This is a genomic window from Vibrio vulnificus CMCP6, assembly GCF_000039765.1.
Taxonomy (GTDB): Bacteria; Pseudomonadota; Gammaproteobacteria; order Enterobacterales; family Vibrionaceae; genus Vibrio; species Vibrio vulnificus_B.
The window spans coordinates 1,672,471-1,787,813 of record NC_004460.2 but is presented as its reverse complement, the minus strand read 5'-3'; the positions used below and the strand labels follow the sequence as shown (position 1 = coordinate 1,787,813).

At 46.3% G+C, this 115,343-nt stretch carries 101 protein-coding genes (1 of these 101 running past the window's edge); 54 read left to right on the top strand and 47 right to left on the bottom strand.

The window, feature by feature from the left end:
• The 3 genes from VV1_RS22685 to VV1_RS22675 all read left to right on the top strand — a co-directional run.
• Positions 1-346, top strand: partial view of a fused MFS/spermidine synthase gene (locus VV1_RS22685; protein ID WP_043921227.1) — the 3' portion only. It extends 290 nt beyond the left edge of the window; the window shows 346 of its 636 coding nt (coding positions 291-636); the start codon falls outside the window, past its left edge; its stop codon occupies positions 344-346.
• Positions 336-1,235, top strand: coding sequence for a spermidine synthase (locus VV1_RS22680; protein ID WP_011082476.1), 900 nt, complete (start codon positions 336-338; stop codon positions 1,233-1,235). The genes VV1_RS22685 and VV1_RS22680 overlap by 11 nt, the downstream gene beginning before the upstream one ends.
• A 110-nt stretch (positions 1,236-1,345) precedes the next feature.
• Positions 1,346-1,993 carry an HAD family hydrolase gene (locus tag VV1_RS22675; RefSeq protein WP_011082475.1) on the top strand — a complete coding sequence of 216 codons (648 nt, stop codon included), beginning with the start codon at positions 1,346-1,348 and terminating at the stop codon, positions 1,991-1,993.
• 101 nt (positions 1,994-2,094) lie between these two features.
• Here VV1_RS22675 and shyA read toward each other — a convergent pair whose 3' ends face one another.
• Together shyA and VV1_RS22665 are read right to left on the bottom strand one after the other, a co-directional pair.
• Positions 2,095-3,384: a peptidoglycan DD-endopeptidase ShyA gene (shyA, locus tag VV1_RS22670; protein WP_011082474.1), complete on the bottom strand. Its 1,290-nt coding sequence runs from the start codon at positions 3,382-3,384 to the stop codon at positions 2,095-2,097.
• A 104-nt stretch (positions 3,385-3,488) separates the two neighbouring features.
• Entirely contained in the window at positions 3,489-4,115 is a 627-nt protein-coding gene (locus tag VV1_RS22665; RefSeq protein ID WP_043921284.1) for a hypothetical protein, read from the bottom strand.
• An 86-nt stretch (positions 4,116-4,201) separates the two neighbouring features.
• Between VV1_RS22665 and VV1_RS24185 the strand changes: the two genes are divergently transcribed.
• The 3 genes from VV1_RS24185 (at position 4,202) to VV1_RS22655 (ending at position 7,089) form a co-directional block, all read left to right on the top strand.
• On the top strand, positions 4,202-4,591 hold the full coding sequence (locus tag VV1_RS24185; protein WP_011082472.1) for a GFA family protein: 390 nt from the start codon (positions 4,202-4,204) through the stop codon (positions 4,589-4,591).
• A 157-nt stretch (positions 4,592-4,748) separates the two neighbouring features.
• Positions 4,749-5,417 carry a YoaK family protein gene (locus tag VV1_RS22660; protein ID WP_011082471.1) on the top strand — a complete coding sequence of 223 codons (669 nt, stop codon included), beginning with the start codon at positions 4,749-4,751 and terminating at the stop codon, positions 5,415-5,417.
• 295 nt (positions 5,418-5,712) lie between these two features.
• Complete coding sequence (locus VV1_RS22655) at positions 5,713-7,089, top strand: YjiH family protein (protein ID WP_011082470.1); 1,377 nt, start codon at positions 5,713-5,715, stop codon at positions 7,087-7,089.
• A 113-nt stretch (positions 7,090-7,202) separates the two neighbouring features.
• On the opposite strand, the gene VV1_RS22650 is transcribed toward VV1_RS22655, so the two are convergent.
• Both VV1_RS22650 and VV1_RS22645 read right to left on the bottom strand, forming a co-directional pair.
• Complete coding sequence (locus VV1_RS22650) at positions 7,203-8,426, bottom strand: O-antigen ligase family protein (RefSeq protein ID WP_011082469.1); 1,224 nt, start codon at positions 8,424-8,426, stop codon at positions 7,203-7,205.
• Entirely contained in the window at positions 8,423-9,451 is a 1,029-nt protein-coding gene (locus VV1_RS22645; RefSeq protein ID WP_011082468.1) for an acyltransferase family protein, read from the bottom strand. Before VV1_RS22645 ends, VV1_RS22650 begins: the two co-directional genes overlap by 4 nt.
• Positions 9,452-10,152: 701 nt before the next feature.
• Here VV1_RS22645 and VV1_RS22640 point away from each other — a divergent pair.
• Together VV1_RS22640 and VV1_RS22635 are read left to right on the top strand one after the other, a co-directional pair.
• Positions 10,153-12,024, top strand: a complete 1,872-nt coding sequence (locus VV1_RS22640) for a methyl-accepting chemotaxis protein (RefSeq protein WP_011082467.1) — start codon at positions 10,153-10,155, stop codon at positions 12,022-12,024.
• A 141-nt stretch (positions 12,025-12,165) separates the two neighbouring features.
• Entirely contained in the window at positions 12,166-14,034 is a 1,869-nt protein-coding gene (locus VV1_RS22635; protein ID WP_011082466.1) for a methyl-accepting chemotaxis protein, read from the top strand.
• Positions 14,035-14,128: 94 nt separating this feature from the next.
• Here the strand turns inward: VV1_RS22635 and VV1_RS22630 are convergent, their stop codons facing one another.
• The 3 genes from VV1_RS22630 to ppiC all read right to left on the bottom strand — a co-directional run bounded on the left by VV1_RS22630 (position 14,129) and on the right by ppiC (position 16,883).
• The gene (locus VV1_RS22630; RefSeq protein WP_011082465.1) at positions 14,129-15,508 is read right to left on the bottom strand and encodes an alpha-amylase family glycosyl hydrolase; all 1,380 of its coding nucleotides are present in this window, start codon (positions 15,506-15,508) and stop codon (positions 14,129-14,131) included.
• Between the two features lie 438 nt (positions 15,509-15,946).
• Complete coding sequence (locus VV1_RS22625) at positions 15,947-16,372, bottom strand: universal stress protein (protein WP_011082464.1); 426 nt, start codon at positions 16,370-16,372, stop codon at positions 15,947-15,949.
• Positions 16,373-16,604: 232 nt separating this feature from the next.
• Positions 16,605-16,883: a peptidylprolyl isomerase PpiC gene (gene ppiC / locus VV1_RS22620; RefSeq protein ID WP_011082463.1), complete on the bottom strand. Its 279-nt coding sequence runs from the start codon at positions 16,881-16,883 to the stop codon at positions 16,605-16,607.
• A gap of 167 nt (positions 16,884-17,050) precedes the next feature.
• Here ppiC and VV1_RS22615 point away from each other — a divergent pair, with 167 nt between their 5' ends.
• On the top strand, positions 17,051-17,974 hold the full coding sequence (locus VV1_RS22615; protein ID WP_011082462.1) for a chemotaxis protein: 924 nt from the start codon (positions 17,051-17,053) through the stop codon (positions 17,972-17,974).
• Between the two features lie 20 nt (positions 17,975-17,994).
• Here the strand turns inward: VV1_RS22615 and VV1_RS22610 are convergent, their stop codons facing one another.
• The 4 genes from VV1_RS22610 to hutW form a co-directional block, all read right to left on the bottom strand.
• Positions 17,995-18,528 (bottom strand): ATP:cob(I)alamin adenosyltransferase, encoded by a 534-nt coding sequence (locus VV1_RS22610; protein ID WP_011082461.1) that lies wholly within the window; start codon positions 18,526-18,528, stop codon positions 17,995-17,997.
• A 105-nt stretch (positions 18,529-18,633) separates the two neighbouring features.
• The gene (hutZ, locus tag VV1_RS22605) at positions 18,634-19,164 is read right to left on the bottom strand and encodes a heme utilization protein HutZ (RefSeq protein WP_011082460.1); all 531 of its coding nucleotides are present in this window, start codon (positions 19,162-19,164) and stop codon (positions 18,634-18,636) included.
• Between the two features lie 38 nt (positions 19,165-19,202).
• A complete protein-coding gene (hutX, locus tag VV1_RS22600; RefSeq protein ID WP_011082459.1) occupies positions 19,203-19,706 on the bottom strand; it encodes a heme utilization cystosolic carrier protein HutX in 504 nt (167 codons plus the stop codon).
• 71 nt (positions 19,707-19,777) lie between these two features.
• Complete coding sequence (hutW, locus tag VV1_RS22595) at positions 19,778-21,151, bottom strand: heme anaerobic degradation radical SAM methyltransferase ChuW/HutW (RefSeq protein WP_011082458.1); 1,374 nt, start codon at positions 21,149-21,151, stop codon at positions 19,778-19,780.
• Positions 21,152-21,311: 160 nt separating this feature from the next.
• Here hutW and VV1_RS22590 point away from each other — a divergent pair, with 160 nt between their 5' ends.
• Genes VV1_RS22590 through VV1_RS22565 form a run of 6 tightly spaced genes read left to right on the top strand, consistent with a single transcriptional unit; the run spans position 21,312 to position 25,821 of the window.
• Positions 21,312-22,034: an energy transducer TonB gene (locus tag VV1_RS22590; RefSeq protein ID WP_011082457.1), complete on the top strand. Its 723-nt coding sequence runs from the start codon at positions 21,312-21,314 to the stop codon at positions 22,032-22,034.
• 2 nt (positions 22,035-22,036) lie between these two features.
• Positions 22,037-22,729, top strand: coding sequence for a MotA/TolQ/ExbB proton channel family protein (locus tag VV1_RS22585; protein ID WP_011082456.1), 693 nt, complete (start codon positions 22,037-22,039; stop codon positions 22,727-22,729).
• Positions 22,722-23,135: an ExbD/TolR family protein gene (locus tag VV1_RS22580; protein WP_011082455.1), complete on the top strand. Its 414-nt coding sequence runs from the start codon at positions 22,722-22,724 to the stop codon at positions 23,133-23,135. The genes VV1_RS22585 and VV1_RS22580 overlap by 8 nt, the downstream gene beginning before the upstream one ends.
• A gap of 11 nt (positions 23,136-23,146) precedes the next feature.
• Positions 23,147-23,998, top strand: a complete 852-nt coding sequence (locus VV1_RS22575) for a heme/hemin ABC transporter substrate-binding protein (RefSeq protein ID WP_011082454.1) — start codon at positions 23,147-23,149, stop codon at positions 23,996-23,998.
• A gap of 9 nt (positions 23,999-24,007) precedes the next feature.
• Positions 24,008-25,039 carry a FecCD family ABC transporter permease gene (locus tag VV1_RS22570; RefSeq protein ID WP_011082453.1) on the top strand — a complete coding sequence of 344 codons (1,032 nt, stop codon included), beginning with the start codon at positions 24,008-24,010 and terminating at the stop codon, positions 25,037-25,039.
• Positions 25,036-25,821, top strand: coding sequence for a heme ABC transporter ATP-binding protein (locus VV1_RS22565; RefSeq protein WP_011082452.1), 786 nt, complete (start codon positions 25,036-25,038; stop codon positions 25,819-25,821). The genes VV1_RS22570 and VV1_RS22565 overlap by 4 nt, the downstream gene beginning before the upstream one ends.
• Before the next feature lie 88 nt (positions 25,822-25,909).
• On the opposite strand, the gene VV1_RS22560 is transcribed toward VV1_RS22565, so the two are convergent.
• The gene (locus tag VV1_RS22560; protein ID WP_011082451.1) at positions 25,910-26,371 is read right to left on the bottom strand and encodes a TetR/AcrR family transcriptional regulator; all 462 of its coding nucleotides are present in this window, start codon (positions 26,369-26,371) and stop codon (positions 25,910-25,912) included.
• Between the two features lie 529 nt (positions 26,372-26,900).
• On the opposite strand from VV1_RS22560, the gene VV1_RS22555 reads away from it, so the two are divergent.
• The gene (locus VV1_RS22555) at positions 26,901-27,200 is read left to right on the top strand and encodes a YfcZ/YiiS family protein (protein ID WP_011082450.1); all 300 of its coding nucleotides are present in this window, start codon (positions 26,901-26,903) and stop codon (positions 27,198-27,200) included.
• 25 nt (positions 27,201-27,225) lie between these two features.
• Here VV1_RS22555 and VV1_RS22550 read toward each other — a convergent pair whose 3' ends face one another.
• On the bottom strand, positions 27,226-27,531 hold the full coding sequence (locus tag VV1_RS22550) for a DUF1496 domain-containing protein (RefSeq protein ID WP_011082449.1): 306 nt from the start codon (positions 27,529-27,531) through the stop codon (positions 27,226-27,228).
• Positions 27,532-27,610: 79 nt separating this feature from the next.
• Here VV1_RS22550 and VV1_RS22545 point away from each other — a divergent pair, with 79 nt between their 5' ends.
• Positions 27,611-28,222, top strand: coding sequence for a hypothetical protein (locus VV1_RS22545; protein ID WP_011082448.1), 612 nt, complete (start codon positions 27,611-27,613; stop codon positions 28,220-28,222).
• A gap of 88 nt (positions 28,223-28,310) precedes the next feature.
• Here the strand turns inward: VV1_RS22545 and VV1_RS22540 are convergent, their stop codons facing one another.
• The gene (locus tag VV1_RS22540) at positions 28,311-29,414 is read right to left on the bottom strand and encodes a 1-acyl-sn-glycerol-3-phosphate acyltransferase (RefSeq protein WP_011082447.1); all 1,104 of its coding nucleotides are present in this window, start codon (positions 29,412-29,414) and stop codon (positions 28,311-28,313) included.
• A 204-nt stretch (positions 29,415-29,618) separates the two neighbouring features.
• On the opposite strand from VV1_RS22540, the gene VV1_RS22535 reads away from it, so the two are divergent.
• Positions 29,619-30,224 carry a hypothetical protein gene (locus VV1_RS22535; RefSeq protein ID WP_011082446.1) on the top strand — a complete coding sequence of 202 codons (606 nt, stop codon included), beginning with the start codon at positions 29,619-29,621 and terminating at the stop codon, positions 30,222-30,224.
• A gap of 118 nt (positions 30,225-30,342) precedes the next feature.
• Here VV1_RS22535 and VV1_RS22530 read toward each other — a convergent pair whose 3' ends face one another.
• Positions 30,343-30,822, bottom strand: a complete 480-nt coding sequence (locus tag VV1_RS22530) for a hypothetical protein (RefSeq protein ID WP_011082445.1) — start codon at positions 30,820-30,822, stop codon at positions 30,343-30,345.
• A 20-nt stretch (positions 30,823-30,842) separates the two neighbouring features.
• The gene (locus VV1_RS22525; protein WP_011082444.1) at positions 30,843-31,367 is read right to left on the bottom strand and encodes a nicotinate-nicotinamide nucleotide adenylyltransferase; all 525 of its coding nucleotides are present in this window, start codon (positions 31,365-31,367) and stop codon (positions 30,843-30,845) included.
• A 148-nt stretch (positions 31,368-31,515) separates the two neighbouring features.
• Here VV1_RS22525 and nadE point away from each other — a divergent pair, with 148 nt between their 5' ends.
• On the top strand, positions 31,516-32,346 hold the full coding sequence (gene nadE, locus VV1_RS22520; RefSeq protein ID WP_011082443.1) for an NAD(+) synthase: 831 nt from the start codon (positions 31,516-31,518) through the stop codon (positions 32,344-32,346).
• A gap of 112 nt (positions 32,347-32,458) precedes the next feature.
• Here the strand turns inward: nadE and VV1_RS22515 are convergent, their stop codons facing one another.
• Entirely contained in the window at positions 32,459-34,279 is a 1,821-nt protein-coding gene (locus VV1_RS22515) for a hybrid-cluster NAD(P)-dependent oxidoreductase (protein WP_011082442.1), read from the bottom strand.
• A gap of 269 nt (positions 34,280-34,548) precedes the next feature.
• Here VV1_RS22515 and pyrC point away from each other — a divergent pair, with 269 nt between their 5' ends.
• Positions 34,549-35,577, top strand: a complete 1,029-nt coding sequence (pyrC, locus tag VV1_RS22510; protein ID WP_043921226.1) for a dihydroorotase — start codon at positions 34,549-34,551, stop codon at positions 35,575-35,577.
• Between the two features lie 130 nt (positions 35,578-35,707).
• Positions 35,708-36,871, top strand: a complete 1,164-nt coding sequence (locus VV1_RS22505; protein ID WP_011082440.1) for a GGDEF domain-containing protein — start codon at positions 35,708-35,710, stop codon at positions 36,869-36,871.
• Here the strand turns inward: VV1_RS22505 and VV1_RS22500 are convergent.
• A complete protein-coding gene (locus VV1_RS22500; protein ID WP_011082439.1) occupies positions 36,868-37,782 on the bottom strand; it encodes a DUF808 domain-containing protein in 915 nt (304 codons plus the stop codon). The genes VV1_RS22505 and VV1_RS22500 overlap by 4 nt on opposite strands.
• A 172-nt stretch (positions 37,783-37,954) precedes the next feature.
• Here VV1_RS22500 and VV1_RS22495 point away from each other — a divergent pair, with 172 nt between their 5' ends.
• Positions 37,955-38,872 carry a M14 family metallopeptidase gene (locus VV1_RS22495; protein WP_011082438.1) on the top strand — a complete coding sequence of 306 codons (918 nt, stop codon included), beginning with the start codon at positions 37,955-37,957 and terminating at the stop codon, positions 38,870-38,872.
• Here the strand turns inward: VV1_RS22495 and VV1_RS22490 are convergent.
• On the bottom strand, positions 38,867-39,655 hold the full coding sequence (locus VV1_RS22490) for an AraC family transcriptional regulator (RefSeq protein ID WP_026050763.1): 789 nt from the start codon (positions 39,653-39,655) through the stop codon (positions 38,867-38,869). The genes VV1_RS22495 and VV1_RS22490 overlap by 6 nt on opposite strands.
• A 99-nt stretch (positions 39,656-39,754) precedes the next feature.
• Here VV1_RS22490 and VV1_RS22485 point away from each other — a divergent pair, with 99 nt between their 5' ends.
• From VV1_RS22485 to VV1_RS22475, 3 genes are all read left to right on the top strand, one after another.
• Complete coding sequence (locus tag VV1_RS22485) at positions 39,755-40,663, top strand: DMT family transporter (protein WP_011082436.1); 909 nt, start codon at positions 39,755-39,757, stop codon at positions 40,661-40,663.
• Positions 40,664-40,776: 113 nt separating this feature from the next.
• Entirely contained in the window at positions 40,777-41,262 is a 486-nt protein-coding gene (locus VV1_RS22480; protein WP_011082435.1) for an acyl-CoA thioesterase, read from the top strand.
• Between the two features lie 140 nt (positions 41,263-41,402).
• The gene (locus VV1_RS22475; protein ID WP_011082434.1) at positions 41,403-41,648 is read left to right on the top strand and encodes a hypothetical protein; all 246 of its coding nucleotides are present in this window, start codon (positions 41,403-41,405) and stop codon (positions 41,646-41,648) included.
• Positions 41,649-42,014: 366 nt separating this feature from the next.
• Here VV1_RS22475 and malG read toward each other — a convergent pair whose 3' ends face one another.
• From malG to malE, 3 genes are all read right to left on the bottom strand, one after another.
• Positions 42,015-42,905, bottom strand: coding sequence for a maltose ABC transporter permease MalG (gene malG / locus VV1_RS22470; RefSeq protein WP_011082433.1), 891 nt, complete (start codon positions 42,903-42,905; stop codon positions 42,015-42,017).
• 18 nt (positions 42,906-42,923) lie between these two features.
• Positions 42,924-44,495 carry a maltose ABC transporter permease MalF gene (gene malF / locus VV1_RS22465; RefSeq protein ID WP_011082432.1) on the bottom strand — a complete coding sequence of 524 codons (1,572 nt, stop codon included), beginning with the start codon at positions 44,493-44,495 and terminating at the stop codon, positions 42,924-42,926.
• Positions 44,496-44,569: 74 nt separating this feature from the next.
• The gene (gene malE, locus VV1_RS22460) at positions 44,570-45,751 is read right to left on the bottom strand and encodes a maltose/maltodextrin ABC transporter substrate-binding protein MalE (protein ID WP_011082431.1); all 1,182 of its coding nucleotides are present in this window, start codon (positions 45,749-45,751) and stop codon (positions 44,570-44,572) included.
• A 669-nt stretch (positions 45,752-46,420) separates the two neighbouring features.
• Here malE and malK point away from each other — a divergent pair.
• The 10 genes from malK to VV1_RS22410 all read left to right on the top strand — a co-directional run bounded on the left by malK (position 46,421) and on the right by VV1_RS22410 (position 58,146).
• A complete protein-coding gene (gene malK, locus VV1_RS22455; protein ID WP_011082430.1) occupies positions 46,421-47,536 on the top strand; it encodes a maltose/maltodextrin ABC transporter ATP-binding protein MalK in 1,116 nt (371 codons plus the stop codon).
• A gap of 414 nt (positions 47,537-47,950) precedes the next feature.
• A complete protein-coding gene (locus VV1_RS22450; protein ID WP_011082429.1) occupies positions 47,951-49,351 on the top strand; it encodes an undecaprenyl-phosphate glucose phosphotransferase in 1,401 nt (466 codons plus the stop codon).
• Positions 49,352-49,385: 34 nt separating this feature from the next.
• The gene (locus VV1_RS22445) at positions 49,386-50,600 is read left to right on the top strand and encodes an outer membrane beta-barrel protein (RefSeq protein WP_039561872.1); all 1,215 of its coding nucleotides are present in this window, start codon (positions 49,386-49,388) and stop codon (positions 50,598-50,600) included.
• A gap of 13 nt (positions 50,601-50,613) precedes the next feature.
• Entirely contained in the window at positions 50,614-51,147 is a 534-nt protein-coding gene (locus tag VV1_RS22440) for a polysaccharide biosynthesis/export family protein (RefSeq protein WP_011151785.1), read from the top strand.
• A gap of 19 nt (positions 51,148-51,166) precedes the next feature.
• Positions 51,167-53,347: a GumC family protein gene (locus VV1_RS22435; protein WP_011082426.1), complete on the top strand. Its 2,181-nt coding sequence runs from the start codon at positions 51,167-51,169 to the stop codon at positions 53,345-53,347.
• 23 nt (positions 53,348-53,370) lie between these two features.
• A complete protein-coding gene (locus VV1_RS22430) occupies positions 53,371-54,411 on the top strand; it encodes a glycosyltransferase (protein WP_011082425.1) in 1,041 nt (346 codons plus the stop codon).
• Between the two features lie 152 nt (positions 54,412-54,563).
• Positions 54,564-55,397 carry a putative capsular polysaccharide synthesis family protein gene (locus VV1_RS22425; protein ID WP_011082424.1) on the top strand — a complete coding sequence of 278 codons (834 nt, stop codon included), beginning with the start codon at positions 54,564-54,566 and terminating at the stop codon, positions 55,395-55,397.
• Positions 55,394-56,425 (top strand): glycosyltransferase, encoded by a 1,032-nt coding sequence (locus VV1_RS22420; RefSeq protein WP_011082423.1) that lies wholly within the window; start codon positions 55,394-55,396, stop codon positions 56,423-56,425. Before VV1_RS22425 ends, VV1_RS22420 begins: the two co-directional genes overlap by 4 nt.
• 10 nt (positions 56,426-56,435) lie before the next feature.
• Positions 56,436-57,749 carry an MATE family efflux transporter gene (locus VV1_RS22415; RefSeq protein ID WP_011082422.1) on the top strand — a complete coding sequence of 438 codons (1,314 nt, stop codon included), beginning with the start codon at positions 56,436-56,438 and terminating at the stop codon, positions 57,747-57,749.
• A gap of 4 nt (positions 57,750-57,753) precedes the next feature.
• Complete coding sequence (locus VV1_RS22410; RefSeq protein WP_372456893.1) at positions 57,754-58,146, top strand: VanZ family protein; 393 nt, start codon at positions 57,754-57,756, stop codon at positions 58,144-58,146.
• A 180-nt stretch (positions 58,147-58,326) separates the two neighbouring features.
• On the opposite strand, the gene VV1_RS22405 is transcribed toward VV1_RS22410, so the two are convergent.
• The 7 genes from VV1_RS22405 to VV1_RS22375 all read right to left on the bottom strand — a co-directional run bounded on the left by VV1_RS22405 (position 58,327) and on the right by VV1_RS22375 (position 66,132).
• Positions 58,327-59,667, bottom strand: coding sequence for an HlyD family type I secretion periplasmic adaptor subunit (locus VV1_RS22405; RefSeq protein WP_011082420.1), 1,341 nt, complete (start codon positions 59,665-59,667; stop codon positions 58,327-58,329).
• Positions 59,660-61,372: a type I secretion system permease/ATPase gene (locus tag VV1_RS22400; RefSeq protein ID WP_011082419.1), complete on the bottom strand. Its 1,713-nt coding sequence runs from the start codon at positions 61,370-61,372 to the stop codon at positions 59,660-59,662. The genes VV1_RS22405 and VV1_RS22400 overlap by 8 nt, the downstream gene beginning before the upstream one ends.
• Before the next feature lie 44 nt (positions 61,373-61,416).
• Positions 61,417-61,989, bottom strand: coding sequence for a biofilm matrix calcium-binding repeat protein CabA (cabA, locus tag VV1_RS22395; protein WP_011082418.1), 573 nt, complete (start codon positions 61,987-61,989; stop codon positions 61,417-61,419).
• Positions 61,990-62,275: 286 nt separating this feature from the next.
• Positions 62,276-62,935: a LuxR C-terminal-related transcriptional regulator gene (locus VV1_RS22390; protein WP_043921225.1), complete on the bottom strand. Its 660-nt coding sequence runs from the start codon at positions 62,933-62,935 to the stop codon at positions 62,276-62,278.
• 194 nt (positions 62,936-63,129) lie between these two features.
• On the bottom strand, positions 63,130-63,795 hold the full coding sequence (locus VV1_RS22385) for a LuxR C-terminal-related transcriptional regulator (RefSeq protein ID WP_011082416.1): 666 nt from the start codon (positions 63,793-63,795) through the stop codon (positions 63,130-63,132).
• Between the two features lie 175 nt (positions 63,796-63,970).
• A complete protein-coding gene (locus VV1_RS22380; RefSeq protein WP_011082415.1) occupies positions 63,971-64,171 on the bottom strand; it encodes a hypothetical protein in 201 nt (66 codons plus the stop codon).
• Positions 64,172-64,218: 47 nt separating this feature from the next.
• Positions 64,219-66,132: a methyl-accepting chemotaxis protein gene (locus tag VV1_RS22375; RefSeq protein WP_011082414.1), complete on the bottom strand. Its 1,914-nt coding sequence runs from the start codon at positions 66,130-66,132 to the stop codon at positions 64,219-64,221.
• Positions 66,133-66,430: 298 nt separating this feature from the next.
• On the opposite strand from VV1_RS22375, the gene VV1_RS22370 reads away from it, so the two are divergent.
• From VV1_RS22370 to VV1_RS22345, 6 genes are read left to right on the top strand one after another with little or no spacing between them, the layout of a single operon-like run.
• Positions 66,431-67,387, top strand: a complete 957-nt coding sequence (locus tag VV1_RS22370; RefSeq protein WP_011082413.1) for an AAA family ATPase — start codon at positions 66,431-66,433, stop codon at positions 67,385-67,387.
• A gap of 3 nt (positions 67,388-67,390) precedes the next feature.
• Positions 67,391-68,308, top strand: coding sequence for a DUF58 domain-containing protein (locus tag VV1_RS22365; RefSeq protein ID WP_011082412.1), 918 nt, complete (start codon positions 67,391-67,393; stop codon positions 68,306-68,308).
• A gap of 5 nt (positions 68,309-68,313) precedes the next feature.
• A complete protein-coding gene (locus VV1_RS22360) occupies positions 68,314-68,784 on the top strand; it encodes a DUF4381 domain-containing protein (protein WP_011082411.1) in 471 nt (156 codons plus the stop codon).
• Positions 68,777-69,748: a vWA domain-containing protein gene (locus tag VV1_RS22355; RefSeq protein ID WP_011082410.1), complete on the top strand. Its 972-nt coding sequence runs from the start codon at positions 68,777-68,779 to the stop codon at positions 69,746-69,748. Before VV1_RS22360 ends, VV1_RS22355 begins: the two co-directional genes overlap by 8 nt.
• Entirely contained in the window at positions 69,741-71,693 is a 1,953-nt protein-coding gene (locus tag VV1_RS22350) for a vWA domain-containing protein (protein WP_043921224.1), read from the top strand. Before VV1_RS22355 ends, VV1_RS22350 begins: the two co-directional genes overlap by 8 nt.
• Positions 71,694-71,703: 10 nt before the next feature.
• Positions 71,704-73,335, top strand: coding sequence for a BatD family protein (locus VV1_RS22345; RefSeq protein ID WP_011082408.1), 1,632 nt, complete (start codon positions 71,704-71,706; stop codon positions 73,333-73,335).
• Positions 73,336-73,418: 83 nt separating this feature from the next.
• Here the strand turns inward: VV1_RS22345 and VV1_RS22340 are convergent, their stop codons facing one another.
• The 5 genes from VV1_RS22340 to VV1_RS22320 all read right to left on the bottom strand — a co-directional run bounded on the left by VV1_RS22340 (position 73,419) and on the right by VV1_RS22320 (position 79,323).
• Positions 73,419-75,539 (bottom strand): sensor domain-containing diguanylate cyclase, encoded by a 2,121-nt coding sequence (locus tag VV1_RS22340; RefSeq protein ID WP_011082407.1) that lies wholly within the window; start codon positions 75,537-75,539, stop codon positions 73,419-73,421.
• Positions 75,540-75,787: 248 nt separating this feature from the next.
• Complete coding sequence (gene pstB, locus VV1_RS22335) at positions 75,788-76,537, bottom strand: phosphate ABC transporter ATP-binding protein PstB (protein ID WP_011082406.1); 750 nt, start codon at positions 76,535-76,537, stop codon at positions 75,788-75,790.
• 58 nt (positions 76,538-76,595) lie between these two features.
• The gene (pstA, locus tag VV1_RS22330; protein ID WP_011082405.1) at positions 76,596-77,459 is read right to left on the bottom strand and encodes a phosphate ABC transporter permease PstA; all 864 of its coding nucleotides are present in this window, start codon (positions 77,457-77,459) and stop codon (positions 76,596-76,598) included.
• A 21-nt stretch (positions 77,460-77,480) separates the two neighbouring features.
• A complete protein-coding gene (gene pstC / locus VV1_RS22325) occupies positions 77,481-78,413 on the bottom strand; it encodes a phosphate ABC transporter permease subunit PstC (RefSeq protein ID WP_011082404.1) in 933 nt (310 codons plus the stop codon).
• An 88-nt stretch (positions 78,414-78,501) separates the two neighbouring features.
• Positions 78,502-79,323 carry a phosphate ABC transporter substrate-binding protein gene (locus tag VV1_RS22320; protein WP_011082403.1) on the bottom strand — a complete coding sequence of 274 codons (822 nt, stop codon included), beginning with the start codon at positions 79,321-79,323 and terminating at the stop codon, positions 78,502-78,504.
• Positions 79,324-79,792: 469 nt separating this feature from the next.
• Here VV1_RS22320 and VV1_RS22315 point away from each other — a divergent pair, with 469 nt between their 5' ends.
• Both VV1_RS22315 and VV1_RS22310 read left to right on the top strand, forming a co-directional pair.
• The gene (locus VV1_RS22315; protein WP_011082402.1) at positions 79,793-81,436 is read left to right on the top strand and encodes a methyl-accepting chemotaxis protein; all 1,644 of its coding nucleotides are present in this window, start codon (positions 79,793-79,795) and stop codon (positions 81,434-81,436) included.
• Between the two features lie 324 nt (positions 81,437-81,760).
• Positions 81,761-83,638 carry a methyl-accepting chemotaxis protein gene (locus VV1_RS22310; RefSeq protein WP_243742160.1) on the top strand — a complete coding sequence of 626 codons (1,878 nt, stop codon included), beginning with the start codon at positions 81,761-81,763 and terminating at the stop codon, positions 83,636-83,638.
• 104 nt (positions 83,639-83,742) lie between these two features.
• Here the strand turns inward: VV1_RS22310 and VV1_RS22305 are convergent, their stop codons facing one another.
• The 6 genes from VV1_RS22305 to VV1_RS22280 all read right to left on the bottom strand — a co-directional run bounded on the left by VV1_RS22305 (position 83,743) and on the right by VV1_RS22280 (position 93,843).
• The gene (locus VV1_RS22305; RefSeq protein ID WP_011082400.1) at positions 83,743-84,303 is read right to left on the bottom strand and encodes an Lcl C-terminal domain-containing protein; all 561 of its coding nucleotides are present in this window, start codon (positions 84,301-84,303) and stop codon (positions 83,743-83,745) included.
• A 1-nt stretch (position 84,304) separates the two neighbouring features.
• Positions 84,305-85,756, bottom strand: coding sequence for an Lcl C-terminal domain-containing protein (locus tag VV1_RS25340; protein ID WP_011082399.1), 1,452 nt, complete (start codon positions 85,754-85,756; stop codon positions 84,305-84,307).
• A 15-nt stretch (positions 85,757-85,771) separates the two neighbouring features.
• The gene (locus tag VV1_RS22295) at positions 85,772-88,063 is read right to left on the bottom strand and encodes a proprotein convertase P-domain-containing protein (RefSeq protein ID WP_011082398.1); all 2,292 of its coding nucleotides are present in this window, start codon (positions 88,061-88,063) and stop codon (positions 85,772-85,774) included.
• Between the two features lie 16 nt (positions 88,064-88,079).
• A complete protein-coding gene (locus VV1_RS22290; RefSeq protein ID WP_011082397.1) occupies positions 88,080-90,215 on the bottom strand; it encodes a TonB-dependent hemoglobin/transferrin/lactoferrin family receptor in 2,136 nt (711 codons plus the stop codon).
• On the bottom strand, positions 90,216-92,270 hold the full coding sequence (locus VV1_RS22285) for a prolyl oligopeptidase family serine peptidase (protein WP_015727575.1): 2,055 nt from the start codon (positions 92,268-92,270) through the stop codon (positions 90,216-90,218).
• A gap of 229 nt (positions 92,271-92,499) precedes the next feature.
• Positions 92,500-93,843 (bottom strand): DEAD/DEAH box helicase, encoded by a 1,344-nt coding sequence (locus tag VV1_RS22280; RefSeq protein ID WP_011082395.1) that lies wholly within the window; start codon positions 93,841-93,843, stop codon positions 92,500-92,502.
• A 356-nt stretch (positions 93,844-94,199) separates the two neighbouring features.
• On the opposite strand from VV1_RS22280, the gene VV1_RS22275 reads away from it, so the two are divergent.
• Positions 94,200-94,478: an Lpp/OprI family alanine-zipper lipoprotein gene (locus VV1_RS22275; protein ID WP_011082394.1), complete on the top strand. Its 279-nt coding sequence runs from the start codon at positions 94,200-94,202 to the stop codon at positions 94,476-94,478.
• 20 nt (positions 94,479-94,498) lie between these two features.
• Here VV1_RS22275 and VV1_RS22270 read toward each other — a convergent pair whose 3' ends face one another.
• The 4 genes from VV1_RS22270 to VV1_RS22255 are packed head-to-tail and all read right to left on the bottom strand — an operon-like array spanning position 94,499 to position 98,581.
• Complete coding sequence (locus tag VV1_RS22270) at positions 94,499-95,416, bottom strand: L,D-transpeptidase family protein (RefSeq protein WP_011082393.1); 918 nt, start codon at positions 95,414-95,416, stop codon at positions 94,499-94,501.
• Complete coding sequence (phrB, locus tag VV1_RS22265) at positions 95,417-96,826, bottom strand: deoxyribodipyrimidine photo-lyase (protein ID WP_043921282.1); 1,410 nt, start codon at positions 96,824-96,826, stop codon at positions 95,417-95,419.
• Between the two features lie 8 nt (positions 96,827-96,834).
• The gene (locus VV1_RS22260) at positions 96,835-97,638 is read right to left on the bottom strand and encodes a MerR family transcriptional regulator (protein ID WP_011082391.1); all 804 of its coding nucleotides are present in this window, start codon (positions 97,636-97,638) and stop codon (positions 96,835-96,837) included.
• Positions 97,628-98,581 (bottom strand): YbgA family protein, encoded by a 954-nt coding sequence (locus tag VV1_RS22255; RefSeq protein ID WP_011082390.1) that lies wholly within the window; start codon positions 98,579-98,581, stop codon positions 97,628-97,630. Before VV1_RS22255 ends, VV1_RS22260 begins: the two co-directional genes overlap by 11 nt.
• A 415-nt stretch (positions 98,582-98,996) precedes the next feature.
• Here VV1_RS22255 and deoD point away from each other — a divergent pair, with 415 nt between their 5' ends.
• The 9 genes from deoD (at position 98,997) to VV1_RS22210 (ending at position 109,523) form a co-directional block, all read left to right on the top strand.
• Positions 98,997-99,707 carry a purine-nucleoside phosphorylase gene (gene deoD, locus VV1_RS22250; RefSeq protein ID WP_011082389.1) on the top strand — a complete coding sequence of 237 codons (711 nt, stop codon included), beginning with the start codon at positions 98,997-98,999 and terminating at the stop codon, positions 99,705-99,707.
• A 53-nt stretch (positions 99,708-99,760) separates the two neighbouring features.
• Positions 99,761-101,230, top strand: coding sequence for a hypothetical protein (locus VV1_RS22245; RefSeq protein WP_015727570.1), 1,470 nt, complete (start codon positions 99,761-99,763; stop codon positions 101,228-101,230).
• 160 nt (positions 101,231-101,390) lie between these two features.
• Positions 101,391-102,890 (top strand): tetratricopeptide repeat protein, encoded by a 1,500-nt coding sequence (locus VV1_RS22240; protein WP_011082387.1) that lies wholly within the window; start codon positions 101,391-101,393, stop codon positions 102,888-102,890.
• A complete protein-coding gene (locus VV1_RS22235) occupies positions 102,871-104,454 on the top strand; it encodes a diguanylate cyclase (RefSeq protein WP_011082386.1) in 1,584 nt (527 codons plus the stop codon). Before VV1_RS22240 ends, VV1_RS22235 begins: the two co-directional genes overlap by 20 nt.
• A 206-nt stretch (positions 104,455-104,660) precedes the next feature.
• Complete coding sequence (locus VV1_RS22230; RefSeq protein WP_011082385.1) at positions 104,661-105,044, top strand: DUF3302 domain-containing protein; 384 nt, start codon at positions 104,661-104,663, stop codon at positions 105,042-105,044.
• Positions 105,044-106,174: an HlyD family secretion protein gene (locus tag VV1_RS22225; RefSeq protein WP_011082384.1), complete on the top strand. Its 1,131-nt coding sequence runs from the start codon at positions 105,044-105,046 to the stop codon at positions 106,172-106,174. Before VV1_RS22230 ends, VV1_RS22225 begins: the two co-directional genes overlap by 1 nt.
• Before the next feature lie 233 nt (positions 106,175-106,407).
• Positions 106,408-106,956: an ECF-type riboflavin transporter substrate-binding protein gene (locus VV1_RS22220; protein ID WP_011082383.1), complete on the top strand. Its 549-nt coding sequence runs from the start codon at positions 106,408-106,410 to the stop codon at positions 106,954-106,956.
• Between the two features lie 6 nt (positions 106,957-106,962).
• Entirely contained in the window at positions 106,963-108,687 is a 1,725-nt protein-coding gene (locus tag VV1_RS22215) for an ABC transporter ATP-binding protein (protein ID WP_011082382.1), read from the top strand.
• Positions 108,684-109,523, top strand: a complete 840-nt coding sequence (locus VV1_RS22210) for an energy-coupling factor transporter transmembrane component T family protein (protein WP_011082381.1) — start codon at positions 108,684-108,686, stop codon at positions 109,521-109,523. The genes VV1_RS22215 and VV1_RS22210 overlap by 4 nt, the downstream gene beginning before the upstream one ends.
• A 58-nt stretch (positions 109,524-109,581) precedes the next feature.
• Here VV1_RS22210 and VV1_RS22205 read toward each other — a convergent pair whose 3' ends face one another.
• Both VV1_RS22205 and VV1_RS22200 read right to left on the bottom strand, forming a co-directional pair.
• Positions 109,582-110,763: an MFS transporter gene (locus VV1_RS22205; protein WP_011082380.1), complete on the bottom strand. Its 1,182-nt coding sequence runs from the start codon at positions 110,761-110,763 to the stop codon at positions 109,582-109,584.
• A gap of 151 nt (positions 110,764-110,914) precedes the next feature.
• Entirely contained in the window at positions 110,915-114,181 is a 3,267-nt protein-coding gene (locus tag VV1_RS22200) for a S41 family peptidase (protein ID WP_011082379.1), read from the bottom strand.
• Between the two features lie 288 nt (positions 114,182-114,469).
• Between VV1_RS22200 and VV1_RS22195 the strand changes: the two genes are divergently transcribed.
• Positions 114,470-114,970, top strand: coding sequence for a GNAT family N-acetyltransferase (locus tag VV1_RS22195; protein WP_011082378.1), 501 nt, complete (start codon positions 114,470-114,472; stop codon positions 114,968-114,970).
• 53 nt (positions 114,971-115,023) lie between these two features.
• On the opposite strand, the gene VV1_RS22190 is transcribed toward VV1_RS22195, so the two are convergent.
• The gene (locus VV1_RS22190; RefSeq protein ID WP_011082377.1) at positions 115,024-115,299 is read right to left on the bottom strand and encodes a GNAT family N-acetyltransferase; all 276 of its coding nucleotides are present in this window, start codon (positions 115,297-115,299) and stop codon (positions 115,024-115,026) included.
• Positions 115,300-115,343: the final 44 nt, after the last annotated feature.

Here is a 115,343-nt window from a genome sequence, read left to right as displayed (position 1 = left end):
GGACTTCACCTTTCTCTGGATAGACGATCCGCGCTACGGTTCTTTAGTCACGGCAATCTTGCTGTTTTTTATTCCTACGGTCATTTTAGGCATGATATCGCCCTATGCGGTGAGATTGATGGTGAAAAACGAACAGCATAGTGGCCAAATCGCCGGTAGGCTCTATTTTGTCTCAACATTGGGTAGTGCACTGGGTACCCTAGCCACTTCCTTCTACCTCGTGCTTTGGTGGGAGATCAATACCATATTGTTAACGCTGACAGCGCTCTTACTGCTGGCTGGGATATTTGCCTACCGGCTGGATACTGCCCCACTCTTCCACGAGGTAGAACTTGATGTCGATTAATCCTATTGTCTTGCTCTTTGCGCTACTGTGCACGTTGCTCTCTCCTTTCTCCATAGGGCAAAGCACTATCATTCATGAACAAAAGTCGCTTTATCAGGATATCGTGGTATTCGAGCACCAAGATTTTCGTTGCCTCTCTTTCACCGCCAAAAAAGGAGAACGAGTCCAAACCTGCGAATACCAAGACCCGCAAGATAAACGTATCTACTTTCCCTATGTGCGAATGACGTTAGCGGGGCTGCTGTTTAACCCGAAGCCTGAGCGAATTCTTATCATTGGTCTCGGGGGCGGCTCGGTCCCCAGTGCGCTTGCAGAGCTTTATCCCGAATCGCATATGGACATTGTCGAAATCGATCCCGTGGTTTCTCAAATCGCGGAACGCTATTTCTATTTTCAACCTAGCCACAACACACGAGTTCACACTGGTGATGCCCGTGTTTACATAAAACGCGCAGGGTTAAAGGGACAAAAGTACGATTTCATTCTGCTGGATGCGTTTAATGGCGAATACATTCCCGAACACCTCATGACTCGAGAATTTCTGATGGAAACTAAGCAACTCCTCAGTAGCAGTGGTGTGTTGGTGGCGAATACATTTTCTACGAGCAAGCTGTATGATCACGAGTCGGCTACATATCGCTCCGTCTTTGGTGAATTTTATAACTTCAAAATTCCTCAAGAGTCGGGCAACCGTGTCATTCTTTCGATGTTAACCTCTTTGCCCAATCAGCAGGCACTGCAACAGCAAGCTGAAGCATTAGCCAGTGCACTGCAGCCATTTGCCATAGAGATAGAGAATTACCCTTCTTTAATGACATTAGAAGCTGATTGGGACGAACAAGCTAGGCTGCTCACAGACCAATTTTCACCCGCTAACTTATTGAAATAAAAACGTTGAATGCGAATCGAGAACGAAGATTGTCGGCACATCACCTGCCAATCTTCGTTCTCCTGTGTCACAATGTCAGTAACAATACTTATCTGGTTAAAGCTGTACTGATGAAATTTAATGCTGCCATTTTCGACATGGATGGACTTCTACTCGACACCGAACGCGTTTGTATGCGCATTTTCAAGCAAGCGTGTGATGTACAAAATCTGCCTTTCTATCAAGAGACGTATCTTTCTATCATCGGACGCAATTCCGCTGGTATCGACGCGATTTTACGTGCTGCCTATGGCGATGATCTTGATCGCCTACATGCAGAATGGCGTAAGCGGTATAACCAAGTGGTTCTGCATGAAGCCATCCCTGTCAAAGAGGGCGTGATTGCCCTACTTGAGTGGCTAAAAGCTCACCAGATACCCGCTGCGGTAGCGACCTCTACACAAAAGGATGTCGCGCTGGTAAAACTCAAGCTGGCAGGGCTTGATCACTACTTTGAATCGATTACCACTGGTTGCGAAGTCACTCACGGCAAACCGGATCCTGAAATCTACCTGCTTGCTGCCAGCCGTTTAAATGTACCACCAGCTCAGTGTCTGGCTTTTGAGGACTCGAACAATGGCGTTCGCGCTGCTGTGGCGGCCAACATGATGACCTATCAGATTCCCGATTTGGTAGAGCCATGTGAGGAAGTTATTGCTTTTGGCCATCGTATTTGCCCTTCGTTGACGGAAGTACTGAAAGAGCTGCAACCAGACTAGATCTGGCAAATGCCACCACTACCACTCACCGCTAAAACGGGGGTAGGGATAACAATGAAGTAAGGGGCTTTCGCCCCTTACTTTGTTTAACGTTATAGAAACTAAATATTTTGTTTCTCTTGATCGCTTAAGAGCGTATCCATCTCTTTCACCGTGGCAAGGAAACTGGCCATTTCTTTCTTTGGCACCGAACTGGCCATCGGTATCTTCGCTTTCATCGCATCAACCGGACGGTTGTGCTCCAACAGTTCATAATGAAGATGGGGCCCTGTAACACGGCCTGTTTTACCACTAAGGCCAATACGTTGACCACGGGACACCTTTTGCCCTTTCGTCACCAACACTTTGCTCAGATGAAGATAGCGGGTTTTGTACTTACTGCCGTGCTCAACCACAATGTAGTTGCCAGCAAACGGGTGGTTTTTACGAACTAAAATGACAGTACCATCCCCCGTCGACATGACTGGCGTGCCAATCGGCGTCGCGAAGTCTGTACCATTGTGTGGCGCAACACGTCCCGTAACGGGATGTAGGCGGTGTGGATTAAATTGAGAACTTAAACGCCAGTTAGTCGTCACGGGATAACGTTGGAAAGCACGTTGCAAACTTTGACCTTTCGCATCATAGAACTGCCCATCGCTGTGCAAATACGCCGTGATCTCACGGCCACGGTTAAAGATCTTAATCGCTTCGATTTGACGTTTACCACTTTCCACGCCATCGATAAATTGATTACGGCGAACGATCTCAAAACTATCTCCAGCACGCAAATCACGAGAAAAGTTGATTTTTTCACGTAGTAACGACACGATTTGGTCGATTTCGATGCTGTTTAACCCTAACCGATAGGCTGAGCTAGAAAAGCTCCCTTCAATGGTGCCAATAAGAGGCTGTTGTCGCCACTCACCAGGCAAATTCACTTGTTCGAAACTAAAGCTGCCATCGCTATTTCGCGTAAACACCGCTTTATCGGCAATACTTAGCACGAGCTCCATTTTTTCCAGCGCACCCGTTTCTTCGTTTTGCCAGAAACGCAGTGTATTGCCAGGACGCAAGGTATCGAGGACGAGGTAATCCAAGTCCGTTTCCATTACCTTCATCATTTCTTGGTAGCCAAATCCCAATTGGGTGAAGATGGTACTTAGGTTGTCACCAGATTGAATTTGGTACTCGAAGCTCGGAGGAAGTTGCCATCCCTCTAGGGCGTTGGCAGAAAGCGCATCGTTTAGGGCTTGGTTGTCACTAAGATTCAGTTCAATAGTGCGAGTTAACGTCGGCTGATGCAGCGACGATGAGACGCCAATAATAGCAACCAGCGGTAGCGACAATAATAGCCATTTTTTACCACTGGTTAATTGAGAAAAACGTCTGTTGATTACTTGGGAAGACACGGTTTTACTATCTCCTGCGGAACAGGCTTTCAAGCTTATGCATTTCTCGCAAAAAAATCACCAAATAATTGCCTTTTTTAGCACAAAAACTGCCTCAAAAATGATTATTTATTTAGCTTGAGTTTATCGTCTTGTCGTGAAAATTCCTGAACCACAATCTCAAGTGGTTGTTCCGAAAAGGATTGATTCGCAAAATGCTGTTGATAAGAAAGCAAAATGGATGAGTTTTCGGTTTTAGTCAGTTTATCCAGTCGAATACGATCACCAAGAAATTGCGCGTCTGTCATCACCACTCTGCGGGGTACAGGATCGTATTTAAACAAGCCAAGGTAGTAAAAGTGTCCACTTCCTTGATTGCTGATCGCCAGTGGAGCAACAAACCAAGAAGCTTTGTCTGCCTCGAGCTCCCGCCAATATTGTGCAAAAACCGTCACCGAACCACGCTCTGCCCCGGAGTCGTATTGACCAACCACGATCGCATTCTCTGCATCAAAATCCGTCATCAGAGCAAAAGCTTTACTTTCTGGTACAAGCACCGTTAGGGGATTAGCGGTTTTAATACCCGTCAATCTTTCAACGATGGCATCCGCAACGATCTGCTGTGATGGAAATTTTGCCAAAATCTCCTCATCTGATAGCGTGAATCGATAGATTCCGGCAGTCATCACAACCGCTAACATCACAATTGGAATCAGCAAAATAAGTGGGATCGGCAAAATACGCTTTTTCATCTTCATCGGACTCATGGTTTAGATTGTGCAGACCTTAAATGCGTTTCTTATAATTATCAATAGATGCAAATCTTAGGATAAGAACAATGGCGGACAATAAAGTAAGAACATGTGAATGCCAATGTGGGTTAGTCAAAGTTCACTGCCGTGGAGAGCCTGTCAAAACCTCGATATGCCATTCATTCGAATGTCAAAAACGCTTTGGTAGCTTTTATGGGGTTCATGCTCGCTTTATGACAGAACAGATTCAAGTAGAAGGTGACATCGTCTCCTTTAGCCGCTTGGCCAGCAACGGCCATGAAATCAGCTATCATTTTTGCCCGGCTTGCAGTACAACCATGCTCCTTCTCTTCTCTGCCGCGCCAGCCGCTGTTGTGGTTCCAACGGCAAGGTTTCGCGAGCAGTCGTTTTTCAGTGAGCTGGCGGGAACCTATTTTAACCAGAAGCGGCTGACACAGATGACAAATGACACATGACAAGTAAAACCAACATCGCCAGTGCGAAATGGCAATTTTTCGTAACACGAAAACTTCCGCCTTTGTTGAGACGGATCAAACCTAAACAGCTCTTACCACTTTAACTTGAGCGCGTCAGCGCTATAATCTCGACCTAAGCAATAAAGAGATAAAAATTGTGATTTCAAGACTTCCTCGCTGGGTTGAGTTTGGCGCGTTTCTACTGGCACTCCTTGCTGGCTGCGTCAACGCTATCGGTTTAATGGGCTTCCAACATCAAGCCATTTCACACTTGTCAGGTACCGTTACGCTACTGGGCAGCAGCTTTCTCAATGGATCTTCAAGCACCATTCACCTCATGCTCATCGTCGCCAGTTTCTTGATTGGTTCCGCCTTTAGCGGCTTCTTTATTGAAAGCACCGCATTGAAACTCGGACGTCGTTACGGCGTTGCGCTTTGCATTGAAGGCTTTTTGCTTCTGATGTCACTCAGTTTTCTGATTAACGGCAACATTTATGGCCAGTACCTCGCCTCTGCGGCCTGCGGATTGCAAAATGCCATGATCACCACGTTCAGTGGTGCTGTTATACGAACCACCCATATGACAGGTATTATCACTGACTTAGGCATCATGATAGGCGAAAGCCTACGCGGGCAAAAATTCGATAAACGCAAAGCGAAGTTATTTATCTTTATTTTTCTCGGTTTCCTCTTTGGCGGCTCTGCTGGCGCATTGGCCTTTATGCATTTCAACCTTTATGCATTGGCGTTCCCCGCTACGTTTGCCGTTATCATTGCCATTTCCTACTGGACGTTGCTCTATTTCTCCACGCCTAAGCAGGCGTAACCCTCTCCAAAAACCAAAAACTTGCAACTAAGGTCACATTTCTTTTGACCTAGTTGCAGTTCAACAGCCAGCAAAATCACAAAAAACCAACAAATAAAACATTTACAAAACAAAAGTCGGCTATCATTACCCTCTACAAACGTAACATCTGAATAGTTACAGCATTCTAATGAATAGTATTGCAATTAGCTCATTTTGGGGGTAATCTCTCGCCCACTTTGATTAAATACCACTGTTTAGTGAATAACTATTCCTCAGAATGCATAGTATTGACTAGTAGTAACAAGAGAAAAGCATGACCAATAACACTGAAACTGCAGCAGTGCCAAACACCGAGAAGAAAGCGAATTTCTGGAAGTTTTTCATTCCTTCTGTGATTGGCTTACTTCTGTTTATGGCACCAATTACCTATAACGGCGAATTGACTATTCCTGTCGCGGTTATGGCAAAACTGATCCCAGCCATACTGGGAGATCATTTGATCGCGCTCGTTACAACGATTATCGCATTCATGGCGCTTGCCTCTCTTGTCACCAAAATTTTCAAGCCAGCGAAAATTGTTAACAACACCTTCTTAAATGGCCTATTTAACCCAAGCCCACTGTGGTTAGCAGTACGCGTCTTTGGTGGTATTGCCGTTATTATGACGTTTTTCCAAATGGGTCCAAAAGCGATTTGGGAAGAAAACACTGGCGGCCTAGTGCTCACAGGTTTGCTACCGACTCTTTTCGCGGTGTTTATTTTTGCTGGTATGCTATTACCTCTTTTGCTCAACTTTGGCTTGCTTGAGCTGTTTGGTGCGCTACTGAGTAAAGTGATGCGTCCAGTATTCAATCTTCCTGGTCGTAGTGCGATTGACTGTATGGCGTCTTGGTTGGGTGATGGCAGCGTCGGTATCCTTCTGACCAGCAAACAGTATGAAAACAAATTTTATACTCAACGCGAAGCGGCGGTTGTAGGTACGACTTTCTCTGCGGTATCCATTACGTTTAGCTTGGTGGTGATTGCACAGGTAAAACTGGAGCATCTTTTCCTACCATTTTACGGCGCCATCTGTTTGGCGGGTGTGGTTGCTGCGATCATCATTCCTCGCTTGCCACCACTTAGCCTAAAGAAAGATTGTTACATCGATGGCAGCAAGCCGCACGCTGATCAAAATGCCGTACCAGCAGGCCATACACCATTTAGTTGGGGGATGGATCTGGCACTGAAACGTGCTGGTGAAGTGAAGTCGGTCAAATCGGTTTTCACAGAAGGCGTACACAACGCAGTTGACATGGTTTTTGGCGTACTACCTGTTGTAATGGGCTTAGGTACCATTGCGCTCATTATTGCTGAGTACACCCCTGTCTTTGCCATTCTTGGTCAGCCTTTCATTCCATTTTTGGAGATATTGGGCGTACCTGAAGCAGTAGCAGCTTCTGAAACCATCGTCGTTGGTTTTGCCGATATGTTTATTCCAGCGATTCTCGCGGCTTCTATCGACAATGAAATGACACGCTTTGTCATCGCGGCGATGTCGGTTACTCAGCTTATCTATATGTCTGAAGTCGGTGCACTGCTTCTTGGTAGCAAAATCCCAGTGAACATCGTAGAGCTGTTTATCATCTTTATTCTGCGTACTCTGATCACTCTGCCTATCATTGCCGGCGTTGCACACCTTATTTTCTAAGGCGTCACGAAAAACACGAAGCCCCGCGATTGCGGGGCTTTTTGTTGCATCCAGTGGTATCCAAATAAAGAAACCCATGTCTAGTAATGCTTGTTTCACCACAGCCTAGCTCGTTATGCTTTATTTTCGCGCTCTTCGCTTGCCCCCCTAGGCAAACGAACATCAATAAAAAACGGCAGCATGAACATAAGAATCACCGTGCTTTGAGTCGCAGCAAAAAGGGCGGTAGAAAGTGTATAAATACACAACAAAAACGGAATAGAATTCTGCCGTCTCGTTTTGAATGCTTTTGCCAAACGCACGAGCACCCCACCAAAAAGCAGTGCAACACCGATAATTCCGTATTCAACAGCAATATCAAGTAGCATATTGTGGGTATAGACAATCAGCTCTTCGTTGCCGACAAAGTATGGTGCTATGTACGAAAGCAACATTTTCGGCCCGACACCAAAATAGAAATGGTCCATAAAAAGAGAAAAACCATTAGCTAAAAGCAGCCGACGCCACAATTCTGAATCCCAACGCGCTTCATGAAGATCTGCGTTATAGATATCATTTTGAGTGAGAAAAAGGCTTTCTGCGATCCAGTCCGTACCAAAATAGTAGATACCCGCCCACACCGAAATAACCCCAAATGCTGCTGCAAGAGACATCACCACATGGGTCATTTTGGTATTTTCACCTCTGACGAAAAAGTGGTCGATAAATAGCACCAACAATACCCCAAGCATGGCTTTTCTTTCACCAGAGAGAATTAAAAGGACAAACGCGATAAACAACAGAATATGACTGTTCTTGATTTGACTTCTAAACAGATAAAGCATCACAGTCGAGAAACCAAAAAGATACTTTGCATTGTGTAAATGTTTAAAATTCTGAAAGTCACCAATGACGACGACATGCCACACCGCTGTGTACACTGCCGCATAGAAAGCATAGAGCGCGACTAGAGACAAAAACCGTTTCGATTTAAAGAGATTCAAAAAGTGGAGAACGCAGAGAAAGGCAACAATGGAACTCCACTGGATAACCTCCACAATGATATTTTTCATCCCGGCATCATTGATGATCCCATTCAATGCAATGTAGCCAATAAAAATGACGTTTATTCCCGCCACCTTTACTGTCTCCATCGACATTCGACCTTTCAATATGATGAGCAGTAAAAAACCAATCGATGCCAAGCCTATCATGTCCGCAATCGTCACTGTTACGCCCGCGATTTGGGTGCGGAGTGACACAAAGTAGAGAATCACCGCGACAGCGTAAAGATGTAACTCAAGAGCCCTTTCACCCTCTTGATATAACCTCTCCGAAGTATCCATTAATTGCTTCATAGCGCTTTCTTCTTACTCCGAAAAATAAAATCACATACGGGGGCGGAGAATAAATATTGAATGTTCACTCGCTCTATGACTTTTGTTAATACGATCGGAAGCACAACCCCTGCAATCGTCCCTACAACCAAGTGAATGAGGGTTGAATCCACATGAAAGATTTTGCTCATCATAATACGCGCGCCACTGCCCGTTAGAATGTGCATGAGGTAGATTTGCATTGAATACAAACCGATCACTTGTAACCATCCTACCTTCACCTTAGATAGGGTAATGGATAAGCAAATCACTAAGGCAATCGCAATGGTGGCGATGGTTAAAGTCATCACCCCTTTATCGTAATGCCGATAGCCTAAATTGAAGTGGAATAACCATTGCAACACGATAAAAATCAGTAAACAGGCGAGTAGTGATGTTTGAGGACGAAGCCACTCTTCATTCCGAGACATGTTTTCCGCAAACACAATACCCAAAACAAAATAAACAAGGTTGATTGCAATAAGGTTAAGGAGATAACTCTCTGGAAGCGAACCGCGAAACAGATACAACAATACAGAAAGGACAAAAAGAAGCTCAACCTGTCTGCGTTTCACCATAGAGAAATAAACGGCCATTACGCAGAATATGGCGAACAGAACATAAAGAAACCAAAACTGAGCTCTGGGTGCCCAAAGTATTTGGATGAGATCCGAGAAAGACGTCGACCCATTGGTATAATTGGAAAGGCCAACTTCAATGCTCCCTTGAAGTAAAGACCACAGTAAATAAGGGTAAATAAGGGTGTCTATTTTGGCTTTTAATACCCCTGTTCCTCCTCGTTTTCTAAAAGACTCCATGCAGAACAGCCCTGAAAGGAAAAAAAACAAAGGCATATGAAAGCTGTAAATTACACTGTCAACAACGCTATGAATGCTTTCTGGCAAACCAAAGCCTGCGTCGTATATCCCTCGATTAACATGGCCAAATACAACGAGAATAATCCCTATCGCTTTGGCGTAATCAACCCATTCCGTCCTTGTGCTCATCCCATATCCTTTTTAAATCACAGCCAATCAACATCCGTTTGCCATTTATCTAGGTTTGAATTGCGACATCATGGGCGAACCATATATTTCCTTTTCGCTTCCCATTTAGCTCAGTCGTCTCTGTCTTTTCAACCCTTAACAAGACAAATGTTTCGGTGATATTTCGCTTTCTAATATTCACACTTTAAGTGAGCGGTAGCGTATCAATGAGTATGAATAAGACAAACAGGCAACCGGCTCAAACAAGGTTTTTTCCTATAAATAAGACAATCGCTACCGCACTTTAGTCATGACGAAATGAATGAAGACTATGTTGGAATTTAAATCGTAAGGTTACTTGAAGTGTGTTTCCGCAGTACGCTTTGTCTATTTTTTCATCAAGCACGCGGATTGTAATAACATTTGTCTAAAGAACGCTCTTTGCGAGGCTCAAAATACTCGCATTGCAAAAAACAGTTCAGGAGTAAAATATTCCGAATTAATATCAACAACTTAATAAAATTTACCGTTCATTTTATGTAATAAGCAGTCAAACACATAATAAAGCCACTATTATCACAGAAATTACACTTTCATAGACAAATCATTGCCTCAGGTTAAAAAAAGTAACAAATTGTACTCATGTTTGAGACCTAAATGTCGATATAACTTCTACAATTAATAAAAATGAAAGAACAGTAATTATAAGCTGAGGGATTTATATGAAATTTAGTCACAAGGTTGTAGCCGCTTCCTCCGTGCTTCTATTGGTGACCATTTCTTTGCTGTCGCTAAAACAAATTTATACCGTGCGTAACACCATCGAAGATCACGTCACTACCAGCCTCAACGAAATGGTCAGCAGTGTCCGCAATACCGTTGTTTCTGAAATGGAAGCAAAGAAAAACCTCGCACAGTCGACAACAGAGGTCATCGAAATTGATCCTTTTGACCGCGACTATGTGAAAACCATCTTGGAAAAACCAAAACTAAAGACCAGTTTTCTTGCTGTGGGTTTTGGCTATGAAGAGAATGGATTTGTTATCGAAAACGATGACGGCTGGGAAGCCGCCCCAGATTACGATCCTCGTAAACGCCCTTGGTACGTGGATGCCAAATCGCAAAACAAATTGATTGTCACCGCACCTTATGTCGATATTTCCAGTAAAACGGTGATCATCTCAGTGGGTACACCAGTCAAAGAAAACGGTAAGTTTGTCGCGGGAATGTTTTACGACATGCAGTTGACTAACCTGGCGCAATTGGTTAACCAAGTGAGTCTTTTTGATGCGGGATATCTCTTCCTCGTCTCTTCAGACGGTACAACCATCGCTCACCCAGATGCGAAAAATAATGGTGAAGTTTTCTCCAAATATCTTCCTGAAGTTCAGCTCAAAGAAGGCGAGCAGCACTTTGAAAGAGATGGTGCGCGCTATCAAGTCACCTTTACTAAGATCCCAAGTGAAAACTGGTATATCGGTGCAATCATTGATGAAGACATCGCTTTCTCAGCCGTCGCTGACTTACGTAACAGCTCTATCCTTTATTCTGTCATCGCATTGATTCTTAGTATTATCGCTTTGACGGTTCTGATTCGTGTCCTAATGCGTCCGCTCGATGCTCTGAACGCCGCCATTCAGGATATCGCCTCAGGCCAAGGCGATCTGACTCACCGCTTAGATACCAATACCGATGAAGAGTTTTCAACGCTAGCGACAGGCTTCAACACCTTTACCAGCAACCTACAGAATCAAATCATTCAGTCGAAAGAGATTGGACGTGAGATCATGCACGGTACAGAGCTCACAGCGACAGGGGCAAAAGGCTCTGCTGAAGCCATGGGGACGCAGTTGCAAGAACTAGAACAACTTGCAACGGCAATGAATGAGATGGCTGTGACAGCCACCGAAGTAGCCAATAACGCACAAGGGGCAGCGGGCGCGGCTCAAGAAGCCGATGACGCGACTCAACAAGGTTCCGTAGTCGTCAATGAATCAACGGAGTCGATTAATCAGCTCTCCGAGCGCATTGATATGGCCGTTGAAGAGGTTCAAGGTCTAGAATCTGCCACCGCTAACATCGAAACCATCTTGAAAGTGATTAACGACATTGCCGATCAAACGAACTTGTTGGCACTGAATGCTGCTATTGAGGCCGCTCGAGCGGGTGAATCTGGTCGTGGCTTTGCGGTGGTTGCGGACGAAGTTCGTACGCTGGCACAACGAACTCAAGAGTCTACAACAGAAATTCGTAGCATGATTGAGCAGTTGCAATCTGGGGCTGCATCCGTTGCAAGCGCCATGAAAGAAAGTAAAGGCAGCGCGGTTGAAGCGGTTGAACGCGCACGCGAAGCCAATGACTCTCTGCAACGTATCCGCGACGCGATTCAGCGTATTACCGACATGAACATGCAAATTGCCTCTGCGGCAGAAGAACAGAGTTTGGTCGCAGAAGAAATTAACAACAACACAGTCAATATTAAAGACTTGTCGACACAAGTGGCTGGTGAAGCCTCAAATGCCAACCAAGCGATGCAAGTTCAAACGGAAAACGTTAGAAAACTGGACGAAATCTTAAATCGATTCATCGTCTAACCCACACAAAGCGAAGGCATAGCCTTCGCTTTTTTCTTATCTAAAAGTGGCTTAAAACCATCAAATAATTGGATGAACTCCAGTTTCTTAACTATAAAAATATAGATAGTTGGCGACTCAACCATATTCGGGGGAATTGGGATGAAATTTAGTCATAAAATTGTAGCCGCTTCATCTGCGCTATTGTTGGTTACCGTATCCTTACTGACAGCCAAGCAGTATTTCACCATGCAAGATGAGCTGACGGAGCAAGTCGAAGCGAGTGTCACGGAAATCGTAGATGGGGTTCGAAATACCGTCGCAGCAGAAATCGATGGCCGCAAAGCCATTGCTGCTTATGCCACGAGCATGATGGAGACCGATCTGTCGCCCAAACATATTTCCGATGTCATTACCCGCCCTATCGTTAAAAACACCTTTTTACTCGCGGGTCTCGGCTTTGAAAAAGATGGGTCAAACATTAACAACGATCCAAGTTGGAACCCAGGACCGACTTGGGATCCTCGCGTTCGTCCTTGGTACAAAGATGCCAAAAATGCAGGACAACTCATCATCACCGCTCCCTATGCGGATTCCGCGACCAATGAAATTCTGGTTTCCATCGCCACCCCCGTGAGAGACAACGGGACATTTATTGGCGCCATATTCTACGACGTGAGCTTAGCGGGCCTTGCCGAACTCGTGAACCAGGTAAAATTGTTTGATGCGGGTTATGTGTTCATCGTTTCCGAAGATGGCACCACCATCGCGCACCCAGACACTAAGCTCAACGGCAAACCGATGTCTGAATACATGCCGAACGTGCAAATTCGCGAAAACCCACAGCAAGTCGTACTAGATGGCATTTCATATACCCTCGATTTTGCTTCAGTTCCAGGAGAAAACTGGTATGTGGGCGTCGTCCTCGATGAAAGTATTGCCTATCAATCCATTAATGACTTACGCAACAGTTCCATCATATACACCATCGTTGCCTTGCTCTTAAGTATTGCGATTTTGCTGGTACTGATTCGCACCTTGATGCGCCCTCTTGATGATCTCAATAACGCCATTCAAGACGTGGCATCAGGTGAAGGGGATCTGACCCAACGATTGGACACCAACACAGACAAAGAATTCTCTCAACTGGCAGATGGGTTTAACACCTTCACGGGCACGCTTCAGCAGTTGATCAAACAGTCGAAAGCCATTGGTGAAGAAATTCTGCGTGGCTCTGAAACCACCTCTGGTGGCCTACAAGAATCTGCGGCGGCAATGCAAGAGCAGCTACGTGAACTGGAACAGCTTGCTACCGCAATGCATGAAATGGCCACCACCGCGTCCGATGTCGCCTCTAACGCGCAAGGCGCTGCCTCTGCAGCGAAAGTGGCGGACGACGCTACCGTTGATGGCACCGATATTGTTAGTGACACGACACAGGCGATAGACGATCTTTCCGTGCGCATTGATCAAGCAGTGGTAGAAGTTCAAGTGCTTGAATCTGCAACGGCGAACATTGAAACCATCTTGAAGGTGATCAACGACATTGCCGATCAAACCAATTTGTTGGCACTGAACGCCGCCATCGAGGCCGCTCGTGCAGGTGAATCTGGCCGAGGATTTGCTGTGGTTGCAGACGAAGTTCGCACGCTCGCTCAGCGTACTCAGCAATCCACTACCGAAATTCGCACCATGATTGAAAAACTGCAAAGCAGTGCAAATTCGGTTGCCAGTGCCATGAATCAAAGCAAAGACACCGCCACCAACGCCGTTGCCCGAGCACAAGAAGCCAACCATGCCCTTGAACGTATTCGTAATGCGATTCAGCAGATAAGTGACATGAACATTCAAATTGCCTCTGCAGCGGAAGAGCAAAGCCTGGTGGCTGAAGAGATCAATAACAACACAGTGAAAATTAAAGACCTCTCTGTTCAAGTCGCGGATTTGGCAGAAAACGCCAACATCGCGATGCAAGTTCAGGTAGAGAACGTTCGAGAGCAGGACGCAATTCTTAATAAATTTATTGTGTAAGTCCGGCTCGAACGGCAATAGAAAAGGCGAAGTGAGACTTCGCCTTTTTTGTTTTCGCTCTTTTGTTTCGCTATCTACCAGCCTTGACGTTATCTCAACACATCATCAACGCCGTTTTTGCCGCAACGACAATGTCAATCTTGCCGTTCATTGGTAAGAAATGCTTGCCCGTCAACATATCTTGAAGAGGACGAGCTAATGGTAAAGAGACCGTTTGTTTCCGCGCCGATTTGTTGATCACCACAAAACCACGCTCACCACGGCTGAACACCAACATATCATCATTCCCTTCCAGCACCGTCATTGGCTCGCCATGAAAGCGGTTGTGGAATGCAATCATCTGTACCATTCGCGGATCATGCCAAGCGTCTTTCCAACGTGGCTGCCCGTTCTGGTTAAGTATGCCGCTCGTATCGAGATCGGTGTAAATCAGAGGTGTTCCACCATCACGCCCCAATACATAGGCGTAAGCTAACCACTCGTTTTCTTCATCTAACACTAAGTTAGCAAACACATCATTGTTGGGAATGTCATGTGTGGTGACAAACGTAATTGCGCGCCGATTCGACAACGCCTGACCAAAACAGTAAGGGTCTATCAAGCTTTTAAAGCTGCCTTTCGCGGCAAAGGCTTTAAATAAGGTGCTAAAAAGAGGGAAATCGTACGCACCGAGACGAGTCTCTTGCAAATAAGGTTGCAGAAAGAGTTCATACTCCTCTTCCGTGGCTCCCCCATCGGTAATGATTTCACCGAAGATATGCATGCCCTGCGTAATGTCTTCTGTCCACACTTGCTTGATATGCTCTAGCGTCATGTGCTTTGCTGCATCAATGCGAAACCCTTTGACACCCATCGCCTTCAGCGCCATTAAGTAATGACGCTGCTGGGTAATCACATGCTCATGAACACGTAAGGTCGGTAAACCGGGGTCAGTCGGGCCACCGCTGATACGGCCATTTTGCACTTGCCACTTGTCTTTCCAATCTTGAATGCCAAACGCTTCAACAAAATCTTCTTCGGTAAATAGAGGCTCAGAGAGATCACCAAACAATCGTTGGCTTTCATAATACTCAGGATCGCACATGTACTCTTCGAGCACGGTTTTGCTTGGGTAGTTTAAGTCCGCTCTCTGTTTTGCTTCATTCGCCATATGATTAAACACCACATCCGCATAGACCCAAACACCACAACGCTGAAGCTCGGTCACCATGTTCTGAAAATCAGTGGTGTTACCAAGTGCGTTATCAATCACGCGGTAATCTTGTGGCTGGTAACGCTGCCACCACTTGGGTGATTTGGCGCTGCGTAACGGCGGTGAAACAAGCACTGAGCCATAACCCAGCTCTTGAATTTTTTGTGCCTGTTTAGCGATATCGGCATATTTCCAATCAAATGCATGCAAAATTACATTGGCTTTGCTGGTCGGCAAAGCGTGTTCTGCTTGATTCATTTTCTTCACGTCACCTTTAGTCATCGTTCTTTTCTGTACGAGTGAATTCAATGACTGAAATTATAAAAGGAGTCTGCTCGCCGCCCTCCCCCTTTGCAAACAAGTTGTAAGGGTGAATGGAAAGGCGTAGTGACTCCTTTTCATCAGCGTATGGTGGAAAAATCATAAGCCATTGAATGGAGACAGGAATAACAACTTAGTTAACGTACTGTTTTAAATATTAAAAAGCCAAATTCATCTCTATGTTTACCACCTCTTTCCATACGCCTTTATGCCAAAGCTAACCAAACTTTCTCCCCTTGCTGCATTTTCTCTTTTCCTGTCCATCGACCAGAAATGCCGCACAAGTCACACTCGGTGAGAATACAAAAATCGATTTTCGACTGGATGATGCTTTGCTAGCCACTCACCACAACAAAAAAGCCGCCTGTTTAGCAGGCGGCTCTTAGGATCATGGCTTGGCTAATCGAAGATTGGCACCACCAAAATATCCACGGGAGATTTGTTCACCAACGTTCTTGAATACGAGATGATCTTGCTCCAGAAGTTATGGTGATGACCGCAGATAAGTAGATCAACTTCGTGCTCTTTGATGGTGACTTCAAGTTTGTCGCCTAGATCGCCAGTCCCGACAAAAAAGTGTTTCAATGGATATTCCATATAATCGCTAAAGCTTCTTAAACACTCCATTGAATGTTCTGTGAGCGGCCTTTGCGTCGGATCGACATTCAAGTCGATGAGTTCACGATAAATCTCCCCATGAGTCCCATCAATGTGGATAAAGGAAATTTCTGAATCAAAGTAGTTCGCCATTTCAACGGCTCGGTCAATCAGCACGGTGCTGTCGTCTGAAATCTCCAAGGCAACCAAGATATGTTTGTATTTCATAGCCTCACCCTTTTGCGCAATGCGTTATCTTTAGCATAGCGATCTCTAACGAAAAAAGTGTCGATAAGATCCCGAAATAGCTCATTTTTTATCGAGGGATGGGAGGCGTTTTCCAAAAGCTATAAACGCAAAAACGCAGCCAACTGGCTGCGTCTTAACTTGGTTTATTTGCAATACCCACCACTTGTTACCGGCCGAGAATAAAGCATTCAATCAATAGCAAGTTAGGGCGTTAGGTTCTGTACAACACCTTCAACACGTGCCAACCGAACTTGGTTTTCACTAAGTGTGGCGTCAAAACTTCACCAGTAAAGCAAACTTTATCGAACTGGGGTACCATCTGGCCACGTTTGAATTCACCGAGGTCACCGCCACGTTTGCCCGAAGGGCAAAGTGAATGCTTCTTCGCAAGCACATGAAATTTCGCTCCTTTCTTCAACTGAGCGATAATATCTTCCGCTTGCTCTTTATGCTTCACCAAAATGTGAAGCGCTGCTGCTGTGTTGGCCATCAGACACCCCCTAAAATAAAAAACGCGCAAGTGTAACCTAAAGGCAGGTATCGGTCATTAATTTGATCTAAACACACGACCATACGCTTTAACTTCGCTTTAGCCCTTGCTGGACTAGAATTATAAAGTAAGATTGAAGCGTTAGAATTTCAAAACAAGGTATACCCATGGCTAAAACCCCAAGTAAGGCTAATCAATCGCAAGGAATGCTGGTCTTCAAACTGACCTTAAAGCAAAATTTTGCTATTGGTACGCTCAAAGTTAGGGAGATCGTGCCATACATGCCGACGACACAAATACCTTACTCTCATCGTCACGTGGTCGGCACCGTCACGATTCGTAACCTCACCGTGCCCGTTATCGACATGTCCGCTGCGATTGGTTTTCGCCCGATCGACAAATCGGAATACAAAAATAGCTATTTGATCGTAACAGACTGCTTACGTACCGTTGTGGCTTTCATGGTGCGCTCGATTGAAAAGATCATCGATTGCGATTGGCGCTCGATTGAAACCCCACCTGCCAGCGCGGGTCATAACGTGTTCGTCACTGGCATCACGCGCTATAACAACGAAATCGTGCAAATGCTGGACGTGGAGTTATTGCTTTCGAAGATTTATCCGCAATACGAGAACGCCAATATTCCAATGTTGACCGATGTGGAACGTGAACGTCTCAAAGCGCTGAACATTCTACTTGTCGATGACTCCTCTATTGCTCGAAAACAATTGAGTGATGCGCTCGACGGTATCAACATCGGTTATCAGATCTGTAAAAACGGCTTAGATGCATTGGAGCTGATGCGAGTTGAAGCTGGACGCGGTCGCCCATTCGATTTGCTTGTAAGCGATATCGAAATGCCCGGATTGGATGGCTATGAATTGGCGTTTGAAGTGCAAAATGATCCGGCGTTAAACCGCTCCTATCGTATTTTGCACACCTCATTATCCAGTGAAATTTGTGTTGATCGCGCTCACCAGGTCGGGGCACACGAAGCGTTAGAAAAATTTAATGCTGGCGAGCTGATTGAAGCGATGCTGCGTGGTGCCAAATCACTGGAACAAGCGAGAAGCCAAACTGCCGCAGTTTAATCGCAGCAGCTTTTGCTGGCTTATTTAGGCATTGAATAACTTTTGCTGACAAACTCGGTTTCTTGCACCTGATAATATTGATTGGTGTAAGAAGCCAAGGCATACATGACATTTGCTAATAGATTGCCATAGCGAAATAAAATCGCCTCAGGTGATTTCTTCGCCGAATGTTCAATCATCACCAATGCTCTCACCACCTTCTTTGCTTGGCATCGACATAGATGCAACTGAGCAGACACCGCATGACCACCCGGAAGAACAAATCCAACGAAGCCACCATTTAATTCATTACGTAGTGTTTGGTAGTCCTGTTTGAGCTCAGCAATCATCGCTTCATCAATGGCCAACTTTCCTCGTACGGAGCCATTTAGGTGATAAATGTTCGGTTGAACTCGCGTCAGAACATCACGAACAAGCTCCGGCAAATCCATGGTCAGCAACAAGCCAACTCGACTGCAAAGTTCATCGGCACTGATCTCAAAATCACAGACGGGGCTGTCTTCATAAATAAAGGGGTAGCAAAGTTCATCAAGCTGCTTGGATACAGGTTTCATTATTTGTTATTTCGCCATTGAAAAAGGGAGTCAGTATAACTGAGCTCCCTTGTCTTTGTTGGAGAATCTAAGTTGGAGAATCTGACGCGTTCAGACTCGCATTCGTTATCCGTTGGAGATCTTACGATGCCCCTCTTGAAGGTGGACAAAATCAACCAGATCATCGCCAGACACTTGGTACGCCTGACCAAAGCCTTTTACAAATAGGCCACGTTCCGCCTTAAGGTTAAACAAAACAAAATCTTCCAGTTGACTTAAGCCTGAAACAATTTCGCCAAAACGCTCTTCCATTTGAGTAATCACTTGATGCCAAAGCTGAGTATCACGCTCAATCACACTCGCTACCGCATCAAAGGTCAAACGCTTACGCGCAAAAAGCTGCTTAGCGCCTTCCTCATCTTCGATCATCATCAAAGACACTTGCGGGTTTTCAAGCAGGTTACGGGCATGACGTGCGATTTTCGAGATCAAAACAAAGTAGCCTTCTTGATTCTGTACAAAAGGCGCATAACTGACGTTTGGACGGCCATCCGCGTCTACCGTCGCAAGTTGCAAGGTTTGACGCTCCTGACGAAACTCTTTAATTTCCGGCTCTAGGCGACCTTGTAACCTTTCTTGTTTTACCTGCTGATCCATGACTTTCTCCTCGAATTTTTGTTGTTATTAGATTGATATTATTGAGCAAACTCATTTTGCATTGATTTAAAACGTGCCACTTGCTCTGGGAACAGTTCACGTTTTTCATCGCGACCCAAATAGATCTTAAAAATGTTCTCACCAGAGGCCGAAAAGAAACCAAAGTAGTGGCTTTCTTTCCCCATGAATGGCTTGCTGACTAAAGCCACTGCAACAACATTGTCCAACTTGAGATGGCCGTGCAGCTCACCCTGTTTGCCCATTAGGTTGTAATAGCCTCTGGCCTCTTTCCCTTTAGGGAAGGGCGCTTTCACCTCAAAAATCGAGCCGAACGCGTGTACGATGGTTGTCACTGGGCCAAAATCAACCAGGTTCTCTAAAATGGATTGCGCGAGCTCCCCCTTAACCAAAACAGCCATATCCTGAGGGAGAGACTGAACGATGTCGAGCTCTGTTACGCTTAGGCGTTCTGCCATCGCTGCGGGTAATAACGTGGGTTCTTGTTGTAGCAGTTCAGCCACTTGTTGTTGCAGAGAATTCATCTTCTTTCCTACAAATTATCGATTCATTGATGTTTTTCCGCCTGACCTATAAGCGTTAGGCGAACACGCCACTACTGTGCGATGGCTTGTGTCTGATGAGCACTTTGATACTCAGAGCTTAGTATTTGAATACACGCTTGTGCCAAGGAAACGGCCCAAAAACTGCCTGCCAACGTCAATGTGGCACTACGCTCATTCAGTTCAACCAACCCTCTCTCTTGCCAAAGTCGGAATAGAGGTTGAAGAAAATCAAAGACGTTGTCGCCCATGAACTCAGGCAGCTTATCTGCCATCACAACACCGCGATCAAATCCAGATTTCAACGCGGCGAAAATCGCCTCTAACGGATGTTGCTGTGTCATCATCATAAGGGGAAGCTGGCCGTGGTTTATCGCCGCCATATAGGCGTCGAGGCTACGATGTTGCATCATGCCGTAACCACCAATAGAGCCACCAGCACCGCAACCAATAGGCAAAACTTCTGCGTAGGTCTTGGCCAAACTATTGTAGAGGCTGCGCTCGCGGTTATCCGTCGCCCAGTGGTTGACACTCAGTTGTTTGAGATGATGCTGGCGCATAAAGTTCACTCCAATCTCATACATGCTGGCTTTATCAGGCGTTGTCGCGGGAGGAGGTAGCTTGCCCTTCTCCACCAAATTCAACATAGGCGCACTGCCACCCACCACCAACTGGTATAAGTCCAAACCGTGCGCACCCGTTGAGATGAAATCGTTGAGATCTTGCAACAAGATGTCACGAGTTTGATGTGGTAAGCCATATAGGAGATCAACGATCACTGGTGCTTGATCGTAACTGGCTAACTCACTGAGACGCGTGAGCACTTTCTCTCGGTCATCTAATCGCTTCGCACTGCGGCGCACCAAGGTATCAAAGCTCTGTACACCAAATGAAAAGCGGTTAAAGCCGCCTTTCATCGCGCCATCGTACATCTCGTCGCTAAAGCGATTAATACGCCCTTCCAGCGTGATTTCACAATCAGCAGAAAGTGGAAAATGGCTTCGAATCGCCTCTCCCAACTGCCTTACTTGGGCAGGAGAAAGGTCAGTAGGCGTACCGCCGCCAACGTACACAGCATGGAACACACCACTTTGTGTCCATGGCAGCGCCGATTTAATCGCAATTTCTTTCAGCAGTGCTTCGAAATAACCATCAACCAGTTGGCGACTGGCCGCATTTTGGAAGAAGTTACAGAAGGTACAACGCACACGGCAAAACGGAATGTGGATATACAAACAGCGTTTTTTGCGCGAAAACTCATTACTTTGGGTCAACGTATTAAACTGTTCCACCAATTGAGATGGGTTTAATGGTCGACTCATTCCACCAGCGTGAGCTGAGTGTTTTTGAGCGAAGGCAAAACGCAACGGATCGGGGGTATCAATACCGATAATGGATTGATCATACTTATCTAATGTAAGCGTCATATTCACTCGCTTATTCCCCGCAGTATAAGGCTTAGCGGGTTAAACTCTAAAACTGATGCGATCATAAAATTAGTTAAATGATAATGCAATTGATAATTGATCTTATTTGCAATGTAAGTGATAATCTCGCCCAGATTTAGCTTTTCGGAACAACAGCATCATGAATTTACCCAGATATCTTTTTGCGGGTTCGCTCTCGTTGATGTTGCATGCGGCGTTCATCTCAGCCAAAGAGCAAGCCGTCATTTTTCAAACCAATGCGGGTAGCGACTCTGCATCCGTCTCATTAAATTTGGTCTCCAATCCTCCCCCTTCCTCCAATAACGTGGTGGAAAAAAACGTTGAGCCAAAAGAAGAGACCAAACCACCCGCTAAACCAAAACCCAAAAAGCCAGTAGAGCCAAAGAAAGAAGTGGTGAAACCCAAACCGACTACCCCAAAGAAAGCGTCTTTAGAAAAACCCGTGGTCGAAAACAAGAGCAGCACGAAACCTGCGGAGTCAACGCCTGTGGAGCAGCCAGAACCCGTGGAACATAAAACGCCAAAAGGTGCGGACAATGACAAACCAGCCAGTTCCGCTTCTCAAGGAGTCAGTAGCCAACCGACGCTGATAGAAAAGCCGAGCTTCATGGAAAAACCCGTTCAGCCGAAATATCCTCGAGTCGCACAAAAGCGGGGGATTGAAGGCACTGCCTTGTTTGAATTGTGGATTGATGAGCAAGGAAAACTAACCCAGTTACTGTTGATCACGTCGAGTGGCGCAAAAATGCTTGATGACGCAGCTCGAAAAGCCATTCAGCAGTGGAAATTTACCCCTCACGCAGAGAATGGTCAAAAAATGCCTTCTCGAGTAAGAGTTCCCGTTCGATTTTCTTTGGACTAACCATGCAACAACTACTAGAACTACAAAACCAACTTGGCCTAATGACTTGGCCGTTAATTCTCTGCTCCGCGGTGACGGTGATGATCGTCATCGAGCGTCTGATTCAGGTCGCCTTAAGTATTGGTGTCGGCAAAAGTGCTATACGCCGCCAACTCAGTACGATTTCACCGACGAATAGCCAACAGATTGAGCAACTTGCACAAGCTTTATCAAACAAACGTCCGTTGCTCTACCGTGGGGTTGCCATGCTTTTAGCACATCACGACTTTGCTAAATCGTTACGCGAAGATGCCGCTGGGATGTGGTTACAGGAAAAACGTCACCAACTTCATTCCGGTTTGCGTCTGCTGACATTAATTGGCGTGATCAGCCCACTGCTCGGCTTATTAGGGACCGTTCTTGGTCTGATAGAGATGTTTAAAGGCGTGGCGGCGTCCAGTGGCAACATCACCCCCAATGATCTTGCGGAAGGCTTAGGGCTGGCGATGAGAACCACCGCAGCCGGGCTTTTGATTGCGCTTCCTGCCATTGCCAGCGCGCAATTGCTCGGCTTATGGGCGGATCGCGTCATGTCCAAACTGGAACATAGCTTAAACTACGTCAACCTCTGGTTAGAGGGGGTGTCACTTCAACATGTTTCGCCGGGCAAGCATATTTCAGAGCAAAACAAGCTGCAGGTTACCGCCCATGATTAAAGTGCCTCAAAGTCATCAAGACTCAGGATTAACTCCAGACTTAACACCATTGCTCGACATCATTTTCATTGTGATGGTGTTTCTAATGTTAACAGCGGCAGTGAAACTGGAATCTATCGATGTCAATTTACCCAGCAGCGATTCAAAAGTGGTTTCTCCAGTAGATAAACAATCGCTCACCATCAACATCTTAGCCAACGAGCCACATTGGGCAATCAATGGTCAACGCTACCTCGACTGGCAAAACTTCACTTTGGCCTTAACGGAAGAGACAAAAAATTCGGACAAACCCGTTGTCATCGGCGCTGATAAAACGGCAGACATTCAACACTTGGTCACCCTATTAGCTTTCTTGCAAGAAAAAGGCATTAAAGCCACTCAGCTCCTCACCGATCAACCACAATAAGAGATTCAGGAATGAAAAAAACCATGATTTTAGGGCTCAGTTTTGCCCTTCTAAGCACCGCCCTTAGCATGCCTTTACAGGCAGCCCAAGAAAGAATCATTAGTGCTGGCAGTGCTGTTACTGAGCTAATTTTGGCTTTGCACGCCGAGCAATCCCTTATCGCTGTTGATGTAACAAGTCAGCTACCCGAAGGCCAGCAACTTCCCAAAATCGGTTATCACCGTCGCTTGTCGGCCGAAGGCTTATTGGCGCTATCACCTACGACATTGATTGGCTCTGATGAAATGGGGCCAGCCCCCGTATTGCAACAACTCAAGTCCACTGGCGTCGATATTGAAGTGGTGAACACGCAAGCCAATGTAGACGGGCTAAAAGCGCGCATCGACCAGATTGCCGCCATTCTAAACAAACCACAAGAAGCACAGCAGTTGAAGTCTCTAGTTGATCAGCAAGTGCAAAGTTTAAAGGCGAATCAGCCGACCAATCAGAAAAAGAAAGTGCTGTTTTTGCTGATTCACGAAGGACGCGCAGCAAATGTGGCAGGCACGGATACAACACCTGATGCCATCATCAATTTGGCAGGCGCCATTAACCCCGCCGCCGATAAGATTACCGCCTACAAGCCTCTTTCAAGCGAATCGATGGTAGAAATGCAGCCAGATGTGATTTTAGTCAGTGGTCGCAGTTTCGAAAAGCTTGGTGGCCCTGACGCCATCATAAAAATGATGCCTCTTTTGGCCGCCACGCCTGCTGGACAAAATAAACAAATCATGACGATAGATGGCGCCGCTTTAGTTGGCGGTTTGGGTTTAAAGAGCCTCGCAGAAGCCAAGCGACTCAACCAGTTACTTTACACGCAGTAATTTATCATCATGTTACGTCATATCCCTCTTTCCATCTGCGTCACGGCGCTTTTAGTGACGCTGAGCTTAACGGCTATCTCCTCAGTGACCGTGGGGCCAATGAACATCAGTGGTGCCGATACCTTGCGTAGCTTGCTGCGCTTAGGTGACCTTGCACCGCATATTGATGTGGTCATCCAAGAAATTCGCCTTCCCCGCACACTACTTTGCATGTTGGTGGGGGCAATTCTCGCGCTTTGTGGTGTCGTGATGCAGGGTTTGTTTCGAAACCCATTAGCCGAACCGGGCATCATTGGTGTCTCAGCCGGCGCGGCATTAGGGGGCGCGGTTGCCATTGTCGCCCTTTCTCAAGTGGCAATGTTGTCTACCTCAATCATGAATTTAGCGGTGTTACCTATTGCCAGCTTCCTTGGTGGTGCACTGGCGACGGCCTTGGTCTATAAAATGGGGGCCGGAAAATTTGGGACCTCGGTCACCATCATGCTGTTAGCGGGCGTCGCGATTAGTGCTATTTCCGGTGCAGCGATTGGCTATCTCAACTTCCTTGCCGATGATCAAACACTGCGTGACCTCTCGTTGTGGTCAATGGGCTCACTCGCGGCAGCAAACTGGGGATCCATTGCTTTGGCGGCTTTGACCTTATTAGCCCTTTATGGCTACTTTGCTCGTAAAGCCATGGCGCTGAATGCACTACTTTTGGGAGAATCTGAAGCTCGTCATCTAGGCATTGAAGTACAACGCCTCAAAAGAGGTTTGATTGCACTTTCAGCCATTGGCGTTGGGGTGACGGTCAGTATTTGTGGGGCGATTGGTTTTATCGGTCTGGTGATCCCGCATCTTGGTCGTATGCTTGCAGGACCAGATCATCGTAAATTAATTCCGCTCTCAGCGTTGCTAGGCGCGTTACTGCTGACCTTTGCTGACATGGTGGCAAGAGTTGCCGTCGCACCTGCTGAGTTACCTGTGGGCATCGTCACTGCCGCTATCGGCGCACCTTTCTTTATTTATCTTCTCTTCCAGCAGAAAGGACGAATTCTATGAAAAAGCCTGTTGTACTTCGAGGGCAAAATCTCTCATTGCAGTTCGCCTCTCGCCAGGTGCTCAAACAGATTGATGTGGCATTTTGCGCTGGTGAAGTGGTGGCATTACTTGGCCCAAACGGCGCAGGGAAAAGTAGCCTGCTCAAGTTGTTGAGCGGTGAGATTACTTCTTCACAATCCATCGAATATTTTGGCAAAGCCGCCAAAAGCTGGCGGAGCGCAGCGCTTTCTCGCCACTTGGGTTTGTTGCCACAAAGCAGTTCACTCACCTTTCCTTTTCTGGCGCGAGAAGTGGTCGAATTGGGTGCAATCCCCCTGGCGTTATCCCAAGCTGAAGTGAAAACCATCGCTGAGAAATACATGGCCATAACGGACGTCGTCCATCTGGCAGACAGCTTATATCCTGCCCTATCTGGCGGCGAGAAGCAGCGCCTTCATTTTGCGCGAGTATTAACTCAGCTCGATCAAAGTGGCGATAAGAAGATCTTGATGCTGGATGAGCCAACCTCTGCGCTCGATCTGGCCCACCAGCACAATACTCTGCGAGTGGCGAAACAGTTTGCCAAAGAGCAAAATGCGTGCGTCATTGTGGTACTGCATGATCTTAATCTGGCGGCTCAATATGCCGATCGCATGGTGATCCTACATCGTGGCGAGATTGTGGTTGATGCCTGTCCAGAAGAGGCTCTGACGCCAGAAATAATCGACGCGGTATACGGCTATAAAGCGATGATTGGTCGTCACCCTACACTGGGCTTCCCGCTAGTTCAGCCTGCCGCCTAGCGCGTTTGAGCGATGAAAATCGCCATCGTCCGCGCTCTGCAAAAAATAAAGCTCCCAAAAGGGAGCTTTATTTATTGAATATTGGTCGTTATTGACTAATACGAACGAGAGACTTACCAAACAGCCACTCGAGCTCTTTCTTGCTCTCTTCACCAAACTGGCTTTCCGTCATTTTGTAAAGACGGTCGATACCGTTTGCCGCAAACTCGTGCGCACGCTCAGCCGTTACGATATGGTGGAAAAGCAGACGCAGGATGGCACGGAACTCTTCATCTTCCAACGCAACAACCCAGCTTTGAGAAAATTCGTTTAGACCTTTATTGAATTCAAGGTGCTCAACAAACAGTTTAAAAATTCGACCGTCTAGTGCAGCGGTAAAGTCCGTTTTCTTAGGGAAATGATGACTTATACCGGTACGTGAAACACCTGTCTGTTGACTCAACGTCGTGTACGACATTTTGTCGTAACCGAGCCTAAGCAACTGATCAACAACGGCATCCATAATTTTCTGGATAGTGATTTCGGTATCTTCTTTACTACGCTTTGGCATATTTTAGCTCTTCTCTTTGTAAATCCATCTAACTCAAAGTCTGAGGTCAGAATGAAAATCGTTCTCAATAGGTTGCCAGAAAACACCCTTTTTCGAAATAAACAAGCCTACTTTTTATTACGAAATACTGTAAACCAGGTTTGCAGATGCATGTCTTCAAGCAAAACAAAATTTCAGAATATGCAACTAAATTAATACCATTAAATGACATTAGTTTAATATTTACATCTGCATTTTGAACCGATTGATAGCGATAGATTATGTAAAAATAATTTATCTCGAGATACTCTTATAAAATCTTGCTAGGTGCAACTCACTCACTGTGATAACTAAGTAAGTAAAAGGTGAAATCCGGTAAATTATTGACTCGGATCACATCGTCCATTAACAAAATCTAAAGTTATCTCTTGCTTAACCCTCTCAACAAACAACATAGCATACCGATATTTTTTTATCCAAGTTGTTCCATTTATTTCTATTGAAAAAAAAACGAGTTGAGTATAATCCCTTTTTTAAGTGAGGATTCGTTATGAGCATTGAACACGAAGAAACCCAAGTATGTGAAGCGTGTGGTTGCGCTGGTGAAATTGGCTTTATCATCAAAGAAGGCGATGACGTTGCAGACGTGACGATTTACGCTGGTTCAAAAGAATTGCTACAAGCGGAATTTGCCAAGTATCTAGAGCTGGCGAAAGCAGTAAACGAAAATGTGGAATACAACACTACAGATTTAACTGATGACTCCACTGAGCTCACTGCTCGCTTTAAATTCGAAGTGAGTGCAGAGAAACTGATTTTTGAACTGAAAAGCCGCTCTTTATCACGTTAATCCCTAACGCTATTCTTAGACGAGCCTACGATTTAGGCTCGTCTTTTATTTTGATCTGCTGCCATTTCAGTGCACCGTTGGTTTCAAAACTCTTTTCCGCGACACACTCAAGCAACACACCTTCGACATTCAATACCGCGCCAATAGAATACGCTTGATCTTGGTAATAACACACCCGTAAGCGTGCAGAAGATTCTGCTGCCACGACGGCCACGACCTTGTCCCCTGTCGATACCGTTTTTGCGACCGCAGATCCAGAGCTCAACAGCAAAAACATCAGCGTAGCCAAACCACGAATCGCAGTGATACCTGTTACCCAATTTTGACGCATACACTCTCTCCAACTTCTATTAGTACGCTACAATGCGATGAGATAGGCTTTATGGCCTAGAGCAAAAGATTCACCCCAAATGGACATCGCGATGAACACACTTTTCGTCACATCACTGGCCCTTTTCTTTTCCACGGTTACCGTGGCGGTTCCTCTCGACTACTACCAAATTCTGAATCATCTCGATAACTACGGCAATCTGGATTTGCGTAATAAGCCTTACAGCTCACTTCCAGATGGCTTAACGGTCAAAGGCAACCTCAATATTGGTAGCACCACAATAAAAAACTTGCCGAAAGATCTCTCAATCGAAGGCAGTCTAGAGGCAAGTAATAGTCAACTCGCAACGGTCTATCCAGGCACTTCCATTAAAGGTTACGCCAACCTATTGGGTTCTCAAATTAAAAACTGGCCTGCTGGCATCACGCTTGGGGGATATTTGAATCTCACCGATACGCCGTTAGAAAAGCTGCCATTTGGCTTACGTGTGAAAGGGGACTTGAGTGTCATTCGCACCCCCATCAAAGCTCTGCCCGAGAATCTGGTGGTGGAAGGCAATTTATACATAGGCGGCTCTGCACTGACAGAGTTCCCAGGCAAAATGACCGTCAAAGGCCATATCTTTCTCGGTGGAAATCGTATCAGCAAGTGGCCAAGTGAACTTGACTTAGGGGGCGCGGTGGCGAGATAAAGCCACGTACTTTCCCTCTTTGACATTCCGTTGATAGACAAAAGCCAGCAGTGTGAAGTGATGCTGGCTTTTGTTTTAGGAGCTTATGTTACTTGTTATTACAAGGGTTAGCATAGCTCGCCACTAAGTACTGCTGCGCGCCTTCAGGCAGTTGCAGAAGCTTCTCTGTAAGCGAAGCTCGCACCGCCTCGGTAATCGAGTCATCTTCCAAACCAGCCGCCAACTTATTGATGGGGAATAGATGGTAATGTTCATGTATCTGACGGTCGATCTCTTCGGCTAATGCTTCTGGTGTGGCAAAATCATCCACGATAACATCACCAAAGGCCACTTGAACACGCCCTTTGTATCCAACGATGCCCTGAATAATGCTTTCGATGTCTTCAAATTCACCTTTTTCGTAACGGCCATTGGTTGCCTTTTCGTACAGCTCTCTCGCTTTTGCGATATCGCAGGGATCGTTCTCATAAGAAATCGACACAGGCACAATTTTCAATGACTTCATGTATTCGGCAAAATCGATTTTCTGCTTGCGCCCTTCGACATGAAACATTTTCAAAATCGCAGGATCGGTGAAATCATTTCCATCCTTCGCTCGGCCCTCTTTTTGTGCAATCCAAATGGAATTGCCCGTATCAAGGGAATGCTTGATGTAAGACGACAACTGCCCTAGCACTTTCATCATTTCGCGAGGCGCTTTGACTGAACGTTTGACAATAAAACTCTTGTTAAGCTTCATCAGCTCAGTGGCACAAGGCTTTTTCAGTAGGTTGTCACCAATCGCAATGCGCACCGTTTTGTGGCCATGCTTAAACAAACCGTAGTTCACCAAAGCAGGGTCCATCGCGATGTCACGGTGGTTGCAGATAAACAAATAGGCGCTGTCTTTATCCAGCTTTTCTAACCCGGTGTAATTCACGCCATCAGTGGTTGTCTTCAGCGTCTGTTCTAGATACTTCTTTACAACTAACTGTATTGCTTCAACGGAATCAAGCTTGTTCCATTTTCTTTTCAGATAGAACTTCAGAAATGGCGCCACTAAACCTCTAAACCAAGACGAACTATTGGCATAGCGGTGCTGCAAAATGGCACTAATGAATTCATCATCTTGCACTAAACGGTCGAGTGCTGCAGAAATCTCTTCGTCGTTATAAGGACGAATTTCTAAATATGGGTCAATGTTGTCTGTCATTATTCTTGTCGTATTAAAAAAAACTGGCACATTCTACGCATTGTTGGCAACGCTCGCAGCTACCTTAGCCGTTGTTTCTCTAAGGTCATACCAGTCAACTCACAAATATGACAAATAGTGCCTTAGTTCGTTCCCTGTTTTTTGAGGTTGGCATTTCTCACGCTAGAAGGTAACCTTAGCGCCCCATGATTTGAGGTACCCAACATGAACTACGCCATTGAATTTAAACGTGAGTCTTTCAGCCATTTAACTGCGATGGCAAGAAAGCGTTCATTGAAGCACAAGTGGTTGCTTGTACGTTCAGGATTGGCACTCATTAAAATGGGGAAACAAGAATTTTGCCTGCAACCGAATCAGTCATTTTGGATTCCACAAAACAGCTTATGTTCCATCACGCTGTTTCCGGGGACACAGCTCGATACTCTGGATGTATCTGTCAGAGTTCGAGAAACATTTCCATACAGCGCTGGATACGTCACGCTCTCGGCTTTATCTTTGGCAATTTTTAGCAAACTGGCAGAAGTTGCTCCTCGCTCGGAAGAACAACTTGAACTGCTTGCGGTACTCAAACGCGAAGCGACACAAATCCGTCCTCTGTTTGAACCATCTGAACTGTGTAAACAGTTGAGTCGTTGGTCCCCTCAGTCACATGAGCTTGATAAAGAGTGGCATATGGCACTACTGGTTCGCGAGGCACAAAAGCGCATGCTTTCTGGTGGCAAAAAAGAGCAAGTGGTCAGCGAGCTGTTTAGCGGTGATGAACAACAATGCAACGTGATCTGCGAGATGTTATTAGGTAAGACGTTGTAAAAGAAGTGGAACGCACCTTTGCTGGGAAAAACTACCGCCACACTCAATCTCAATAAAAACGCCAGCAAACTGCTGGCGTTTTTATTGAGATTCTTACAAAGAGCTTCTGTTGCTGAGATTAGAAAGGCACTTCTATTTGCATCATCACATCGGCTTCAGAGGTTTCGTGCCAGCGATAATCAAAGCGCATTCTTGGTTCACCGGATTTTTTATCGCCCAAGCCAATGCTGAACATTAAACCATGACTTCGTAGCCACTCTTCGGTTGTCATGTTCGCCACTTGGTTTTCGTACTCTTCCGGCAACCAGAAACCCAGACCAAAATGCTTATCAGAGAGGTTTTGCGTCAAGACCGGGTTATCTTTTGGCTTTAACGCCCATTCACCCCAGTAATCTTCTTGTGTTTCTTGCTTGTCTTCATTAAGCCAAGCCATCGCATTATTTTTCAAGAAACTGATTTTATCTTCGAGTGACGTGCAAATTTCCATGGCACTGTCTTGCAGCATAATTGAACGCTCTTCCAGCAATGCACAAGACGCTGCTGCTTGCTTGGCAAACAACATCGATACAATGCAACATAGGAACGTTCTTTTTAGCATACTCGTCAGACCTCTCTAAACTACGGAATTGTCTTATATAACTGCCGTTCTATCAATAATTTTCTTACGGATGGTGTGGTTAATTCCGCCAAATCATCCCCACAATCGATCGCATGACGTATATCTGTACTTCTAATCTGCACTTTTTCCGGACAAGCCATCACCGCCCATTTCTGAGTGATCTCTTCCGCTTGATAAAAATTGGCGAACTTGAAAAAGTTATCAGGGCCAATCACAAAGGTTATATCGGCCTCGGGGTAGATTTCTTGAATTCGTGTTAGCAAGGCGTAAGTCGTGACACTTTCACCTGGCTGGTATAACTCTTGCTCAATGTTGGAACGCTTCGCAGTCGACAGCGTGAGATCTTGGATAAATGCGTCCAGAAGCTCGCAACGAACTGAGTAGTCAAGCATCTCTTTGCCCCATGCATGTGCAATGGAAGGTTCAAGAAGGACCAAATCAAAATGGGAAAGTGATTCAATAACACTCAGGTGACCAAGGCTAGGAGGATTAAAAGCACTGCCAAAGACGGCGATTTTCAACATAAACGGTATTTACTCGGGTTAGAGAGTTTTCTAATAAAACGAATCGGGTATGATACTACCAGTCATAGTTATTTTGTAATACTAGCCTTGATATTTGTGCCTTTGTCGCCATTTAGGCTAGTTTAGCTTGCAGGAAAAGGAACCCTAAATGGAACAACTCATCCGCGATGAAATGCGTGTGCTTCCAACCATTGATCCGCATTTCGAAATTGAGCGTCGTGTCGCTTTCATCAAAAAGAAGCTGGTTGAATCTGGCTGTAAATCGCTTGTTCTTGGTATCAGCGGTGGCGTCGATTCTACAACTTGTGGCCGTCTCGCTCAGGTTGCTGTGGATCAACTCAACCAAGAATCGAACAGCAATGACTATCAGTTTGTCGCTGTTCGTTTGCCCTATGGCGAGCAAAAAGACGAAGAAGAAGCGCAACTTGCCCTATCGTTTATCCAACCAACGCATTCTGTTTCCGTCAATATTAAAGCCGGTGTCGATGGCTTACACGCGGCTTCTCATATTGCGTTAGAGGGAACAGGTCTTATCCCACAAGATGCAGCGAAAGTCGACTTCGTTAAAGGTAACGTCAAAGCACGCGCTCGTATGGTGGCTCAGTATGAAATTGCTGGTTATGTGGGTGGCCTAGTACTCGGTACCGACCATTCTGCAGAAAACATCACGGGTTTTTACACCAAGTTCGGTGACGGCGCTTGTGACTTAGCCCCACTGTTTGGTTTGAGTAAACGTCAGGTTCGTCTTGTCGCAGAAACGCTTGGAGCACCAGAACTTTTGGTTAAAAAGGTACCGACGGCAGACCTAGAAGAGCTGGCACCACAAAAAGCCGATGAAGATGCGCTGAATCTGACCTACGAACAGATTGATGATTTCTTGGAAGGCAAACCCGTATCTGAAGCCGTCAGTGCGCGTCTAGTGAGTATTTACAAAGCCACGCAACACAAACGCCAACCTATTCCTACTATCTACGATTAATCGAGTTTAGGATTCACCAAGCTCAATGCGAAATGAGCTCTGAAATCGAGATAAAACAATGACCTCGCTTTAAGCGAGGTCATGATTTATGACTTACTTAATCTAAGCGTCGCTACAGAGATTGAAAACGAACATCCGTTAGAGGCACGCAACAACATGCTAGCGCTTTGCCCTCGCGTTTTTCTTGCTCAGTCAACGCAGGAACATCAGGCTGATGCACTTGCCCACTGATGACGTTCACCTTGCACGCCCCACAAAAACCGGCTCGACAGCTATGCGCGATCGTCAAACCATGATTTTCAACGTGTTCCAGTAAGGTTTGCTGATTATCAGCCGTAAACGTCTCACCATTAAATTCCAGCTCAACCGTTTTGCGCTCACTGTTAGGCGACGTCGAGACACCAAACGCTTCTTGATGATAATGGCTTTCAGGCAGCCCTTTTTTCAGCAATAGATTCTTCGCTTTTTGCATAAAGCCTTCGGGGCCACACACAAAAACCTGACGAGATTCCACCGCCTTGATCTGTTTAAGATGCGATAAACTCAAGCGTCCTTTGAGGCCAAACCAATCGATCGGTGCTTGAGTGAGCGAAATTTTAACCGTGAGCCCAGGGTAGCGTGATTTCAGCGCGTCAAGCTCCTCTTTACATGGGATATCTTCAACGGAGCGACATTGGTGATAGAACACCACATCCTCGACAAGATCATGATCCGCAAGATAGCGTAGCATCGACAACATGGGGGTTACACCACTACCCGCTGAGAGCAGCAACAAAGGTTGATGTTTGTCCTCTTGAATATGAAACTGGCCTTGTGGGGATTGTGCAAACAGCTCATCGCCTACCTCAAGATGATCAATCAGCCAGTTTGACACTCGTCCACCATCGATGCGTTTGACGGAAATGGCGTATCTTCCTGGCCGAGAAGGGCTCGACGATAAGGTATAACGACGTGAAATGGTGTCACCATCAACGGTGATTTCTACTGGTAAATGCTGCCCTGGCAAATACGCGGGTAGCTGCCCGTGTTCTGGTTCGAGCCAAAACGTGACGAAATCCCGTGCAATGGTCTCTTTTTCGACGCAGGTAAGGCGAATGTCGTGACAAGCACTGTCCGGATAGACTTCTTTCTCTTTCACTTCCAACACCTCAACCCGGTCTCCCACTTGGATCATCCCTTCGTTCAGTGCGACTAAATTTTGTCCGAAAAAGACGCCGCCTTGCTCATTAGCACGAAACGTCAATAAGGTGTTCAATGGTTCTTTATTGGCGCGAAATTGCCCTTTCTCTACATCGACCGTGGTGAGAATGCAGCGCTCACAGGGCTTCACCGCTTCAAATATCACCTCACCAATGCGAATTTTTTTCCATCCATCTTCGGCAAACGCGTCGCAGTTGCTCACCACTAAGTTGGTGCGAAACTGATCCATCGAATGCGTTTCCGGGCTGCGCCGATTGAGTTCTTTTAGTGACGCATCGCTTATGACCAACAGTGGGTAGCCATCCGCAAAACTGACATTGTGTCCGATCTTCTCACGGACTCGATTCGATTGCTCCCCAGAAAACAACAGCTCAACACGGATCCCCAGAATATCGCTAAACCAATCGTCCGCTTCATCAGTGGTGGTGTAAGCGGTGAAATTGTCTTTCCACACTTGCGCCGGTGTTTCTTGTCGCTTGAAGTCTTGATACTTCAGCATCAGGGCGGGTTTGTCTGGGTACGTAAAAACAATCCCATCAGCAACCAAGGCGGAGCGTATCGTCACCATTTGAGGATATTTACGCGCCGTGACCATGTCACCTAGCGCGGTCGCGACCATAAATCGGCGATCGAAAGCAAGCCCTTGTTTTTCTACCCAAGCGGACGTTAAAGCGATTCCTCCAACGGATTTCACTGGATAAACATTAATCTGTTGTAATGTGGCTGACGACATGAACGCTTCCTTGATGATTATTATTTGTGATTTGCCATGATAGTCGTTTGAAAGCACAGAGAAAACCTGAACCTCACTATTCTCACCAATTCTCAGACAGTCATAAAAGTGCGCCTTTGAAGAACAAAAATACAGCGCCTCGAGAGCAAAGCGGAAAAAGCGAGTGAAATAGACAGCACTTTCCTATATCATCCTGTCGCCTAAACGGAAGCGTTTGCCTTCCCTTGTTTAGGCTCCTTTTGGATTCTTTTTCTATGGTGGGAGCAACAATGACAACACTTACTATTACTCGTCCTGATGATTGGCACGTACACTTGCGCGATGGCGAAGTTTTGGCAGATACCGTTCGTGATATCAGCCGTTACAATGGCCGCGCACTCATCATGCCAAACACTGTCCCACCCGTCACCACGTCTGAAATGGCGCTTGCCTATCGCGATCGCATTCAAGCACATAACCAAACAGAACAATTTTCTCCGCTTATGTCGCTGTATTTGACCGACAACACAACTGCGGATGAAGTACGCAAAGCCAAGGCCAGCGGTGCTGTGGTCGCAGCAAAACTGTATCCAGCAGGCGCGACAACTAACTCCGATTCTGGCGTGACGGATGTAAAGAAAATTTATCCAGTCCTTCAAGCCATGCAAGAAGTGGGCATGTTGCTACTGGTACACGGCGAAGTGACCACACACGATGTGGACATCTTTGATCGCGAAAAAACCTTTTTAGACAATGTGTTGGCGCCGATTGTTCAAGACTTCCCTGATTTGAAAATTGTCCTCGAACACATCACCACCTCAGATGCGGTTGTGTTTGTGAAAAATGCCAATGAAAACGTTGCCGCAACCATTACCGCTCATCACCTGCTGTACAACCGCAATCACATGTTAGTAGGCGGCATCAAGCCCCACTTCTACTGCTTGCCAATTCTTAAACGCAACACCCACCAGCTTGCGTTGATCTCTGCTGCGACGAGTGGCAACAAGAAGTTCTTTTTGGGTACGGACTCTGCGCCACACGCCAAAGGCGCAAAAGAATCCGCTTGTGGTTGCGCGGGCTCTTACACGGCTCACGCCGCTGTGGAACTGTATGCAGAAGTGTTTGAGCAAGCGGGCAAGTTGGAAAATCTCGAAGCGTTTGCCAGCCATAACGGCCCGGATTTTTACGGTCTTCCTCGTAACCAAGATACGATCACTTTGGTCAAAGACGCATGGCCTGTTCCTGCTTCAATGCCATTTGGTGGTGATATTGTGGTGCCAATTCGCGCTGGTGAAAACATGGAGTGGAAGGTTAAGTAACCCAAAATCGCTTTGTTGTGTAAGTAAATAACAAAATGCCGCTGTTTTCAGCGGCATTTTTTCTAAGTTTTGCCATTCGTCATCTAAGCTAAATGGAGACTTGTGATAGTTAATTGATAAATGGCCGCTTATGGAATTAGACCTGGACATTAAAACCTTGTCTATTGTCACGGTACTGATCTGTGTTGCATACGGATTCGGTATTTTGATGCTGCAATCGATCCAGAAAAATGTTCATGGCCTGGTTACCTTAGCCGCTGCGGTTTTCGCTATTGCCATCGGTTTTTTTACCTTGAGTTTTGGTAACAGTACCTCACTTTGGTTATCTAAAGTATTCTCCAATAGCACGATTTGCTTAGGGTTTACCCTGATTGTCTATAGCTTACAGCGCTTTCGTTCCGCTCCTCCGCTCGCCTCACACATTGCCTTTTTCTTTCTGCCAGTACTGGTGGTCTCACTGGTCTACTTTTCTCAGATAACCGTTTCCACCAATGTACGGATCATCGCGGTAAGTCTGTATATCGCACTTTGCTGCTTACTCTCCGCTTACGTCGTCCGGCAAGGGAGCGCTCAAGACAACCACTTAGCCATTGGGTTGCTACTCGCGGCCTTTGTCACATTGGCACTCTGGATGCTGTTTCGAACCTATGTGACTTACATGAGCTCACAGATCGTGGATTTTATGTTTGCCAGTAGCATTCATCAGCTCTCTTTCCTCGCCCTTATCATGTTGATCCTGACGTTGGGCTTCACCTTCCCTTGGATGATCAATGCTCGGCTGATTACCAATATCTACCAAACCTCTCTCAGAGACACCTTAACCAATATTTACAATCGCAGAGCAATGGAGGAGATGATTCCCAGAGAACTCTCTCGAGCAAGCCGCTTAGGCGCTGAGTTATCCATCATTATCCTCGACCTTGATCACTTCAAGCGCATCAATGACCAATATGGCCATCAAGTTGGAGACCAAACTCTTTCTGGCATTGGCCAGCTACTCACGAGTCAGTTGCGTAAACAAGATATATCGTTTCGTATTGGCGGCGAAGAGTTTCTCGTGGTGCTTCCTGACACACCGATTGAAAGTGCGGTTTTAGTTGCCGAGAAACTCCGTCAGAAAATTGCTGAAACGAGGTTTGCGCAGAAACAAAGAGAGACATGGACGGCGAGCTTTGGTGTGGCGCAGTTGATCACCGGAGACGACTGGGATGCGCTAATGAAAAGAGCAGACGCGGCCTTGTATCTCGCGAAACACAAAGGCCGCAATCGAGTCTGTGAAGTCTCCGACGTTTAATGGGTGGCTTGTGAAGAACGCAGTTTTGCTACTACGCTCCACAAAGCGACAACCAGTAACCCAGCGAGCAACCCGACTAACCCATTTAGTAAGGTAGGAACAATGGCGCTGACAAATGAGAGGTCCGATAAATTCATGATGATCGGTTCAATCCAATGATGAACCGCAGGGATGTTGTGCACAACAATGCCGCCACCCACCAAAAACATCGCCGCAGTGCCGACTACCGTTAGTACTTTCATCAGTTTTGGCGCAAATCGAATCAGAGCCTGGCCCATGCTATTGAGTGCTCCTTTGCCTTGCGATTTTCTCTCGAGATAGAAACCAAGGTCATCCAATTTAACAATGCCAGCCACCAAACCATACACACCAATGGTCATGACCAACGCAATCAAACTTACCACCAACACTTGTGTCATGGTGCTCTGCCCCTGCACGGTGCCTAACGCAATGACGATGATTTCTGCTGACAAAATGAAATCAGTACGAATGGCACCTGCAATCTTTTGTTTTTCGTATTGCTCAATGTCCTCTATTACTCGCTCTGCACTGCTACTTTCGGTTTGATGAGAAGAGTGGAACAGCTTTTCCAGTACCTTCTCCGCCCCTTCAAAGCACAGGAACAGGCCACCCAATAGCAATAAAGGCATGATGAGCCAAGGAATAAAGGCACTGATAAGCAGCGCTGCCGGAACCAAAATGCATTTATTTTTGAACGACCCTTTCGCGACCGCCCAGACCACCGGAATTTCTCTTTCTGCCGCCACACCCGACACTTGTTGGGCATTGAGCGCCAGGTCATCCCCTAGTACACCTGCGGTTTTCTTTGCCGCGACTTTCGACATCACCGCAACATCATCTAACACCGTTGCAATATCATCCAAAAGCGTTAATAGACTTGCTCCAGCCATAATTGATTTCTCATAGATAAACTCGAATTATTTCAAAATGTAACAGCGCTCTTCGGTGTCGCCAAGTGAATATTGTGCAAAAAATTGAGTAAGCCTCGTATTGCGGTTGTATCTCAAGGTAACTCGATCTAACCTTGCGACATCATTTGCGCAGCCACCAATAGGGAATTCTATGAAGACGCATTCAACGTATCCAATCGGTATCGCCGGACAAAAATGGGGAGATGAGGAGCGCCTCGCTTGGCGACAGCAAACCCACATAAAGCGTGAATATCAGCTTGAAGTTGTCCCTAAGATTCTTGCTTTGGCCGAAGAGTTTGAGCTTGAACAATACGGCGCCCTCTCCTACGATCCCGCCCGCTATCCGCTTTACTGCTTAAAAACCAAAGCTTGGGATGAGAGTAAACCAACCGTATTGATCACCGGTGGCGTGCACGGTTACGAAACCAGTGGTGTGCATGGTGCTCTCAAATTTATGGCGACCGAAGCCACCCGATACGAGCCTTACTTCAACTTGGTTTGCACACCTTGCATCAGCCCTTGGGGTTACGAAACCATCAATCGCTGGAACCCAAATGCGGTTGACCCTAATCGTTCATTTTACGCACAGAGTCCCGCCGAAGAGTCAGCAAACCTGATGCGGTTAGTCGCCACTCTAGGCCCGATTTTGGTTCACTTTGATCTGCACGAAACCACGGACACCGATGAGAGCGAATTCCGTCCAGCACTCGCCGCTCGCGATGGCATCGACTATATCGAAGGGATGATCCCAGACGGCTTTTACACCGTCGCGGATACTGAGAATCCTCAGCCAGAGTTCCAAGCTGCAGTGATTGAATCCGTATCGCGTGTCACGCATATCGCCCCTGCCGATGAGAATGGTGAAATCATCGGCTCTCCTGTCATTCAACATGGCGTCATTCACTACCCAATGGTGAAGCTGGGTTTATGTGGTGGCGTGGCTCATTGTCAATTCGGCACTACGACAGAAGTGTACCCAGACAGCCCTAAAGTGACCGCACAAGAGTGTGATGATGCACAAGTTGCTGCGATCGTGGGCGGTCTAGACTACGTGATCACGCAGTTATAACAGGCGGTTTTTATATTGCTCCGGGGTTTGCCCGGAGTATTTTTTAAACATACTGATAAAAGGACTGGCTTGGTTATAACCGAGCGTCAATGCCACTTCCTTCACCGTCTGCCCCTTGCGCAATAACTCCATCGAATAAAGATAACGCACACGTAAACGCCACTCGGTAAAGCTCATTCCAAGTTCACTCTGGCAGTGTCTGGCCAATGTTCGCTCAGTGGTATGCACTTTTTCAGCCCATTCTGACAAGCTCGTCGTGTCCGTCGGATTCTCTTCTACATGAGCCAAAATAGGCGCTAAGTATTTGTGATCGGATGACGGTAGAAAATGATGTTGGGTTTCTTTGGTTGCCAGTTGATCAAGCAGAACTTGCACCAATCGTTTATCCGACTCTTCGGTCGCCACGTTAATATCGCGCAGACGAAAATCATCGATAATGGCCGACACAATCGGGGTGACCTGAATCAGACAAGTTTTCGCGGGAAATTTATCCGTCAGCTGTTTGGCAATATTGAGTGAACAATACTCCAATGGTCGTCGATTGAAACTGCGGTGCATAATGCCGGGCGGTACCCAAATCGCAAGGTGAGGCGGAGCTAAAAAGCGGGTTCCTTGCGCTTCCATTTCTAAGATCCCACCACTGATCAATTGAACCTGCCCCCAAGTGTGGCTGTGTTCACGTGTTTCGGTATTCGAGAGAAACTCTTCGAAATTCATAAACACATCAGATGGTGGAGTATCGATTGATAACGAGGGATGAAGATGTCGAGGGGACTTTTTCAAACTTGTCTTCCTATCACGCGCAATGTCTTTTAAGAGATACTTGTAATTATAACGACCTGACAAACTATCTGACAACTGTCATTCTGCGAGTAAGTTCTCATGGTTTATCTGCTTCCACTTTTTACTGTTCTTATTTGGGGCGGCAACTCCATAGTTAATAAGTTGGCAGCATCGGCTATTGAGCCGAGTGCAATGAGTTTTTATCGTTGGTTTGTGGCCATGGCGATTCTCACCCCATTTTGCCTACCTCATGTGATTCGCCAATGGCAGCAGATAAAACCGTACCTCAGTAAACTCGCGTTTTTGGCAACGTTAGGCATGGTGTTAAACCAATCTTTAGGTTACTACGCGGGCTTAACCACCAGCGCGTCGAACATGTCGTTGATCACCTCATTGGTCCCTTTGATCAGCGTCTTTCTCAGTGTGCCTCTTTTGGGCAAACGAGTGTCTGCTCTTAGCCTTATCGGTGGTGCAATTTCACTGTTTGGTTTGGCCTACATGCTTGGCCAAGGTGATGTGGCCTTCTTTATTGAACAACCCGTCACGCAAGGGGATGGACTGATGGTGCTTGCTGCGATTGTCTATGCCGCCTACTGCGTGTTATTGAAACGCTGGAAAATGCCATTTTCCAATTGGACACTGATTTACATGCAAGGTCTGTTTGCTGTTGCCATGCTCACACCATTGTGGCTGACCAGCGAGCAGTTGCTACCTAGCGCAGAAGCTCTGCCTTTGATCTTTTATGCGGGCGTCGCGGCCTCCATTCTCGCTCCTTGGATGTGGGTCAAAGCCATCGACAGCATTGGCGCAGAATCCAGCGCAATGTTCATGAATTTGCTTCCGGTCGTCGCAGTGGCTTTAGCGACAAGTATGCTGGGAGAGCAGGTACACCTTTACCACTTTGTTGGTGGGTTATTGGTGATCTTCGGTGTGATTCTTTCGCAACTGAAACCTCGTAAGAAAGCGGCCATGGTTCCGTCGGAAGTCACCTCCGCCACCATTTCATAGTTCGTTGTCATGCGTAACAAGCGCGCCTTGGCGTCTATACGCTAAACTCATTGCTAATAAGTAACATTTTTGTTATCAAATAAGCACAATAATGACATGTTAAGGATTGGCATATGAGTCGTGGTCAACGCAATATTACTCTGCGCTTTCTCGCAGAACCTGGGGATGTGAATTTTGGTGGAAAGGTCCACGGCGGCGCCGTAATGAAGTGGATCGACTTAGCCGCCTATGCCTGCTCTGCAGCTTGGAGTGGCAAGTACTGTATTACTGCCTACGCGGGTGGCATTCGTTTCGTCGCACCGATACATGTGGGTAACTTGGTTGAAGTCAGCGCCAAGGTGATTTACACAGGGACAACCTCGATGCACATTGCCATTGATGTGCAAGCCAGCGATCCCAAAGATCTCAAAAACAGACTCACCACCCATTGCATTGTTATCATGGTCGCTGTTGATGAAAATGGCCAACCCACACCCATTCAGAAATGGATTCCTGAAACCGACGAAGATAAAGCACTCGAGCAATCTGCGATTCGCTTGATGAACATGCGTAAAGAAATCGGTGAAGAGATGGAAGCACACGTTAAATACCTCAAATAGTTCACCCTACCATCGAGCGTGTGACCTAAGCTAAGGGCTCACGCTCGTCTGTTTCGACATCATTCCAACATCAAAACGTCATAAAAGCGTCATTTTGGTTTGTTTTAATCGCTCAACTGAAATGAGCAAGAGACAACACATTGAAACTAAGGGAAACCACATTAAGTGAAAGCACACTGGCCAATCTCAAGTCGGTTGAATATCAGTGGGTGCGCACCATGTATGTGGAAGGATACGCCAGTGACGAAATCAATCACTATATCCAGGCCTGTTTTGGTGGCGATGTGACGTTTGCCGATCTTTTCCGTCGAGTCGCTCTGCAACAAGAAAGCTTGTACACCCTCCTTCAATACCTTGGCTGCGCACCTTCTAGTAAAGAGTTTTGAGCTAGATCAAAACCTTATCTAACCCGTTTAGCATTCTACAACTATTTCTGTGAACTGATACGCATCAGATCTCATCTCAACTATGCGACTAAAGTAGGAATGGTTACTCTGCTTCCGTCCTTTGTACATACTATCAAGACAAAAACATCAGATACAAAAAAGCCTGAGGACAAACTCAGGCAATTGGTTACAAACACTGTTAGTGATAATCGTAAGGAACAAAGCTAACAGCCAGCTATGCGTAACGCCATGATACTTTCTATTACTAGATCGGCGGCCAAACCAAATAGGTAATAAAAAGTAATAAAACGAGCGACCTGATACGGTCGCTCTTATTCTTATCCTTAAGTTAATCGCAACAAGGGATTAACCTTTAACACCACCGGCAGTCAAACCACCTACTAACCAGCGTTGTGCAAGTAAGAATACGATGGTAATTGGCAACGCTGAAAGCACCGCTGCTGCTGCAAAGTCACCCCACAGATAGTTTTGAGGGTAGAGATACTGCTGCATACCAACCGCTAATGTATAAGAGTTTACATCAGAAAGTAGCAAAGATGCCACAGGAACTTCGCCTACTACACCGATAAACGACAGAATAAAGACCACTGCAAGAATCGGCACAGACAAAGGTAGAAGTACTAAGCGGAATGCCTGCCATGGTGTAGCACCATCCAACGCTGCAGCTTCTTCTAACGAATTATCGATGGTCTCAAAGTAGCCCTTAATCGTCCAAACATGCAGTGCGATACCGCCAAGGTAAGAGAAGATCAAACCACCGTGCGTATTCAAACCAAGGAACGGAATATACTGGCCAAGTTTGTCAAACAAAGCATAAAGTGCCACTAGCGCCAATACTGCTGGGAACATTTGGAAAATCATCATCGCTTTTAGGATAGTCTCCTTACCTTTAAAACGTAGACGCGCAAATGCGTAAGCCGATGTCGTTGAAAGCGCAACAATCAGAATCGATGTAATACCTGCTACTTTTACCGAGTTCCATAACCAAGTGAGAACTGGGAACGGCGGTGGGGTAACAGATCCATCTGCATTGGTGACTGAGAAACCAAGAGCCAGCTTCCAGTGCTCCAATGACGGGTTGTCTGGAATTAAACTGCCTGTTGCAAAGTTACCCTCGCGGAACGAGATTGCTACGATCATCAACAAAGGGAAGATGATCATCGATAAGAAGGCCCATAATGCAATATGGGTTGCCCATACGCGGTATTTAAGTGATTTACCTTGTACCATTGCCATGTTGTATGCTCCTTACCCTTAGTTCTGAGACAGCTTAGTGAAACGCAGGTTAAGTAGAGCCAGCGCGCCAACCAGTAGGAAAATCAGTGTTGCGATAGCACTTGCCAAACCGAAGTCTTGGCCGCCGCCGCCTTCAAACGCAATGCGGTAGGTGTAGCTCACCAACAAGTCGGTGTAACCCGCAGGCTCTGAAGTACCAATCATGTTTGGACCACCTTGCGTCAACAACTGGATCATGACGAAGTTGTTGAAGTTAAATGCAAAGCTCGCAATGAGCAGTGGAGTCAACGGCTTAATCATCAGTGGCAACGTAACGCGAGTGAAGTTTTGCACAAAATTGGCGCCATCAATCGCCGAGGCTTCGTACAAGTCCTCTGGAATCGCTTTCAACAAACCCATACAAAGGATCATCATGTAAGGGAAACCAAGCCAAGTGTTCACAATCAGCACCATGCTTTTTGCCATGATTGGATCAGAGAACCAGCTTGGGCTGATGCCAAACAGCGCATTTAACACCATGTTGATCTCACCAAAACTTTGGTTAAACAGACCTTTAAAGATCAAGATTGAGATAAACGCAGGAACCGCATAAGGCAGAATCAGCAATACACGATAAATAGCACGGCCTTTTAGCTCTTCCCATTGCACGACACTCGCCAGCACCAAGCCAATCATGAGCGTGAGCAATACGGTGAGAATTGAGAAAACCACCGTCCAGATAAAGATACTGATGAATGGCTCTTTGATGCCGTCATCTTTCCAAACACGTTCAAAGTTATCGGTACCAATTTGCACCACAAAACCTGGAGAGACAGTGTTGCCAACAAAGTTACCTGCTTCATCCATCGCTTGGTAAAAACCCACGTCCATATTGGGCTTGAGCAGTTCACCAGTCTGATTATTCTTCAGCGTTTCGCCATCCGCTTGCATGGTGTAAAGAGGCACTACACCAGCAAACTTGCGTAAGCCACTCATGCGGATGTCATCACCATTAGCAAAGTGCAAATCGATGCTGCTCAGTGCGGTACGGTTGCTGACAATGGTCTTAATTGGTTCTGCCGTGCCGCTCACCGTATCCACCGGTGAAAGGTCTAGATCGCTGATGGCGCTGCCAAGAACAAACTCAGGTGTCGACAGTAAGACATCGCCATCTTTAATGACAATACGGTGACCAGAATCGGTTTTATACAGAGTAAACGGATAGCTTTCACCACTTTGGAAAGTACGGTCCAAAAGCACGCTTTGCGCACGATCGAGAGAAAGCTGGTTTTTAGCGCTGTAGTTGGTAAACGCAAGACCAACGGTGTATGCCAAAGGGAAGAGGATGAACAAAATCATCCCGGCAATACCCGGATAAATGTAGCGATGAGCGTAAGTTTTTTTACTACCAAACACATACAACGCCAACGCAGTAAGAATCACAGTAAGCATTGCAAAAGCAACCTCACCGCGAGAATACATTAGAATCGTTGCATAACCATTAATAAGACCGACCGTGCCAAGAAGCGCCCATTTAATAAACACTTTTTTGCTGCCCGGCAGGCTGGCTGCTGGAGCTGTCATAGCATCTGTACCTTGAACTGACTGCATAGGGAACCTGCTAGCGATATATATAGAAAAGAAAGAAAAGTAAGGAGGAGTTACCCCCTCCTTAAAAAGTTACATTATTTTGTCATTTGTTTTTCTGCGTCAGCCAGAGCAGCATCCACAGTTTGACGACCATCCACTACGTTAACGATCGCGTTTTTCGCCGCACCCCAGAATGCATTCATTTGTGGGATATTTGGCATGATTTCACCGTTCATTGCGTTGTCCATCGTCGCCGCAATACGAGCATCTGCATCAAGCTCACGTTGGAACGAGTTCAGTGCAACAGCGCCTAGCGGCTTATCGTTGTTCACCATACGTAGGCCATCATTTGTCAGTAGGTAGTTCTCAATGAACTCTACCGCAAGGTCTTTGTTTGGTGATGCCGTTGAGATGCCCGCAGTAAGAACGCCAACGAAAGGCTTAGAAGATTGACCATTGAACTTAGGCAGTGTAGTCACGCCGTAGTTGATACCAGACTTCTCAATGTTGCCCCACGCCCAAGGACCGTTGATAGTCATCGCCGTCTTACCTTGGTTAAATGCAGATTCAGATACTGAGTAGTCCATGTCTGGAGAGATGATGCCTTTCTCAACTAGCGATTTAACGAAGTTCATTGCGTCTTTCACGCCATCTTTCGCGATGCCTGCGTCTTTAACGTCGTAACCTTCAGAAGTGTATTTGAACGCGTAACCACCATCAGCCGCCATTAGTGGCCACGTGAAGTACGGTTCTTTTAGGTTCCACATGATGGCAGATTTGCCTTCTTTCTTCAGTTTCGCGTTTAACGCTTCTACTTCTTCCCAGCTCTTCGGTGGGTTTGGAACGATATCTTTGTTGTAGATAAGAGATAGAGACTCAACCGCGATTGGGTAGCCGATGATCTTGCCATCGTACTTCACTGCGTCCCATGCAAAATCCACAATGCCTTCTTGAATTTGTTTAGAAGGTTTGATTTCAGCCAGCAGACCCGCTTCTGCGTAACCACCAAAACGGTCGTGCGCCCAGAATACGATATCAGGACCGTCACCCGTTGCTGCCGTTTGTGGGAATTTATCTTGCAGCGCATCTGGGTGAGCCACCGTCACTTTAATACCTGTGTCTGCTTCAAACTTTTTGCCTACTTCTGCTAGACCATTGTAACCTTTGTCACCGTTGATCCAGATAGTCAGTTGTCCTTCTTCAATGGCAGCGTGTGCACCGAAAGAACCCAGTGCAACAAGAGTACCTAGTGCGACAGCGCTTAGAGCATTTTTCATGTTCGTATCCTTTTTATATTTTGATGTAGGGCTACTCCGCAGAGGATGAGCCGTATTTCGACGTATATCATCTGAAAAAACCTGCTCTGTCTCATCCTCCTATCCTCTACGCCCCAGATATTATGGCGTATTTTCGTGATCTACATCGTTAGAGGTAAGAGAGCAAAATCACAAAAATGGCACTCGATGAGATCGAATTCACATTTACTGACGCGATTATTGTGATATTTGCCCACTCTGGGGGAAGAGGCGTAGAACCCCCTCCTCCTTTTCTACTCCCCCTACAATTAATTAGCGTAGGAGGATGTAGGCGAGTGCTATATCGAAGAAACTGCACCCATCCAAGAGTGGATGGTAAGAACCCTTTCCCAGCAGACCAACTTGGTCACTGTTTTTGCTGGTTTTCATTGCCATACGAGTGGAATGTCATTAGTTAAGATGTTAGTGGTAGTTTGTTATTCACGGGGGAGACATCTTGATGAATGTGGGGGAGAAAACTCGTATTTGGCTATGGTGGGTGGCACTTTAATTTAGGAACTCCATTTTTAAAGTGCCGCCCTGTTTTCTTACTGTTGCTTAACTTACCGATTCCTACTGTTACTGTCCGGCTCCATAATTCATATAATGATGGGCAGTGAATTATAAAAAAATTGATCGAGGACGAGCTAAATGGCGAGTGTCACGTTAAAAAATGTTTGTAAAGCGTATGGCGACGTATTGATTTCTAAAAACGTTGATCTTGAGATCAACGAAGGCGAATTCGTAGTATTTGTCGGTCCATCGGGTTGTGGTAAATCGACATTGCTTCGTTGTATTGCAGGGTTAGAAGACATCACCTCTGGCGATCTTTACATCGGTGAAGAGCGTATGAATGATGTAGAGCCATCGAAACGTGGCGTAGGCATGGTTTTCCAGTCTTATGCACTGTATCCGCACCTAAATCTCTATGACAACATGTCATTCGGCCTTAAGTTAGCGAAAGCAGACAAAAAAGAGATCGACAAACGCGTAGAGCAAGCCGCTGAAATCCTGCAGCTTGGTCACCTACTCGAGCGTCTACCAAAAGCCCTTTCGGGTGGTCAGCGTCAACGCGTGGCGATTGGTCGTACCCTTGTTTCACAACCAAAAGTGTTCTTACTCGACGAGCCGTTGTCTAACCTAGACGCAGCCCTGCGCGTTCAGATGCGTGCCCAGATTACCAAACTGCAACGCCAACTTGGCTGTACCATGATTTACGTTACGCACGACCAAGTCGAAGCAATGACCATGGCTGACAAAATCGTGGTACTCGATGGCGGTTTTGTCTCTCAAGTTGGTAAACCCCTAGAGCTGTACCATTACCCTGAAAATCGCTTTGTTGCTGGCTTCATTGGTTCGCCAAAAATGAACTTTATGAGTGTGCAAATCGTGGATGTAGAGAGCGAGCGCGTTCAAGTTAAGCTATCAAATGGCGTGACTTTTTGGGTCCCAGTTGATGGAACAACCGTCAACAAAGGTGATCGCATGTCTCTGGGAGTACGTCCTGAGCACCTAGTCTCCTCTGCACAAGGCGACGCGGTGATCGATGGTGAAGTGATGATCGTCGAGAAGCTGGGTAATGAAACGCAAGTCTACCTCAACCTAGAAAGTGCCGATGCGGATGTGATCTACCGCCAACCAGATACGTTGGACGTGGATTCTGGCGATCGCTTAGAAATTGGTATCCCAGCTCATCGCTGCCACCTATTCCACAGCGATGGTCGTGCTTGTAAGCGCCTATTTAATGAAAAAGGCGTAGAGCGTTAATACTATTTTAATCTTCATGTCTTTAAAGGCCTCTTCCTAAATAAGAGGCTTTTTTATTTTTTGTGCTACACCGACATTTCTTTGTATTTCTGACACTTTCTACTGATTATTCTCCACTAGCATCTTGCACTATAGTTTTTCTCATTCCGCAATAACTAACACTTTTCTCGTTTTCTCGATTTTAGGTATTAGATTTTTATGATTTAGGTCTATTAACCGAAGGTCGAAATTTCATTCTTAATTCCACTAACCAAACTCACTCAAATTCTTACACTTCCTTGCAACTGTTGTTGATATTTCGCGAGGCAAATTGCGTCATCTCAAACAACAGACACCATCACATTGAACTGTTAGCACGACATTGAGAAACGACACTCAAGGGCGGTAGCGTGCCAAATTTGACGGAATGACATTATGAATAACAAAGGATTGATTCGCTCACATGAGACTGAATTTTCTTTTCTGTATCGCTTGGCAGATCTAACGATCATCATCGGCTTTATGGCCTTGCTGACACTTTATCATTTGGCTGCCATTCCAAAAGACTATCTGATGCTGGCAATCGTCTCAGGACTCATCTTTATTCTCTTTGCCGAAAGCGCCCAGCTGTATCGCTCGTGGCGTACCAGTTCAATTCGACAACAGCTCACCCTTGCCTGCGCAGCGTGGCTAGCAACAAGTTTGCTGCAAATTGCCATCCACTTCTTCACCAAAACTCTGGATACCTACAACGAAGATATTGTAACCCCTTGGTTACTTATTACACCGATTCTACTCATGTGCTGGAGGATACTTTTTCGCTCGACTTTATCTTACCTCCGTCGCTTGGGACTAAACACACGTACCGCTATCATTGTTGGCCAAACACCGCATGGCATCACCTTGGCCAATGAGCTGCAAAATCACACTGAACATGGCGTGATCTTTCAAGGTTTCTATGATGAAAGAACCGTCGAGAGAGATGAGAGCAATGCGGACTATCCAATCAAAGGCAATGTTGCAGACGCATTGAGCAAAGCGAAAAATGGCGAAGTCGATTACGTCTATATTGCGATGCCAATGCACGCTAACGAACGTATCGCCAAGTTTCTACACCAGTTCTCAGACACCACAGCAAACACCTATCTCATTCCTGATTTCTTTACTTACAATCTGCTTCACTCTCGTTGGGATCAGATCGGGCAAGTCCAGACCCTCAGCGTCTTTGATACTCCGTTTGCCGGTTTTTCATCATGGCTTAAACGTTTTGAAGATATCGTTTTTTCCAGCCTAATACTGATGTTAATTTCACCAATCCTCATTGCAATCGCCATTGGTATTAAGTGCACATCTCGTGGTCCCGTGATTTTTAAGCAAGACCGATATGGTCTAGATGGACGCAAAATTCGCGTATGGAAATTTCGTTCCATGACGACCATGGAGCAAGGCTCTGACGTAAAACAAGCAACGAAAAATGACCCTCGGATTACGCCATTTGGCGGTTTTCTGCGCCGCACGTCACTCGATGAGCTACCCCAGTTCATTAACGTACTTCAAGGAACCATGTCCATTGTTGGCCCGCGTCCTCACGCGGTTTCGCACAACGAAGAATATCGCCAGATCGTTGATCGCTACATGCTTCGCCACAAAGTAAAACCAGGCATCACTGGATGGGCGCAAATCAACGGTTATCGTGGCGAAACCGACACCCTAGACAAAATGGAAAAGCGCGTTGAGTTCGACTTGGACTACATTCATCGTTGGTCAATTTGGATGGACATCAAAATCATCTTTCTCACCGTGTTTAAAGGCTTTACTGGTTCTAATGCTTACTAAGCCATACAGCCAATACTTAGTAAAAGGAATGACGATGAAACGCTATACCGGATTTGTCTTAGGTTTGTTACCCGTGTGGGTGGGTGCGGTTGAGCCACTTGCGCTTTCGACAGAATCCGGCATTGAGTTTATTCCGACACTTCATACTTACTATCGATTTGATGACAATATCGCCAAGCAAGAAGCTGACTCCTCTCATGTCTCCACGATAGGCGTAAAACCCGCCCTATTGGCAAGGATTGACCGAAATCAGTACAAAGCGGATTTTATTTATGTTGCAGATTTTGGCCGTTCTTCAGATGAGCAGAATGACTATTTAGACCACAAGTTTCAAACAACCAACTATTTTACTTTTAATCATCGTAATCGTTTGGTCTTGGACTACCAATTTCGCTTGGGTCACGAAACGCGTGGAGAAGGTCTCACCGAAGGTGAACAGAGCTCAATAGCGCTTCCAGAGCTCATCACATTTCAATCGAATCAGTTGAAAAGTAACTATGTGTTTGGTGCTATTGGTTCGCAAGGAAGGCTGGAGTTTGGCCTTAACTATTTAGACAAAACGTTTACCAAATATGAAAACGGCACCAGCACTCTGACAGCAACCAAATACAGCGACTTTAGAACCCCGTCTCTCCATGGTGAGTTCTACTATCGTCTGCGCCCTGAAACGTATTGGTTAGTCGGCTCCCAATTTCACTTCACTGAGTATTTACATGAACGAGAATCCGTTGCCTCACGCGATGGAACCAGTACTTTTGTTTATACCGGTGTCAGTTGGGAAATAACCGGTAAAACCAAAGGCACCGCCAAGCTCGGCTATCAGATCAAGGAATTTGATGACAAGCAACGCGCTACGTTCGAAGGACTCAGTTGGGATATTGGCCTCAGTTGGCAACCTCAAGAGCATACGACCTGGACTTTGTTAACCACGCAAGCCGCGGTCAATCCAGAACAAGACGGCGACTACAACCTACAAACTCGCTACTCACTTCAGCTTGACCAAGCATGGAACAGTTATTTCGTCACGTCCCTAAAAGGACTCTATCAACAAGATGATTACACTGGCTCCTACCAAAGTGGCGTATTGCGAGAGGAAGAGCGCTTTCAGCTTAGCGCAGAAGCACAATACCAATTCCGACGCTGGGCAAGGATAGACGCGGCTTGGCAATACCAAGACAAAACATCCAATTGGTCTGGATACAGCTTTGATCAACACATTTGGACAGTGACCGCTAGGCTGTCGTTATAAGCATGGAGCAAACATGAAATTTTTACTCAAGGTGCTACTAGGGTTAAGTCTGATAATGGCACCCTATGTCTCAGCATCGACATCCGACGCGGGCTACCAATTAAACAGTGGCGATTCGATATCCATTTTGGTGTATGGCGAGGATGACTTATCAATTCCCAATATTTTACTCACCTCCGATGGCCAAATTGACTACCCCTATTTAGGCCGAGTGCTGGTAAAAGGGAAAACCCCTAAAGAACTAAAAGAAGAGATCGAGCAAAAGCTAAAAGGGGACTATTTAGTGAACCCCAAAGTCATGGTCTCGATTAATAAGTTCCGCGCCTTTTATGTTAATGGCGAAGTGAGGCGTCCCGGTAGTTTTGAATATCAACCTGGATTGACCATTGAAAAAGCCATTGCCATTGCCGGAGGGCTAACAGACAGAGCCTCCCGTAGCAATATTCATCTTACACAAAGCCAAAATGGCGAAACCATAAAAAAAGTCTCACTAAGCCAGAAAGTGTCTCCTGGCGATATTGTCGTAATTGAACAGAGCTTCTTCTAGAGTGAACGGATACACTGCAATGAATGAAAATCAAACAAACCGTTACTACATCGGTAATAAAGAATTGTTCCAATTTGGAAGTTATCTAAAAGTACTCAGAAAGCATTGGTTTAGTATTGTCACCCTGTCTCTGGTGATTACGTTAGCCGCAACTTGGTTTATCTATTCTAAACCATCAATTTACCAGGCAACGGCCACCATTTTAATTCAAGAAGAGCAGCGCAACGCATTATCGATCGAGGAAGTCTATGGTCTAGATACCACCAAAAAAGAGTACTTTCAGACACAAATAGCGATACTTCAATCTAATCACATCGCTGACAAGATCATCCAACAATTTGACCTTACCAATCATCCGCACTTTACGGGTTCAAGCTCGCTCAAAACAAAGCTTAATGAGCTCAAGTCAGTTCCTTTGATACAAGATCTGTTGAATGTTTCACCGAACCCAACGGAAACCAATGAGTATCACTCTTCCTATTATGAAGCCTTGCAAAGCTACAAAAACAGAGTTGATATTGAACCGATACGCAACACTCAGCTGGTCAAAGTCAGTTTCCGCTCGGCCGATCCGAAACTCGCAGCGGAAATCGCCAATGCCATCGGTCAAGCCTATATTGATTCCAACTTTGAGGCGAAACTGACCGTGACACAAAATGCAACCAATTGGCTGGACAGTAATGCCAGACAATTGGAAGACAAACTGCACAAGTCAGAACAAGCATTACAACAATTTCTCACCACAGAAGGCCTCGTCGACATCAATGGCATCGATGATATTTACGCGAATGAATTGGAAGAGCTGAGTAAAAAACTCAACATTGCGATAGAAAAGAGAATTCAAGCGCAAACCCTAAGTGATCTTCTACTGCGAAAATCCGCACAAAACCTCGATAGCCTGCTTTCGATCGATGAGTTCGCTAATCAAGCTCAAATACGCGAACTCAAAATGCTGGAGAGTAACGCAGAGAAGTTAGTGGGTGAACTTTCACAGCGTTATGGCCCTAAACACGACAAAATGATTCAAGCGAAAGCCCAATTGCAAAATATCCAAGCGCGTTCGCAACAGTTGATCATGGAAATGGTGCTGAGCAAACAACAGGATCTCAAAGTGGCTCAGAGCTTTGAAAACAGCATTCGTCGAGAGATGAGCAACAAGAAGGCTGAAATCCAATTAGTGGGCGGAAAAAAAGCGGAATATGAGAAACTCAAACGAGATGTTGAAAGTAATCGAGAACTGCTCAAAGCGTTTGTAAACCGCGAAAAAGAGACCACGGCGACCAGTGATTTTCGGAACGTCAATGCTCGTTTTACAGACAAAGCTCTCGAACCACTTTTCCCTATTGCTCCGCAACGACTAAAACTCGTCATCATCTCCGCGGTGTTTGCTCTGTTTTTCTCATCTGCCGCAGCCATCATCTTAGATATGATTAAAGACGTGATCCGTACGCCCGAAGACGTTGAAAACAAACTCGGTTTAAGCTGTATTGGTACCATACCTTACGTTCGCAGTCGCAAATTACGTAAACCCGGCGTCAGTTTCCAAGCCTATCTTGATCCTCAAAATCGCGTGTTTAGCGAAGCGTGTCGCTCCATCCGAACCTCGCTACTGTTACGTTTGGTGAACAGTAAACAAAAAGTCTTGGTCTTTACGTCAGCCATACCTGAAGAAGGGAAAACCGCCACTTGTATCAACATCGCATCCACCTTCTCAAACTTAGAACGTGTACTTTTGATCGATTGTGATTTACGCAGACCTTCACTAGAGAAACGTTTCAACATTCCCGCGCAAGTTCCCGGGTTAAGCAACATCCTGACAATGAATACGCCTTTAGAAGAGTGCATCATTCGAATCGATGAAGCGAATCTCGACGTATTGACCGCGGGCCTACTTCCGCCAAATCCACAAGAATTGCTGTCGTCAAAGCGATTTCAAAATCTACTGAACACGCTACAGGAAAAATACGATCGCATCATTATTGATACTCCTCCACTGCTTTCCGTCAGCGATGCATTGATTCTTGGCCAGTTGGCTCAAGGATTGATTACCGTCATTCGCTCAGACTCAACCAAAGTTGCTTTGGCTAAAACGGCGCTGTCGAAGCAACGTCAGCACGATATTCCTTCATTTGGCGTGGTTATTTCGCAAGCAACAACCCCACAAGAGGAAGCCCACTATGTCCAAAAATATGCTTATTAACTCAAGATAAAGAACGAAACATCATGAGAATTTTACATATTATCAATGACCTATCTAAAAATGGTGGCGCGCAGAAGTTTTTGGTCGACCTCGTTACTGGCGAAGAGACTAAGTACGACATAAAGATTCTGGTGCTTTGCCACGAAAATGATTATCTCGAAACGCTCAGTCGTCATGGCATTGAGTGTTATGTATGGCAAACGCTCACCTTTAAGGAAAAATGGGCCTTATTTCGCTGGCCAGACATTGTTCATGGGCATCTTTATCCGTCGATCTATCTTGCACTGCTTGCCTTAGGTAAGAAAAAGCTTCAGACAGAACACAGTTCAAGCAATAGAAGACGCGACTATCCGGCATTTAAGTTTATGGAGTATCTCTTGTATCTAAGCCACGATCTGACCATCAGTATTAGCGAGAAGGTGCAGGAAGAGTTGATCAAGTTCATGCCGAATTTTCGTCAGAAATACAAAGTCATTAACAATGGCGTTGATCTGTCATGCTTTTCGATGTCCGCGAGAACAGGCATCAAACATCCTGCTCAAATCAAAATAGGCATGGTGGGTCGACTGCATGAGCATAAAGATCATGAAGCGCTGATTAGAGCGGTCGCCCTACTCCCAACACAATACCAGTTACACCTAGCTGGCGATGGCCAAAAACGAGAGGCGCTGGAATCTCTCGCACAGCAGTTAGATATCACGAATCGAGTGTTTTTTCATGGTGTTGTTAGCGATATCCCTACTTTCTTAGAGCAAATGGATCTCTATGTACAGTCTTCCCTCATTGAAGGATTTGGGTTGGCGGCTGTAGAAGCCATGGCGGCAGGGTTGCCTGTATTGAGCTCGAATGTTCCAGGGCTGGATGATGTCATCGGCAACGCTGGTTATCTATTTGAAGTTTCTAACAGTGAAGAACTGGCGAATAAAATAATTCAAGTTTGCGACAGTAATGAGAATTATAGCGTAGCGAGTAAATATTCCATATTACGTTGCAAGGAATTCACCATTGAGAAATTTAGAGACAGTTATTATAAAGCTTATGATGGACTATTCACCCAAGGATGATTAACCACCCAATTTTTATTACCAATCAATAAAACAAGCACTTTCAGATCTTAATTATAGATATTGAAGAAACACCCTTCTTATTAATAATTTTCAATAATCATTCATCAAGCCTGTGCTCAATCGCACACTATAATCTATGGAATGGAACTATGAAATACTCATTGAATAGACAGTTTGAGAAAAATAAAGAGCTCAAATCCGATAATTTCGTCTTGGTGTACCAAATGGGGAAAGTCGGATCTTCTTCTATTGAGCATACGTTGAGTGACTACAATATACCTAGCTATCACATTCATACATTTGACGATCATGAAGAGTTTCAAATGTATCACAATCGTCAGGATGTCAAAAAGTTCTTTGATTTTAAAAATCGGACGATGTACCGCGTTATCCTGAATCATAGAAAACGGCTCTTACAGAATCGAAATCATCTAAAAATCGTTACACTTGTTCGAGATCCGATTGCTACTGTTCTTTCTCGTTTTTTTCAAGACCTTCATATTCAGTTTATCGAAGGTAAAAAGAATGATGCCATTCATCGAGACATGGAGAGAACTTATCAACATCTCGAGTTTTGTTTCGACCATTATATTAACCTTAATTATTTCGCGAATTGGTTCGATAATGAATTAAATAAAAACTTTGGTATTGACGTCATTAAAAGTGACATTAATAACAATGAACCATTCTATCTTTTCAAAAACAAAAAAACAGAAGTGATGCTAATCAAATGTGAGCATCTTAATAAATTAGACAGTGATATCGCTAAATTTCTCAACGTTGACGGCTTTATTTTAAAAAACAGTAATGAAGCAAAAAACAAGTGGTATTCCAATATCTATAGTCATTTCAAAGACACTTACGATTTTTCAAAGCTATTTTACATGTACGATCTGCCACTCTACCGACATTTATATTCAGAAGAGGAGAGAGCTCAATTTAAAAACAAATGGCTAAAGACACCAGGGACGAGTAAAAAATGAAAAAAGTACTGCATATTACAGAAGCATTTGGCGGTGGTGTACAAACTGCACTTTATAGCTACGTTTATTCATCAAGGAATGAACCGATTGAACATCACCTTTTTGCCCGAGCCCGCGAAGAAGATTCTACGAAAGAAAACGGTAACAACCAATTTCAATCTTCCACCTTCATTGATGGTCATCTGCTTCAATTTTTCTTAAGTGCCAATCAACGTATCAAGCAACTCCAACCGGATGTGATCCATCTCCACTCCAGTAAGGCGGGATTTCTTGGGCGATTTTTGACAGTGGGCAAGGCAAAACTTATCTATACCCCACATTGTTACGCGTTTGAACGAGAGGATATCTCGGTCTATGCACAAAAATTCTATCGAATACTCGAAGGGATCCGCATAAAAAAATTTACTGCGATTGCTGGATGCAGCCAGCGTGAATGCGATTTGGCCATCTCGTTGGGAGCCAAAAAAGCGGAGTTACTGAATAACTACGTGACCTACCAATCTAACGCCGGTAACAGTGTTCCACGAGGCGAAAAGATAAACCTTGTGGCCTTAGGGCGAGTGGCGAAACAAAAAGACCCCCAATTTCTTTGTCACGTCGCTGAACATATCTTGCAGCATGAATCGGCTATTCAGCTAAACATTACTTGGATAGGGGGCGGAGACCCTTCGCTAGAACAGCAGTTGCGTGACAAAGGTATCGAAGTCACTGGCATGTTGCCAAGATCAGAAGTGGTAGAGCGTCTTCGCAATGCGGACATCTATTTACACACAGCAGCATGGGAAGGTATGCCTCTTACTATTCTCGAAGCGGCCAAACTGACTCGTCCTATGGTCATTCGCAAAATCGGTGCAACAAAAGATCTGGATTACCCATTTCTAGCCAGTACTCCGCAAGAGATGGCAAAACAGATCATCCACTGTGTAGAACACTTCGATACCATTCCATTCCAACAGTACTGTAGTGACATGAACAACACCTACAGTGAAGAAAAACAAAGATTGGCGCTCAGCAGCCTCTATATTTGAGATTCATTTTATGCTCAGCGTGCTTAATCAAAAATTGTCTGGGTTGTCCCATGAGAAAAAAAAACTCGTTTCACTTGGGGTACAGACAGGGATCATGCGAATTTTATCGGCCTTGTTTGCGTTTATACTCACGATTGCAGTTGCGAGGTTCTCAGATGCCACGGTCGCCGGACAATTCTTTTATCTTTTTAATTTGGTCTCCTTCGTTGCTATCGTCAGTCAACTTGGATTCAATGTTTCATTGGTGAAATACAACGCCATTGCTTTCAGTCAGAACTCGATACAGCAACAAAGCGAAAACTATACCATCTCAGTGAAGAGAAGCTTAGCCTTCTCTTTTTCTCTGTGCATTTTAGCCTTCATCGTTCAATTTGCCTTTGGCGCATCACTCATCAATGTAAACATCACTCCTAGCCTCTTCGCTTTGTTTTCACTCACCATTCCACTTATGGTGTTAGCACAACTCAATAGCTATGCCCTACAAGCGATACGCCATGTTACTCCTGCAATATTTGCTTTGCAGATGGGCGTGAGCTGCTTTCTAGTCTTGTTCATTACGATATTGCATTTCTTTGAACTCATTACTCTGGTAAGCATGTTGCTGGCTCTGCTACTTTCAGCTTTTTTGGTTGCATTGATATCAACACTCCAATGGCTTCGTTCAGGTCAATACTCCGCTGTGACCTTACCCGTTGCTCATAATGCGGAATTAACCGACAGTGCAAAACAGGTTTGGATTGGCAATATCTTTACCAACGTGATCCAGTGGGGCAGTTTGATCATCGCGGGATTCTACCTAACAGATAGCGATCTGGGCTTATTGGCTGCTGCTCAAAGGACTTCGCTGCTCATTGGATTTGTGCTGATCAGCGTAAATTTTATTGTTGCACCAATGTTTGCTTCCCTATATCAGCAAGGAGAGATGAAAAAACTGCAGAAACTAAGCACCAATGCTTTCCGACTCAATATTTCTCTTTCTCTCATTCCAGTCATTGCTTGTACCTTTTATTCGCAAGAAGTCATGACTCTCTTTGGTGCAGAGTTTGAGTCTGCAGGTATTTTGTTAGCCATATTGGCGCTTGGGCAGCTGGTGAATGTCGCCACCGGCTCGGTTGGCTTTCTCCTGTTGATGAGTGGCTACGAGAAAACAATGAAATACATCACGATCACCTCTGGAAGCATTGCCATCATTTTGCTGTTGGCCCTGAGCCAAATGTATGGGGTTATTGGTGCCGCCAGTTCAATTGCAATCGGCATGGCAATACAGAATTTGGCGGCACTTTACTATGTGAAACGATACTTAGGCTTTGTACCCATCGGATAGAGACATGAGAAAATTAGGATTATTTGTCATTTGCGTCATGACAGTTTCACTTTCACTTTGGAAAAGCAGTGGAATGGAAAGTCATGTTTATGAACAATTTGAATACTATATTGGTGGGAGTCGCGCTCTTCATTCCACATTAAGCTTTTTAATCGCTTACATGGCAGTTCTCGCTTTCCCTTCAATGTGTAAAGCCATATCCAATGATATCTTTGCAATTCGACTGCTAGTCTTGTTGCTTTTTATTGTGTCACTCGATGAGCTCTCACAACTGTTTTTAAGTCATCGTACGTTTTCGACATCCGATATGATGACAAACTGGTTTGGAATTACGACAGGCTATCTTCTGGCTCGTCTTTATCTGTTTAAGTTTAAACCTTTGCTCAAGCAGCATTAGGTTCTCTAATAAACGTCGCCTACTGTGTGGCTCGATCTCGCAGCAAGACATCGCCATTGCAGCCAAATACGATTCAATGACAATAAAAAAGGAGAAACTGAGTTCTCCTTTCCTCACTCACTTCTCCTAACACTCACCGACCACATCTCGATACATCAGTAATCATTCGAGCTCACTCCATTACTCTTCCCTAAAAGCACGATTAAAACTTTCTGTAATCGGTTTGAGAAGATAGCTGATTGGCGTCCGTGGCCGAGATAAAATAAGCACTTCCGCATTCATTCCTGCCGTTAACTGATGCTGCTGAGCATCTTGGTCATTCAACGCAATTCTCGCTAAATAGTAGTCTTCTTTATTTTGTTCAGACAGTTTGTCCGCCGAAACCGTCAGTACCTTACCATTGAGTGGTTCCTGAATACGCGCATTGAGTGCCGTAAGTCGCACTCTGGCATCTAAACCTGGAGAGATAAGATCGATATCTTGAGGACTGACTCTCGCTTCCACGATTAAGCTGTCATCGTCAGGAACCAATTCTAGTAACGTTTCACCGCTACGAATCACACCTTGTTCGGTGAATACTTTCATATTCACTACCTTGCCTGAAATTGGCGCGCGTATCCCGGTGCGTTTATATATATCTTGAGCCACACGATACTCTTCTCGAATAGAGACAATTTCATTTTGTGCCTCTCTCAACTCAACGACCACTTCGTTGATTCGCTCGAGTGCCATTTCCTCTAAACGGGATTGGTTTTCATCAATGCGTTTTTGTACCGTTAACGTTTGTCTATCAAGTTGACTCAAGGTACTTCTTACTTCAGTTGCTAATCTTTTCAACTGCAGCAACGTTGATTTACCAGAAAACCCCTGTTTTACTAATGTCTGATTACTCAGGATTTCTTCTTCGATTAACGAAAGTCTTTCCCGCTCAATTTTTTTGGTTTGCTTCAAATTATTGAGCTCCAACTTTGCACCAGAAATCGTCTGATGAACGATGTTGAGTTTACTTTCGAAGTAACGGGCTCTCGCCTCAAAAATCTTTTTTTGAATTTGCTGTGCTTCCAGCAATGTATTTGAGATTGCCATTTTCTCGAGATCACTTTCCCAGACAATCTCACTCGTATTATTAAACTCTGCTTTTAAACGACTCTCTTTTGCGACGGCATGGACAAACCGTCCTTTAAGAGATTCTAAACGCGACAAAGATTGCTGTTCAGAAAGCTGTATTAGGAGCTGGCCTTTCTCAACATAATCCCCTTCTTGGATCATTAAGCGTTCAACAATGCCACCTTCAAGATGTTGAATTGCCTGGCGTTGACTGCTTACGGATAAATCACCATAGGCGATGGCAGCACTTTCGAGTTTTGCTGTTGCCGCCCAGTAGCCAATACCACCGCCAAATAGTGCAATAGATAAAAAACCCATAACAATGGGTCCTTTGATATTCAGAGTATCTTGTGGTGAAAAACGTTCTACAATATCTAACGTCTCACCATTTCTCTCCGTTATTTGATTAGCCATGATTGACCCTCGGAATGTCTGTTTGACTCGATCCCATCAAACGCTTCAGTACTTCGTTCTTTTCGCCATACAGCTTAACTCGGCCTTCAGAGAGATAGAGCAGACGATCCATATTTCTCATCGTGCTCGGATTATGAGCAATAACGATCACAGTGGCTTTTTGATTTTTTAAGTGAGTAATAACATTTTGATACGCCGCTTCTCCTTCACCATCCAGGTTTGAATTCGCTTCGTCCAATATCACGACCGATGGGTCATCATAGATGGCTCTCGCCAACGCAACTCTCTGCCGTTCTCCACCAGATAATCCTCTCCCGCCTTCTCCTATCTCAAAATCGTAACCTTTTGGCTTCTTGAGTATCATTTCATGGCAACCCGCCAATTGAGCGGCCCGTATTACTTTTTCTGGCTGCTCTATTTTGAGTCGGGCGATATTTTCTCTGATGGTTCCAGGGAATAACTCTATTTCTTGAGACAAGTATCCTACATGCCTTCCCAAATCTTCTGATGCCCAGAGAGAAACATCCATTCCATCTAAGGTCACCTTTCCTGCTAAGGGCTTGATATTACCGACCAACAACTTAGCCAGCGTTGATTTCCCTGTGCCCGAAGGGCCGATAATACCAACCGCACAACCAGGAGGAATGGAAAATTGAGCGCCAGAGAGAACTGGCTCAGCAACGCCGGGATGACGATAAGAAACGTTAGCTAACTCGAAATGCCCTCTGGGTCTGGGCAATGGCATATTGAGTTCATCAACTTGAACTTTGTCACTGATTTCTTTCAATCGACCATAAGCACTTTTAGCGAGGGATGCCGAGCGCCAAGTCGTAATCGCTTGCTCCATTGGGGAGAGGGCTCTTCCCATCAAAATTGAGGCAGCAATCATGGCACCTGCGGTTATTTCATGCTCAATCACTAACCATGCCCCGCCACCTAGAAGTAAAATTTGTAGGCCACTACGAATGAACTTAGAAATATTGGCAATAAGGATCGAACGACTTACCGCATTATCTTCAACCACTTGCGTTTGCTGATTGTACTGATACCAATTCCTGAGATAGTCATTCATCATCCCCATCGCCAGCATGGAATCGGCATTTTGTGCCGCAGTTTCTGCGTTAGCGATGGCGTTAACCGCTCGGTTATCACTATCGAGTGCCGCTTTACGAATCGCAAATTCATTAAATAAGCCTAAGGACAATAGAGTAATGGCGCCCCCTAAAGCGATTTGTCCTAGGATAGGATGCAGCATATAAACGAAGAAAACGAACAGAGGTGTCCAAGGTGCGTCAAGCAAAGGATAAAGAGAGGAACCACTAAAAAAAGATTTAAGCGTCTGTAAATCTCTCAACACCTGCGCAGTATAATTACGCCCGGTGTGTGTTTTAAAATGAACTGTTTGTCTTAACATTTGGCTAGAGAGACGGTTATCAATCCAAAAGCCAAAGCGTTTGCTAATATGTGCCCGTACCACTTCAAGCGCAGACATAGTGAATAAAGCCAACAGAACAATGACGGTCAGCAAAACCAATGTGTCAACGGAGTATGACGAAATCACTCGGTTGTAAATTTGAAGCATGTAAATGGGTATAGAAAGTACAAGAATATTGATAAAAAAACTAAAAAAAAGTGACCAAACAAATAGTGTTCTTAGTTTCTTCTTCACTTCCTTAAACGCGGAATTTTGCAAATTACTACCCACCTAGAAGTAGTGCTACGCAAAACGTAGCACTATTTATCTCTAATTTAGAATTGGAACATGTCATCCGCATGAGCGACAAAATCTGCTTCTGTCACACCAATCAACTTCACGGTAAATGCTCCACCATCGGAAAGAACTAGGTTACCCACTGCATCATAGCTTACTGATAGATCATCCAATGAGTGAATCGTGGCACTGTCTATACGCACTGTGTCCTCACCGATAGTGAAATCCACCACCTTAGCTGTACCGTGCCCGTCAAACTTATCGGTAAAAATAAATTTGTCGGCACCTTGGCCACCGATCAAAATATTGTCACCAGAGCCAGCAACCAAAACATCGTTATCTAGGCCACCATTCATATGGTTGTTACCATAAAGACCAAGTAATAAGTCATCCCCTGATCCGCCGCCAAGATAGTCATCCCCTAGTCCAGCTTTGAGAATGTCATCGCCTCGTCCACCCACTAATCTATCATCGCCAGCCCCGCCGATAATTAGATCATTACCGCCGCCACCAACGATATTGTCGTTATCACCATGTCCTACGAACTTGTCATCACTACCAGTATAGTTACTAAGAACATCTACATCTGCAGTTCCAGAATAAACAGCCATTTTTTTATCCCTCTTTTGATTCCATTATTGGATATAGAACGTTATCGTTAAACAACATCTGACTTCACTACTTCAAGACATCAGAAGTATATGAAAGCTCATGCTCTATATGAGTTTGATTTTCGGTTGAGTTTTCACTCAGCGAATAAGGAATCAATAATCAGGCTCATACTTTTCAACGCTTATCCATGATAAAACAAACAGTTATTGCTAGTACTCTGTATGGTTAATAATGCTAGGTAACCTGTAGAACTCGATAACCTATAGAAATAGTGGCCAGGCGGTTTTATAAATTCCGTTTTGCCCACGCAGTTGCCTGTGTCCGGTTTTTTACATCAATCTTGCGGAAAATATTATAAAGATGAGATTTAATCGTGTGTTCGCTGATAAAAAGAGAATCCGCAATTTCCATATTCGAACCACCTGCCTTAAGAAATTGTAATACTTGAATTTCTCGTCTGGTTAGCTCGATATCTAGCTGTGGCTCTTCCTTCTTCGCTCCACCTTTTTCTTCATAATATGAGATAAGTTGCATCATTAATCGTCTCGGGAGCCAATTATCCCCTCGAGCGATCGCTTCAATCCCGCGACACAGCTTCTCTATGTTGTCTTTTGCACCAAATACACCTTTAATGTAAGGCCATTTGATCAACTCTTCCGGCTCTAAGTCTTCCAGTAGATTCAGAAGTATTGTCCCTCTCAGATCACTCCTATTTTTAATAATGTCAATATTATCCATTGATATATCTACAGAGAGATCAACAAGCAGAATACTTTCAGCATTTATTCTCTCTTTCGAGATTGGTTTCTTTGCATCAAGAATTTCAATTGTCATCCCAGTTTCAGCCATCAGAATATTTTTTAGATTCTCACTCTGAAGGCTTTGTTGAGTGACTAATACAATCGTTGTGTCTGCCATATTACAACCCATACTGAAACGTCTCATTCTAAAATTTTATACTTCATACTATTTTTGTTTTAAGAAGCACTCAGCTAATCGCAAAGTGCTAGAGACAACTTTAAGGCTGTTTTATTCACTTTTAAAATACTAATTAAGTAAAAGTGAATCTAAAATTTATTCATCTCATATGTGATACATTGATATCAGGAATGGTATATTTTTGTGATTAGTCGGCGGGATTAGATCGTAGAAGATGTGGGAGAAAGATGTTCCTTAGCCCAAATTAGAGCTTGAACTCTATTTTTAACATCAATCTTTTTAAAGATGTTGTGTAAATGCGTTTTCACTGTGTTTTCTCTAACAAAAAGCTTGCGTGCAATTTGCTGATTTGAATTCCCCAGTGACAAGAGGGTTATTATTTGCTGTTCTCGTTTAGTCAGCTTTGTAGATACGTTTTTTGAGATAGGTTTACTGTGCTGACGCAAAGTTGAAATAAATTCTTGTGATATTTTACGACTAAACCACATATCACCCGACAGGATTCTGTCAATTCCTAGTTCTAAAGTACTAATATCATCAGATAAATAAAATATTCCAGTCAAAGAACGCCAAATACATAATTCTTCAATACTAATATTATTTTGGCAATTAATCAGAACCTCTTGGACTTCCGAAAAGTTTTCATCTATAAAATTCAAATATGAAGAATAAAAATCCTCTTCAACAACACTATAATCCACAAGAATTGCCTTGATCGAAGAATAACTCGTCGTTCGTTCATCTAACTCTTTAGGAGTGAGCAAATGAACGACCATATTGAGTTTTTTCTCAAGAATTTCTTTTAGCAGTGAGGATTGCAGACTGTCTTCCGTAATCAATATCACTTCCTTGTTTTGACTCTCCATGCTCCCCACAGCCCTTTATTCATCAATTTAGCTGAGCATAAAATTTAGGCTCACAGCCAATAAAGTCAAGTATGAAAAAAAGACCGAGTAAAGCAAAAGTCTGAGATAAAGTAACGGGCAATAGTATGAAAAGCATGAAAAAGGGAAGCTTTCGCTTCCCTTAATTTTGAGGGGGTTAGTGAATCGGTGTTTCACCTTTTTGAGCATATTTACCAAAGTAATGCTCTAATACTTCAGGAGTCAGTTTTCCTTCAGCTTCCAGTCGCTTAAGCTCAGCAGCAATCTGCTTTTGCTCTTCAATCGACGGCAATTTCACTTCCGGCTCTTGACTGGCCTCTTCAGACATCATCTGCAATTCTTTTTCAAAATCACTCATTTTCACTTACCTAAAAATGTCAAAACTGTGAAGGATTCTACCTAAGTTTACAGTTTGAAGCTACCCACCATACTATCGAGACGACGCGACAACTCACGCAGCTCTTGGCTTGCATCGGCCAACTCTTCTGCTGTGCTTGTCGTTACTTCATTGATGGCATTGATTTCTTCTATATTCTGATTAATGGTATGAACCACGGTAGATTGCTCTTCCGTTGCAGTCGCCACTTGTGTATTGCGATCTGAAATATCAGCAATACGCTCAGAGATACTCATCAGCACATTAACCGCTTCGTCTGTCGCGCCAACACCCTCAAAGGTGACCGCTTTACCTGCGTCCATGGCCGAAACAGCATCTTTGGCGTCGCTTTGTAATTGGTTGATCATCTTTTGAATTTCTTCGGTGGAATCTGCCGTTCGGCTTGCTAAGTTACGCACTTCGTCAGCAACAACTGCAAAGCCGCGACCTTGCTCGCCCGCACGAGCCGCTTCGATTGCCGCATTCAACGCCAGCAAATTGGTTTGATCCGAAATATCTCGAATCACATCAAGAATGGAGCCAATTTCTTGTGTTGTTGTCGCTAACTGCGATACTACTTGGCTCGTAGTTTCGACATCATCTGCAAGACGCGAAATGACGTTCTTCGCTTTTGTCACCACCTCTCGGCCAAGTTGAGTATTGTCAGAGGCTTGATTCGCTGTATCAGCAGCCGTTGCTGCGTTCGAGGCGATTTCGCTGATGGTTGCGCCCATCTGATTGATGGCCGTCACCACTTGAATCGTCTGATCTCGCTGTTCTTGACTGTTGTCGTGCGTGGTTGCCGCCTTCGATGAGACAGTTTCAGCGGCGCTATTGAGCGAGGTACTGGTCGCTGCCACTTCTTTCATCGTGGTATGAATCTTCTCAATAAATCCATTGAAGCCCATCGAGAGCTGAGCGATTTCATCTTTCCCTTTAATGTCAATGCGCTGTGCAAGATCGCCATCCCCTTTGCCTAGATCGGTGAAACGTTCGGCAATTTGTTGGATAGGTTTGGTAATACTGTTCGCAAGGATCACTCCCATGAAAATAAAGACAGCAGCCACAACTAAGGTCGTAATCAGCATTTGTTGCGCTGCAGCATCAAGGTCCGCAAAGACTTCATCCACAGGCACAATACCAACCACGTACCAGTTCATCGACGGCACATAAGCACTCGCGACGAAAACACGTTCACCATCGACTTCGGTTTCAAATACCACGTCTTGCTGCTTGTTTAGCAACGATGAAGGATTCTCCGCAACATAGCTAGAAAGAGGTTTGCCGACGGCTTGTCTGTCTTTGTGGATTTGAATGTTACCTTGGCTGTCGACAAGGAACACGTAACCCGTTTTTTCAATTTTGAAACTGTTCAGTTTGCTGACCATTTCATCCATCGATTTAGACACACCAGACATGGTGAATCCCGATAGGTGTTGATAGTTGGCAAACATTTTCACTTCACCATTGGCTTCGGTAAAAATGCTCACCATCGTCGCCTGACCAGAATTGGTGAAGCCGAAAAACCAACCATCCTGTGATTGAGTCAGCTGACGCAAGAAGCCATTTTGATTCCAGTAATACGCCGTTTTTCTATTGGCCACCGACGCATCGTTCAAGCGATATTGATCTTTGACGTTATTGAGTTGCTGCACCAACTTCGTTTGCCCTTCAGGGTTTTCCGTTTGTACGACACTTTCGCGAACAAATTCGTTCTTCGCTAATTGCTCTGCCGCAGATAAGAGTTGCGATACATCTTTATCAACTTGCAAGTTAATCTGGCTCAAGATCAATGGCAATTCGATATCAACAAGACGATGGCTAATCACTTCACGTGATTGTTTTTGCGCCATAAAACCGAGAATGATGGTGGATGCAAGCACAGCGAAGGTTATCCCAAGGACAACTTTTTGCTTAATGCTCAAAGAGTTAAGATTAATCATATTTGGACCTTTAACAAGAATCACTTATTGTGGGTAATGCGCGATAAAGCAATACAAAAAGCGCAAAAATATAACATATATTTTGTTACATTCTTATGGGTATAGCTTATATCGGCCAAACAAACCCAAACTAAAGCAAAATCTTTCTTCACGATCACACTTCATCCCTGCAAGAAAAGTCTCGCGACTTCCCTTGAAACGCAAGCCTTTCACCCTCATCTGCTAATTTGTCGCTAACCATGGAACTTTCTTGGCTTTTTACGACCCAAGAAACCAAACCAACCGAAGTAGTAGAATCATGCAACAACGTAGTTTTGATGCCTTAGCTAACTATTTACAGTCTCAAATCGTTGGCCAACCTGAATTAGTCAAACAGTTACTCATCGCACTTCTTGCAGACGGACACATCTTAGTCGAAGGGCCTCCTGGCCTTGCTAAAACACGAGCAGTGAAAGCGCTATCAGACTGCATCGAGGGTAATTTTCATCGTATTCAATTTACCCCCGATCTCTTGCCTGCAGATTTAACGGGCACCGATATCTTCCGACCAGAAAAAGGCGATTTTAAGTTTCAAGCTGGCCCTATCTTCAATCATTTGATCCTTGCCGATGAAATCAACCGAGCTCCGGCCAAAGTACAGGCCGCAATGCTCGAAGCCATGGCGGAAGGGCAAGTGACCGCTGGGCGCAATACCTATCCGCTCCCAGAGCTGTTTTTGGTGATGGCAACACAAAACCCGATTGAGCAAGAAGGTACTTATCCCCTTCCAGAAGCCCAGCTTGACCGATTTTTGTTGCATCTTAATGTCGATTATCCAGACGCAGCTCATGAACTGGCGATTTTGCGCATCAATCGTGGTGAAGCTAAAGGTGAACAGACACCTGAAAAGCCTTTACTAACACAACAAGAGATCTTTTCAGCTCGTCAAGAAGTGTTGAATATTCAAATGGCCGAGTCGCTTGAGCACTATTTAGTACGACTGGTGATGGCCACTCGCCAACCTTCTCATTACAACGCCGAACTTGCAGAATGGATTAGCATGGGAGTCAGCCCTCGCGCAACGATCGCCCTTGACCGATGTGCACGAGCGTATGCTTGGTTAGATGGACGTGACTATGTCACTCCGGGCGATATTCAAACTATGGCTTATCCTGTATTGAGACATCGCTTGCTGCTCTCCTACCGAGCTCAAGCTGAAGGGATTTCGGCCAACCAAGTGATCGACAAGCTGATTAGTTTAGTGGGAAGCGCCTAAGCCATGACCCCCGTTACATTGCCACCTCATTGCAATGGCGTGGCGTTATCGCTAGAAGAGTTGCTTTACTACCAAAGCCAAGCCTTGCGCTGGATCCCTCCTGCACGCAGCGTTTGGTCACATCTAAACGGTGGCCATGCTAGCCGTGTACGTGGGAGAGGGATGGATTTTGAAGAAGTTCGCCAGTACCAACAAGGTGATGATATTCGCAGTATCGATTGGCGAGTCACCGCCCGCACTGGTAAAGCACACACCAAACTCTTTAGCGAAGACAAAGAACAAGCGGTGATCCTGTATTTGGATCTCAACAACAGTATGTTTTTTGGTTCGCGTTACGTCTACAAATCTGTCCAAGCTGCGCATTTAGCCAGTGTAATTCTGTGGACGACACTGGCAAAAAAAGATCGCTTCGGCGCCATGATTGACGACGGCAAAACCTTATTCGAACATAAACCATCAGCCTTAGTGCGTAACGGTTTGGCTTTTCTCAATCAATTGACTCAACGTCATAATGAACAGTTGGGGCGAGCCACTGAAAGTCGCCTCCCTTTCAGTCAAAGCATTGAGAGGCTTAAACGGATGTCACCCAAAGGGTGTGAGATAATTTTTATCAGCGATTTCATCAAAATGAATGAGCAAGAGCTAAACCAAATCACACAGCTTAGACAACACAATAATTTGAGGCTGGTACAGCTTTATGACCCGTTAGAGCAGGGCGAAACCCGTTATCAAGGAAGCGTGCTCGCCAGTGATGGTCAACATTCTCGATGGTTTGATTTCGGTTCCAAAAAGCAAAAATTGGCTTTGAAGAACAACTTCGACCAGCATCAACAATCTTTACGGCTGTTAAGTTATCGTAATGGAATACCGTTCAGCACCTTATCGAGTGCTGAATCTCTTATCAACCAATTATCCGTGTAATAATAATGACAACAAATTCAACACCTTTAGAGCTGCAACCTCTGATTTTACCTGCTGTTCCATCTTGGTTTCCTCTTGCTTGGGGATGGTGGGCTTCTTTCGCCAGCGTTGTTGTGGCTTTACTGCTTTTAACTGCCTTTTTTTTGTGGCGAAAAAAACGTCTCAAAGCAAAGCGTGCCGCACTCAAATTGTTTGTTAAACCCATCACGCCGCATACGCCTTCGTCGGCCATCGAACTGCTAAGGCAAGCCGCGCTTTGTTATTACCCACGAGAAGCGATCGCGTCGCTGCATGGTGAGCAGTGGTACCAATTTCTTGACTTACAACTGGGTGAAACCCGTTTTAGCGACAAAATGCCATTATGGCAGGCAGCGCTCTATCAGAACAAACACGGTGAGCATGACAGTGAGCTGGTCAATGATTGTTTAGTCTGGGTGGAAAAAGCACTCCCACCTAAGCGAGGTATGCGTGGCTGACGGGTTTGAATTCCTTTGGTGGTGGGCGTTTTTGCTGCTGCCATTGCCATTTTTGGCCTATCAATGGCTGCCACAACTCAGCGACAAGAACACATTGCGCCTCGCCTATCTGCCGAAAGAGGTTGAGGCCGCAGGCGTAAAAAACAAATTCAGCAAACTGGTTACTTTACTTATTTGGTGTAGCCTGATTGTGGCTTCCGCAAGGCCAGTGTGGTTTGGTGAGCCTATTGAGCATTTCCCAGAGTATCGTGATCTCATGCTCGTTGTGGATCTCTCTGGCTCTATGCAGCAAGCAGACATCTTGCAAGATGGCGATTACATTGATCGCTTGAGTGCCGTCAAAAACGTGGTGACTCAGTTCATTGAGCAGCGCCAAGGTGACAGACTGGGCCTAGTATTGTTCGCTGATCATGCGTATTTGCAAACACCTTTAACCGCAGATAGACAAACCGTAGCCAATCAACTCAATCAGACCATCATCGGCCTGATCGGGCAAAAAACCGCAATTGGCGATGGACTTGCTTTAGCCACCAAAACCTTTGTCGACAGTGAGGCACCGCAACGGGTGGTCATTCTGCTCAGTGACGGCAGCAACACCGCTGGCACACTTGACCCCATCGAAGCCGCAAACATCGCCAAGAAATATGGCGTGAAGATTTACACCATCGGTATTGGCGCTGGTGAAATGGAAGTGAAGCAGTTTTTCATGACGCGCAAGGTTAATACCTCGGCAGATCTTGATGAAAAAACACTGACGAAAGTTGCCACAATGACGGGTGGCCAATACTTCCGAGCCCGCGACGCGCAAGAGCTACAGACAATCTATCAAGCGATCAATCAGCTTGAACCCGTCTCTAAAGACGCACAAGTTTGGCGCCCTCAACAAGAGTGGTTTGTTTATCCTTTGAGTTTCGCTTTCGTGTTATCCATCTTATTGTTTGTATTACGGAGAAATCATGTCTGAACTGATTTTTCTAAAGCCCAACTGGCTATTCGGTTTGATTGTCCTACCTGTCGCTTGGTTGTTTTGGCGCTTTAAAAGGCAAGCATCGCAAGGCCCAGTGGCAGCCCATCTTAGCCAAACACCAACAAAAGGTGCAAAAAACGCCAGGTCAATACTACTGTGGTTGCTCGCTTGGGTTATCGCCATCCTTGCGCTGGCATCACCAAGCTGGCAACACACCACGCGCCCCAGCTTCAACAGCCATCAAAATCGGGTTTTGGTCATGGATATGTCGCAATCCATGTATGCGCAAGACATTGCGCCAAGCCGTTTACAGCAGGCGAGATATAAGGCGCTCGACCTACTTCCGCAATGGAAAGAAGGCAATACCGCCTTAATTGCTTATGCAGGCGATGCCTATTTACTTAGCCCACTGACCAGTGACAGCCAGACGTTAGCGAATCTCATCCAGAACCTATCGCCTGACATCATGCCCTATCAAGGTTCACGCCTCACAAGCGCCTTGGTGTTGGCCAAAGCACAACTTGAAAAAGCAGGAGCGGCGAAAGGCGATATCATCGTTATAAGTGATGATATTGATGATCAAGAACTGCAGGCAGCATTGAAGCTTGTTGCCAACTCCGCGATTCGAGTGTCCATTCTTGGGATTGGTACACCAAACGGCTCGCCAATTCCTCTGCCGAATGGCTCGTTGCTGACAAGTTCAACAGGGCAAGTAGTGGTTGCTAAGTCTGATTTCAACAACATGGCAGCACTGGCGCAGAAAACGGGAGGCTACTTCGCCCCCATTCAATTTAGTAACCAAGACGTTGTAGAAATTGCCGCAGCAACGCAGGCCAATTCCGAAATGCATCAAGCAAAAGCCAACAATACACAGCAAAGCGAGGTCAGGGAAAATGGGGGTTACTGGTTGTTACCACTCTTGTTACTGGCAGGATTAGGCTTATTCCGACGAGGCTTTGTTTGGATGGCATTGGTACTGAGCTTACCCCTAACTCAGATGCCTCGCGCTCATGCTTCTGCGTTTCTTACCGCCGATCAACAGGGCAAGTCGTTGTTCGACCAAGGGCAATATAAAGCGGCAGCTGAGCAGTTTTCCAACCCGCAATGGAAAGGAAGCGCCGCATATAAAGCAGGAGAATATGAACAAGCGGCAACACTGTTTGCGCAATCAGACAGTGCAGAATCACTGTACAACTTGGGTAACGCATTAGCGCAAAACGGCCAGTATGATAAAGCACTAGAGGCTTACCAAAAGGCGCTTGCGAAAAACCCAAACCTCAAACAAGCACAAACCAATCGCGAAATAGTAGAAAAAGCAAAACAGCAACAGCAACAGCAACAGCAACAGCAACAGCAACAGCAACAGCAACAGCAACAGCAACAGCAACAGCAACAGCAACAGCAACAGCAACAGCAACAGCAACAGCAACAGCAACAGCAACAGCAACAGCAACAGCAACAGCAACAGCAACAGCAACAGCAACAGCAACAGCAACAGCAACAGCAACAGCAACAGCAACAGCAACAGCAACAGCAACAGCAACAGCAACAGCAACAGCAACAGCAACAGCAACAGCAACAGCAACAAAAGTCTTCCAATCGCGATAATCAGAGTCAATCAGAAAATCGCGAAAATGCGCCAAATAAGGCAAAAGAAAAGTCTCAAGAAAACAGTGAACAAGGCAATGCTCAACGACAGAAAAAACCATCCGAACAGGGTGAAGAGCAAGTTAAGCCGAGCGATAAACCCGCGCAAGAAAGAGAGACTGAGCCCAAAAGCGTAGAAGCCCAACAACCTGCGCCGAAAAACGCAGACGATCCAGACTTTAAAAAACTGGAATCCGTTGAAAACGCACGCGATCCTGCTTATCTGCTTAAAGCACAAATGTTGTTGCAAGCACAGCAAAAACCGGCGCCTGATAATAAAGACAAAACATGGTAATGAGTAAGCTATGAATCGAATGACACCCTTTTTCATTTTGCTATCGACACTGCTTTTTACGCCTTTTCTGGCGGCAAAGAGTCTGGTTGCGAGCGTAAATAAAACCAAGGTTTCGAAAAATGAAGTGATTCAACTCACGGTGCGAGCCGATTATTCACTCGATGCCAATGACATTGATTTTTCTGCGTTAAGCCAAGATTTCTTCACCTCGAGTCCACGTTTTGTCAATTCAAGCAATTACATTAATGGCCAATCTTCAAAGCTCAGTGAGTGGACACTTTCCATCGCACCCAATCGCGCTGGTATCGTGACGATCCCTGCATTCTCTTTTGATGGCGAAAGCACTGCGCCAATCCCACTGGAAGTGTCTGTCGATCAACACGAACCAAACGTGTCAGATATTATTCAATACTCGATGCAACTTGATACAAGCACGCTCTATCCTCAGCAATCCACGCCGTTAAAGGTCGAGATTCGGATTCTGGCGGATCCCCGTCGACTCGAAAATCCGCGCATCACCCCACCGTCCATTCAAGGCGTAGAGATAGAGCCAAAGGGGCAAACTCGCCAATTTCAGCGTGTTGAACAGGGGCTTCAAATCACTGTCATTGAGCAGAATTATCAACTTACCGCCAACCAACCCGGTCTTTTTGAACTCAAAGGCCCGCTATTACGAGGCTCTTATATTTATGGTGACAGCTTAACGGGCTCTACCAAAATATTGACCTTAGATGGCAAGCCGCAAAGTCAATCGATCAAGGTAAAGGCCATTCCTAACAACGCCGCGCAGCCTTGGCTGCCCGCTCAACAACTGTCGCTTGTTCAACAATGGCATCAAGATGGCGGCGAGAACAACACCGTTGAGCAAGGTAGCAGCATCACGCGTGAAATCACTCTGACAGCAAAAGGGCTCAATGAAAACCAGTTACCAACTCTCAAGTTCGACTATCCCGCTTCAGTACGAGTGTACGATGAAAAGCCTGCATTTAAGACTCTGGACAACGGTACAACCCAAATGACACTGAAGCAGGTACTGATCCCAACCGAAACCGGTGATTTAACCTTACCTTCACTGCAATTGGCGTGGTGGAACACGGTTTCTGACCAACAAGAAACAGCCGCACTCGAGGGGCGTCAACTCAAGGTTACACCGGGCTCGGCGCAAGTGTTTACTTTGCCTGAGCAGCCAGCGCAGGCTAGTGAGACAAACCTTCGCCCAGACTCTACCCACCAAGAGTCTAATCAAAATGCAACCATTTGGTTTTACTTAACTTGGACGTTTGCCTCACTGTGGATTCTTACCCTCATCGCCGCTCTCTACTGCTATAAACATCGCGGAACAAGTGCAGATAAGCCTCAGAATACAGCCTCCAATAACGCGCTTGAATCGATGCAAGCATTGCAAAAGGCGATTGCTGACAAAGATGCCGTCAAAATCGAAGCCCTCGTTCGCCAGTGGATGAAAACCACCACGGTTTCTCAACCAGTAAAACAGGCAATCGAATCAGAATTAAAAGCCATGCACCAAGCGACCTACTCGCTAACGCCTTCACCATGGCAGGCAGAGCACTTACTTACACTGATCAAGCAAAGTCGCTCAGCCTCAACCGATAAAGCCTCTTTTGACATGCCGAAGCTCTAGCTCCGTTTAGACAACACAAAAATAACAAGGGCGAACAACACTGTTCGCCCTTTTCTTTTTCGCTCGCTTAAGCGGCAGCAGAGTTAGATCGCTTCAACCGACAGTGATTGATAACTGCAAACTCGGTTTCGCCCCTCCGCCTTAGCACGATAGAGAGCCACATCAGCCTGTTGATAGAGTTTATCGAAATGCAGATCGCGAGCTTGAACTTGATCGACCGCCACGCCGATAGAAACGGTTAAACGATCGCCATTTGGATTGACCTGATGCTTAATTTGCTCTTGCTCGATACACTGACGGATGCACTCAGCACGCTGCAAAACGCCACTGGCCTCACTGCCAACCATCAGCATCACAAATTCCTCCCCACCAATGCGACAAAACACTTCTTCTTTGCCATTACTGTGGTGCTCAAGGATGTGGCCAATACGCATTAAGGCAATATCGCCTTCCAAATGACCATAATGATTGTTGAACAAGCCAAAATGATCGATATCGATAAGGATCAGACCAAACGCGAGCGCTTTTTCCTCTTCACTATGGCAGATGGACTCCATGACATGCTCTAACATGCGTCGGTTGCCAAGACGAGTAAGTGGGTCCAATTTGGATAACACTTCGAGCTGACGGTTTGCTTCTTCCAACTCTTGGGTGCGCTTACGAACCTCTTTTTCCAAATTTTCGTTGAGCTCTCGTATCGCTTCTTGCGCTTGAGTGCGTTGCAACACTTCCGCCAGACTGGAGGCAAACATGCGGATCACTTCCCTAAGCTGCGAAGTCAGCGGTGAGCGAGTCAGCAAGTTGTCCACCGCAATAAACGCAATCGGACCATTGGTATTGCTGGTCAGTAACGTCATTGCCCCCCAGCCAAAACCGACGATATTGCAGTCATGGTAAATCGGCACGGAGTCTTCAAACGCCACCTCGTTGGGCATTGAACGTGCAAGATTAATCAAAGCAAAGTCTTGTGTCTCGCCAAAGAAATAGGACTCATCCACGACGTTGCCTTGAATATCCGTCCCCCAAGTGCCTTGCATATAAGTGCAGTTTTCATCGGTAAGAAACACCGCCATGCGATCAACGCCAAGATGCTGAATCGCGAAGGAGACTGCCGATTTACACACATCACTCACCGTTGTGCAACGCGACAATTCAACCATGCTTGAATGAAGCATTCGAACGTTTTGTTCTTGACGTTTGCGAATATAAATTTGCGATAGCAGCGAACCAAAAGATTGCAGCATCTGCTTTTGATAACTGGTGATCGGCTTACGGTGAATAAAATTATCCAGCGCCAGCCAACCGAACGGTTCATGGCCATCACGTAGAATCAACATCAAGTTCCACCCCTGCCCGACTACTTTCCCTGCGGTGTAAAGCGGGGTTTCATTAGAAATAACCAGATTGGTGTCGCGTGAAGAGAGAGCGGTAACAAACTCTTCACCCAACTGATGAAGATCGTATTGCGTGTGAAATTCACTGACGGTGTTGCCGTGCTCATCGGTGCCATAAGTACCGTTGAAGCAGCGTTTTTTCATGTCGAGTAACATAAAGGTCGAACGATCAAAACCCAACCTGTCTCGCAGCGCTTCAACCGCTTTACGATAGAGATCGTTTAACGTGCTGGGGTTGGAGATTTCCAATGCCACTTCTTGCACCAGCTTCATGTTGTCAATAAAGCGTTCACGATGGTTAATTTCGTCAATGTACTGCGCTTCACGGATATCGCGATTTTTGATCTCTAACGACGCTTGTTTTTCCGCACGGATACATTGCCATCTGGCCGCAATCAACTGCATCGCATCGTGGGTTTTCTCGTAGATATGATCGGCAGAGCCCGCTTTTACCCCTTGGATCAGAATGTAAGTTCGCAGCATAGGGAAGTTATCCAGCATCATGATGTAGCTGTTTCCCCCGAGGAGATCACGGTGATCCCAGTTACAGGTATTGATGGCTAAAGGAATTAAGCTCTCCGAGGTATCAAACTGCCTCGCCCATTGCCAAAAAGAGCTGGGGAAATCCACCAAAGGTGCTGGCTGTCCGGACCAAAAACGCAATGACAACGACGTATTTACGCAAGGATCATCAAATATCGCCATCGCATCCACTTCCATCAGTTCTGCGAGATATTCAAACATTGTCTCCGCCAGTAACCTATGGTCTCTGGTCGCCGACACCTTACGCATAAAGCTCCTGAAATTCACTTTGCCAACACCATTATTATTTTAGGGAATTGCGTTTAAAAGTAACCGTCCGACAATGTGCAATCAAACGCATTTCGAATCAGCTGTTAAGTCGTTCGCATTTTTGTCACGACGATTGTCTTAAGCGAGAGAGAGACTGCATTTTGTTGCCGTGCGTTTGCAGTACAAAAACAAAAAAGCCCCTCTGAGAGAGGGGCAAAAGTACCATCGCTTATAGTTATAATTCCGTTTAAACGTCAATTCGCTGATTAACCAAAATCGCCGTTTACATAGCCACGAGTGCGGTCATCACTTGGCTCGCTAAAGATCACTTGAGTATCGTTGTGCTCCACCAGCTCACCCATTAAGAAAAAGGCAGTGCGATCGGAAATTCGACGCGCCTGTTGCATGGAGTGCGTAACGATCACAATGGTGTAGTTCTTCTTCAACTCTTCCATCAACTCTTCAATTTTATGCGTCGCAATTGGGTCAAGCGCAGACGTCGGTTCATCCATTAGGATGACATCCGGCTCCATCGCAATGGTGCGCGCAATACATAAACGCTGTTGTTGACCACCAGAAAGACCAAAAGCATGCGATTTCAAGCGATCTTTCACCTCATCCCATAACGCCGCGCCACGTAGTGAACGCTCGACCACTTCATCAATGTGTTTTTTGTCTTTGATGCCTTGTGCACGCAAACCATACGCCACGTTCTCATAGATGCTCATCGGGAATGGGTTTGGCTTTTGGAACACCATGCCGACCTTAATACGCAGATCCGCCACATCAACGTTGCCATAGATGTCTTCGCCGTCCATTGCCAACTTGCCAGTAATCTTTACCCCTTCAATCAGGTCATTCATGCGATTCAGACAACGCAATAAGGTGGATTTACCGCAGCCAGATGGGCCGATAAGCGCCGTGACTTGGCGAACGGGGATCGGTAAGTTAATCGCTTTCAGCGCTTGGTTTTCACCGTAATACAAGTCTAGGTTTTCGATATCAAATTTGTTCATAGTCTTAATCTCTAAATTCTTTTCAATGAGCGTTTTTAGCGTCTTTTGTTGTTCGTCGTTAGTAAGTCGCTGTGTTAAAACGTTTTGCAATTAATTTGGTTACCATGTTGATCAACAGCACCACCACAATCAGTACGGTGGCTGTGCCGTACGCTTGGTTCCACTCTTCAATGGTAAACAGCTCTGTCGTCAACTTATAAAGGTGTACCGTCAGTGTTCGGCCAGAATCCAGTAGTGAGTCTGGAATTCGTGCCACCATACCAGCAGTAAGGAATACAGGTGCTGATTCACCAATCACGCGGCCAATACTCAAAATCACCGAGGTTAAAATACCAGGCATTGCACTCGGCAGAATCAAACGCCAGATGGTATAGATTTTTGATGCACCGAGGCCATATGAACCTTCGCGGTAGGTTTGCGGAACCGCCATCAACGCCTCTTCCGTCGTCCTGATGATCACTGGCAGGATAAGAATACTCAGCGTTAAGGCGCCCGAGAGAATCGAGAATCCCAGACCAAGAATGGCGACAAAGAAGGTCATACCAAACAGACCAAAGATAATCGACGGAATACCAGCCAAGGATTCGGTACAAAAGCGAATCACCTTAACCAATCGGCTGCCCACTTTGGCGTATTCTGTTAAGTAGATAGCCGTCATGATCCCTAACGGTGCGGCGACAGCAATCGATGCCACAACCATGTAAATGGTCGAAATGATCATCGGGAAGATGCCATGCTCTTCACCTGTACGGGTGTAATTGTCAGAGATGAAGTTCCAATCCACATGCTGCAAGCCGTTAGAGAGGATGTACCAGATAATCCAGAACAAGAAGCCCACCGTCAGAGCGGCTGCCGCCCAAACCAGAGCATTCAGAATGTTGTCTTTTACTTGACGAGATTGTTTTAATTTTGCGCGTTCCATAAATATCACCTTAACTTGCGATTACTTCGCTTTTTCTCGGTTGAGGTAAAGCAGCGCTGCATTCAACATCATGATGAACACCAACAGCACCACACCGGTTGCGTAAAGCGCATTGGCGTGAACACCACTGGCGTATGACATTTCAATCGCAATGTTCGCCGTTAGCGTACGAGCTGAATCCAATAAGCCTTCAGGCATGGCAGGAGCATTTCCCATCACCATGATGATCGCCATGGTTTCACCCAGCGCACGGCCAATACCGAGGATAACGCCAGTCATGATGCCGCTGCGTGCCGCAGGAACGAGCAGTTTAAAAATAGTAAAGATTTTCGATGCACCCAACGCCAGTGAGCCTTCTTTATAAGCTCTCGGCACCGCGCGAATCGAGGTTTCAGAAACGGTGATTACCGTAGGTAGGATCATCACACCAAGCACAATGATACCCGCTAAGATGGTGTTACCCGCAGGCACATCAAATACGTTTTGAATCAATGGAACAATAATCACCAAGCCAAAGAAACCGTAAACGACCGAAGGAATACCTGCCAGCAGTTCAACCGCAGGACGAATGATATCTGCGACACGTTTAGGTGCAATTTCAGCGATGAAAACCGCCGTCAGTACCCCAACAGGAACACCAACAAGCACCGCACCAAACGTCGATACCATCGAGGCAACGATCATGGTGGCGACACCATAAAGCGCCGGTGGTAACCAATCTTGGCCTAACACAATGCCTGAGACGCCCGCTTCTTGGAAAGCTGGAATACTTTCTCGGATGATGAAGTAGGCAATCACGGCTAGAGAAACAATACCGATAACCGCACTGGTCAAAAACAAGCCATGGAAAATACGTTCGCGCCAGTCAATGCGCTTTTGCGTACGTAAACGAGGTTTATCGATAGCTTTAGCTTCATTATTCATAAGCTTTTCACTATTTGTTGCGATGGTCATGAATCTAATCTCACGTTTCGAACAAGTCGAAGTGAATGGAAAACGCTCAGCCCTTTTTATTGGGCTGAGCAAACTTTTAAATCATTACTTAGTTAACTGAGATGTAGCCTTTCTTCTCTACAATGGCTTGTGCTTCAGGGGTCAGCATCCAATCAAGGAACTTCTGCGTTTCAGCAGATGGTTTGCCCTGCTTGTAAAGAACAAGGAATGGACGAGCGACTTTGTATGAACCGTTTTTCACGTTTGGAATAGACGCATCCGTGCCATCGATAGCTAGCGGGTGAACCGACTCATCAACAGTACCTAGCGAGATGTAACCAATCGCGTAAGGGTTTGAAGCAACCATCGTTTTCAGTGCACCGTTACCGTTTGCCACTTGAGCACGTTGAGAGATTGCAGACACTTCTTTACCCGAGATTTTCTTCTTCAGTTTAAGAATGTCTTCAAATGCGCCACGTGTACCTGATGCTGTATCACGAGTAATTGCAACGATAGGTTTGTCTTCACCACCGACTTGTTTCCAGTTCGTCACTTCGCCTTTATAGATGGCAGAAACTTGCTCAGCAGTGAGGCCTTTCAGCGTGTTCTTTGGGTTAACAACCACTGCGATACCGTCGCGAGCAATCACTTCTTCAACCAAAGCGGTTTCTTTCTCAGACGATTTTAGGTCACGTGAAGACATACCGAGATCTGCAGAGCCATTTTTTGCCGCTTTAACACCTGCCGATGAACCTGGTCCTTGAACTTCAATAAAAACTTCTGGGTTTTTCTTCATGTATGTTTCAGAGAAAACTTCCATCAGTGGAGTTACGCTGCTTGAACCCACTGCAGAGATCGTTTCTTTTGCCGAAGCGGTTGTCACTGTCAGAGCACTCATAAGAGCGATTGCACCGATTACTGTCTTTTTCATCACAATATCCTTTATTGGCCAAATTGCCGTTGTGTTTCACTTGAACGATGCTCACTTTAGGATGTGAATATGACAGTTGTGTTTCACTTAATTGAACCCTCTGTGACACATTGCTGACAGTTGTGCGAATAAATCCACCAATCGAGTAGCATCAATGTGTAACAAATCGTATGAAGTAACCCCACCATATCTATCAATAAAGCCGTTATGAAAGCGGTTTTATTGAAAAGCTCATTTTTTAGCCTAGACATTTTACTCTATGAAAAATCGTGCTTTACGCACATTGTGAGCACTCTCTGATAATTGCTATTTACCCGCCAATTTTGAGAGTGACCACAAACTACTAGTGACATTTGTAACTAAATAAGTCATTGAATACAGCGGGCGAATGGTTACAATCATCCACTAATAAAAATAAAACAATAATATTCATTCTCATTAATTATTTGTTCACAGAGGGTCGTTTTTAATGCGTCGTTTTTTAAACACACTTTCGATAAAAGCGCAGGTGTTGGTTCCTGTTGCTTTTACTATCGTTTTGTTGCTCGGGGGAGTCACCCTTGGCGCAAGCAACTTAAAACATGCTTTTGAGCGTGTAACCGTTTCCACCGAACAACTCATCGTTCACAAAGGTGAGCTAGGTGAAATTGTCGATAACATGTACGGCATGCGTATCAAGGCGATTTACAGCCTATTCCGCCCAGACGATCTGACCACACTGATCCCCGTGTTATCCGACAAGCAAAACGAGATCCGTTCACTGCTCAACGCGATTGAAACCGTACCGGGTCTGAAAAATGAAGTGGAACAGATGCGCAAAGCACTTAACCACTATGTCGATTACTCACGCGATGTGATGTTGCCTTTGCTCAAGGTAAAGCACGGTGAAAGCTACCTCTCTTCCGATTTTCAACAACAGTACGATGTTGCGATGACCGCCTACCGCAAAGCCGGTGAAGAGATGGTCAAAGCAATTGATGTGCTTTCGCAAAAACTCAATCAAATTGCCATTGAAGACGTGAAAGATAACGGCAATCAACACAACGCTACGCTGACTTTCTCTGTTTTTGCCATGCTTGGTATTTTGGCCATCGCAGCCATCATTAGCATGGTGTTGGCTCATATGATCGTAAAACCGATTCGCTCGCTACAAACCACAATGCAAGCGGTCGCTAAAGGCGATCTGTTAGTAGAAGCTCAAGCGGAAGGTAAAAACGAAGTCGCACAGTTGGCTCAAGACGTGAATACCACGATTCATCAACTGCGTAATACCGTGGACGCATTGGTTCGTATTAGTGTGGATGTGGCGTCGGCCTCAACAGAGCTCGCCGCTGTGATGACACAATCAAGCGTCAATTCTGATCAAGAAAAAAATGAAGTGGAGCAAGTCGCCTCTGCCGTTAGCCAGTTAGAATCCACGGCCGCAGATGTCACCGCCAATGCAGTCAAAGCGGATACGGCTTCTAGCCAAGCCAACCAATTGGCAAAACACACTCTCAGCATGTTTGAACAAAATAATCGCGCCAACGATAAGATGGCTGAGCAGCTCAATCAGGCGGCAGGTGTCGTGACTTCGCTGAAAGTTCAGTCTGAGCAAATTGGTAAAGTGATTGAGGTGATTCAAAGCATCTCAGAGCAGACCAACCTATTGGCACTGAACGCAGCCATTGAGGCGGCTCGCGCGGGAGAAAGTGGTCGAGGCTTTGCAGTGGTCGCTGACGAAGTTCGTATGCTCGCCGCAAGAACGCAGGATTCCACCAAAGAGATCCAAGCCATTATTGAAGAGCTGCAAACGCAATCTGGACGCGCGAATGAGAGCATGAACTCTAGCCTTGAAACACTGGCGAGCAATCAAACACTGGCGGGCGAAGTGAGCCAAAGCCTAAGTGAAATTAGCCACTCAATTGAAGAGCTCACCTTGATCAGCGCTCAAGTGGCCACCGCGTCTGAAGAACAAAACCAAGTGACCAAAGATATTAACCAAAACTTGAGCAACATTTACGAGCTGGTGAGCCAAAATGTCACGGGCATTACTCAAGCGGCCGCAGCGAGCCAAGAACTCTCCTCTCTCGCGGAGAATCAAAAAGAACAGTTAGGATACTTTAAAGTCTAACGTCAACACACTAGTCACACGCCCTGCCTTTTGGTAGGGCGTTTTTTCATCGCCGACTCACTGTGTAAGTCAACTTAAGCAACGCTTACATAGGCATACAAAGCCTATCTTCTTAAAAATCAGTCAGATAACAAAATGTCTACGCCAATGATATTGGCGAAGCAGGGCCACTCTTCTACTCTCCACTTAAGCTGTTCATCTTTAATCTTTTTCACTACAAGGAAAAAGGTGACGAACAAATAACAGAATGATATTCCATTAATCAATTTAACAGTATAGAATACCGACCAACTGACCTAGTCTTTGACCATCATGAAACTATCCATGCTCACTTTGAAAAACAAAATTATCTTGTCTGTTTTGCTCTGCGTCCTCACCATAACGGGTGTCTTCATCTGGCAATCCTCCAGCATTTTGTGGCAGCAGACACGCTCAGGCATCTACGCCCGTGCTACCAGCGTCTCTGAAGCCGCTGCTCCTGCTTTGCAATACTGGTTAGAGAATAATATTCAGATCCTCGAATCCGCCGCTCATATCGAGCAATTGACGCAAGCCAAAGAGACCATGCGCCATGCTAAAGAGTCAGCGAAGTATTTGGATGTCTATTACGCCACTCGTGACGGAAGCCTTTATCTTTCTGGTCAGGATGCAAAATACCCCAACTACGACGCTCGCAATGCTGAGTGGTATCAGCAAGCACTCCAAGAAAATCGCAGTATCGTTTCTGCCCCGTATATCAGCACTGAAACGCAGCAAGCGATGATCACACTCGCCACGCCAGTCAAAGTACGTGGAGAGATCATCGCCATTATGGGGGCGGATATTTCTCTTAAGAGCGTTCAGGACAATATTTCTGGCTACAAGGTGGGCGACAACGCCTATGCCATGCTGATCAACGAACAAGGCACCATTGTTGCTCATCCTCAGACCTCACTAGAGATGCAACCCTTCTCTGCGTATTCACGTGAGATCTCGCTAGCGGGTATCCACCAAGCCATGGAGAACAACGAGATCCAACGCCTCAACAGAAATGGCGCAGAAAAGTTGATTTATTTTGACAAAATCAACCACACCGATTGGATCTTAGCGATTGAAATGGATCGTCAAACCGAAGAACAAAGCTATACGGAGCTGTTGCAAAAATTGTTATTGGAAGGCGTGGTAATGACCTTGGTGTTGATCGTCATTATCTCTCTCTTCATCAATTATCTACTGAAAGATTTCTACCAAGTCTCGCACGCGTTGAAAGCAATAGCACAAGGTGAAGGTGATTTGACGCATGAGATCCAAATCAGCTCCAAAGATGAAGTTGGTCAGCTTGCTCAAAACTTCAATACCTTTGTCAAAAACATGCACAACATGGTGAGCCAAATCGTCACGCTTTCTCAGCAGCTCAATCACCAAGCGCAAGATGCGGCGCAACAAGCACAACACCGCAGCCAGCGTATTGCGACACAACAAGATGAAATTAATATGGTCGCGACCGCCGTGACTGAGATGTCAACGGCCACGCACGAAATTGCCCTAAATGCTGAAAACACCTCAAAAGAAGGCGAAGCCACAGTCGATGTCTCTCGCCAAGGGGTCAGCGAAGTACAGCGCAGTCAACAGTCGATCCTGGCATTAGCTTCCGATGTGGAACGCTCTGCCGCCGAGCTTCAAGAGCTAGAGCACCACGTGCATAGCATCAGTAATATTCTCTCTGTCATTTCAGAGATTGCTGAACAAACTAACTTGTTGGCACTGAATGCCGCCATTGAAGCCGCTCGTGCGGGTGAGCAAGGACGAGGATTTGCCGTTGTGGCAGACGAAGTCCGCATCCTCAGCCAGCGTACGCATACGTCCACCAGCGAGATTCAAAAAACCATTGAGACATTGCAATCGGCCACGCATAAAGTCGTTAATACCATGACGGCAAGCCATGCCAATGCGCAGCAATCGGTGTCTGATGCAGAAACCGCTTATCAAAGCTTGGAAAAAATCATGACGAGCGTGCAATGCATTAATGATATGTCGACGCAAATTGCTACCGCCGCGGAAGAACAATCGTTGGTGACCGAAGAAATCACCCGCAATACTCAAGCGGTGAATGACGTCTCCAATGAACTCGCACAGGCTGCCGTCACCGCCACCGAACAGGCCAAACAATTGTCAAACTATTCCAAACAGTTGCATCAGCTCGTTTCACAATTCAAGCTTTAATCATACATATACTTATAACAACGTCACTCTTGGCTTGACGATAAACAAAAGCGCATCGAACTTCGATGCGCTTTTTAATGCAAGTAAACTTAGATAGCTGTTAGTTATTGCTCAGTCACCAACAAGACACTCAGGCCCTGAGTTTGTGCGTGGTGATACACTTCGCCATTGGCACTGTCAAAACTCAGTGCTGACGCGCCCTGCGTGGATGGTGTGTTGCTCCAGATATACGCCGCCAAGTTACCCAGCTCTACTGCGTACGCTGAACCCCAAGCGCGAGCATTCAAAGATGGGGAATGGCACGCAGCCTCCGTTAAAGAGACTAACTCTTTAATGTTGGCCATTCGCCAGCCACGCTTACCAGCAAAATTGAACAAGGCGTGGTTGGCGTTTTCGTCATCGACCGCTTGCGCCGTTTGCAACGCACTTTGCCAGTTCTCTAACTGGGCCTCGCCTTCACAGCGATCTTGATCTTGATTCCACTGCTGGCCAACGGCACAACGCATCCAGGTTAAACCCGTCTGCTTGTCGGTTACGGTGCCGAGCTCTGAGTAACTAAAACGGGCATTCGATGCCGTTGGGGTCAAGCTGTCTAAGCATTGCTGCTCTGCCCATACCGAACTTGAAGCAAGAACCAGCGCCAATGTTGTGAGTGTTTTTTTCATCTTAGTTCCCTTTTGCTGCAACCATGCGGACAGGTAGTTGGAAAGAGGTGCCTGAATCGGCTGCCACCATGTCGGAATAAATTTCAAAGTATTCGATTTGGCCGCGGTCTTCACCCAACAGTCGCACCGCCGCCGATTGGATGCTGCCTTCGGTCGCATACGCGTTGTATTGATTGAATTTCACCGTCGATGTCCATACGTAGCCATACGGATCCAGATCGGTATGCCCCAATGATTGCTCAGGGAAGTAACGCTGATTCAATCCTTTTTGTTGGCCAGTTTCCGTTTGGGATTGCTCGCCGAAATCGATAAGATTGTAGAACTCTTGCACCGTCGGTAAACGCCAGTTGGTTTGTCCACACAACGTTTGCTGACTCAGCTGCTCCGCGTAATCTTGCGTGGTACAAATGTTGTCGCCCGCATCGTGGCACCCAGACGCAGCAAGATCTTCCGCGTACGGTTCGAAACGAGGTAACTTGAGGGTGAAAATACGATCGCGATATTGAAGCGACTGCGCATCGGCACTCTTGTTTTCCCAGATCAAGCCTGTACGCAGATCTTGAACACAAGACCACTGCTCAGCGTCATCTGCTAATGGGTTGCCATTGCCATCGAGCTTGACCAGTTTGAAACCATTTTGTGTGCTTTCCTGCCTATCAAGTCGATCAAAACCAAATGAAGCATCTTGGCCCGGATAATGCTCGCTTGGCGCGTTTTCTAAGCTCACACTGTTGCCAGAGAAATGCTTAACAACCCCGGTATCGTTAATCACTTGGCGTTGTACTGGCTGGTTTCTGATCGCTTCGAGCCACTGCTCAATGGTTTGCTCGCTTAAAGCATCCGTCGCGAAATGTTGCCCAGCAAACTGCAACTGGTGGGCAATTTGCGCCAAAATTCGCGATTGCTCGTGGCTGTTTACTTTACCCAGCACTCGGCGCACGTTCTCGCTCAACACCTCAAGGCCATTCGGTTGGCTTATCGCCAGAAGATCGTCTCCCACCGCAACGCCCGCATCCGCTAACTGTTGTTGTAATTTCTCTTTGGCAACCGTCAATGTACTGCCTTCATTGACCATGGCAGAAATCAATGACGTGACTTCATTGATCACCATGCCTTTTTCTTTGCTCTGACCCGGCGTAGAAAGAAAGAGGGTTCGATTGTCCGCCAACGCGACTTCGGCTAATACCGGACGACTATAGAAGGTTTTGCTGGTCGACTGAAAACGAAACTGCCCATTGCCATCCAACGCGATGGCGCTTTCCGTTTGATCGCAGCGAGAGTTCTGGTTGTAGTCCACACACACTTTGGTGTTCGTGCTGTTCGCTTCCGCCAGCGCAACTTGACCGGATAATGAATAAGTGGGCGCCGTGTTGGTGGCGCCGCCACCAGATGATGAACCACCACAGCCTGCCAAGAGCAGCGCGGAGGCAATAAGGGAATAGTGTCGTTTCATGTTGTTTTCTTCTGCTTAGCTTAAATTTTGACGAGAGCAAAACGCTCGAGCCACAAAAATGGAAAAGAGAGCCCAGAGAGCAAAGAGATTGAGTTGCCCACCCGATTTTTTCGATGTGCTATCTGCACGGGTTTCATTGCATTGGTATTGCTCAAACTGGCTAATGCCCCACGCGTTTAACCGACCTTGATTGCCTTCGATGGAATCCATGATCTCTAGACGCCAGCGTCCCCAGGCTTGCTGACCGAGTAAGGGCGCTAATTGCGCGTCGTGAGCCACCGTGAAATAGCCTTTGAAGCCGTTACCCTGACTGATTTGGTGATTCCAAAGCACCAGCTTGTCACCTTTTGGTGAAGTCAAAGTGACGGACAGATCCGCCATTGATGCGTGGTCAATATCGAGATAAATGGCGAACTGTTCGCCAATGGTGACGTCGCGATCAAGAAATGTCTGCGAGAAGATCTGTTGCCCGACGTTAAAACGGCCCTGCGCGTCAGTGCTGGCATCATTCAGTCGCACGTCCATCTGCTGCGCACGGTTGACCAACTGAGGTACACCTCGCACCAAGGTGATCGACTCTTGCCACTGCTGCTTTGCCAGCCAAGGCTGATGACGATAATCGGCCTCCACTTGCGCGACAAACGGCTGGCCACATACCAATCCTTCTGGTAACTCCGCGCTTAGGGTAAATGAATCGGTCAGTTGGCTCTGCTTCTCCACCAAGATCTGTTGCTGAAGAGAAAGTCTTGCTTCAACGTCTGCAGCTCGACCATTGGCCACCAGCTCAATGGAGAGCGGTTTCGCATCCGTGATGTATTTACTTTCAAGACGGCTGATAAACGGCGCTTTTAACAAGCCATGCCGTTTAAAATGGCGCTGCAAAATCTCAGCATACGGTTTTTCAGGATAAAGAGTGGCGGCAGCCAGCACGGTGCTTTCCGCCAAATCGTGCATCTTTACACCGCGCCCGACGCCATACATGCCTTGTAAAACGATCGTATCGAACTCGCGAAACACACGCTCATCCCCTTCACCGAGCAAGGAGACCGACTCCTTCAGGGCTTGGAACAGCGGCGTTGACCACAATTCATCACCCAACTCGCCCCCAACACTTTCGTGTGCTCGATAGTGGCCATGCTCAAAATAGCGCGCACGTTGGTTCCACAAGCTTCGAGTTGAGAGACGATTGCCAAACACGCCATCCCAATTGAATACTGTATCCAGTTCAAACTCTTGGCCACGCCTTGCGGCATCGAGATATTGCTGACGATAACTGTGACTGCCAGCCCAATAATCACCGAACCCTTCGCCGATCGCGCCGCTATGGCCATATGCCCAATCGGGCACAATTTGATAGTGAATACCGTGGCCAAGCTCATGCAAGATAACATCGGCATCCATCGCATCTGGTGAAACACCGCCCAAGCCAAACATCGCCGCCTGAGGGCCTTTATAATAGGTGGAGTTGTTGGCAGACAGCCCACGCCCATCAAACTTGAGTGGATCATTAAACAGCGCATAGCCCAATGTTTTGGTGTATTCGAGCGAATGATCAAGATGGTAAAACGCCATCACTGCCAAAAAACGCGGATCATTGCTCTGCAGCGCTTGCAGATCCGCCAATGCTGCAAAATGGCTAATCCCCGACGGCGCCGCGAAACCACTTTCGTCTCTGACTGGCACACCATCTTGCGCCTCTACTGAAATCAGCGCTTTCGCATCCACTTCGACCACATTTCGGTTGCGTAAAAAATAACCCTGATCGGTTTTTAGCAAGCTGACGTTTCGGCGTTGATATTCCATCGCGCCAGGGTAGTCATCCATGCTGTTCCAGCCACTGCTTGGGGCCGGAAGTTGTTGTTGCGTGCGAAGATCAGGGTCGAATACCTGTATTTCAACCGTTTCGAGTTCACCTTGTTCCAGGGCGGGGGGAAAATCCGCCTCTAATCTTCGAGGGTGTTCCAACTCCACCGCCGTGGTTGGCTCGCCATTGAGCAACACCGTGTTTTCTAAACTACGAAACACGCGCGCCACTCGGTGCTGCTGATCCGTTGTCACCACAAGGCTCTTTTGCTGTTGGTACTGCCCATGTTGCCAAACATCAAAGTTATAGTGATGGCCCAACAGTGAGGTGGTTTGATACCTGAGTTTAAATTCGCCCTGATCAGCATAATGCTGCTGAACAAACTGCTGCACTTGCTCGGCGCTATTCAAGGTCACTCGCTCTTCGGGGTAATCCCACTGCGCTGCGTTAGCCAGCGGATTCATCGCCAGTAGCAGGGCAAGTAAGGTGAGTTTGGTCTTCATTTTCGACTCCTTGCGCTTAGAATTGGTATTTCACGTTGGCCGTGAAGTAGCGCCCCGGCTCTGTGGAATAAGTGGTGTGGGCTTGTGAAATACCCGCCACGTCTTGATAGCGAATGTATTCATTGTCGAATAGGTTGACGATGGAGGCACTCAACGTCAGATCCTTATTCCATTGATAAGAAGCAAACAGGTCGAAGCTGTGCCACGACTCCGTTTTGGCGCACGGCACTTCTTGATTGAAGTCATTCACGCACACCGGTACACGGTCCATACTTGCAGCCCAGTTCCACAACAAAGATGCAGACCAGTTTTGCTTGGCGTAACTCAGCTCAACGTTGCCTTCTACGGGTGTAAGGGTTCGAATGTATTCGCCTTGGTCATTTTTGCCATCGACATAACCGGCTTTCGTCGCCAGTAGCCATTGCTCGTTGATCTGATGGGCAGCAGATAACTCTGCACCATAGGTTTCAACGCCGTTGAGGTTTTGGTATTGCTTCAGCGTCACAGGGCCAACCATACCCACTTCTTTGACATCAATGAAATCATCAAATTGTTGGTAAAACAGGGCCACATAAAGGCGTGAGGTACCGTTATCAAACTTATGCCCTACCTCAAACGAATCACTGGTTTCGGCTTTGAGATCCATATTAGGAATGATGATAAACGGAGTGAATGGAATGTCTTCATGAGACACATAGCCGTATGCTTTGTCGTACGTTGGCGCTCGGTAACCATGGTTGTACGAAAAATAGAGCTGGTGAGAGTCAGCCACTTTTCTTGCGATAGAGAAGCTCGGTGACCACTCTTGACTGTCAATATTCTTCTTCGCAAAGCCGTTACTGTGTCCATCGCCATCTGGAGCAAGGCGATGAGCATCAAAACGCAATCCTAACGTGGTTGTCCAGCGGCCATACTGCATCATTTCCAAGCCATAGATGCCCACACTGAGCGCTTTGGCTGGTGTGAACGGTTGTTTGCTGAACGCACTTGAACCACCCGAAACCAAGGATTGACGCTCAGACGTTCTCGAATAGCGGTTGCTGTTTACTTTCAAGCCATAAGCAAGCTGGTGCTCGGTTTGGTCGGTGGCAAACGCTTTGGTCATGTCAGCACGAAAGCCCACAAGCTGGTCGAGAAATTCGTTGTTTTCTAAACTGCGTTTTTGCTCCGTAATGCCATTTTGATCCAGCCTGCCGTAGAGACGGTTGATATCTTCAACATCCGCCATGTCTCGCCAATACAACTTAGCTTTGGCTTCATCGAACCAAAATGCGTCCATAGGCTGATATTCCAGCCCAGCCGAAACACCTAGATCCGTGACGTGCGAGTCTTCGTAATACTGGTTTTGATCCCATTTGCCATCCGCATGTATACCTGAGCTCCCTTCACGACGAATTTGCCCTTCACGATAAGCATCTGCGGCAACACTTAACATCAGCGCATCACCAACGAAATGGTTGAGCTGGTAGCTGGCGCTCGCCCCTTCTAACTCACGTTGGTAGTTATCTTGATTGAAGTTGCGCGTTTCCTTTCCTTGCCAATACGCGACCGTCAGCAACGAGTCGGTGTTGCCTGAGCGAAAGGCCAAATTACTCATCAGTTGGGTTTTATCACTGATGCCTGTGTACGTGGTGGCCACATCAGCATAGAAATCGTCGTTTTTTAAGTAGTCACCCGGCTGCATCGATTCAATCACGACGGTGCCACCCAGTGCGCCTGAGCCGTGAATGGATGAACTGGCTCCTTTCACTACTTCAATACTTTTGACGTTGACCAAGTCAAAGGAATTACGCCCCACTTTGTCATTGATGTCATTGGCACCAAAACCATCGGCGCTTTGCACGCCATCGCGAACGATCATAATTCGGTTGCCCGTCATACCACGAATGGCGATGTTTTGTGGCCGACCCGCGCCTCCCGTGACACTGACGCCGGGCTCATTGCGCAGGGCATCGTACAGCTCTGTTTGGCCTTTTTTCTCTAGTTCTTTACCACTGATCACCGACACAGAGCCCGCCACTTCTGAGAGCGGTTGCTCGATTTGATTAGCCGTCACGACGACCTCTTCCATCACGGCGTGGCCATTTTCGGCGTGCACGAAGTTGGCAGCGAGTACCGACAGTACCGCCGCTGAGACAGGCGTTAGTTTCATTTATTGCTCCGATTTATTCGATGTTTCGATCAGTGAAAGTAAAAAAGCATACTCTTTGGCTTGTTGTGCCAATCCTTTACGCCTGTCCATGGCGTGGCCTGAATCAAAATCCGTTTGCAACAAATAAGGCCCGGTTCCCGTGCTAAGCGCCGCCAGTTTTGTCAGATACTTCGCCCCTTCCCAATAAGGTACACGCTGATCGTGCCAACCAATTTGCACCAGCATGGGCGGATAAGTGGCCGATTGAAGGTTGAGATAGGGGTCATACTCTTGCATCGCTTTTCGTTGAGTAGGCTGCTCGGGATTACCCCATTCTCCATATTGCTGCTCAGTCAGCGGTAATCGGCTGTCCGACATGCTGTTGAGCACATCGACAAACGGCACTTTGAGCACGGCCCCTGAAAACAGTTCCGGCTTTTGGTTGATCGCTGCCGCCACTAATGTGCCGCCAGCACTGGATCCCATTAGGTAAATGTCGCGCTGCACCGGCTCAGATCCCTTCCCATTCAAGCGAACATGGCGAAGTGTTTGCGCGGCGGCGACAAAATCAGCGATGGAGTTGCTTTTGTTGATCCCCTTCCCGGCATCGTGCCATGACGCGCCAAAGTAGCCGCCCCCTCGAACGTGCGCCACTGCGTAGATGGCGCCTTGATCAAGTAAGCTGATGGTCTGCGGCATAAAATAAGGTTTCATGGTAAAGCCGTAAGCACCGTAACCATAAAGAATCACTGGGGAAGTTGCCGTGAGCTTGTCACGACGGTACGCCAGCGTGACTGGAACCTCGACACCAGAAGATTGAACCAAAATCTGCTCAGTATGGTACAAATTGGCTTGGTAATTGGCGTAGCGATCTTGGGCGATCTCTTTGATGCTCAGCGAGCTCACGTCGAGCTCTCGCCATGTCGGTGGCGTGGTCATCGACATGCTACGAATGCGCACTTTGTTGCTAGCAAAGTCGCCATTTCTCGAAATCCAAGCCGCTTCACCAGCACGATTCAGAGGGATCTGCTTGCGTAGTTCACCGCGGTAGCTCAGTACCGAAAGTAATGAATCTGGACCCTGACTCGCGCTCACCACAACGCCTGCCGAAAACAGATAAAACTGATTCAGCGTTGTGACGTGATCGCTAAAGCGTTGCCAATCGGTCGGTGCCTGCAACGGTGCCTGATAAAGCTGAAAATCACCGGCATGATTGCTCTGAACAAAAAGCGTTTGCTGGCTGATATCTGCATAATATTCCATTCCTTGCTCAGCTTTACGCAGAACAGCGGAGACTTCTCCAGTGCGCAAGTTTAGGATTTTTTGTTCGCTGCTTTTTTCATTGTTGCTTTGCAATAGCGCGTAATTTGCATCGCTGGCGGCATAAAACGACATCAACCAATCTGCTCGCGTTTCCTGCCACAAGCTGTACTGACGACCCGTTTCTAGCTCAATCCCCATGATGTTCGATGGACGCTGAGCCTGATCTTTCTCAATCACATAAGCGGTCAAACCATCACGAGAGAGCAGTACTGGTGTGTCCAAGTCTTGTGCAATTTCAACGATATGGCCTTGCTTTAAATCGACCAACACCGCCTGATATCGCTCACTACCTTGACGATCTTCGGTAAACAATAAGTGTGTGCGTTTTGCCGATATGGCCCACTCACCCACTTGATAGTAAGCCGTGTTATTTTGTCGCTCGGCAAACGAGAACACCACCTCTGCTTGTTGAGTGATTGGGTCGCGGCGCATCAATTGCAAACTGCCGCCTTGGTTGATTAGCTTCCATTCCTCTCCTTCACGATAACCCCATGGTTCTTCACCTTTCTCAGGCTGCATCGCTTGCCACTGCTTTTCCAGCATTTGTGCCAAACTCTCACTTTTAAGCAGTCTTTTTGCTGCAAGCTGATTCTGCTCTTCTAAGTAAGCACGCACTCGCGGTGAACTGCGTGAATCATCTCGCAGCCATTCATACTTGTCTTTAGCATCCTTATCCTTCACAGAGGAATTTTGAGCAAAACTCAACCCTGCCGGGAGCCATGCCAGCATCAAAAGAAGATGAATAAATTTCATAGTTTTGGAAGTTACATTTATAAAGCAAATGAAAGGATGCTAGTTTGCACCCAAATGCAAATAACATCAATTATCATTTACCTAAAAATAGTGATAGAGATCACAAACACAAATGAGAATAGATATCAATTTAAGTAATTACTCAAATACAATTCTCCCGAACCGAGGTAAAAAAAACCGCCCCGAAACATCGGGGCGGTTTGTCATTTAGGCGATAAAGCTAGGAAGGTTACTCTTCCGTTGGTGCGGCAGGTTTTTTCTTAGGAATAAACACTGAATCACCCACTGCCACATTTTGGTAGAAGCTCTTATCGCGCTTCGCAGGTGCTTTCGACACAGCCTTCTTCTGTGGGCGTGCTTTCTTCGTTGTAGCTTGTTTCTTCGCACGGAAATCGGGTTTACGCGGTTTGATGCCTTTGAACTTGCCCTTAAGATCATCAAATTCAGAGAAAGCGATGTCTTGCTGAAGGTAAGCTTCTACACGTTTAAAGCTATCCCAGTCTTTGGGGCCGACCAAGGAGATCGCATCACCTTTGTTACCAGCACGGCCAGTACGACCAATACGGTGTACATACTCTTCCGTATGCTTTGGCATATCAAAGTTGATTACGTGCGTCACGGTTGAAATATCCAAACCACGCGATGCCACATCCGTCGTCACCAAGATTTTGAACACGGTACGTTCAAACTGACTCATGATGGTATTGCGCTGGTTTTGATTCAAACTGCCGCTTAGCGCGATCGCTTTCAGCTTTTTCTCATTCAGTTTTTCAGTCAGACGATCGGTATCCGAACGTGTCGCCGTGAAAATGATCACCTGACGGTATTCTGCTTCGCTCAACACGCGCTCTAGAAGCGCTTCTTTGTGATCTAAGTGATCACACAAGTAGAAACGTTGAGTGATGTCTTTGTGCTCTTCATTCGACACACCGATAGCGATACGCTTCGGTGCATCCAGCATTTCTGATGCGATATCGTTCACTTCTGCGTGATCCAACGTAGCAGAGAACATTAACGTTTGACGACGACGGTGCTTCGCTGCGTTGTGGATACGACGTAACTCTGGTGCAAAGCCCAAATCGAGCATACGGTCCGCTTCGTCTAGTACCAAAGTCTCAAGACCTTCTAAGAACACAGATTTGTGCTCTAAGTGATCCGCAAGACGTCCTGGAGTCGCGACAATGAATTTAGGATAGCGTGCCAGCGCTTTTACCTGATCGTTGAAGTTCTCACCACCCACGATCAAGGTTGCGTCGTAGGAAAGGCCGCCCAGCATGGTACGAAGCTCGCCATACACTTGTTTTGCAAGTTCACGAGTAGGCGCAAGGATCACACCACGCGGGTCACGCGCTGACAATGCTTTTGTTTTTAAAGACTTATGAAGCATAGGCAAAACAAACGCCAGCGTTTTGCCAGAACCTGTTTTTGAGGATGCCAGCAAATCTTTACCAGCAATCGCAACTGGAATCGCTTGCTGTTGAATTTTCGTCGCTTTCTGAAAATCTAAGTGCTTTAGGTTCTTCAGTAGGCGATTATCTAAGCCTAAATCTTTAAATTGCAAAGGTTTCTCCACTATTTTGCACTATCTTGGCCGCTTATTTTGCCGCCGAGAGGGAATCAATAAAAACGTGCAATGATACCTTAAACCACACAATAAAGGATAGAGATCACAGAAAAATTATCCACATTTCACAGGAAACATCGGCCTAAAACTTCGATTACCCAAGTTCATGTCAAGCAATAGGCTAACCAGATCCGACACACAACACAGAAAAACGTCTCATCTCTGTTAGAACTCGGTAAAAATCCTTCAATATGTGGACGTTGCTCACTTTTTAATTCGCTGTTGTCATTTATTGTCGCTACAATCAAAGAGTCATATGACATTAGTGTCAATAATGACAGACAATTATAGAACAAGGAGTTTTTATGAATAAGATCCTAATTGCAGCTGCCACCTCTTCTGTTCTTTTACTTGCCGGTTGTGCATCGGGGCCAGATGAACAAACCAAAGCAGCAATGGCGCAGGTAGAAGATCTTAAGAATCAAGTCGATGTACTGACAAAAGAAGTGGCTGCACTTAAGAGCAATCAAGCGGACGCTGAGATGAAAGCCAAAGAAGCTGCAACAGCAGCCATGGCAGCTCAAGAAGAAGCGGAACGTGCGAACGAGCGTATCGATAACATCGCTCAGTCGTACACGAAGTAATTGCTGTCAACTGCGTCAGGTTATTCAAAACCTGGCGCAGCTACCTCTACTGGTACACCATTTTGTGCTGCAATCACCGCTTTCGCTTTCGCATCATTCAGATTTAACTCGCTCAACCACCAATCCAACTCTATTGGCACAACTAACTCATCCTGAACCCCATTGCTTCTGGTGAGCGGCTCGTGCGCTTCAAGGTAAACAATTCGCCCCGGCTCAAGGGACACTTTCACCGGCTGGTTGATGATCTTCACTCTCTGTCCTTTGTCCACTTGAGAAAACAGCCATTCAATGTCCTTTGGCTCCATGCGAATGCAGCCAGCACTGACGCGTAAACCGATACCGAAATCTTTGTTCGTTCCGTGGATCAAATAATCACCGCTGCCATACGCTAAGCGAAGGGCGTACTCGCCCAGCGGGTTATCTGGCCCAGCCGGGACAATTTTAGGTAGCTCGATGCCTTTTTCTCGATATTCTTTACGAATGGAAGCGGGAGGTGTCCAGGTTGGATTCGGTCGTTTTTCACGAATCGACGTGACCATTTCTGGCGTATCACGCCCGACTCGGCCAATTCCGACCGGAAAAACGTGCACCTTACCCAACTCGGGCTCAAAATAATAAAGCCTTAACTCCGCTAAATTGATCACTATGCCTTGGTACTCCACGGGCGGAAGCACCATTTCACTAGGGATGGAAAGCACATAACCTTCCTGAGGCAGAAATGGGTCGACCCCTTTATTGGCTGCCATCAAGGCCAGAAAGCCCACATCATATTGCTTGGCGATGTTCGCCATGGTTTCGCCTTTTTCAACAACATGATGCTGGATGCGTCCAATCAACCGACTGCCTTCCGCGGGAAGATCATAAGTCGCAGCGTCGCTCTTCCAACTCATCAATGCCGCACAGAAAAGCGTAATCAATGTGGGTTTTGGCATTTTCATTCAGAGACAATCCTTGGCTTGGGTATACAAAGACAAGGTTATCTCTCTTTCCTGTTTGTGATCAACCATTGGCGCTGGGTAATCTAACTGCATGTGACCTGGCCAATTCCACGGCTGGTGAACGAACTTACTCGGCACCTCTACTAGTTCTGGTAGCCAGTGCTTCACAAATTCGCCATTCGGGTCAAACTTCTCTCCCTGCGTAATTGGATTGAAGATCCGAAAATAAGGTTGACCGTCACACCCTGTCGAGGCACACCATTGCCAGCCACCATTGTTGGCCGCAAAGTCACCGTCCACCAGTTTTTGCATAAAGTATTGCTCTCCCAACCGCCAGTTGACGTGCAAATCTTTGGTGAGAAAACTGGCCACGATCATACGCAAGCGATTATGCATCCATCCCGTTTGGTTGAGTTGCCGCATCGCGGCATCCACAATGGGATAGCCCGTTTCCCCTCGACACCAACGATCAAACCAGTCCGGTTTTGCAGGCCACAACAGATGTTTTTCCCACTCGACAAAACCCTGCCCTTTGACCAACTTGGGTTCAAAATGAATCAGGTGATGATAGAACTCACGCCAAATAAGCTCGCTCAACCACACTTCACGTCCGTTCGACAGATAACTTTGCTGCCAATACAGTCGTGCAATGCATTGCCTGACCGAAATGGCGCCAATCGCCAAATAAGGAGACAGCACGCTGGTGCCTGCCGTGGCAGGGAAATCTCGCTGCTCATGATAGCGATCCACTTCCTCATGACAGAAGTGTCTTAACGTCTCACGAATCTGTTGAGAATCAACAGACCATTCCTCGCTGCTTTGTCGTGGGTAGCTAAACGGCGCCTGCTCATGCCAAAGTGATGATTGCAGCGCTTCAGGCAATACAACCGGCTGCGCCGCTGAGGTTTTAATGATCTGTGGTGGAACAAACGATTTCAGCCACGCTTTTTTAAACGGTGTAAAGACTTTGAAATAGTCCCCCTGTTTATTCAACACGCAGCCAGGTGCCTGCACACACTTATCTTCAACATCTAGAACACCAATCTCTGATGATGCGAGCTGATTGACCAGCTGTTCGTCACGAACACGCTCATTGACTTCATATTCGCGGTTAAGCACCACTTCACTAACCGCCAATTGTTCAGCCCAGTTAGCAACGCGTGTTGCGCTTTGAGCGTAGTCATCCACTTCGTCGTACAACAGTGGGATGTTGAGCGCGTTGAGTTCTTCCGCCAACACCGCCAAACGTCGTGCAATGAGATCGGCCTGCATAGGCGCCATATGATGATCACGCCATTGCAAAGGGGTGGCCACAAAACAGGCAACCACCTCTTGTGAGGTCGCAATGGCATGATTGAGCGCAGTGTTGTCCACACTGCGCAAGTCTCTGCGTAACCAAACCAGCTTCATTGCCATCCCTACCCAAATTGGAGTCGAGCCAAAACATCGCTCAACGTAACTTTGTTGTTATCGAGCATGGACTTAACCATGTTGAGTTGCTTCTCTTGCAACGCTCGATGCGAGAAAATATGCACACGCTGATAGTGTTCGGCGACATCGGCAAAATCGAGCCCAGAGAGATCTTCCACTCCATCAATCAAAGTGACATACCAACCTTGCTCGCTTAACGTCACCGCCTCCATCCATCCCGCAATAAAGTCTCCGCCTTCATAGGAAAGCAGTAGGCACTTGCCTTTCGTGGCCGCTTTCCGCTCCGCTTCGACAATAAAGGTGAGACGAGTATGCAGCATAGAGCGAAGTAAGCCTTTTTGTAGGCTACGAGTGGTACTTTTAACCCGCTCCAATGCCGTCATGACCGGATATAAGAACTGATCGCAAACCACCGTAAATGGATACTCTTTCAGCACCGTATTTAACACCGACTCAGCCTTACCTGCGTTCAGTACAGACAGAGCCGACAACATTCGTTCAACTTCATCTAACTCACGACTCTCCACCGCTAACGCGCCTTCGGCGTCGGGATTTGCCAGCAGATCTTTCACCTTGCCGATGGCAATGCCTTTGGCGAGCCAACCTTGAATCTCGCGAATCATCTCAATATTGTCTTCGCTGTAGAGTCGATGCCCTTTCTCAGTACGCTCTGGCTGGACCAAATTGTAACGTCTTTGCCAGGCTCGTAGCGTCACAGGTTTTACCCCTGTTAACTCTGACACTTCGCGAATGGCATACAGTTTTTTGTCCATTGGTTGTTTACAATCCATAACGCAGTTTCAACTCCTGAGGATAAGGTTTAAGGAATTTCTGGCTTTCTAAATAGCCATCAGGATGGGTATTTAAGTAGTGGCGAATCAAAGTCAACGGTGCCAACAGTGGCAATAAACCTGTTCGGTAATCATGAATAACTTGAGCCAATTCACTTTTCTGCTCTTTGTTCAGTGCCGTCTTAAAATAACCTTGCAGATGCATTAACACATTGGTGTTGTTTTTGCGGCTCGCACGATGGGTTAAGGCTTTCATTAGTCCTTCACGATACTGATAGGCAAACTCTTGCAAATCGTACTCCGCAATGGATGCCACCATACGCCCTAACGAGCGGTACGACGCGGGATGATGCGCCATCAAGGTCAGTTTGTAGCGAGAGTGGAACTCGACGATGCTTTTGCGCGACAACTGATTTAGCACGTTGGTATTAAAATCATGCAGGCAATAAACACGAGTGATGAAATTTTCACGCAGCACAGGATCATTCAGGCGACCATCTTCTTCCACCGGTAACCAAGGCATTTTGCGCATCAGCGTTTGAGTGTACAAACCAACGCCCTCTTTTTCCGCGCCATGAGTTTTGTAGACCTTGACCTTCTCCATGCCACAGGTGGGTGATTTTGCGCAGACAATGTAACCACTTAAAGAGTGCGCCATTAATCGATCAACTTGCTGCTCAGAGTAAGAGAGCATCTGCTCAGTGTAATCTTTGTCTGGATTCTTGGTTTCCACCATCGCGATTCGTTCTTCATTCGAAATAAGACGAATCGTCGGGCGTGGTACAGGCATTCCCATCCCCACCTCAGGGCAAACGGGTACAAAGGAGAAGTGTGGCATCAGCTCCTGAACCACAAAACGACTCTGTTTGTGTCCCCCATCAAAACGGACTTGATCGCCCAACACGCATGCACTGATACCGATCTTTAATTTAGAAGAATTCATGCTCGCCACCCTTGTACAAAAAAATTACTTGTACAATTTATAGCAAGCAAACTTGAGTTGTACAAATATTTTTTTTGTACACATAAAGAAAAAATCCACAATTAACGTTACTAAACCATGTCATAGGTTATTAACATGTAACAATTACCCCATAAATTGCGACGCTCCCATCCCCTCCCAGCGCCCCCGTGACGCGCTTCAACCATGGCAAATCGATTGCCCTTTAAGTTTCAACATTTTTAGTTATCAATTGGGATTATAAATGTATAATCAGGAGCTTTTGTGAGACACCTCTCATGGAATGGCGAATTATCTAGCTAGTATTGCCTCAACGAACGAAAACAGTTTCAACAGAATTGGTAATTTGACTCTGTTTTTGATGACAATTACCTCAATAGAAATATTGGAGAATACTATGGCAACCCCACACATCAACGCACAACCAGGTGATTTCGCAGAAACCGTACTGATGCCAGGCGATCCGCTACGCGCTAAGTACATCGCAGAAACCTTCTTGGAAGATGTAAAACAAGTTTGTGACGTTCGTAACATGTTCGGCTTCACTGGCACTTACAAAGGTAAAAAAGTGTCTGTTATGGGCCACGGTATGGGTATCCCATCTGCATGTATCTATGTTCACGAGCTGATCGCTGAATACGGCGTGAAAAATGTTATCCGCGTTGGTAGCTGTGGTGCGGTGCGCGACGACGTTAACCTGATGGACGTTGTGATTGGCATGGGTGCTTCGACGGATTCTAAAGTAAACCGTATCCGCTTTAACGATCACGATTTCGCTGCACTGGCGGATTACGGTCTGTTGGAAGAAGCGGTGAAACAAGCACGTGCGCAAAACGTACCAGTAAAAGTCGGTAACGTATTCTCTGCGGATCTTTTCTACACACCAGAAGCAGACATCTTCGAGAAGATGGAAAAACTAGGCATCCTAGGTGTGGATATGGAAGCAGCAGGCATCTACGGTGTGGCTGCGGATCTAAAAGCAAAAGCACTGACTATTCTGACTGTTTCTGACCACATCATCCGTGGCGAGAAACTAAGCTCTGAAGATCGTCAGAAGTCGTTCAACGACATGATGAAAGTGGCTCTAGAAACCGCCATCAATCTTTAATGTTTAATTGGCTGGGTTCGCCCAGCCATCCGAATAATCCCGAGGGGGCGATCGTGTCTAACGGCGAACTGCCAAAAGACGCAGATGGGTTACAACTCAACTTTTGTAAAACATTGGCGTGTGACAACTTTGGTCTGAGCGATGCAAAACGATACGTTTTGCAACATGCGAACCCTAAGCGTCCAGCGATGGTCTGTCGTGAATGTGGAGCTTTCCCCCCCTTACTTAACAACCGTGAAGTGTTGAATGAGCTGCATCGCTTACGTCAACTTCACAGTGATGGTTTGCCAGCGTGTCGCAACGACGACTGCGCAAATTTTGGTCTTTCTGTTCACACCCACAAACATCTCTACCATGCCTTTGGCTACAGTGGTGATCGCCAACGCTATCGCTGCAAATCCTGTCAATCCACGTTTGTCGATAAGTGGTCTGGCGCCAACAAGAAGCTTCAGTTTCAAGAAAACTTGATGGGTTTGTTGTTCACCGGTTACTCGGTGCGCGAGATTTGCCGTAAACTGGCCATCAACCCAAAAACGTTTTATGACCATGTTGAACACATTGCCAGCCGTTGCCGCCGTAAATTGGCAACGATTGATGCGCGATGGGTCAATCATGCGCTCAATTACGAACTCGCTTCTCATTACCAACGCTTGCAACCCAATAGCGACAATGGTGTGTATTGGATGGCCACAGGTGACGCGCATTCTGGCTATATTCTTTGCCAACATGTGAATTACTCTGCCAAAGAAGAGCCATTAGGTACGGTTGATCACAACCCCTATGAAGCGGTTTCACGCTTCGTTTCTCCGCAGTACACTGCAGAGGCAAAAGAGCCAGAAAACACACCGTCTGATTATCTGCGTGAACGTATTGACCAGAAATACCAAACCATTTTGGCCCGCGGCAACGTTGAAGATCCTATGGGAAATATGGCGACCTTCAACTACCCGACCAAAGGAGCCGTAGTTCGTCCGCCTTACACCTCTTATGCGCATTATTTGCATGTGCTGGATATGTGCAACGAAGCTGGACGCGTCTCACTTTACATGCCACAAGATCCGCTATTACGCTCTGCGGCACTGAGTGTTTGCCTCCCTCGAATTCAAAGTCAAAATGTTGACCTACTGTATGTCGACGAAGATCCTAGTTGGGATTTAACCCAATCATTTGAAAAGTTTGACATTGTCTACATGAGTTGGTGGCGAGATCGCTGGGCGATTGCCAACCAAGGCAGCAAACTCAAAGGTATTTGTTATCTTGCAGGTAACAAAAATCAGCCAGAACAATGGTTTAACAAAGCAACCACGCGAAATATCTCGTTCTATCAGTCACGTTTTCAGTTATTGTTTGAAGGGTTTGTCAACGAACCAAGACGAAAACTTAGACCGGGTGGCGTCTTACCATTACTCGACATTTTCAGAGCTTGGCATAATTTGTGCTATCAAGATAAACATGGACAAACGCCAGCCCAACGACTAGGTGTTACAGATAGCCCATTGACCATTAAACAGCTTCTGTCCTAGCACTATCGTCTGTCTGGGTTAAGATTATGTGAAACGACACCCAATATTGTCATTCATTTAGTATTAACTCAGTAAATTATTGCGGATGAATGATGCGAATTTTTGACACGTCAATATAATGAACGTGTTGTACGCCAACTGAATCGCATGGATGTAAATTTTGGATAAAAGCCAACTTCAGTTAGACGCTGAACTCAGACAAATCAAAGCTCGCGTAAATAGTGAGCCTGCGGAGGTACTGAAAGTTGCCGAGCAGTGCTACATCCGCGCCGAGCAAATTGTCTACCCAGAAGCGGAAATTGAAGCCCTTTTAATCCAGTCCCACTGCTGTTGGTGTTTGATGGATTACCGCCGTGGCTTAAAACTCATCAAAGAAGCCCACAGCAAACAAAACCGCCTCGACAACGACGATCGACTACCACAAATTCTCCACTTGCATGCCCTACAATACTGGGGTCAAGCCAAATATTATTCTGCTCAGCAATACTGGATTAACGCGCTGGAACAATCTGCGTTAATTGATGAAACCGAGATACAAATTGAAGCGTTAATTGGCTTGGGCAACGTTTGGCGCATCACCAACGATTACAAACTGGCTGCGTCGACGCACGAACTCGCAGTTAAAGTTGCAAACAATGCACGTATCAACTGGGCGGAAGGCAAAGCGCGTATTTTGTTAGCTTGGGATTACTACCTGCTCAATAACTACGTGGAAATGCTGACCATCTTGGATGGGGCTAGCGAAGTACTCAAAGACTACCCCGACAACACATGGCAAGCGGAAATCTGGGATTTTCGCGGTCTAGCCTTACTAGGTTTGGAGCGTTTGGATGCCGCCGACGAGGCAACCAAAAAAGCACATGATCTTGCGGTTGAGCACAACCTCACGTGGATGAAAGCCCATTCATTTATCAGCCGCGCGCGTTTAGAGCTGCTACGGAAAAATACCCTTAATGCTTCGGTCTTACTCGATCAAGCTGAAATCTCTGCGTTGCAATTTGATAATGGTGAGCTGTTAAGCCAAATTTGTTTCCAGCAATCTAAAGTGGCGGAAGAGCAAGGCAACTTTGAGGTGGCTTATCAAGCCTTTCGCAAGTATCGCCACTACTCGCTGCAAATGCTGCGAGAGCAAACTAGCCGCGTTAGTCTGGACAAAGCACGTAGCTCCAAACGTCAACTTGAACAGCGAGCACGCAAACTCATTAACCGCATTCGAGCCCAGCACGAATACGATCCAGAGCGTCAGTTTTCGAATGTGGTGTCTGAAACCTATTGGTGGGAACAACTGGTCTTATTTAAAACCGAACTCAAGCAGGCCAACCATTCCATCATCATGATCCAACATGCTGATCCTGCGTATCTGGAAGTGTGTACCGAGTTAGCGCATAGCTTGTCGACACCAAAAGATCTCATCTCTCGCTTGAGCAGCGATCGCGTAGCCATGTTAATCAGTGAAAAAGACGAACCTGCAGACGCCCTTTTTCATGTCGTCTCCACCATGATTTCGATCTACCCGTGGCAGCGCCGAGGGCTGAACGGCCCGCTACCTCAACTCTCTTTGCAAGATATCCTCACCTTCCCATTCACACTGGAACAATTAGAGGATTCACACAGAACCAAGACCAAGGGAAAGAAAAAACATGGAAAAGCTGCTGAGTAAAGTAACTGATGCCGGTTTTGATCCAACCTCTGTGTCTGGTGAAGAAGCGATCATCTTATGGAACCACGTGAGGCAACACGTCGCCTCGACCAATACTGAAAAAGCCCACTGCTACATCATCAGTGCAGAATATCGTTTCAAGTTGAAACAAGTACAGCTCAGTATTGATGAATTGAAAGAAGCCTTGTCGCTGCTCACTCTACCGGAAAATGCGGAAGACATTTTGACGGTCAAAGCCAATCTCAGCGAGCGATTGGTCGACATTGGGGATTACGCCAGTGCGCTCAATGAATACGTTGGGGCATCAAACATTGCCGTCGAACACGGCTTTCTTGATGAGTATGTGACCTCAGTCTTGGGGATGGGTAACTTGTGCGACGCGTATGGCGATCATCAACGCGCGCTGCGCTATTACCAAAAAATCGATGGTATCGATCACGCCATCAGTAGCCGCTCATTACGCCTGCGTTACAAGCTCTACATGCTCGCTTGTTACATCAACCTTGGTCGTATTAGTGCAGCGAAGGATCTACTCAAAGAGTGTGAAGAACTGAGTATCCTCGTCAGTGACAAAATTCTTTCTGGGCAAATTCTTCTCTATCAAGCAAAAATCCATCGTCTTGAGAAAGATTACGTGTCGGCCCTACTATCGCTTTCCAAAGTGCAGTACATTTCAGGCAACTTGAACTCCACTTGGTTATCGGTCATGAACCGCATTGAGATGACCTACTCGCTTTGTGCTATTGGCAAAAAAGAGTTGGCGAATCTGCTGCTCACCAGTTCATCCAAAAACATCGAGATGAAAGCATCCCCTATCATTGCCAAACAGTTTTATCAGGCAATGAGCGAAGTTCTTGCCGCTCAAGGACTATTCAAAGAGGCGTTAGTCTTTGAGAAAAAAGGCTTCCGTATCGAAAGCGATCTGATGAAACATATTCCCATCAGTGAGTTGGGGGCAGCTCAATTACGCCGTATCTCTCGTTTTGAATTACAGTTGAAATTAATCCTCTCTGAAATCGAAAACAAAGAGCTCAAAGAGACCACTCAGCAACACAAGAACACCGTTGCTCAACTACAACAAGACGTTTTCACCGATCCTCTTACTGCCTTGCATAACCGTCGTTGGTTGGATGTCAAACTGAAGGATCTGTTGTTGCACGACACTACATTTGCCTTGATGGTGATTGACATCGACCACTTTAAATCGATCAACGATGAGCTTAGCCATTTGGTGGGCGACAAAGCGATTGTCAATGTGTCATCGGAGTTGGCGGCGTATTTCCGCTTTCGTGGCGCTTCTTGCGTGCGCTTTGGTGGAGAGGAATTTCTGGTCATTCTTGAAAATACTGATTTGGCGAAAGCAGAGCTTCATGCCGAAAACTATCGTGAACGTATTTTCCAGTTTGGTTGGCGAGAAATTCTTGGTGAGCGCGGCCTAACGGTGTCGATTGGCATTACCATGCATCGTGACGGCGAAAATACCCAGCGCACCTTCTATCGCGCCGACAAAGCGTTGTATCGCGCCAAGGCCAACGGCCGTAACCAAGTTTGTATTGAAGAGTAACCTTTTCCTTTCGATTAAAGGCGGCACTGCCGCCTTTTTTGTTGCACTCAATACCCGACTCAGGCACTCCTTGCGCTCCATCCCATAAGCACTTGATAGTTTTCATTATTGCCTTGCGTGAATGAGAGATTTCGCGAATACTTATCCCACTTGGTTCACCTTTTGTTTACCAATTTTCATCAATTCAATTAGAGCAAGGAAGTAAGATGTTTCTCGATTATTTCGCATTGGGATTGCTTGTTTTCGTCGCTTTAGTGATTTTCTACGGCATCATCGTGATTCACGATATCCCTTACGAAATCGCTAAAGAACGTGAACACCCACATCAAGACGCTATTCACTACGCAGGCTGGGTAAGTTTATTCACTCTACACACCATTTGGCCTTTCCTTTGGATCTGGGCAACTTTATGGCGCAAAGAGCGCGGTTGGGGCTTCCAAAAACTCGAAGAAGAACAGCACGACATGCACCATCGTGTTGATCAATTAATTGATGAAGTCAAACAGCTTCGTGAGGAAGTGGATCAATTGAGAAATGCGCAACGTGCGCCTGCCACGCCCGTCGTTACCAGTGAAGAGGAGAAGCAATAATGGATTTACTGTTGATCCTCACTTACACCGCATTGTGTATTGCGATTTTTAAGATTTTTAAGATCCCATTGAATAAATGGACGGTACCTACCGCTGTTTTGGGTGGCGTGGTGCTCATCGGTACACTGATTTTATTGATGAACTATAACCACCCATTCACTCAATTGGGCAACCAAGTTTACTCAACCACTCCAATCGTGTCGGGCGTTCGTGGTCGCGTGATTGAAGTGCCCGTTCAAGCAAACCAACCGCTCAAGCAAGGAGATGTGCTGTTCCGTATTGATCCTATCCCATTTGAAGCAGAAGTGGCCAAGCTCGAAGCTAAAGTCAAAGAAGCCAGCCAAGGTGCACTTGGATTGGAGTCCACACTGAAGGAAGCGGAAGCGGCCGTTATCAAAGCCATCGCCGAGCGTGATAAAGCGAAACGCGAATACGAACGTTATAAGCGTGGCTACGAGAAAGGCGCATTCACAGAGCAGCAAATGGACACCACTCGTCAAGCGTTCAAAGCTGCGCAAGCCGCTCTTGAAGTCGCACAATCGAAGCAAGAGCAAGCGCAGATTGCTTTGGATTCCGAAGTCGGAGGTGAAAACACTCAGGTCGCACAGCTATTAGCGGAATTGCGCAAAGCACAGTTTGACCTTGAGCAGACTGTTGTGCGCGCTCCGACCGACGGTTATGTCACCCAATTGGCACTTCGCCCGGGTGTGATGTCAGTACCATTGCCACTGGCGCCTGTGATGACGTTTGTCCACAGTGAAGAGAAAATCTACACGGCGGCATTTCGTCAGAACTCACTTCAACGCCTACAACCGGGTTTTGAAGCCGAATTCATGTTCCGAGCCTTACCAGGTAAAGTCTTTAAAGGTGAAGTGATTGAGGTGCTTCCAGCCATTGGTGAAAGCCAATTTCAAGCTCGTGGCGCACTACTCGGCACAGAAGCGCTGCGCACCAGTGGTCGCGTATTTGCGACGTTGCGAATCACCGATGATTTGAGCGAGTATCATCTGCCAATGGGCACTGCGGTGGAAGTGGCGGTGTACTCAGACAGTTTCACCCACGTCTCCATCATGCGTAAAGTGCTTATTCGTATGAAGAGCTGGCAAAACTACCTCTATCTCGATCATTAATTTTACGTTTTATTGTAATCAGGGGCTGACATTAAGCCCCTGATTGCTTTCTAGACATCCAGACAGATAGCATTCCCACTTGAGGGTTTCTTCTGTATAATGCGCGCCTTATTTTTCCACTTGCTGAAAAAATAATCCAAGGCGCAACATCGTGCCACTTCTTGGTTAAAGCCTTGAAGGAAATAACGAAAACAGCAAGTTACGTTCTTTAGACAATTGAACTGAGGTTATCTATGAATCTTTCCGCTAAAACCGTTGTGGTGATTGCCATCGGTGCTGCTCTTTATGGTATTGGTGGGTTACCCATGTTTGGTATCCCCGTGTTTGCAAACACCACCCTCAAACCAGCCATGGCGGTTCTTGCCCTATTTTCGGTTCTGTTTGGTCCTTTAGTGGGTTTCTTGGTGGGCTTTATTGGCCACTGGGTCACGGATCTTTTTGCCGGCTGGGGCGTTTGGCTAACCTGGGTTCTTGGTTCGGGCATTGTCGGCCTTATCATTGGTCTATTCCCTTCTCTTACTCGTAATCGCTTAGAGAAAGGCGAGTTCAATCTCAAAGATTTCTCTCTCTTTGTTGTGCTCGCACTGCTTGGCAACGTATTTGGTTACGGCTGTTCCGCATTTCTCGACACCATTTTGTATGCAGAACCGTTCACTAAAGTGTTCACGCAGCTCACCATCATTGCTTCTGGTAACACCGTATTAATCGCTATCGTTGGCTACTTCATTTTGAAATCGGTAGCGAAACGCAATAAACAAAGCCGCAACCTAACAGAGGCTTAATGTCGAATGACAATCGAATTTTCTAACTTCTCTTTTAGATATGAGTCGCTGGACAAACCGACGCTAAGAAATATCAATCTAAGGATAGAGAAAGGAGAGAAAATCGTCATTATTGGTCCAAGTGGTAGTGGTAAATCTACCCTTGGCCAGTGTTTAAATGGGCTTATCCCCCACGCAATCAAAGGTGAAGTGTCCGGCTCTTTGACCATCAACGGTCAAGAAACGGCGACGTTCGCCATGCACCAATTCACCGAACAGGTTGGGACAGTGCTGCAAGACACCGACAGCCAATTTGTCGGTTTAAGCATCGGTGAAGACATCGCGTTTGCACTTGAAAACCAGCTCACCTCGAACATTGAGATGTACTCGCTGGTCAAAGCCACCGCGAAGATGGTGGACCTTGAGCAAATGTTGCAACGCTCGCCACACGATCTCTCGGGCGGACAGAAACAACGTGTTTCACTGGCAGGTATTCTCGTGGATGATGTCGATATTCTGCTGTTTGATGAACCTTTGGCAGCGCTCGATCCAAAAACCGGCAAACGCACCATTGAAATCATTGATGAGCTCCATCGCAAGACAGGCAAAACCGTGGTCATCATCGAGCACCGTCTCGAGGATGTGCTGCATCGTCACGTCGACCGCATCATTCTGATGGATGACGGTGAGATCATGGCTGATACCACGCCAGACGAGCTGCTTGCTTCGCCATTATTGGCACAATATGGTATTCGCGAGCCGCTTTACCTAACGGCGCTAAAATCCGCAGGCTGCCATCTTGCGCTAGACGATCACCCCTCAAGCTTAAGCGAGTTGCCCTTGGCCAATTATCAGCACGCAATGGCAGATTGGTTTCACCAAGCGAACACGACAAGCAACCACATTCGTTCAGAGACTTTGCTTGACGTGCGCAACTTAACCTACTCCTACGATGGTGAGAAAAACGCATTAGAAGGGGTAAGTTTCAATGTGCAACGCGGCGAATTTGTCTCGATATTGGGCAAAAATGGTTCCGGTAAATCGACCATCACCAAGCTGATCATGGGCGTGATTGAACCCGATGACGGCGCGATTTACTTAAACGGCCAAGATCTTAGCGAGCTGACCATTTTCGAGCGCAGTCAAAAAGTGGGTGTGGTGATGCAAAACCCTAACCACATGATTTCGCACCATATGATTTTTGACGAAGTCGCATTTGGCCTGCGCAATCGAGGTTGGGACGAGCAGCAAGTCAACGACAAGGTGCTTGAAGTGCTCGAATTGTGTGGTCTAAGCAAATATCGTCATTGGCCAATTGAAGCGCTCAGCTACGGCCAAAAGAAACGCGTCACCATCGCTTCGATTCTCGCCCTAGAGCCTGAACTGTTGATCCTCGACGAGCCCACTGCAGGTCAGGACTACCGCAACTACACCTCAATGCTGAGTTTCATTGAAAAGCTCAATCGAGAGCTAGGCATCACCGTCGTGATCATTTCTCATGACATGCACTTGGTACTGGAATACACCACACGCTCAATCGTGATTGCAGATAGCCAGCTTGTGGCCGACGCGCCGATGACGGATGTTTTCAGTAACCCTGCATTGCTAGACCAAGCGAACCTAACCACCACCAGCCTGTATGAGCTTGCGACGCGCTTAAACATGGCTGAAACCAACGCCTTTATGCAGCATTTTATTGATGTCGAAAAAGCCTCTCGCTTAGAGAAAACCGTTGAGAGAAATGTGGCATGAAAGACAACAAAATGAAGTTTGGTATCAATTACATCGATACCCAATCTCCGCTGCATAAGCTTAACGGCATCACCAAGTTTTTGCTGTTCATCGCCTGGGTGACGGTCGTCTTAACCACGTTCGACCTGCGTTTGATCAGCGTGTTGATCATCGTTGGCCTTGGGCTACTCAAAATGACCAAGGTGCCTTTTCATGTTTACAAGCCATTGCTACTCGGCACCGCCAGTGTATTGTTGATCAATGCCTTGTTTATGTTTGCCCTTGCGCCACAGCAAGGCAGTGAGTTCATGGGCTCAACGACGGTCTTATTGCCATTGCCCGGTCAATACTCTTTGACGCAGGAAACCTTGTTCTATCTACTGACGGTTACGCTCAAGTATTTCAGCATGTTCCCGATTGCGTTGGTGTTTGTTTTCACAACCCATCCAACCGAGTTTGCCGCCAGTTTGAACCGTTTAGGCGTGCCGTACAAAATCGCTTATGCGGTGAGCTTAACACTGCGTTATTTACCGGAAGTGAAAAAAGACTTCGTCAATATCATGCATGCACAACAAGCAAGAGGGGTCGAACTGAGTAAAAAAGCGCCCCTGTTCACGCGCATGAAAAACGTCGCGAAAATTCTTGGTCCACTGATTTTCTCGAGCCTCGATCGAGCCGATCAAATCTCCAACGCGATGACGCTGCGTGGTTTTGGCCGTCACAACCAACGAACTTGGTACAGCTTAAAGCCGCTGAGTCGCTCCGATAAGCTGTGTATGATGGGCATTGCGCTTATCGTAACACTGGCCATTGCCAAACGTGTCATCGAGCCTCAGCTCTTCTGGTACCCGTTCTGATGATCACAAAGGGATGCACACTGCATCCCTTTGTTTTTGCCCCAATAGAACAAGCCTGTTAACTCCACTTGAGAATCCGAGTCTCGTTGCCCTCTTCCGGTTTGGCGGGAATATTGAAAGAAAGCAGTAAACTTATCGCCGCCATAAACGCGCCAATGTAAAACACGCTGGCAGGCGAGACGAGCCAAATCACGCCGAATGTTACTGGGATCACCACCGCGGCAATGTGATTAATGGTAAAGGCGACGCCAGCCGTCGATGCCATATCCGCAGGGTCTGCAATCTTTTGAAAGTACGTTTTAATCGCCAACGCCAAGGCAAAAAAGAGATGGTCGATGATGTACAATGCGGCCGCCCATTCGGCGGACTGCACCAGCGCATAACCGACAAAGACGAAGATCAAACCTACGTATTCAAAGGTCAATGCTTTACGCTCACCCACCACACCGATAAAACGGCCAATACGTTTGGCAAACAAAAAGTTGAACAGGTAGTTTGCCAAAAACAGCAAGGTGATATCGGCAGCGGAATAACCAAACTTCTCCACCATGAGGAAGCCTGCGAAAACAGTAAAGATCTGTCTACGCGCCCCGCTCATAAAGGTGAGCGCGTAGTAGAGCCAATAACGCTTTCGCAGTATCAACTTCTTGTTCTGCACCACCGTCGTTTGAAACTGAGGAAAAGCAAACGCCATGACTATCACTAGCACAAAGCCAACCCCACCTGCCAGCAGATAGACCATTTGAAAACTCAGTTGCCACACCTCAAGCAGTAGCCAAATCGCACCGTAAGTGACTAACGACGCCAGTGCGCCAATCGAGACCAGTTTACCCAGCATCTCCGGTGCTTCTTCTTTGCTTAACCACTGTAATGACAGTGATTGTTTCAACGTTTCGAAATAGTGGAAGCCTGTCGACATCAGTAACGTCGTCGCTAACAAGCCAAACAGCGAAGGAAAGAATCCCGTCAATGCCGTCCCCAACGTCAACATCGCCAGTGAGATCAGCATGAAGCGCTGCTCTCGTACAAACAGCAAAACAAACACAACCGTAAAGGCAAGAAAACCGGGGATTTCCCGAACACTTTGTAGCAAACCAATATCGGCGCCATCAAACTGTGCCTTTTCAATCACAAAGTTATTGAGCAGCGCCATCCAAGTCGAAAATGCGATAGGGACGATGATAGAAATGAGCAATAAGAAATTTTGCGGTGTTTGCCAGCGATGGCGATGTGCACGCATGGGCTATCCTTAGTTCTGCGTTAGGTAAGAGCATTGTTATACCACCATCATACCCATGAGATGCACTTCAAGAAACCATCGGGATGAAAAAAGCAAAGGCTCAATACCACCTTCGTTGTATTGAGCCTTTGGTAACGATAACCCTAGAGAGTTACTGCGTTTTGTCTAATTGTGCTAACAAGCTTTCAATCGAAACTTTCAGTTGGCGATCGTAATTGTTCGCAATGTCTTCTGGTGAGTTATAAACCAACACATCAGGCACCACTTCTTGGTTTTCGAACCATCGACCTTGGTCATCTTTGAAGCCGAGCTGCGGAATGCCATACACCAAACTCTGCTCTTGTTGTGGTTCCCACAACACCGCCGTTCCAGTACCCGGCACTCGTTCACCCACCAACTGACCAATGCCCTCACGCTGGTAGAAATAAGGCACAATCGAGCCATCGGAATAGCTAGCGGCGTTTGCCAGCATGATGCTCGGTTTTGCCCAGCGGCGCTCTGGGAATGTCGACAGTTGATAGCCATCACGCGTCACTTGAGCACTATGGCGCGTGCCGGAAAGGGTTTCCATCAGTTGATCATGCAAATTCCCGCCCATGTTGTAGCGGATATCGATGATGACCCCTTCTTTGTCGTTGTACTCACCAAATAACTCATTGACTAAGGTTTCGTAGGACGCTGGTCCCATCTCAGGAATATGGATATAACCCAGTCTGCCTTGCGAACGTTCTTCGGTCAGGGCTTTGCGTTGTTCAACCCACAGCTCGTAAGCCAACTGAGCCTCTTGTTCAAGCGACGTCGGCACCAGCAGCACATTTTGCGCGGCTTTATCACCCGGTTTGAGCACACTTAAACGAACGCGTTTGCCCGCTTTGTTATCCAGCAGCGGATAGATATCCATTTCTGGAGCCACCTCTATGCCATCCACAGAGTAGATGATACTGCCCGCCTTGATCGGAGATTGGTAGATATCCGCAGGACCACCTGGAATCACCGCTTTAACACGAACCCCTTTGCCGCGGTATTGGTCATCATAAAAAAGCCCAAGTGACGCCGGCTCCGACCAAGTTGAATGGTAGCTACTGTAACTTGCTCCGGTGTGTGACGCATTCAATTCACCCGACATTTCACTCAGTAACTCCGCAAAATCTTGGTAGTGATGAATCCCTGGCAGATATCGTTTATACGCCTCGCCATAGCCTTGCCAGTCCACGCCATGCATGCCTTTGTCATAAAAACGGGTATCCGTTTGACGCCAAGCGTGATCAAAGATGTACTCCACCTCCGCACGGAAATCATAATTGGCGTCTGCTTGGTAATCGACATAGTTGCCCTCACCACTTGGCAGATGCAACTCTTCAATACCGTGCGCACCGATAATCACCAAGGTTTCGATATCTGGCTCCATCTTCACCGCAGCAACATCTTCACTGCTGCGTGTAAACAGAACGTTCGTTTCCCCGGTTTGGGTATTGATGTCGGTGAACTCTACCTCGTCGCCGACCAAGTTTGCCACCAACAAGGATTGATTGTCCGGCGAAAGGTAGCTGAAAATTGGCGTCATGGAATACGGGGTAACTCGATAGGTACGATGTTTGAGCCCTTTACTCTCCACCACGGTCTCTTGTGGGGTTTGCTCGCCTGGCTCTTCGCCGGAGTCCGCTGCGCGCTCCTCTTCGAGCCAACGTTGCTCATCGTCCTTCTTCCAATTGAAATCCGCTTCTTGGTTGAGAACCGTCAGATAGATGTCTGACTGCACCGCCCACTTATCGATATCTCTCAAGCTATTTCGATCAGTGCTCCAATAGATCATCTGCCCGTCGTGGCTAAACTTCGGCTCACCCTCAATAAAACCGGTATTGGTAATTTGCAATGGCTTTTCACTGCCATCCGCTTTTAGCAGCACAATATCAGCGTTGTAGGAGGCACGATTACGGGTCACCAAGTATTGGCTATCTGGCGACCATTCATAACTCAGATCCTGATCGACGTAGGAATAGAGTTGCGAAGAGTCTAACAGCACGTGATAACTGTCGTTTTCGATGTCATACACCTTGATCGAATTGCTGTTTTCGCGATAGGCGATCTTGGTCCCATCTGGAGAATACAGCGGCTGAGTTTGGTCAACCGCTTCATCCGAAAGCTGTTCTTCCACCACATCAAACGAAGTGGAAAAGCTTCTGCCCGTATCATTAATGTAGCTGTGGAAGACATCCCAATTGCCATTTCTCTCCGATGCATAAAGCAATGAAAGGCCATCATTTGAGAAAGAAAGATAACGCTCTGCTTGCGGGGTCTTGGTTACGCGCTTAGTCACCCCTGAGAGCAGAGAAACCACGTAAACATCACCTCTGGCGACTATGGCAACTTCTGGCGCCACCGGCGAAACCGCAATTTCAGTCGCTTCATGATTGAGGTTAACAAATCGCTTCCCTTTGCTGAGAAAGGATTGCCGAATAGTCACCTGTAATGGTTTAGCATCCGCTTCATCTTTGCCTTTAAACCAAATATCGCCATCGTAGCCATAGGCGAGATCACCTTGCTGGCTAATCGATAAGAAACGCACAGGTAAAAACTCGTGTTGGGTTATCTGTACGGGTTCAGCCGAAGGGTCGGATAACACGCGTTGCCAAACATTGAAGCTGCCTGAACGTTCAGACAAATAGAACATAGAGCGGCCATCTTCAGCCCACACCGCATTGCGGTCTTCACCACGATAATTGGTCAGTTTTGTGTGCTTACCCGTTTTAGGGTCAAAGCGCCAGATATCGCGCGCGGCGTCAGAGACATCGCGTTTACGCCACTCTTGCTCCATCGGTGACGGCAAATCGGTATAGAGATACTCGCCTGTTTGCCCATTAATCGACAAACTGCTGATTGGATTGGCAAGCAGCAGCTTTTCACGCCCTCCACTCACATCCACCGAGTAGATCTGCGCTGACGCGCTACCCGCAAAGCCATTGTTCACACTGCTCTCGATATCACCGATCCGCGACGATCGAAAATAGACTTCTTGTCCATCCGGACTAAAAGCGTAAGGAACATCTTTGCTAAAGTGGTAAGTCAGTCGCTTTGCGTCTCCGCCGTTCGCGCTCACCAAAAAAACGTCACCTGGCCCGAAGCGATCGGTCGTAAACGCAATGGATTCCCCGTCCGGTGACCAAATGGGATTCTCACTGTAGCTGTCAGCAGAAGTGAGAGGAATGGCTTCTCCCCCTTTGCTTGCGATAAGCCAAATCTGCCCTGCGTAGGTAAACGCGATTCGTTGACCGTCTGGCGATAAAGCGATGTCTCGCAACCAGGTGGGTTGAGAGTTTGTGGTCGTTGTAGCAACACTTTCTTGAGCTAAGCTCAGATTTGAAAGACTGGCCAGTAAGACCAATGCAATCGAGTTGGCAGTAAAACGTTGAATTCGCATCCGTTTTCCTTGCGTTATTGTAATAAGAATGAGCTTGAATGAATCAAACAGTGTTTTTTATACAGGTTTTTGACTATAGATAACAGGGAAAAATTCCATCAAAAAATCAAATAGGACCAGTGAATGATTGAACATTAATACAGCATTCACTAATACACCTTAATCCACAAGGCCCTGAGGGTTATTCACTATTGCCATTTCTAACCTACTCAGTTTGTTAATAAAAATCTGGTTTTCATTAACAAATGCCGTTAGATTGATAAAACAACAACAAACAAGGAGAAATGCATGGAGATTACTATTCGTCCAACCTCAATCGAGGACGCCGAAGCACTCGTTGAGCTTTATTCTCAACCTAAGGCACAACGTGAGACCCTGCAGCTCCCAAAACCGTCAGTGGCGATGTGGCAGGAAAGGCTATCGAGCATCCCTGCGGGTGTGTATAGCTATGTAGCAATAGTTGATGGGAAAGTGGTTGGCAATATTGGATTTCAGCACTCACAAAGGCCAAGAACGGCGCACTGTGCTTCATTTGGCATTGGCGTACACGATGATTTTCACGGCTTAGGCATTGGCAGCAAGTTGATCGAAACCGTCACGGAACTGGCAGATAACTGGCTCAATGTAAGAAGAATTCAGATCGAAGTGAATGTCGATAATGAAAAGGCGATTTCTCTCTATAAAAAGCATGGTTTTGTGATTGAAGGTGAAGCCGTCGATTCCTCGTTTCGCGAAGGGCGATTTATTAACACCTACTATATGGCAAGAATCAACCCAAATACCCAGTAGTTCACTTCAAATCGAGACGATTTAGCTCAAAAAGCCAGCTTTCGCTGGCTTTTTCATGCTTTCAGGTGATGCCACTCAGAGTGTCGCTCTAAATAATGTTTAACATAGCTACAAACAGGGACGATCTTGTAGCCTTGTGCCTCGATAATCGGCAATACGGCTTCCATCATCAATTTACCATACCCTCCTCCACGCAGCTCTTCTGGGACGCGAGTGGAAGTGATGGACATAACATCATCATGCAGCTGATAGCGAACCGTTGCGTAGTACATCCCCTCTAAATGAACTTGAAAAAGCGCATTTTTCTCATCATGAGTGACATGATTCACAATTTCTCTCCCTATTTTTGCGTAATCAGCATTGAATCAATAAC

Excerpts from the sequence above, each read along its gene's own strand:
- VV1_RS22295 (WP_011082398.1), bottom strand. The coding sequence starts at position 88,063 with ATGAAGACCAAACTCACCTTACTTGCCCTGCTACTGGCGATGAATCCG.
- VV1_RS22540 (WP_011082447.1), bottom strand. The coding sequence starts at position 29,414 with ATGACAGACAACATTGACCCATATTTAGAAATTCGTCCTTATAACGAC.
- VV1_RS22535 (WP_011082446.1), top strand. The coding sequence starts at position 29,619 with ATGAACTACGCCATTGAATTTAAACGTGAGTCTTTCAGCCATTTAACT.
- VV1_RS22315 (WP_011082402.1), top strand. The coding sequence starts at position 79,793 with ATGCGTCGTTTTTTAAACACACTTTCGATAAAAGCGCAGGTGTTGGTT.
- VV1_RS22215 (WP_011082382.1), top strand. The coding sequence starts at position 106,963 with ATGACAATCGAATTTTCTAACTTCTCTTTTAGATATGAGTCGCTGGAC.
- VV1_RS22590 (WP_011082457.1), top strand. The coding sequence starts at position 21,312 with ATGAATTTACCCAGATATCTTTTTGCGGGTTCGCTCTCGTTGATGTTG.
- VV1_RS22415 (WP_011082422.1), top strand. The coding sequence starts at position 56,436 with ATGCTCAGCGTGCTTAATCAAAAATTGTCTGGGTTGTCCCATGAGAAA.
- pyrC (WP_043921226.1), top strand. The coding sequence starts at position 34,549 with ATGACAACACTTACTATTACTCGTCCTGATGATTGGCACGTACACTTG.
- VV1_RS22230 (WP_011082385.1), top strand. The coding sequence starts at position 104,661 with ATGTTTCTCGATTATTTCGCATTGGGATTGCTTGTTTTCGTCGCTTTA.
- VV1_RS22625 (WP_011082464.1), bottom strand. The coding sequence starts at position 16,372 with ATGAAATACAAACATATCTTGGTTGCCTTGGAGATTTCAGACGACAGC.
- VV1_RS22410 (WP_372456893.1), top strand. The coding sequence starts at position 57,754 with ATGAGAAAATTAGGATTATTTGTCATTTGCGTCATGACAGTTTCACTT.
- VV1_RS22615 (WP_011082462.1), top strand. The coding sequence starts at position 17,051 with ATGGCTAAAACCCCAAGTAAGGCTAATCAATCGCAAGGAATGCTGGTC.
- VV1_RS22225 (WP_011082384.1), top strand. The coding sequence starts at position 105,044 with ATGGATTTACTGTTGATCCTCACTTACACCGCATTGTGTATTGCGATT.
- VV1_RS22450 (WP_011082429.1), top strand. The coding sequence starts at position 47,951 with ATGAATAACAAAGGATTGATTCGCTCACATGAGACTGAATTTTCTTTT.
- deoD (WP_011082389.1), top strand. The coding sequence starts at position 98,997 with ATGGCAACCCCACACATCAACGCACAACCAGGTGATTTCGCAGAAACC.
- VV1_RS22310 (WP_243742160.1), top strand. The coding sequence starts at position 81,761 with ATGCTCACTTTGAAAAACAAAATTATCTTGTCTGTTTTGCTCTGCGTC.
- VV1_RS22500 (WP_011082439.1), bottom strand. The coding sequence starts at position 37,782 with ATGGCTGGAGCAAGTCTATTAACGCTTTTGGATGATATTGCAACGGTG.
- malK (WP_011082430.1), top strand. The coding sequence starts at position 46,421 with ATGGCGAGTGTCACGTTAAAAAATGTTTGTAAAGCGTATGGCGACGTA.
- VV1_RS22440 (WP_011151785.1), top strand. The coding sequence starts at position 50,614 with ATGAAATTTTTACTCAAGGTGCTACTAGGGTTAAGTCTGATAATGGCA.
- VV1_RS22260 (WP_011082391.1), bottom strand. The coding sequence starts at position 97,638 with ATGGATTGTAAACAACCAATGGACAAAAAACTGTATGCCATTCGCGAA.
- VV1_RS22640 (WP_011082467.1), top strand. The coding sequence starts at position 10,153 with ATGAAATTTAGTCACAAGGTTGTAGCCGCTTCCTCCGTGCTTCTATTG.
- VV1_RS22650 (WP_011082469.1), bottom strand. The coding sequence starts at position 8,426 with ATGAAGCAATTAATGGATACTTCGGAGAGGTTATATCAAGAGGGTGAA.
- VV1_RS22255 (WP_011082390.1), bottom strand. The coding sequence starts at position 98,581 with ATGAATTCTTCTAAATTAAAGATCGGTATCAGTGCATGCGTGTTGGGC.
- VV1_RS22565 (WP_011082452.1), top strand. The coding sequence starts at position 25,036 with ATGAAAAAGCCTGTTGTACTTCGAGGGCAAAATCTCTCATTGCAGTTC.
- VV1_RS22205 (WP_011082380.1), bottom strand. The coding sequence starts at position 110,763 with ATGCGTGCACATCGCCATCGCTGGCAAACACCGCAAAATTTCTTATTG.
- VV1_RS22350 (WP_043921224.1), top strand. The coding sequence starts at position 69,741 with ATGTCTGAACTGATTTTTCTAAAGCCCAACTGGCTATTCGGTTTGATT.
- VV1_RS22370 (WP_011082413.1), top strand. The coding sequence starts at position 66,431 with ATGCAACAACGTAGTTTTGATGCCTTAGCTAACTATTTACAGTCTCAA.
- nadE (WP_011082443.1), top strand. The coding sequence starts at position 31,516 with ATGGAACAACTCATCCGCGATGAAATGCGTGTGCTTCCAACCATTGAT.
- VV1_RS22485 (WP_011082436.1), top strand. The coding sequence starts at position 39,755 with ATGGTTTATCTGCTTCCACTTTTTACTGTTCTTATTTGGGGCGGCAAC.
- VV1_RS22210 (WP_011082381.1), top strand. The coding sequence starts at position 108,684 with ATGAAAGACAACAAAATGAAGTTTGGTATCAATTACATCGATACCCAA.
- phrB (WP_043921282.1), bottom strand. The coding sequence starts at position 96,826 with ATGAAGCTGGTTTGGTTACGCAGAGACTTGCGCAGTGTGGACAACACT.
- VV1_RS22425 (WP_011082424.1), top strand. The coding sequence starts at position 54,564 with ATGAAATACTCATTGAATAGACAGTTTGAGAAAAATAAAGAGCTCAAA.
- VV1_RS22380 (WP_011082415.1), bottom strand. The coding sequence starts at position 64,171 with ATGAGTGATTTTGAAAAAGAATTGCAGATGATGTCTGAAGAGGCCAGT.
- VV1_RS22405 (WP_011082420.1), bottom strand. The coding sequence starts at position 59,667 with ATGGCTAATCAAATAACGGAGAGAAATGGTGAGACGTTAGATATTGTA.
- VV1_RS22575 (WP_011082454.1), top strand. The coding sequence starts at position 23,147 with ATGAAAAAAACCATGATTTTAGGGCTCAGTTTTGCCCTTCTAAGCACC.
- VV1_RS22365 (WP_011082412.1), top strand. The coding sequence starts at position 67,391 with ATGACCCCCGTTACATTGCCACCTCATTGCAATGGCGTGGCGTTATCG.
- VV1_RS22665 (WP_043921284.1), bottom strand. The coding sequence starts at position 4,115 with ATGAAAAAGCGTATTTTGCCGATCCCACTTATTTTGCTGATTCCAATT.
- VV1_RS22270 (WP_011082393.1), bottom strand. The coding sequence starts at position 95,416 with ATGAAAATGCCAAAACCCACATTGATTACGCTTTTCTGTGCGGCATTG.
- VV1_RS22570 (WP_011082453.1), top strand. The coding sequence starts at position 24,008 with ATGTTACGTCATATCCCTCTTTCCATCTGCGTCACGGCGCTTTTAGTG.
- VV1_RS22525 (WP_011082444.1), bottom strand. The coding sequence starts at position 31,367 with ATGTTGAAAATCGCCGTCTTTGGCAGTGCTTTTAATCCTCCTAGCCTT.
- VV1_RS22420 (WP_011082423.1), top strand. The coding sequence starts at position 55,394 with ATGAAAAAAGTACTGCATATTACAGAAGCATTTGGCGGTGGTGTACAA.
- VV1_RS22360 (WP_011082411.1), top strand. The coding sequence starts at position 68,314 with ATGACAACAAATTCAACACCTTTAGAGCTGCAACCTCTGATTTTACCT.
- VV1_RS22195 (WP_011082378.1), top strand. The coding sequence starts at position 114,470 with ATGGAGATTACTATTCGTCCAACCTCAATCGAGGACGCCGAAGCACTC.
- hutW (WP_011082458.1), bottom strand. The coding sequence starts at position 21,151 with ATGACGCTTACATTAGATAAGTATGATCAATCCATTATCGGTATTGAT.
- malE (WP_011082431.1), bottom strand. The coding sequence starts at position 45,751 with ATGAAAAATGCTCTAAGCGCTGTCGCACTAGGTACTCTTGTTGCACTG.
- VV1_RS22505 (WP_011082440.1), top strand. The coding sequence starts at position 35,708 with ATGGAATTAGACCTGGACATTAAAACCTTGTCTATTGTCACGGTACTG.
- VV1_RS24185 (WP_011082472.1), top strand. The coding sequence starts at position 4,202 with ATGGCGGACAATAAAGTAAGAACATGTGAATGCCAATGTGGGTTAGTC.
- VV1_RS22635 (WP_011082466.1), top strand. The coding sequence starts at position 12,166 with ATGAAATTTAGTCATAAAATTGTAGCCGCTTCATCTGCGCTATTGTTG.
- VV1_RS22285 (WP_015727575.1), bottom strand. The coding sequence starts at position 92,270 with ATGAAATTTATTCATCTTCTTTTGATGCTGGCATGGCTCCCGGCAGGG.
- cabA (WP_011082418.1), bottom strand. The coding sequence starts at position 61,989 with ATGGCTGTTTATTCTGGAACTGCAGATGTAGATGTTCTTAGTAACTAT.
- hutX (WP_011082459.1), bottom strand. The coding sequence starts at position 19,706 with ATGAATTCTCTGCAACAACAAGTGGCTGAACTGCTACAACAAGAACCC.
- VV1_RS22580 (WP_011082455.1), top strand. The coding sequence starts at position 22,722 with ATGATTAAAGTGCCTCAAAGTCATCAAGACTCAGGATTAACTCCAGAC.
- VV1_RS22220 (WP_011082383.1), top strand. The coding sequence starts at position 106,408 with ATGAATCTTTCCGCTAAAACCGTTGTGGTGATTGCCATCGGTGCTGCT.
- VV1_RS22585 (WP_011082456.1), top strand. The coding sequence starts at position 22,037 with ATGCAACAACTACTAGAACTACAAAACCAACTTGGCCTAATGACTTGG.
- VV1_RS22385 (WP_011082416.1), bottom strand. The coding sequence starts at position 63,795 with ATGGAGAGTCAAAACAAGGAAGTGATATTGATTACGGAAGACAGTCTG.
- VV1_RS22610 (WP_011082461.1), bottom strand. The coding sequence starts at position 18,528 with ATGAAACCTGTATCCAAGCAGCTTGATGAACTTTGCTACCCCTTTATT.
- VV1_RS25340 (WP_011082399.1), bottom strand. The coding sequence starts at position 85,756 with ATGAAACGACACTATTCCCTTATTGCCTCCGCGCTGCTCTTGGCAGGC.
- VV1_RS22390 (WP_043921225.1), bottom strand. The coding sequence starts at position 62,935 with ATGAGACGTTTCAGTATGGGTTGTAATATGGCAGACACAACGATTGTA.
- VV1_RS22320 (WP_011082403.1), bottom strand. The coding sequence starts at position 79,323 with ATGAAAAAGACAGTAATCGGTGCAATCGCTCTTATGAGTGCTCTGACA.
- VV1_RS22545 (WP_011082448.1), top strand. The coding sequence starts at position 27,611 with ATGGACATCGCGATGAACACACTTTTCGTCACATCACTGGCCCTTTTC.
- VV1_RS22515 (WP_011082442.1), bottom strand. The coding sequence starts at position 34,279 with ATGTCGTCAGCCACATTACAACAGATTAATGTTTATCCAGTGAAATCC.
- VV1_RS22275 (WP_011082394.1), top strand. The coding sequence starts at position 94,200 with ATGAATAAGATCCTAATTGCAGCTGCCACCTCTTCTGTTCTTTTACTT.
- hutZ (WP_011082460.1), bottom strand. The coding sequence starts at position 19,164 with ATGGATCAGCAGGTAAAACAAGAAAGGTTACAAGGTCGCCTAGAGCCG.
- malG (WP_011082433.1), bottom strand. The coding sequence starts at position 42,905 with ATGGCAATGGTACAAGGTAAATCACTTAAATACCGCGTATGGGCAACC.
- VV1_RS22435 (WP_011082426.1), top strand. The coding sequence starts at position 51,167 with ATGAATGAAAATCAAACAAACCGTTACTACATCGGTAATAAAGAATTG.
- pstB (WP_011082406.1), bottom strand. The coding sequence starts at position 76,537 with ATGAACAAATTTGATATCGAAAACCTAGACTTGTATTACGGTGAAAAC.
- pstA (WP_011082405.1), bottom strand. The coding sequence starts at position 77,459 with ATGGAACGCGCAAAATTAAAACAATCTCGTCAAGTAAAAGACAACATT.
- VV1_RS22495 (WP_011082438.1), top strand. The coding sequence starts at position 37,955 with ATGAAGACGCATTCAACGTATCCAATCGGTATCGCCGGACAAAAATGG.
- VV1_RS22530 (WP_011082445.1), bottom strand. The coding sequence starts at position 30,822 with ATGCTAAAAAGAACGTTCCTATGTTGCATTGTATCGATGTTGTTTGCC.
- VV1_RS22345 (WP_011082408.1), top strand. The coding sequence starts at position 71,704 with ATGAATCGAATGACACCCTTTTTCATTTTGCTATCGACACTGCTTTTT.
- VV1_RS22200 (WP_011082379.1), bottom strand. The coding sequence starts at position 114,181 with ATGCGAATTCAACGTTTTACTGCCAACTCGATTGCATTGGTCTTACTG.
- VV1_RS22675 (WP_011082475.1), top strand. The coding sequence starts at position 1,346 with ATGAAATTTAATGCTGCCATTTTCGACATGGATGGACTTCTACTCGAC.
- VV1_RS22645 (WP_011082468.1), bottom strand. The coding sequence starts at position 9,451 with ATGAGCACAAGGACGGAATGGGTTGATTACGCCAAAGCGATAGGGATT.
- VV1_RS22480 (WP_011082435.1), top strand. The coding sequence starts at position 40,777 with ATGAGTCGTGGTCAACGCAATATTACTCTGCGCTTTCTCGCAGAACCT.
- VV1_RS22375 (WP_011082414.1), bottom strand. The coding sequence starts at position 66,132 with ATGATTAATCTTAACTCTTTGAGCATTAAGCAAAAAGTTGTCCTTGGG.
- VV1_RS22235 (WP_011082386.1), top strand. The coding sequence starts at position 102,871 with ATGGAAAAGCTGCTGAGTAAAGTAACTGATGCCGGTTTTGATCCAACC.
- VV1_RS22555 (WP_011082450.1), top strand. The coding sequence starts at position 26,901 with ATGAGCATTGAACACGAAGAAACCCAAGTATGTGAAGCGTGTGGTTGC.
- VV1_RS22655 (WP_011082470.1), top strand. The coding sequence starts at position 5,713 with ATGACCAATAACACTGAAACTGCAGCAGTGCCAAACACCGAGAAGAAA.
- VV1_RS22630 (WP_011082465.1), bottom strand. The coding sequence starts at position 15,508 with ATGACTAAAGGTGACGTGAAGAAAATGAATCAAGCAGAACACGCTTTG.
- VV1_RS22290 (WP_011082397.1), bottom strand. The coding sequence starts at position 90,215 with ATGAAACTAACGCCTGTCTCAGCGGCGGTACTGTCGGTACTCGCTGCC.
- VV1_RS22305 (WP_011082400.1), bottom strand. The coding sequence starts at position 84,303 with ATGAAAAAAACACTCACAACATTGGCGCTGGTTCTTGCTTCAAGTTCG.
- malF (WP_011082432.1), bottom strand. The coding sequence starts at position 44,495 with ATGCAGTCAGTTCAAGGTACAGATGCTATGACAGCTCCAGCAGCCAGC.
- VV1_RS22680 (WP_011082476.1), top strand. The coding sequence starts at position 336 with ATGTCGATTAATCCTATTGTCTTGCTCTTTGCGCTACTGTGCACGTTG.
- pstC (WP_011082404.1), bottom strand. The coding sequence starts at position 78,413 with ATGACCATCGCAACAAATAGTGAAAAGCTTATGAATAATGAAGCTAAA.
- VV1_RS22445 (WP_039561872.1), top strand. The coding sequence starts at position 49,386 with ATGAAACGCTATACCGGATTTGTCTTAGGTTTGTTACCCGTGTGGGTG.
- VV1_RS22550 (WP_011082449.1), bottom strand. The coding sequence starts at position 27,531 with ATGCGTCAAAATTGGGTAACAGGTATCACTGCGATTCGTGGTTTGGCT.
- VV1_RS22430 (WP_011082425.1), top strand. The coding sequence starts at position 53,371 with ATGAGAATTTTACATATTATCAATGACCTATCTAAAAATGGTGGCGCG.
- ppiC (WP_011082463.1), bottom strand. The coding sequence starts at position 16,883 with ATGGCCAACACAGCAGCAGCGCTTCACATTTTGGTGAAGCATAAAGAG.
- VV1_RS22560 (WP_011082451.1), bottom strand. The coding sequence starts at position 26,371 with ATGCCAAAGCGTAGTAAAGAAGATACCGAAATCACTATCCAGAAAATT.